The sequence below is a fragment of the Acinetobacter sp. GG2 genome, from assembly GCF_000292385.1.
Lineage (GTDB): Bacteria > Pseudomonadota > Gammaproteobacteria > Pseudomonadales > Moraxellaceae > Acinetobacter > Acinetobacter seifertii.
This window is the reverse complement of sequence record NZ_ALOW01000039.1, coordinates 173,015-288,357: the sequence shown is the minus strand read 5'-3', so window position 1 is coordinate 288,357 and position 115,343 is coordinate 173,015. Positions and strand designations below refer to the sequence as shown.

Genomic DNA, 115,343 nt, shown 5'->3' with positions numbered 1-115,343 from the left:
AAACGAGCCGAATGTTGAAAATTATTGGTGGCGTTCATAGTTTGATATAAATAAGCCGAACACTCCATTTGCAGTATTCGGCTTATCTTATTTATAACTTTGAATAATTTTCACGAAGCACTCTTTTCAAGCGTTTCTATAATTGCTAAAGCCGTCTTCTTAGCTGAAAACGGGTTTTGACCAGTAATCAAGTTGCCATCTTGAACGACATAAGGCGCGAATGGAATAAAAGCCTTTTCATAACGAGCGCCATATTCTTTAGCGAGCTCTTCGGCATTGTACGGCACTTTTTTCGCAACCCCTGCCAGAACCTCTTCACTCCAAGCAAAGCCTGTTAACTTTTTGCCTTCTATGAGTCGTTTGCCATTTGAAAGTCTGACGTTAAGCAAGCCACAATAGCCATGACAAACACTAGAAACGATGCCGCCATTTTCATAAATGTTTTTGGTGATTTCTTGCAGTTCAGGGTTATCTAAAAAATCCCACATCACACCGTGACCACCCGTATAGTAGATCACGTCATAGTCTTGCCAATGGATATCTGAAGGCTTAAATGTATTTGCCAGCAGCATTATAAAAGATTGATCTTTTTCTCGATCTTTAACAGATTTATCTGCAACTAAAGGCAAAAGTGACTTAGGTTCAATCGGTGTTTTACCACCATTTGGGCTAACAATATCTTGTATATAACCTTGCTTTTCAAACTCATCATAGGCATGGGTAAGTTCGCCTAACCATAGCCCTGTTGGTTCATCAACATCCTTATAGCGTGAAATATTCGTCACGACATGTAATATGCGTTTAGACATTTTTTTCACCTCATTTCCATATTTATAATTCTATTCTTATATCTATCAAAGCATAGAAAGCTGTTACTGAAAGTGTGTGCTTGGTAAAGTTATGAACCTTGCTTTTAAGTGACTATAAGTCTAAAGTTAACTTGAATGTCAATAGAGTCTATAGCTATGAATATTAGCGAGTTATCGAAATTAAGCGGCTTAAGCACCCCTACAATTCGTTATTACGAGCAAATCAAACTCTTACCTAAAGCAAAAAGAAAATCAAATGGTTATCGTGAATATACCGATAACGATTTGAAGCAGCTTTCTTTGATTCAGCAAGCCCAGCAAGTTGGTTTTTCTTTAGCAGAAATTAAAGCTTTTTTGCCTTCAAAAGTTGCCACTTGGAACCATGACGCACTCATCCAAACCATTGAATTAAAAATTCAGGAAATAGAACTTTTAGAACAAAAGCTAAAGGTGAGTAAGCAAAACTTACGTACCATGATTGATGCAATCAACAACAAACCCGATGAAATTACCTGCGAGCAAAATGCAGAACGTCTCATGAATCTCTATTTCGATAAAGCAAAAACACCGTAATTTTTTAACAACTCTATTGACCTTAAAGCGTGCTTTAAACATACGATTGGCTACAGGTGATAAATGAGGAGCCTGTCATGTTTAAAGTTTGGAATTTTCAGCGTTGTTTAACCATTATTTTTGCCATTTTTTTGACTACAGATGTGGTACATGCCGCAGAGTCAGATAAAGCTCAAAGCCTTGCCAAAGCAAATGGAAAAATTTTAGTCGTAATGACCAACCACTCAGCTTATCCTTCTCGTTCAGATAAAACAGGACTTTGGCTAACCGAACTCACTCATTTTTATGATGTTGCATTAGCTGCTGGCTATGAAATGGACTTTGTAAGTCCTTTAGGTGGTGAAGTGCCTCTAGATGAACGTAGCTTAAAGTCTATTTACCTAGACAAATCTGCTCGTCAGCATTTAGCCGACCCAGCATTTATGTATCGGTTAAAGACAACATTAGCTCCGAACGCGATTAATCCTACCCAGTACAAAGCTATTTACTATACTGGCGGACACGGCACCATGTGGGATTTCCCAAACAATAAAGCTTTACAAAACATTAGCGAACAGATCTATCGCCAAGGTGGAGTCGTTTCAGCGGTCTGTCACGGCGTGGGTGGTTTATTGCCTTTACAGGATGAAAATGGCAAACCATTAATTGCAGGTAGAACTGTTACTGGTTTTGCAAATATAGAGGAAACACTTTCAGGTATTAAGTCTCAAGTTCCATTTTCTTTACAAAATGGTCTAATTGAACGTGGTGCAAAATATAAACAAGCATTTATTCCGTTTACCTCGTATGTGGTTTCAGACGACAGAATTATTACTGGACAAAACCCACAGTCGAGTAAAGAAATTGCCGAAGCAGTGGTTAAGCGTTTAAGCAGCATTCAATAAATCGAAAAAGACGAATTACAGACCAACCCTGTAATTCGTCTTTTTCACATAAATATTATAGAAAAAATTAACTTATCTTTTGATAATGAAGAGCTATCGCACCAGAAGCAAAAGTTTTATTTTCAATGAGTTTAAGATTGGTCTTTTCTTGAATACCTTGGAATAGTGGCAAGCCACTACCAATTAGTACAGGTGAAACCGTAATTTTATATTCATCAATTAAACCAAGTTGCATGAGATAGTGCGCGAACCTTGGACTCCCCAGAATCACCATATCCTTACCCGCTTTTTGTTTCAGCTTATTAATTTCTTCTTCGACATGGTCTTTGACCAATCTGGAATTATTCCACTCCACTGTATCTAAGGTAGTTGAAAAAACGATTTTTTCAGTCTTTTCAATCCACTCAGCATGATTTCGTTCATGTTCTGAAGCTTCTGGATTTGAAAGCATGGTTGGCCAGTAATTATGCATCATCTGGTAGGTCGCACGTCCCCAAATCACCGTATCGGCAGTGCTCAAAATTTTTTTTGCATGATTTGCTAAATCGGCATCATAAGCAATCCAGCCTATATCCATTGCACCATTTGGACCTTCCACAAAACTGTCTAGCGATGCATGTAGAAACAGTATGAGTTTTCTCATTATTCTCATTCCTTTGTTATGAAAAATATTTATCACTTTTTAGTATATTCAATTTGAATTATTTCTTATGGAGTGTTTTGTTTTCTGTTTTTCTTTTTATCTATAGAAAGCTATATTTACTTGAAATATTTAAAAAATAACCCGAACAAGAATGACTCCTTATCCGGGTTATCTATAAACATGCTGTTTTAATAAAGACTTGGTTAAGTAATGACTAGCGGACCAGAACCCGGTAACTCAGTCACTAGCTTATAACTCATCAATTTTGCTGGCGTATATGTACCGCCTTTCACGGTATTTTTGAGTAAATAATTCACCACAGTCAGTGAACCATTTACAGTAAGGCTATACGCATTTTCTGTTTGGATGCGGGCAGTTTTGATTTCCCCACGGGTATTTCTTGCCTCACCCCAAACATAGGTAGGTACTTTCGCGCGAAGCTCTTCATTTGGTCCCACGACTGTTTTTTCAATACGCGACTTAATAAACTTCTGCACAGCATTAATTTTTAATACTGGGCGTAAATAGTTCATCATTTTGGCGCCAAAAATCATTTTAGGAAATGCAGGTACAAACACTTCAATGTTTGGAATGCCGGTTGTATAGAACGCTGTAGATACGTCTCCCCACGGAACACTCATAGCACTTTTTTTACCGTCACCAAAATCAATGGTTCGAACATAATGTGCTAATGGAACGGTGGTAATTTTTCCGTTCTTACGAATTTTTCCGCCTTCGGCCATGCCTTCTGTACTTGTTTTAGCAGTACCCGGTGAAAACCCTGTTCTAGAGTCAAAACCAAGTGCTAAATGGGTCGCATCTGGCAATGCTTCTTTGAGCGCGGCAGCAACACAGTCTGTCGGGATTACATCGAAACCAACACCCGGACAAAGCACAATATCGGCTTTTTCAGCTTGGCTGTTAAGTGACTGTGCTAATTCAAATACAGCAATTTCACCGGTAATATCTAAATAGTGAGCGCCGACATTTATACAAGCTTCCATCATGGGTTTTGATGTTGCAGAAAATGGCCCTGCACAGTGCATGACCAGTTTAAAACCTTGGAGTTGCTCACTGACCGCATTTACGTTATCAAGTCCAAAAGCTTTATAGTCAAGTCCCAACTCTTGAGCAAGTGCTTCAACCTTAGCTTTGTTACGGCCAGCCAAAGTCGGTTTTAGACCTTGGCGTACAGCTTCACGAGCGATTAACTCGCCCGTGTAGCCATTTGCTCCATAAATTATCCAGTTTGAATCGTTAGGATTTGTCATAACACAACTCACTTATTAAGAAGCAAATGTATAGTCACGCATGCCTTTTTTGTATTGGCGGGTACGGCATGACATCGCTGATTGTTGCAAAATTAAAGCCCAAGCTGGTGAAACATTTGGTTTTGTTTTTTTACCAGCACTTAAATTACGTAACTGGAATTTGACCACAGCCATATTGGCAAGTGAAGCCAATGTTTTATTTTCCCATGTAATTGGTTTGAGTTCAGGTGAAATATTTTGGCCTTGTTTCCAAGCATTTGGCAAATTAGGTTCAATGGCTAAAGCTGTGGCAATACCGACCATATCTACACCACTTTCAATTACTTTTTCTGCCACTTGTTTACGGCGTATGCCACCTGTCACCATAACAGGCATTTTGGCAACTTTACGAATTTCTTGTGCAAATTCTAAAAAGTAAGCTTCACGGGCAAGTGTACGACCATCACGTGCTTGGCCTTGCATTGCAGGCGCTTCATAGCTACCGCCTGAAAGTTCAACCAAATCGACTGAATGCTCATTTAACATTTTAACCACTTGCTGAGCATCTTCAGCGCTAAAACCGCCACGCTGGAAATCGGCTGAATTTAGTTTCACTGCAACCGTAAACTGTGGTGAAACTACTTTACGAACTGCTTCAACAATCTCAATTAAAATACGAGCGCGGTTTTCTAAAGAACCACCCCAACGATCTTGGCGTTTATTGCTGAGTGGAGAAAGAAACTGGCTTAATAAATACCCATGCGCTGCATGAATTTCCACACCAGTAAATCCTGCTTTTTCACCTAAACGTGCCGTGTTTGCAAAACGCTGAATCACTTCTGCAATCATCGATTCAGTCATTTCGATTGGCGTATTAAAGCGATTTGACATTTTTCCTAAATCTAAAGCGACAGCAGAAGGCGCCCATGTTTGTTGCCCTAAATTTGACTGCATTTGACGACCGGGATGATTAATTTGAAGCCAAACCTGAGCACCTTTGGAACGGCTAATTTGTGCCCATTTTTTAAAAGTATCCAGATGCTTTTCATCCTCAAGTACTACGCCGCCCGGTCCAGTCATCGCTCGGCGGTCTACCATCACATTTCCGGTAATGATTAGACCTACACCACCATTTGCCCAAGCCTGATATAGACGCATTAATTCTTCTGATGGTGCATGGTTTAAATCAGCCATATTTTCTTCCATTGCCGCTTTAGCAATACGGTTAGGAACATATGAGCCATTTGGGAATACTAATTTTTCGAACACTTTCATTGGAATGACCTCATTCAGTATGGCTTTACTTTAAGATTAAAGCTAACTTTAATGTCAACACCTTTTCGCACTTCTATATTTAATTAATTGAATTTATTATTTTTATATAAAAAAAGAGGCACTTAATGTGCCTCTTTTTTTTAAAGTTTAAAGCTTTAAATTATTCACGGATAAACGCCAATAAGTCCGCATTAATTACTTCATGGTTTACGGTTAACATACCGTGAGAAAAACCTGGGTAGATTTTGAGTTGGCTATTTTGAAGTAACTCAGCAGATTTCACACCAGACGTCTTATAAGGCACGATCTGGTCATCGTCACCATGTAACACTAAAACAGGAATGGTGATTTTCTTTAAATCTTCGGTAAAGTCAGTTTGTGAGAATGCCACAATACCATCGTAATGTGCTTTTGCACTGCCTGTCATACCCTGACGCCACCAGTTAGCAATAATACCTTCAGATGGCTTCGCATCTGGTCGGTTAAAACCATAGAACGGGCCAGATGGAAGGTCTCGGAAAAATTGTGCACGGTTTGTGAGAACCTGATTTTGCAGATCGTCAAAAACTTCTTTCGGTAAACCTTCAGGATTATTTTCAGTTTTAACCATCAATGGCGGAACTGCACTCACAAGAACAGCTTTCTTAACATTTTCCTGACCATGACGCGCAATATAGTGAGCTACTTCACCGCCACCTGTTGAGTGGCCAATATGAATTGCATTTTTAATATTCAGATGTTTAACCACTTCTGCAACGTCATCTGCATAATGGTCCATATCGTGGCCATCCCACACCTGACTCGAACGCCCATGTCCACGGCGGTCATGAGCAACTACACGAAAACCTTCTTTAAGGAAAAAAAGTAATTGAGTATCCCAATCATCTGAACTTAAAGGCCAACCGTGATGAAAAAATAATACTTGGGCATCGCGTGGACCCCAATCTTTATAAAAAATTTCTACGCCGTCTTTTGTGGTTACATATCCCATCTTTGTTCTCCTGATGAAAAACTGCTTGTTGATTCGTTATAAGAGTTTAGATAGTTATACTAAGCTTAAAGTTAACTTTAAGGTCAATCACCTTAATTGTATTTTTAAAATAAAATTTATATGAAAGTACCGCCTTAAATTCTTCTCATCTTTCCCCTTTTTTATTTCATTTAAATGTCAAAGACTTTCATCATCAAAATAAAATCTTGACTTTAAAGTTAACTTTAAACTTATAGTTTCTGAACTGGTTCTAAATTAACACGTCTTGAAATATACAGCATTAGCTACTCGGTCAATTAATGTAAAGGTGAACTTTCATGAATACAAAACAACAGTTTACTGAAGTTGAATTTGGGCAACAAAAAGTCAAAGTACCCAAAGGTGGTTATTACGACCGTTTCAGAATGAACCCCGATTTAGATGAAGTCGCTCAAGATCCTGCTGTTGGCAACATCGATTTTTTCCGTCATATTCCTAAAAAAATTGTGGAATCACGTGTAGGTCCTGTCTGGGCACCCAACTTTTATTATCGTAGTGCGAATGTACAACTGCTCATGCTTGCACCTATTAAGCAAATTAAAGCAAAACTTCCTGCTGACTTAACGCCATTACAACCATTTCCGGGTTATGGATTGGTCGCGGTCACATTCTTTAGCTATTCGGTTTGTGACAATGACCCTTATAACGAAGTTTCGATTGCGATTGTTGTACGTAAAGCTAATGCTCACGGACCACATATTACTGAACTAATCAAATCGATGCTTCAACGTCATTTTTATGCACATGTTTTGGCTTTACCTGTAGATACAGAAATTGCCAGAGTCCGTGGTGTATATGGTTATCAGCTACCAAAATGGTTAACTCAAATTGATGTCGACATTAATTCAAAACAGATTCAAGCCAATATTGCTGATCTTAATGGAAAGTTAGATTTAAGCTTAAAAACCCCCTGTACCGACTTTAAAACATGTCGATTCTGAAACTCATATTAATAAAGCAACGATGCTACATGTAGTCGATGGAAAATGGCATCAGACAGAGGTTCAATCTAATATTCTTTCTTTTGCACAAAAGCTTTTTCCAAAGAATGTTCAACTTCAGAAACACGATGGGCCTTTAACAAAGTTGCTTAATGAGGTTGGCGCTTCAAAAATTCTCCGTTTAGATGTTATTGAAGATGCGCAAGTCGTCCTTAATTTGCCGACCTTAATTCAATAAAAATTAATTTTAACTGCGTTTGGAAGTTTAAATTTACACCTAACTTTCAAACGTAGTTAATGAGACCATTATTAATAAATTTAAATTAAAAGACCTTTTTTACAGACACTGTAAAAGTCGAATCGATCGGATTTGAAACAGGTGCGCCTGCCTCACCATTGCTATACTTTTTATAGTAGCTATTTTTATCCCATGCTTTTGTATAAGCGAGTCCTGTACTCCAACCATCACCTAAATCTTTAATAAGTTCGGCTTTAACATCCTGAAAATTCGACTCTGAAAAGTTTTTGATTCTTTCATAGCCATAATGGGCTCCAAAAGTCCAAGTTTCATTAATTGGCTGGGTAAAGTTAAGATCTAAATAACTTGATCCTCTCGACCTTTTACCAGCAGGTCCCCCCATGGTTTTAGAGTTATAACCAGCATAATCTGGTGTGTAAGTCACAAAGTATTTAAGGCTTAAAGGACCATAGCCAATTTGAGGTACGATCTCACCATAGTTATAACTGCTACTCCCCGTTTCTGGTGTACTTTTCGCACCTGGGTAGTAGTAGTAAAAAACCGACATTCCAATTGAAAATTTATCGATTGTTTTTAAATAACCTGTATAAAAATCCCATTCAACCGAGGCATCCCGTAGATAGTTTGAACTCACACTTGATGCCCAAGTCCCTACAAAAAAACCATTAGGATTGGCATAATCCAATCCACCTTGTAAGGCTGCTTTACCCCATGTTTGTTGGAAACCACGTGAAATATATTGACTAGCAAAAGTAACATTTGCGCTATATGGAGAGGTTTTTTCTTGTTCTTTTAATTGTTCTGCATGTACAACGCTAGTAGACATAATAAGTGAAACTAAACCTAAAATTTTTCTCATTCAATAATTCCTTTTACATATTACCTATAGGTTTAAAGTTTTAAAATAACATGAAATATCCACTTTAAGAACCTTAAAGGTTTATAAATTCAAGTTTCTAGACACATCTTCTTCGCTATAAATCTCTTCAATGCAATCTAAAATTTTAGGAATATAGGAACTTTGATCCATGTTGCGCATGGATAGAGAGATTGGACTATAGGCTTCTAAATCCAAGATATTTAAGTAAGTTAAATTCTTCATACCAATATCACAGGCACTTTCCGGAATAATACAAATACCTTCGCCAGATGCAACTAGTCCAAGTGCCATATGAATTTCTCGGACTTCTGTCAGTTTGGCTGGAACTAGACCTAATTTGGTAAATAAAGCTTGAATAGTGGTCGAGAAATTCGGTTTAGGTGTAGTTGGATAAGAGAAAATTGTCTCATTAATAATTTGAGATAAATAAATTCCTGACTCTTGGAACTCACTTAAAGGATGTTTTTTATGAATCGCGAGTTTTAATTTTTCTTTGCGAAGTAAAAGCCTTTTAATGGCAGGGTCACTAATTGGCAAACGACCAAAACCTAAATCGATTTTACCGAGTTTTAATGCTTCAACCTGATCTCGTGTACCACACTCAATAAGCTCAACATGAATGTCAGGATTTTTTTGTCTAAATAGATAGATGACCTGTGGTAATCGTCCATAAAGAAGTGAACTCACATAACCCACTTTAACAACGTTCTCAACTAGCTTCATTTTTTTAGCCATCGAAGCAGCTTGAGCCGTATGCGTCAAAATTTGCACCGCATGTTGGTAAAAAAACAGCCCTGCTTCCGTCACTTTTAATGGACGAGAGCCTTTTTCGAATAAATCGATCCCTAATTCTTCTTCTAGTTTTTTGATTTGGCGTGTTAAAGGCGGCTGGGCAATAAAAAGCTTTTCTGCGGCTTTGGTCAGGCTCTGTTCTTCAACCACGGTAACAAAATAACGTAGATGTCTTAATTCCATTAATATACCTTTTTAGTATCTTAAAATACCGTTCTATATCTATTTTAGGCTATTACATTCTTCTATGGTATACAAACAAGTTCGTAATAGTTGAAACTTCATGTATAGAACCATAGAAACCATACTTGTGGATATTCCAACTATCCGTCCTCACCAGTTGTCTGTGACTACTATGCGTACCCAGACTTTGGTACTCGTTAAAATTACGACCACGGATGGTATTGTCGGTTGGGGTGAAGCCACCACCATTGGTGGGCTGAACTATGGTGAAGAAAGTCCTGAGAGTGTCAAAGCCAATATTGATACCTACTTTGCACCATTACTGACATCAGTTAAAGATTTAAATGTTGCACAAACGCTCAAACTGATTCGTAAAAATATTAATGGTAACCGCTTTGCCAAGTGTGCCATTCAGACTGCCCTACTTGATATTCAGGCCAAACGTTTAGGAGTGCCATTAAGCGAAGTTTTAGGTGGACGTCTGCGTAATAGTTTACCTGTACTTTGGACGCTTGCGTCTGGTGACACGCAAAAAGATATTGCTGAAGCTCGCAAAATGATAGAGCTGAAGCGCCACAACACGTTCAAACTTAAAATTGGTGCGCGTCCTTTACAGCAAGATGTTGACCATGTGATTGCGATTAAAAAAGCATTAGGTGCTGATGTTAGTGTACGTGTAGATGTAAACCGTGCATGGTCAGAACTTGAATGTATTCATGGTATTCAACAGCTCCAAGATGGTGGAATCGATTTAATTGAACAGCCATGTGCAATTCAAAATACCGAAGCACTTGCTCGCCTCACCCATCGTTTTGATGTCGCAATTATGGCAGATGAAGCCTTAACTGGTCCTGACAGCGCATACCGTATTGCAAAAAATCATGGTGCAGATGTATTTGCCGTGAAAATTGAACAATCTGGTGGCCTGATCGAAGCTTGTGAAGTTGGCAAAATTGCTGGTTTAGCTGGAATCGACCTATATGGCGGTACCATGCTTGAAGGCCCTGTAGGAAGTATTGCATCGGCCCATGTATTTGCAACCTTTGAAACATTAGCGTTCGGTACTGAATTATTTGGTCCGTTATTACTGACCGAAGAAATTTTAAAAGAGCCGCTACGTTACGAAAACTTTGAATTGCATTTGCCAACAGCTGCGGGCTTAGGCATTGAAATTGATGAAGATAAGATTGAGAAATTACGTCGTTAAGGCAACAGGATAAGGAGTTTCCCATGTTATTTCATGTACGTATGGATGTGCATATTCCACTTGATATGCCAGCCGACAAAGCAAATGAAATTAAGGCTGTTGAAAAGGCTTACTCGCAAGATTTACAACGTCAAGGTAAATGGCGTCACATCTGGCGTATTACAGGCCAGTACTCGAACATTAGTATTTTTGATGTTGAGAGCAATGAAGAATTGCACAACATTTTACAGGGCTTACCTCTCTATCCATACATGGACATTGAAGTGATGGCACTTAATCGCCACCCTTCTTCTGTTCGTGATGATGATTCGTAAACCAAAAGAATTTTTTAAATGTGATCTCTGAAGTCCATTTAAAAACCAAGCAGATTATTCAGAAGGTAACAAGGAACGTGGCGGCACTTATTCGCTAGCAAAACAAAATGCCCGCAGCGCTGCCACCCAAAACCGTATTGCATACTTAAGGAGTTTTAGTATGAACCGTCAACAAATTGATGCGCTTGTAAAACAAATGAATGTCGACACTGCTAAAGGTGAAGTCGATGCACGTGTTCAACAAATTGTTGTGCGCCTTCTCGGGGATTTATTTCAAGCCATCGAAGACCTAGACATCCAACCTTCAGAAGTATGGAAAGGTTTGGAATATTTTACCGATGCAGGCCAAGCAAACGAACTTGGACTTTTAGCAGCTGGCTTAGGTTTAGAGCACTATCTTGATTTACGTGCTGATGAAGCTGATGCAAAAGCTGGCGTTACTGGCGGCACACCTCGTACTATTGAAGGTCCACTTTATGTAGCGGGTGCGCCTGAATCAGTTGGTTTTGCGCGTATGGATGATGGTACAGAATCTGGCAAAATCGATACCTTAATTATTGAAGGTACTGTGACTGATACTGATGGTAATATCATTGAAAATGCTAAAGTTGAAGTATGGCATGCTAACAGTTTGGGTAACTATTCATTCTTTGATAAGTCTCAATCTGACTTCAACTTACGCCGTAGTATTTTAACGGATGCAGATGGTAAATATGTTGCGTTAACCACGATGCCTGTAGGTTATGGTTGCCCACCGGAAGGTACAACTCAGGCCCTTCTTAACAAGTTAGGCCGTCATGGTAACCGTCCATCTCACGTTCACTACTTCGTTTCTGCACCAGGTTTCCGCAAGCTTACAACTCAATTCAACATTGAGGGTGATGAGTACTTATGGGACGACTTTGCCTTCGCAACTCGTGATGGCTTAGTGGCAACAGCAGTTGATGTAACTGACCCAGCTGAAATCCAACGCCGTGGTTTAGATCACGCTTTCAAGCACATCACATTTAACATCGAACTTGTTAAAGATGCCGCTGCGGCTCCTTCAACTGAAGTTGAACGTCGTCGCGCTAGCGCTTAATTGAAAGTGTATGTGAGTTAAAAGTTCGCTTTTGACTCACAAAATTTATTCCATTTATTACTACCATTAAGAATTTAAATAAATTTTTAGCGTTAGTAATAACATCACGTTACCTCATGCTCTAAGGTTTCTCACATGATTGATAAAAGTAAGTCCTCTCTTAGCGAGGTACTATCGCAGATTAAAGATGGTGCAACCATTCTGATTGGTGGTTTTGGTACCGCAGGACAACCCGCTGAACTCATTGACGGACTGATTGAACTGGGTATTAAAGATTTAACAATTGTCAGCAATAACGCCGGTAATGGTGATTACGGTCTGGCTAAGCTGCTTAAAGCTGGTTCAGTTAAAAAAGTAATCTGTTCTTTCCCACGTCAGTCAGACTCTTATGTGTTTGATGAACTGTACCGTGCTGGAAAGGTCGAGCTTGAAGTGGTTCCGCAAGGTAATCTGGCTTGTCGTATTCAGGCAGCAGGTATGGGACTTGGCGCTGTGTTTACTCCAACAGGCTTTGGAACACTTTTAGCTGAAGGGAAAGAAACCCGTCAGATCGATGGTAAAGACTACGTACTTGAGTATCCGATCAAAGCTGACTTTGCCTTGATTAAAGCTTACAAGGGTGACCGCTGGGGCAATCTGGTTTACCGTAAATCTGCACGTAACTTTGGCCCGATTATGGCCATGGCAGCGGATGTAACCATTGCTCAGGTTTCTGAAGTGGTTGAGCTAGGTGGATTAGATCCAGAGCACATCATCACCCCAGGTATCTTTGTACAGCACGTTGTACAAGTACAGCCCGCACAGTAAGCAATAAGGAGAAATAACATGAGCTACCAGAAACTCAGCCGTGACCAGATTGCAAAACGTGTGGCACAAGATATTCCAGATGGTGCCTATGTGAACCTAGGCATTGGCTTGCCAACCAAGATTGCGAGCTACCTACCTAACGACAAGGATATTTTTCTTCATTCTGAAAATGGTTTATTGGCATTTGGTCCTCCTCCAGCGGCAGGTGAAGAAGACCCTGAACTGATTAATGCGGGTAAAGAGTTCGTGACCATGCTTGAAGGCGGCAGCTTTTTTCACCATGGCGACTCATTTGCGATGATGCGTGGTGGTCATCTTGATATTGCAGTGCTTGGAGCCTTTCAGGTTGCTGCGAATGGTGACTTGGCGAACTGGCACACGGGTGCTCCAGATGCGATTCCTGCCGTGGGTGGTGCGATGGATTTGGCGGTTGGTGCTAAAAAAGTATTTATCACCACAGACCATGTAACTAAGCAAGGTGAGCCGAAGATTGTGGCTGAGCTGAGCTATCCAGTTACGGGTAAACACTGCGTTGACCGTATTTACACCGATCTTTGTGTGATTGACGTGACTAAAGATGGTTTAAAAGTGATTGAGAAAGTTGAAGGCCTTAGCTTTGATGAGTTGCAGGCTCTAACGGGTGCGACTTTGATTGATGCGACTCAAGATTAAAATTTAAAACAGCAGTAACTATTGTGACAGGCGACATGGATGTCGCCCGTTGGACAGGGAGGCATGGAAGCCTCCTCTGTTCAACAAAGGTTTTTGTTACTTTTGACCTTTCAAAAGTAAGGTATCGCTTATGCAACAGACCTATGGATATCACAGTATATTAAAGCCGTGATGTTATTCGTTGATATGAAAATTTATAAATCATTACGACGGAGTCTTATCTGTTTAAACCAGATGCCAACAGCTAATTCGTGTCACTTTTTTAAAAAAGTAACCAAAAACCTTTGTTACTCAGACACAACCTCCCTGTTGTGCTGAGCAACGAGGCGACATCCATGTCGCCACCGCGAATACTTACGGAGAATGGCTAAAAAGGCCTGAAGTAAAGGACAAAAGTTAGAATGAAAAACGCTTATATCATCGATGCCATCCGTACACCATTCGGCCGTTATGCCGGTGGCCTTGCACCCGTTCGTGCCGATGACCTTGGTGCTCTGCCGATTAAAGCACTCATGCAGCGTAACCCAAGTGTAGATTGGGAACAGGTCGATGATGTGATCTATGGCTGTGCCAACCAAGCCGGTGAAGATAACCGTAACGTCGGCCGTATGTCAGCACTGCTTGCTGGTTTGCCGTATCAAGTGCCGGCAACCACCATTAACCGTTTGTGTGGTTCTTCACTAGATGCGATTGCCATTGCTGCCCGTGCCATTAAAGCTGGTGAAGCGAACTTGGTGATTGCGGGTGGTGTCGAAAGTATGAGTCGTGCACCCTATGTGATAGGTAAGTCAGACAGTGCTTTTGGCCGTAGCCAGAAGATTGAAGACACCACCATGGGATGGCGTTTCATTAACCCAAAACTTAAAGAATTGTATGGTGTAGACACCATGCCCCAGACTGCCGAAAACGTCGCTGAACAGTTCAACGTCAATCGTGCAGATCAGGACCAGTTTGCCTTGGTGAGCCAACAACGCACCGCAAGCGCGCAAGCCAAAGGCTTTTTTTCTAAAGAAATCGTGGCAGTTGAAATCCCTCAGCGTAAGGGTGATGCTGTTGTGATTGATACCGATGAACATCCACGTGCATCGACCACGCTTGAAGCTTTAAGCAAACTTAAACCTGTAGTTAAAGCAGAGGGTACTGTGACTGCAGGCAATGCTTCAGGCATTAATGATGGCGCAGCAGCTCTACTGATTGCTTCTGATGAAGCGGTTCAAGCTTACAACCTCAAACCACGTGCCAAGATCATTGCTTCAACAGCGGTGGGTGTAGAACCACGCATTATGGGTTTTGCTCCGGCACCAGCCATTAAAAAACTACTTAAACAAGCCAACCTGACTTTAGATCAAATGGATGTAATTGAGCTCAATGAAGCCTTTGCTGCACAGGCATTGGCAGTGACCCGTGATTTAGGTTTGCCAGATGATAGCAACAAGGTAAATCCAAACGGTGGTGCCATTGCATTAGGTCATCCACTGGGTGCATCAGGTGCACGCTTAGTCACTACAGCCTTAAACCAGCTTGAGCAAACAGGTGGTCGTTATGCCTTATGTTCAATGTGTATTGGTGTAGGTCAAGGTATTGCTTTGATTATTGAACGTGTTGAAGCACTTTAAGGAGAAAAAAATGCCATCTTTTCAATCTGCCGATGCACAAATCAACTATCAAACCTTTGGCGAGCCATCTTCCCCTGCTCTGGTGTTTTCCAATTCTTTAGGCACCAATTATGGCATGTGGCAAAAACAGTTTAATGAGTTAAAAGATCATTTTTTTGTGATCTGCTATGACACGCGTGGTCACGGTTCATCATCTACGCCTGACGGTCCATACACTGTAGAGCAATTAGGTGAAGATGTTGTTCGTTTACTGGATCATCTGAATATTAGCAAAGCTGCTTTTTGTGGTATCTCAATGGGCGGTTTAACCGGTCAATGGCTGGCGATTCATTACCCTGACCGTTTTAGTCATGTGGTTGTGGCAAATACTGCCGCTAAAATTGGACAAGAACAGGCATGGCTTGACCGTGCAAAATTAGTACGTGAGCAAGGTTTACAACCGATCGCAGCTACAGCAGCTTCGAGATGGTTTACAGATCCCTTTATCCAAAGTCATGCTTCAATTATCAACAACCTGTGTAACGACTTAAGTGCTGGCAGCGCAATGGGTTATGCCAATTGTTGTGAGGCTTTGGCTAAAGCGGATGTCCGTGAGCAGTTAAAAGACATCAAAATTCCTGTATTAGTCGTTGCTGGAACTCAAGATCCAGTCACTACAGTTGCAGATGGTGAATTTATGCAGCAACGCATTCCACAATCAAAACTTGCAGAAATAGATGCCTCTCATATTTCCAATGTAGAACAATCAGAAGCTTTTAATAAAATCCTAAAAGATTTTTTAGTGAGCTAATTTTAAGTTTAAGAATTAAAAAAATGGCCTTTATAGGCCATTTTTTATATCTCGCAGAATCTTAAAAGTTAGTACCGAATCATGACCGATTTTAATTCAGTGTAATCTTCAATAAATGCATCAGAAAACTCTCTACCAATGCCTGAAGCTTTTACCCCGCCAAATGGAACTGATGGATCTAAGAACGTATGCATATTGACCCACAAGGTCCCTGCTTCAATTTTAGGAATTAAACGGAAAGCTTTAGATAAGTCATTTGTCCAAATACTTGCGGTTAAACCAAAACGAGACTGATTCATAAGCTGAATAAGTTCTTCATCAGTTTCGAATGGCATTATCCCAACCACAGGACCAAATGTTTCCTCTGAAAATAAAGGATCATCCTTATTTTTAAAGGAAATTAAAGTCGGTTGTACAAAATACCCTGTCTGATCTAGAGCCGCACCACCAGCAATAATCTGGTTGTTGGCTTTAGCCATATCTAAATAATGTTTTACTTTAAGAAAATGTGGCTGATTAGAGAGTGGACCAAACATACTTCCTTCATCCATAGCCGATCCAATTTTGAAACTAGAAAGTGCTTTAGAGAGTTTTTCGACTAGTTCATTATGTTTTGTATGGTGTACAAAAAAACGCTCTGGAGATGCACAAACTTGACCTTGATGCACAAAAGTTGCTTGCAACAAAGTCGGCAAAATTTCATCAATATTTGCATCGGCCAAAACCGCTATGGCATTTTTACCCCCCAACTCCAGACTCACACGGGTTAAATCACTACTCATCGCGAGCTTACCAATGGCAATGCCTGTTGGTACTGAACCTGTAAATGAGACTTTCTTAACGAGCGGTGACTCAATTAAATATTGCCCTGTATCGCCCTTACCTGTAACCACATTAATCACACCTGCCGGAATACCTGCCTCAATGGCAAGTTCAGCTAAACGTAATAAAGATAAGCTGGCAAACTCACTTGGTTTAAGCACAATGGTACAGCCGGTTGTTAAAGCTGAGCCAATTTTCCAAACACCAATCATTAGTGAAAAATTCCAAGGCACAATCCCTGCAACCACACCAATCGGTTGTCTTAAAGTAAAGGCCGTATATTTTTCACCTTGCATGGATGGAATAGAAGGTTGCATGGTTTGGCCATTAATTTTGGTTGCCCAACCCGCAAAATATCTTAAGAAAATAACAGATTGTGCCACTTCAAGATGGCGGGAAATATTGATGAGTTTTCCGGTAGACAAAGTTTCAAGCTGTGCAAGTTCTTCACCATGTTGCTCAATTAAATCTGCTAGCTTGTTCAGTTTAACGCCACGTTCATACGGCGTAGTTTCAGCCCAAGCATTTTGAAAAGCATGTTCAGCACTTTTGACCGCGCTTTCGACATCTTGTTGACTACCAATACTAATTTGAGCAACAACTTGTTCAGTCGATGGATTTACAATATCTACTTTCTCTAAAAGCTCGGCAGCAACTAATTTTCCATCAATAAAATGTCCATGTTGACGTGCCATAAATTGCTGCACGCTTTGTAAAATCTGAACTTCACTCATTTTTATTTCTCTCAATTTATTTAAAAGGATCTATTAATAGATGTATTGCAGAATCAACTGCGCATAGACATTGGTCTTGTCATCGTAGTTTTGAGTACCGCCATTATGGATATCGTGTTTTGGTTTATAGAGTCCCACTAAAGGAATAACATTGAATTTTTTATTGACCGACCAGACTGAAAAGACATCCAGCTCATGTCCATCCACATTGGTTAAAGATTTATTTACTGTTTTGAACTTATAGGCCAAAGCACCCAACATAAAATTTTCTTTCAAATTCATCGTGTAAGAGACTTGATGAATATCTGTATTTTTATTAAATGGACCAGCATAGTTTCCAGCAACTTCGCCCTGAAACCATGTACCAAAGCCGACTGTATTTCCATAAAACATAGGGTCGTATTGGTCTGAAAAATGGCTAAAACGGTAGCCTAATGAGGGTGTATATTTTGACGATAAAAAGTTATAGTTCAGTGCTAAGTACCCAGCATTTTCGTGGCTATCTTTTTTATCTTGAACTACAAACTCAGTTTTAACTTGCAGCTCTGGTAAGGGTTGATAATTCAAACGTAAAGCATAATTTTTAAGATCTTCGCGCCCTGAAACCTGTTCAGCATCTTTAAGGTCTAATACGTTTAAATAGGTAAACCCAACACCCTTATCTTTAAGCTGATACATCAGATCAGTCACAAAGAGTTCAGGTGAAAATTGTGCTTTATTGTCTGACTTTAAATAAGCCAGCTTTAACGTTGTATTCTCTTGCGGTTTGTATTGAAGCAAACTTGTAAAATCAAAGCTTCGACGAGCTGCTAGATAATATGCCCCGCCCCGATCTAATGTGCCGTCCGCAGGAACTTTACCGAGATTTAATGCATCACCCGCAATGAAGAATCCATCACCAATCATGATATTTTGGCGACCAATACTTAAATCATAGGTCGTTAACTCATCTTTATTGGTGCCGTCTTTAAAACCAATGATCCATTCATTCACATCTGTTTTACGTTCTTTGCCATTACTATTTTGGCCTGCGTCACCATCACCAAATGTTGCCGAGCTAATACCGCTCAAGCTTGCATAGAGCTGATTGTTTTTAAAGGTGTATTGTCCTTTCGCACCATATTTAAGATGACCTTCTTGCCAATTGATTCTTTCATCCTCTAGGTTTTCACCGTTATAGCTTTTACCGCTACTAAAGGCCCCAAAAGTTGCTTCAAAAGTTGGCTTAATTTCAAGCTCACCAGCATGCACAGTTGAAAAAAATGAGACAAAGAGAGTCCCTCTCACAACCTGAGAAAATAAATTTTTCATTGAGAAATTCCTTTTTTGCGAACGGCCTAACCGTGCTCAAGTGTGGGTAATCGATTCGTTACCCACTCTAGATCATGCACCCGTTTAGTGATGGTCGTGCTGAGTGTTTTGCTCTTCTTCACCCAAGTTTAAAGTCGGGGTGCTGTCAAAGAAGTTCCAAGGTTTGATGAGTGTATTCACCCATTCTGTTGGCATGATTGGCCACTCTTCAGCACGTGCCACATGGGTTGTGCCTGTTGTCATCCACACCACGAGGTCTTTATTTTCAATATTTTCGTTGTTACCAATGAACTGTCCTAACCCTGTGTCATGAGTCGAACGATTTGAATATTTCCCTTCAGGATAGCGTTCGTCTGGATTGTACTGAGTCACCCAAATTTGCTTATCCATAAAATTCAAACGTTTAAATAACCATTCATCTTTAGAAAAATTGGCTCCTTTTGCCACAGGGTGTGTTCCACCTGCAAACGGAATGAGTTGATAAGAAACTGGATTGCCTAATTTATTTTCCTTGTTGAAATTCGTGAGTAAGCGAATAGTGGATGGGTCAAATTTTTCAGCTGCATTTTGCTCATTCGTAATGACTTTACTATCAATTTGCATTGAGCTTGTACGAACACCACCTTTGTCATTGGCTTTCACCACAGGGTCCATATGCATAAAGCTATTATTTTCTCCATCGACATCCATGTCTAAGCGGAAGTTATAGATGTGCTGATGGGTTGTACCCACAATATTATGGTCAATTAAAGTTCCATATTTGGTGTCTTCTTTAGCTGTACTGTCATGCATAGTGCGTGATTTTACACCTTTAACCGCCTCAATACCCGTTGCACCCGCATTAATTCCAATTACACCATTTTGGGCAAATACCCAGTCAAACATGTAATCGTAGTTTCCCACTGTACTAATCCAGCGCACAACAAGTTCACGGCGGGCTTCACTGGCATCTTGGTTACCAAAAATTTCATGATGTTTATATTCAGGCCCAGCATAACGTTCAAACACAGCAATGGCATTTGGAATCACTTGTGGCTGGCCTTTATAGTCTGCAATCACGGCATCAAGTAAAACAGCGTTGTCAGGTGCATCTGTTCCAGGAAGAATAGACGAGGTAAGTGTTCCCATACCGTATTCGCCAGAGTCTAAATAAGATTTGAAGTACCAACCAATATCAGGATCGCCATATGGAACCACCATTCCACCCAAGTTCCCTTCATACATGACTTTACGCTTAACGCCTTTATCTTTATAGGTCACTGTTGAAAGCTGCAAGCCAACACGAGAGTCTAACGCCACATGTAAACACCAATTCCCCCAATGTATGGTTTGGCCAGTAATGCTAAAGTTCTTACCCTCAGGTTCAGTAATATTGAGTGGTTTTAGCTTACTTGCTACGGGCTTATTCGACATATAAGGTCGATTTGCCATTGGCACAGGAATGATCGCACCTTCTTCAATCTTTATAATTTTCTCTTTATCTAAATCGACTACAGCAACTAGGTTCTCAATAGGATGTGCCCAGTAGTTACCATCCCCAACATCGAGGTAAGCAACGACTTTTAATATGTTGAGTTGTTTATCAAGCCCATCTTTACCGCCAAAATATCCAACAGTTAGCGGTGTAGCAATCACTTTCTTCACATCGGTAATGCCGCGTTTCCGTAAAGCTTCCTGATATTCTTTACTTGTCTCAATTACACGCTGTACGGCTTCAAAATTATCGAGCAACACCATTCCATGAGTGTCTTTAAGTACATTCCATTTGGTGACTTGTTGAGTGTTAAGGTTAACTTCACCTTCAATCGCTTGACTCCCCTTTAATAAAATAAATGAGGCAATACGATCTTCTTTAAATTCTTTGTGATTAATAAAGTAATCCCAGACTTTGGCTTTTTCAGGTTCTTTAAGCTTTAACTCGGCAAAACGCATATTTTTATAGGCGTATTTCGAGCGATTAATCACATCAAAGGTCTTTTTAATTTCTTCAGAGTTTAGGCTATTGAGCGGGTGAAACGTATTTTCAATTTTAAAAGTTTGATCTAAACCCGACTGGAAGACTTCATTAAAAAAATCTTTTCCAATAACAGGCTTACCATCCTTAATTAATAAAGGCACACTGAGCTTGAAAGCTTTGCCATTCACCAGAACCTGATCTGAATTGGGTTTGGCCCGAACAACCATAGAACCTTTGGTAATCATATAAGTATTGGTAAAATCGTCTTTGACAACTTTAGCACCTTGCTCACTCATGTTTTGATAAAGTGAGACCATTTCGGCATGTCCACCATGCGCAAACGCTTGAGTATTGAGTCCCCAAAAGCTTGCAGCGATTGTTAAGTTAAGTGCCAGTATTTTTTGTATGTCATTCAATAATCGTTGTTTACACATTGGTTTCATCCTTTTCATCTATCCCTAAACTATCTGAATCAGATAGTTAAAATGCACTTCCTGTGAGTGAAATTCATTAGACCAACTTAATAGTTTTATGGTTATTAAGCTTATCTAACCTGCTCTAATGAATTTAATTTCAACACAGTTACATAGGGCTAGCTTGTTCAAGAATGACGTCGAACTTGTCTAAAAATGACATTGAGAGATGAAAGAATTAAACCGACATACCCTCTCTAAATTCTTTAGGGGAAATACCATAAGTCTTTTTAAAGATTTTTGAAAAATGCGCCCCGTCCCAAAAACCCCATTTCAAGGCAACTTGGGTAATTGAGCTTTGTTTATTTCTTTTATCAAGCAAATCTGCTTTGACTTTTTCTAGGCGTTTGAGCTGTATATATTTGTTAATAGATAAATTTTCTTGAAGAAATAGACGGTAGAGATGACGTAGCGACACTCCAATATGCTCTGCAATTAATTTAGGTGTTAAATCTGGTTTTGCTAAGTTTTCTATAATATAACGCTCAGCTTTTTCCATTAGATTATTGGAGCTATTAATATTTTTATAATTAATTGTCGGTTTGATTAAGGCAATCAATGCATCTTCAAAAGCATTACCATCTTCAGTTGCGTACCAAAGTTTGATGTTTTCAGCAGACATATTTTTCAAAATATTTTTGAGTAAAAAACCACTCATATTTTGCGTAATCAGTTTTCCAAAATATTCAGTACTAATATTTTCTTTAAGTAATTTTTCACGCGACAGATGGACAGAAATCTGGCTTACCAAGCCTTGCGGATACATTGAAATGGTTTCGACTGGGTCGACCAACACAATATCGCCTTCATTTAGGCTGAGAGTTTCATTTTTATACTCAAGCAGCATTTTTCCCGAATACTGCAAAATCAAAAAACAAAAACGATTATTCACTCGATCGATTTCATCGGCTTTCCGGACAATCTTATTTGCATTGTTTTTGATAAAAGCAATTTCGGTATCACCCAATAAAAAGCACTGAACTTCACCAATGAATAAATTACGGGTTCCGTCAAAATCGGTTTCAAAATTGCCGCACACACTTTTAATATGGTGCGTCCATGTGAGTAATGCATCGCTTACATATTGGTTCATCCCTTACCTCTCTATACACGTGCCACCGCTCAAAATTTTGCGTTTGTGGTAGTGCACTGTCTTGGCTTATTTGCAATCTTGTTTTATTGATAAACAAATTATGTGCCAATAATTCCTTATCCGTGGAATTGTTTTGATGATAGTCAGCTAGATGTAAAGAAGCTGATAAATCAATTCAATTTATCAGCTTAATGAGGCTTATGCTACTCCTGCAAAATCTCGCAGCATGGTAATAAAAATATTCTTTTGCTCATCAGAATATTTTTTAAACACCTCATTTTGGTGGCTATCGGCAATATCAAACAAATACTGCGCTGTTTGTTTACCTTTTTCAGTCAGTGCGTACAAATTATCGTGATCAACCAATAAGCCTTCAAATTTTAAAATTTCAGCCGATCTTTCTACTTCTTGCATTGGCATAGCAATATCGCGCGGTAAATCTTCCTTACTTGAAGCAGTACCACTTGCCAAAACCAGCAGCAGCCGTGATTCACTGGTACGGAACCCTGAAGCCATTTGCTTAGGAATATAGTCGGTTTGATAAGCTTTAAAAGCACGACTCATCAAGTAGCAGACATTATTATATAAGTGCCCATAATGAGTCTGGTCTACACCGTTCTGTTCAGTTTGCTTAACTTGAAGGCTCGGATGCGGCATGACACAAGAATATGCGCCTTGATGGTAGACCAGCGGGCTTCGGCCTTGGTCATGGAAACGAACCACTTTGCCAACAATAATCCAGTGGTCACCACCTTCAATCACTTGATAGCGTTCGCACTCAAACACCGCAGAACAATTTTCTAAAATGGGTGCACGTCCTGCACCGAGTTGAAAATTGGTGTCTGCAAATTTATCAATATTGCGTCTCGAAAACTTATTAGATAGCTCAATTTGCGTACCCGATAAAATATTGACTGCAAAATGTGTCGCGTCTTCAAATACTGAAAAACTTGAAGACTTTTTATCAATACTCCACAAAATAAGTGGTGGGTCGAGTGACACCGAGTTAAAACTATTTGCAGTTACACCGACTTTCTCACCTTGTGCATTTTGTGCAGTAACAATGGTAACGCCTGTTGCAAAATTTCCTAATGCTCGTCGGAACTGTAATGGATCGACCGTAAATTCATCTATTTGTTGTAATACATTCATCATCTTTCTCCTAAACCTTCTCTTACATCCATATAAATCGCGAGAGCATTAGATATCTAAAACTAGTCTCGGTGTTTTAGAGCGTGAACAACACACCAATATTTGCTCATTGCTGGCTTTTTCTTCATCAGTAAAATAAACATCTCGATGATCAGGTTCGCCTTCAATTACATCGCACATACAGGTTCCGCATACGCCTTGCTCGCAAGACATTTCAATGTCGATGCCTTCTTTAGCCAAAGCCTGCAAAATTGTTTCGCCAGCTTCAACCATAATGATTTTTCCGCTACGCTCAGCCACCACCTCAAATGAATCTCCCGAGATGTCAGTTTCAACTTGGAAATATTCTTTGTGGATTTGCTGCTCAGGAAAATTATGAGTCGTGGCAAGGTTAATCACCCAGTCTATGAAACCGACTGGACCACAGGTGTAAATATGGCTTTCCGAATCAATATCTTTAATGGCAGATTCAAAAAATGCTCTGTGGCTTGCACCTTCGGATTTAAAATGGAAGGTTGTATATTTTGCTAACTCACCATTTTTAATTTCATCAACAAAAGCACAGTTCTCAGCGCTAGCACCGCAGTAATGAAGCTCAAATGATTCGCCTTCGTGTGCAAGTTGATAGGCCATCGTGATTAACGGCGTAATTCCAATTCCACCGCCAATTAATACACTGTGTTTGGCTTTTAAAAGTGGAAATAAATTTTTTGGTTCACTGACCTGAATTTGCATGCCATCTTTAATTTCATCAAAAGCCGAGACTGAACCACCACGTGATTCAGGGTCACGTAAAATTCCAAGGCGGAACTTTCCTTCGTCATTTGGATTTTGGCAAAGTGAATACTGGCGTACCATGCCATTTGGTAAGTGCACATCAATATGCGCACCCGCTTCAACTTTTGGCAATGTTGTAGAAGTGGCAGACTCAAATTCCATGACTGCAATATTTCCACCTTCCACATGACGATTTTTAACGACAACATCATAAAGTGTAGTCATGATTTCACTCCCTTTTCATGGTTAAGCGATTGGCTTAACGCATGAATAAACCACCGTTAATATCCCATGTTGCACCAGTCACAAACCCCGCATTTGGACTCGCAAGCAACCCACAAGTTTCAGCAATAAAATGCATACTTCCTAAGGCTTTAACCGGAATATTTTGGATGAACTGTTCCATTTTTTCGTCAGACACCACACTATGAAGGATTGGAGACTCCATCGGTCCCGGTGCAACCGCATTAACCGTAACGCCTTTTGCTGCAAACTCTTTGGCAAAAATTTTGGTTAACGTCACAATCGCACCTTTGGTTGCCGCATAGTGTGCACCCGTTGCAGTACCGCCATTTTGTCCCGCTAAAGACGCCATATTAATGATGCGTCCATAGCCTTTTTTAGCCATATATTGACCAATAATTTGGCAAGCTTGAAAGGTGCCACGTTGGTTAACTTGCGTGATCCAATCAAAATCGGCTGCAGTAATTTCTAATACTGGCGTTGCTTTGGTGACGGTAGCATTGTTAATTAACACATCAAGTTTAGAAAATTTCTCTTCAATCCATTGCACCGCAGCATGAAAATCTGCCTCAACTGAAATATCTAATTTCAAGGGAAACATATTTTGTGCATATTGACTTTGTGCCTTGGCGTTTTCAGCTTTTTCAAGCGTACTTGCCGACAAAATCACTTGATGGCCTTGGTTCGCAAAATATTCAGCAATCACATTACCGAGTCCAGAAGCAGCACCTGTCACTAAAACAACTTGTTTCATATTACCGCTCCTAAAGAATGTAGCTAATACCAGCTAAGGTATCGGTAGAATTAACCAAATTAATGATTTTACGGTTAATCTTAAAACCTGTATCCGCATCACGAGTTAGATGGTAAGTAATATCTGCTGTGTAATGCTTGAGGTTTTCTTTACGGAATTCACGTAAGTTTTGAGCACAACGTAAAACGATTTCATCATCTTGGTCTTGAATCAGTCGTACACGAGAAATGCTACGCACAGTATTTGCTTTAGGCGCTGTAGAAATCGCTTCACCATTTTCAAGACGCTGTACACGTAAAGTACGCATATGATTATCGTCATAAGCATAATTTAAGTTGTTTTCGTAGTCAGTGAGGTTCGGGTCAATTGGAATGATATAAACACCTTTTTCATTCCATAAATTGAGCCATTCACGGTATTCACTGTGGTCTAACATATCTGCTTCAGCCCAGATGAAAGCAGTGACTTCATTTAATAATTGCAGATTCATATTCATTGCTCTCTCCTTAAGCTTTCATCATCTTTTTCCACTGCTGATATGCTGCACGCATACCTGTTTCAGCACTGACATCACTTTTTAAGCCATCTTCAGTTTTGACTTCACCCGGTAAACCGCGGTTGAGCATGATCCATAAATCATTACCGGCATTGGCACCATGTTGTACGCGCTCCCAAGCTTCTGAGTCATCTGGCGTACCAAAACCAAATGGACCTTGGAAATGTTCATGCAAACGTAAGCGATATTGGTTGGCAATTTGCGGGCCACCATCCATCGTAATCACCGAGTGATGAATTTCTGTTTCAGCAACTGAAATTGGCTGTAACACACGGAAGAACGCCATCGAACATGCAATATTCGGGAATAAATTTAAGTTAAAGCCAGAACCACCAACTGCTCGAACAATACGGCGTACTTCTAACTCTTCATGGCCTTCGTCGCGCAAAGCTTGAGCCAAGTCTTCGAAACGCTCTTGAATTGGACGCTCCATGAGTTCTTCGTCTAAATCGACCAGTTCAGGAATCATCACCATGACACTGTGACCATTACCTAAGTCTTCAACAAAGCCCGGTTGGTTTTCGAAGTTAAAGAGTTCTTCGGTTTTTTCATCTACAGAACTTAAGAATGACTTATGTACCAACGGGAAGTGATATGCATCGGTAGTATTTTCAAGCTGGATTTTCCAGTTACCCGGAAAACGGAAACGGTGTTCACCCAACACTTTAATTGGATAACCCGCGCCCTGTTTCATAAACAGGTCAATCCATTTTTTCGCAGGCCCAAGGAACTCTTCAAGCGGTTGAATGTCTTCTTTAAATGAAGCGAAGATCATGCCGTTATATTCTTCTACCCGTAGACTCACCAGTGGTAATTCTGATTTATCTAAACAATCGCCGTAGCTTTCCGGAGATGGCACACCACGTAAACTACCGTCAAGTGCATAACTCCAACCGTGGTACGGACATACAAAACTATTAGTTTTTCCTTTTTTATGTTCGCATACGGTTGCTGCACGGTGACGGCAACGGTTTAAAAGTACATGGACTTTCTTTTTACGGTCACGTACCACAACCACAGGCTGTTTACCGATATTAATGGTTTTATAGCTTCCGCCTTCCGGAATTTCGCTGGCATGCGCAACCCACACCCAAGTGCTATAAAAGATTTTTTCCATCTCTTCATCAAAAATGCGTTCATCTTTATAAAGAGAAGTATGGGCACGGTCACTTTGAACCAAAGCATCGTAATCAATGCCAATGTTATGCGTTGGGATAATACTGTTCATATCAATAGTCCTTTTAAATATGTCCTGGGTCATTCCTGGGAAGGTACCGGCAATTCAGCTTCAGTGTGCCAATGCGATACGGGGCGACTGAAAATATTCTGTGTTTGGAAATGTTTAATTTTCCATGTTCCATCTGCTTGCTTTTGAAACTTCACATTGAGCTTTGCTGCATTCAGATGGCTACGGCCATCTTGAAAGGTTGAAGTTTGCAACATGAGCCAAGAAGCATTTGCATCATTTTGATTTACATAAATTTGTTCTGAATTTACAAAGTGTGCATTCATAACAAAGTGAGATTCTTTTTGGGTATAGCTTTTAAACATGTCGTAAATCGACTGCCAAGAATCATAACGGCCAAAAGATTTGGCATATTTCTCGCCAATACCTTCCCAAATACAATCCTGATCAAAAAGATTCATTAGCTCATCAAGGTCTGTATTTGCATTGAGCTCGTCGCAGATTTCCATATAACGGTTCAGACAATTACGAATGGCGTTATGCGCTTCTAACTGTTCTAGCCGTTCTATGATTTCTGCAATATTCACTTTGTCATTCATTGCCATCGCCTTAACGTTGGATAATTAATTCGCGTCCAACACGAGCTTCAACTTTGCAATATTTCCAAAGCTTGTATGGCCCTTCACCCACCACGGTTGTTCTAAACAAGTTACAAGCGGCATGTACGGTTTCAATATCAGGAACATCTGCAAGCAAGTAGGTTGTCCAAGGCCAACCTGCACTTGGACCAACCATGCTTTGGTCATCATCAAGATTTCCAAAAACATGTACGCCCGGTAAGTCATGAATGCCATTCCACATTTCACCAAATGCTGCCCAAACTGCTTTTGCTTCAGCAGGTTCTGCATCAAAAAAGTTTTGGTTAATACCCATGCAGAACAAAACGCGTAATGATTTTTTAGCTTCCATCTCAATATCCTTTTAAAAATTAAACTTATAAATAACCTGGGGTTGGCTTTAACCCGAAACTGATTGAGCCTGCATTTTGTAAGGTCGCATCGCCCATAAAGGCATGCTGAGTCACCACATTGGTGTCATTCACAAAACGGCTAAATGGATTGTTGGTATAGATCGCTGTCATACCCGCGAGCATTTGCATTTTTCGGGTCACTTTGGCGCAAACTCGCGCTGCATGGGTACATGCCAGACGCATATCGCTAATTTGTTCAGTAGTTGCTTCACGCCCAGCAATAATTTCATTCCAGACAATATCCATGGTTTGATAAAACCAAGATTTTGCAGCCTGAAACTCCGCATCAGCTTGAGCGAACTCATATTGAGTCACTGGGCGATTTGCAATTTCTGACCCACCTGTAATCGATGCTTTACCCGGTGCTAATTTTTCAAATTCTTCTAATGCTGCAGCTGCAACACCAATACCCACCACGGTTAATACTTGCGTCGCTAAAGACAGTGACGGATATTTAAAAAATGGCTCGCTGAGTTTTGAAGGTTCACCACGTACAAAGGTCCATTTCTTTTCGACCAATACATCTTCGACCACCAAATCATGGCTTCCCGTACCTTTTAGGCCAACGGTGTCCCAAGTCATTTCAATTTTGGCTTTTTTGGCAGGCATCACTGCCATGCGTGGTAAGCCTTGCATTTCATTGTTTTTAAGCGGTGAAATCCCCACACCAACAATGTCAGCTCCCATACAGCCACTTGAGAATTTCCAACGTCCACGAACTACGACACCTTCATCGGTAATTTCGGCAGGTTGTGGTGGAAAAATACCTCCAGCAAACACCACATCTGGTCCGTTTTGGTACAATTCTTTAAGCGTTTCTTCTGGCAAACTTCCCAAATAAGCAGGGCTCATACCGAAACTTGCCACCCAACCCACTGAACCATCAGCTTTAGATAAAGTTTCGATTAACTCGCAAAACTGCCGTGGAGACCATTCTTCACCGCCAAAACGTTTAGGCACCAAGGCACGATAAACACCAATCTGTTTAAGTTTTTCGATAATGTCTTGGCTCACATAGGCCTGATTATCAAACTCACCTGCACAGGCACGCTCACGAATTTCTTGGCACAAAGCATCTAAATCAACTGCTTTGTCTTGAGAAGCAAACTCCATTTTAGACAACTTATTCATCATCTAACTCCTTGTAATTTATTGCATTGCATCAACACAAAATTTAGCTATTGCGCATAATTGCTCATCTTTTTGATGCTTCGATACGATCTGTAAGCCCACTGGTAAACCTTCACTGGTTTCAAGTGGCACTGAAATAACGGGATGACCTGATAAATTAAATGGTCGAACTAAACCGGTAAGATTCAAAAAAGCGACCGTGTTTTCAGCTTCAGAAACTTTTGGTGGAATTTGCGGAAGTGTCGGTAGAACCAATGCATCATATTTTTCTAATAAAGCATCGAGTTCTTGGGTGAGCTGTACTTTTACAGCTTCCGCTTGTTTTACTTGCTCTATAGTGGTGTGTGCCGCTTTTAATAAACGACCATTTACATCAGAACCAATTAAGCCGGTTTGAGTTAAATCACCAAAAGCTTGCCAATTTTCATAATTAATAATCTGCATGCCTGCGTCATAAGCTGCTTCAAAATGTTCAACTTTTTCTGAAGTGGTCTGTAAATTGGCTTTTTGAAGTGCTTGATGAATACAGTTCCAAACAACCTTATCTGCGCTTACATCTAAAACCGCAATTTTTGGTGTACGAGTAAATTCCGTAGATTTGAAAGTTGGATCAATAATTTGCATGGCCTTTTCAATCATCTCGACTGAATTTGCGAAAGGACCAACACAATCTAAAGAACTCGACGGCGGATATACGCCTTTTCTGCTGACACGGCCAAAAGTTGGTTTTAAACCATAAATTCCACAGCATGCAGCGGGCATACGGATAGAGCCGCCCGTGTCTGTACCTAAAGTAAAGTCAGCTTGTTTAGCAGCAACTGCCGCAGCCGAACCACTCGAAGAGCCGCCTGGGATAAGTTCAGGATATTTTGGGTTGATGGGTGTACCAAAAGCGTGGTTAATGCCTGTAATACCAAAAGCCAATTCGTGCAAATTTGTTTTGGCAATAATTTCACAGTCAGCTTTTAAAATGTTTTTAACCACCTCAGCATCATCTTGAGCAGGTTCAGCATTTAATAAAGCTCGACTACCAGCAATGGTTTTTAGACCTTGAATATCAATTGTGTCCTTGACCATCACCTTGAGCTTGCCACTTCCTTTGTGCACGCTTTGGCTAACAATATTCATTCACTTTTCCATGTATTTTTATCTATCAATCAAAATATCGGAAAATTTAATGGAATTGTCAAGTATTTTTTATAATTTGTTCTCAAGGAAATACCCAAAATTTTGTTTATAATAGGATTACCCTTTTTTCACTAAGTTATTGCTTAGCTATGCTTGATCATTTAGAACAATTTCTTCCTAATAAAGAACCGTCGAGTATTCAAAATTTCCCTTTTTTTTGGGTTTCTCAAGTTAATGGAAAATATTCACAACTCATTGAAAAATCAATAAAAAAACTAGGTATTGACAATACACGCCGTAAAATCATTTTAAGTACTAATGCTTTGGGTGAAGCCAGTATTACCGATATCGCTAATCTTTCTACCTTAAAGTTAACTACGGCAACAAAAGCTGTATATCGCTTAGTAGAAGATGGAATTGTCGAAGTCTACTCTTCTACCACCGATGAACGAATTTCGATGGTGAAATTAACTCCCAAAGGTGTCGAGCTGGTTGAACAGATTAATCAAATTAGTGTGGTTACCTTGGCAGGCATCTTAAATGCTTTTTCAGAAGATGAGCTTCACAATTTAAATCACCAGTTAAAGAAATTATTTGATCTCATGCCATCAAGTTAATTATTTAACTTGTTATCGGGTTCAATGCGCTCAAGAGCAGCATAAAACAGTTCTTCTTTTCTCGCTGCTCTTTATCAAAATAAGTTTTAATTTAAAAAAATAAATAAAAATCAGTTTCTTAATTCAATAAATTATTACTATCTGTTTACTTAACATACTTTTTAGGTATTCTAACATACTCAATAAGTAATGGAATTTTACATATAAAAAGAAAATAATAATTCCATGATTTTAAAAACCTATTAATTCCTAATCGGGTTTAGACACACTCTTCCGGTCTGTACGAGACCAAATTACTCATTTCTAGCCTATTTATTATTCTTATCTAAAGGGGGAAATATCGAAAACTTCAGAGGAATAATAAAAGTTAGATATCAATTTCTTTAAGCGTTTTATACATAAGGATTAAGTGTATGAACCAAAGTAATATCGCTGTTGAAAGGATACAAAAGAAAAGCAATGCTTATGCATGGTATGTCGTCACACTTTGTATGTTGGCATATATATTTTCATTTATTGATCGCCAAATTCTGGCGCTGATGATTGAACCCATCAAAGCAGATCTCCAACTTTCAGATACACAATTTAGCCTGTTACATGGCCTCGCCTTCTCACTGTTTTATGCGGTTATGGGTTTACCCTTAGCCTATATTGCCGATCGTTTTTCACGACCAAAACTAATTTCAATAGGGATTATTGTTTGGAGCTTAGCAACAGCAACTTGTGGTTTAAGTAAAAACTTTATTCAACTGTTTTTGAGCCGTATGGCGGTCGGTGTGGGTGAAGCTGCTTTATCTCCAGCTGCTTATTCAATGTTTAGCGACATGTTTAGTAAGGACAAACTAGGACGTGCTGTCGGGATCTATTCAATTGGCGCTTTTTTAGGTGGTGGTATCGCCTTTTTAGTTGGCGGTTATGTCATTAACTTGCTTAAAGGTGTAACGCTCATTGAAGTTCCACTATTAGGCGCACTTAAAGCATGGCAAATTGCCTTTTTTGTAGTAGGTTTACCCGGCATCATTATTGGTTTGCTTTTTATTTTGACCGTTAAAGACCCTGCACGTAAAGGCCAACAGCTCAACCAAAATGGACAAGTTGACCAAGTCAAATTCTCACAATGCCTTCAGTTTATAAAAAAGCATTCGAAAACATTTGCTTGTCATTATTTAGGTTTTACCTTTTATGCAATGGCACTCTACAGCCTTACCAGTTGGACACCAGCATTTTATATTCGAAAGTTTCAACTCGCGCCGACTGAAACAGGTTATATGCTCGGTACGATTCTGTTAGTCGCAAATACATTAGGCGTATTTTGTGCAGGTTGGTTAAATGATTGGTTTATTAAAAAAGGACGCCAAGATGCACCGATGTTCACTGGTGTGATTGGAATTGTTGGCCTAATTATTCCCATTGCATTTTTTACCCAAACAGATCAGCTTTGGCTTTCAGTTAGCTTATTGATTCCTGCAATGTTTTTCGCATCTTTCCCTCTAGTAATTTCGGCAACTGCTTTGCAAATGTTAGCCCCAAACCAATTTAGAGCACGCCTTTCTGCCCTTTTCCTTTTAGTTAGTAACTTAATTGGGCTCGGCATTGGTACAACATTGGTGGCCATTATCACAGATAAAGTTTTTGGTAGTCCGTTAATGGTGGGTTCTTCTTTATCTATTGTAGGTGGTCTGTCGTGTGTACTGGCTCTAATTCTGCTTTTTAAAGGCTGCAAATTCTTTAGTGAAAGCATGAAACTTGAAAAATTAAATTAATAGGTCTCACCAATTGCAAAAATGTACTCTCTAACTAAACGCTTAGAGAGTACCGAAATATTCAAAATTACGTAGTGCCGAGGACTGGCATACATCTGGGAAATGGATTATGGAATTATTTCACCGTTTTAAACCAAACACTTTAGCCGTTGCCACTTTATTACTGATGTGCAGCAACTCATGGGCAGCAGATACTACTCAACAAAGTGAAGATGAATGGAAATTCAATTTAAAAAATGCTTATATCAACCGTAATTTTGATAATGATGCCTTAAAAGATACTGGCAGTTGGTCTCAGGCAGCGTCTTTATTTTATAAATCGAAAATGCATGACACTCCGTTAGTCATAGCAGACAAGCCAATCACAATTGAGGCCGATGCATCGGTTCAATACGCCGTGCGCTTGAGTTCAGACAAACATGTCGCTGACACAGTTTTGCCTTTTAATAAAGAAACGCAATCTCAGGCTTCAGACTATTTAAAATACGGCGCGACTTTAAAGCTGGGCTATGACAAAACACTTTTAAGTGTGGGTGAACTTTGGTTAGATTTACCTGTAACAGCTGTCGATGTTAGTCGTCAGTTACTCACTTCATATTGGGGAACTAACTTAAAGTCACAACTTTCAGATCAGCTTTATGCTGAAATTGGCCGAGTGGAAAAAGTGTCGCCACGAAATGAAGAAGACTTTAAAAAGTTTTCGTTCACATCAAATGGAATTACCAAAGAATCTGATGGTTTGAACTACATTGACCTGCGATATCAATTCACGCCGTCTTTAAAGGGCGAATATTATTTTGGCAATTTAGAAGATCTGTATAACAAGCATTATGTGGGGCTTGAACATACTTGGAAACAACCTAATTTTGCGCTTACTTCTAAATTTAAATACTTCAATGCAAAAGATGACGGCAATACTTTTGATATTGATGCGCAAAACATTGGCTTACTTGAAACCGTTAAAGTAAAAAATCATACCTTCGGCTTGGGTTACCAACAAATTATCGGTGAATCAGCTTACCCATTACCGGATGGCTTTTTACCAGAAACTTATTTCATTAACTGGAACGCCACTGGCTTCTTTAAAAAAGATGAAAAGTCTTACCATGTGATGTATGGCTACGACTTTAAAGATTACGTTCCTGGCCTAAATGCGATGGTGAAATATGTTTACGGAAATGATTTCAAGGCAGCCAATGGTGAAAAAAACCATGAAACTGAGTCTAATGTGATTTTAAACTATGCATTTCAGCAGCCTTTCTTAAAAGGCGTTGCCCTGCAATATATTCGGATTGATTACAACGTAAAACACGGCAATGACTTTGGTGAAGACCGTTTTTTTGTCAATTACACCAAAAAATTCTAAATAAAATTCCCCCTAAATCTTAGGGGGAATTTTTTATCCTAATTTATTGACCAACTTTAATGGTAAAACCTTCATGGCAATACTCATTGGTAACCATGGCCACTGTGGTACATACGCTTTTACAGGTTGTTTCTCGATAGCTTTGACTAAAGCTTTACATCCTGTTTTTGCGTCGACTTCAAAAGGTAAATGTTTAGCACCTTCATTCATTTCAGTCCGGATATAGCCTGGGAAAATGGTTGAGACTTTAATTGGCGTATCCAATAATTCAGCACGAATACCTTCGGCCAAGTGAGCAACAGCGGCTTTACTGGCCGCATAGGTCGATAAATGTTTTGGTAATCCGCGTATCGCACTCATGGATGACATCACCACCAAATGACCTGCATTTTGCGCTCTAAAAATTTCAACTGCTGCTTCACACTGTGCTAAAGCAGAAATAAAGTTTGTTTCAGCTGTGGCTCTGTTAATTTCAAAATTACCTTTACCAATACGGCGGCCATTGCCGACTCCAGCATTTACAATAATTCGGTCTAAATAGCCAAACTCTTGTTTAAAGGCGCGAAATACTTCAAAAACTTGATCGTAATTGGTGACATCCAAGCTTTTTGCAATTACTTTAATACCATACTGATTTTCCAGTTCAATTTTTAAAGTTTCTAATCTGTCTAAACGGCGTGCACAAATCGCTAAGTTATAGCCTTTGGCTGCAAATTCATGCGCCATACCCGCGCCCAATCCAGAACTTGCACCTGTAATTAAAATTGTCTTTGCCATGCTTTTATCCTTATTTTAAATCCATGTCAGTAAATCTGGACACTCAGCTTTTATAAAATGATGTTCATTTAAACTTAAAACCTGAGCTTCATTTCCAACCAAACGCAAAGTCGTGAGGCTTGTATTCGCAATTGCCCAATTCAAAGCAAAAGTTCGATTGGGACTGAGTTCCAGCAGTTTTCCAATTGCTACAGAAATCACACCGCCAGAGGTAAAAACAACTGCATAGCGAGGCTTGGTTTTTGCTAACTCATCACAAAGTTGCTGTAATGCAGTTTCAACTCTTTCCTTAAAGTGCGGCCAAGACTCATCATATTCATGATGAAAGTCACCATCTGTCCATCGTCCAATGGCCCCTTCAAATATTTTGGCAAGATATGCGCGTGGATTCTGTTCTTGCGCTACGTCAGCTTTTAACAGTTCAGGCTGTTCAAAACGCGGTTCATAACGGGCAAAAACCTGTTGGTGGTTAAACTCATTCCATAAATTATTATGATGAATTATCGCATCTGGAAAGCATTCATTTAGTGCGAGCTTTGCAGTCTGCTCATGACGCTGCATAGTTCCAGCAACCACATAAGGTTGTTCTTTCAATATTTGCTTAAAATATTGGCCTAACAAAGTCGCCTGAGCCTCACCATTTTCAGACAGTTCATCATAGTTACTTTTACCAAACGAGGCCTGTCCATGTCTTACCAGATAAATTGTGGTCATCTTCTTAAAATACCCTGTATTTTCTGTAGAGATTGCTGAGCAAATTCAGATTCTTGCAATTTTTGCTGTGCGATAAGTTTTAAAGCTCTGATATGTAGCGCATGAATGACAATCCAGAAATCTTTAAAAGCAGGGTTTCGAGTTTGTTTATGGTAATAACGGTAATAGATTTGCTGGGCAATCACTGCTAAACGGAATACACCAAACACTTCATAAAAAGCCCAGTTTTGAGGCTTCACTCCTGTTTTTTGTAAATAATACTCAACGACTTCTTTACGAGAAAACATTCCCTTTAAATGAGTAGGCTGACGGCGCGTCGATCTAAAAATCATGTTATCCGTTGGCTCAACCCAATAGGCCAAAGCGCTACCCAAGTCCATTAATGGATCGCCCAAGGTCGCCATTTCCCAATCCAGCACCCCAATCACTTCTGTTGGATGCTCTGGATCTAAAATCACATTATCAAAACGCCAATCATTATGAATAATACAAGTCGTCGAGTCTTGAGGGATATTATCGTTTAGCCATTTTCGAACATATTTAAATGATGGTACGTTGATTGTACGGACTTTTTCATAGCGTTTATCCCAACCTTCAACTTGTCTGCGGCAATATCCGGTTCGTTTGCCAAGTTCAGCTAAAGGCGTGTTCTCATAAGGAACTTGATGTAGCTCAATGAGCTTATCAATAACATTTACACAAAGCTCATGAACATTTTCTTCATTAAAGCCAAGCTCAGGCGGTAATTTTGCACGAGGAATAATTCCTTCAATGCGTTCCATCACATAAAAATCACAGCCAATGACCGATTCATCCTGACAAAGTGCAACCATTTTAGGAAGCACCGGATAATAAGGCGCAAGATTTTTTTGCACCATATATTCACGGGCCATATCGTGGGCCGATTTCGCTTTTGTTCCTTTTGGAGGACGACGTAAAATTAAATCGGTATTTTCATACTTTAAACGATAAGTCCAATTCGACGCCCCACCTGTATATTGAGTAACGACCGCTGGGCCAACCAACTCAACACCTTGGTTTTTTAACCAGTTTTCAACTGCCCCAATATCAAGTTCTTCACCTTCACGTACTTCACCGCCTATATCAATTACCGACATCTTCATTTCCTTTAAACTTATACTTTCTTATGACGACCGAAAATAACCACGTTTGGCCAACTCTAATTTGGCAATCATGCCTTTATGTACTTCATCTGGACCATCAGCTAAACGTAAACTGCGTGCTTGGGCAAAGAAACCCGTTAATGGCGTATCTCTCGAAACGCCCGCACCGCCATGTAGCTGAATCGCCATATCGACTACTTTTTCTAATACACTTGGAGCCACTACTTTAATTGCAGATATTTCTGTTAAAGCAGCCATATTTCCTAAAGTATCCATTTTATAAGCAGCATACAAGGTTAAAAGTCTGGCTTGATCTATGGCTACCCTTGCATCAGCTACGCGTTCAAGGTTCCCACCAAGTTTTAAAATTTCTTTGCCAAACGCTGTTCTAGACATACCTCGATCAATCATAAGTTCTAGAGCTTTTTCAGCAGCTCCAATACAACGCATACAATGGTGAATACGCCCTGGCCCTAAACGACCTTGTGCAATCTCAAAACCTTGGCCCGCTCCACCAATAAAGTTTTCAAGAGGCACTCGAACATTATTAAAATGAACTTCACCATGTCCATGTGGCGCATCGTAGTCACCAAACACAGGTAACATCCGTTGAATTTCGACACCTGCTGTATCAATTGGTACTAAAACCATTGAGTGTTGATGATGGCGGTCTTTAGTTTCATCGGGAGTATGTGCCATAAAAATAATGACTTTGGCATTTGGGTCACCTAAGCCAGAGGACCACCACTTTTTGCCATTTAAAACAATTTCATTACCGTCGATGAGTGCAGTGGCTTGCATATTGGTTGCATCGCTTGACGCGACATCTGGTTCAGTCATACAAAAAACTGAACGGATTTTTCCGTCCAATAAAGGTTCTAACCATTGCTTTTTTTGCTGCTCACTGCCATAGCGCCATAACAATTCCATATTTCCTGTATCTGGTGCATTACAGTTAAAAACGGTAGGTGCCAATAAGCTGCGGCCAGTTAATTCAGCAATATGCGCATATTCTTGAACAGTTAACCCTGCACCCAGCTTTTCATCTGGTAAAAACATATTCCAAAGACCAGCTTGCTTAGCTTTAGATTTCAAAGTTTCTAAAAGCTCAGGCCATTGCCATTTTTTCCAGTTTCCATCTGGATTTAACTCGTGAACTTGTTCCCAAAATTTTGCTTCGACAGGTTCTATTTCTTCTAAAATAAATTTTCTTGTTCGCTCGGTAAAATCCTGAGCTTTCTTGGAGAGTTCAAACATTCTTTTTCCTTTACATCATTATCTGGTCTTTACATCAACATAACTTGAAACTTAATATGAATGAAATGATTTTATTAAATACCGTCACATGAATAATATTCATAACTTACATGGTTTAGACTTAAGTTTTTTTCACAGAATTGATATCAATTTATATCCGCTATTTATCGCAATTTATGAGCAAAAAAGTATTTCAAATGCGGCAAGTAGTCTCAATATTACGCAGTCGGCAGCAAGTCATGCTTTACAACGATTACGCCAGCAACTTGAAGATGATGTGTTTATACGAGTAGGCAATAAAATGTCTGCAACGCCTTTTGCCGAGCAGATTTACCCAACTGTGAAGCAAGCACTTTTAACGATTCAAAATATTAGCCAACAGAAACATGTCTTTGATCCAACCAGTTTAAAAAGCTTAAAAATCGCCGTTCATGACGAAATTGAGCCAATTATTCTTCCAAGGCTTGCTCAACATTTTCAAAATCTTAATTTAGATTTGCAGTTTGTCAGTATGAAGCTAGATCGAAAACATATTATGGCGGACTTGGCAACGCAGCAGCTCGATTTCGTCATTGACCTAGAACAATACTTATCTCCAAAAATTACCTTTGATCATTTGGTAACAGATGAGTTCGTCATTTGCAGCCAACTTAAAGAAGTCGATTTATCTCGTTATATTAATGGACGCCACATTGGTGTTTCATCACGCCGTACGGGTGCTTTGCTTGAAGATATTTATTTAAACCAACATCAAAAAATATCAAGAAATGTATTTATGCGCTGTCAAAACTACTCAACGGCGTTACAAGTTCTGGCGGCTCAAGCCAACGCAATATTGACCATGCCTCGTATGATTTTGCAGCATTTATCTTATAGTCCTGAAATTTGCTTACATTCTCTACCTTTTGAGATAACCAATATTAAAATGGGTATGTTTTGGCACGAAGATTTAAGGGATAATTTAAGACATCAATTTTTGCGGCATGAAATTATTAAACTTTTTCAGTAAAGCAAATTGATCTACTAATCTTCTATCGTACAAGGACCAGTAATGAGTAAAGATGAACGGATAATCCAGAATCAGGACAACAAAAAAACGATTCGTCATGAAGATTACATTGCTGGCATCGGTAAAGGCATGGCGATTTTAGATAGCTTTAGCAGTAATCAACATCGTTTAAACATTTCTATGGCGGCTGAAAAAACCGGACTTACCCGAGCGGCAGCAAGACGCCATTTATTAACTTTAGAATATTTAGGTTATCTTGAGTCAGATGGCCACTATTACTATTTAACTCCGAAAGTTCTTAAATTTTCAGGTGCTTATTTAGGTGCAGCTCAACTTCCAAAAGTGTCTCAGCCTTTATTAAATCTGTTAACTAACCAAACTTCTCTCATTTATTCAGTGATGGTGCTTGATGGTTATGAAGCCATTACCATTGCCCGTAGTGCCGCCCACCAACAAACCGACCGTGTAAATCCATATGGTTTACATTTAGGTAACCGCTTACCAGCTCATGCGACCTCGGCGGGTAAAATTTTACTGGCACATTTAAGCCAAGAAGAACAATTGGACTGGCTTCAAAAATATCCTCTTCAGCGTCTAACCAAATATACGCATGTAGAAAATGATAAATTTTTAGAGTTACTAAAAGAAATTCGAGAGCAAGATTGGTGTTATTCACGTGAAGAACACGAATTAGGTGTTCATGCGCTCGCCGTTCCCATTTATGGACAAGACTTTAAAGTGGTTGCAGCTTTAAATATTGTTTCTCCAACTATGAAAACAACTGAAGAATATTTAATCCAACACATTTTGCCTTTATTGCAAGAGACTTCGCGCGATTTAAGACAAGTTCTTTAAATCATACTTAGGCTATTTGGGGGGATAAATAATCATGAATAAATGCTTAGGCTATTTTTAGAAGTAGTTGAAAGGTATTTTCAAATAACGGATGCCATTTGATTCTGGTTCCGGAAAGTTTCCACCGTTCATATTAATTTGAATGGAAGGCAGAATTAATTTTGGCATTGCCAAAGTAGCATCTCGCTCTTGACGCATTTTTATGAATGAGTCTTTGGAAACTCTTTGGTTTAAATGAATATTGCTTTGCTTTTGAGTTCTAATATCTGTTTGACTGACATATTCATCACGGCCTTCGGGTTTATAGTCATGGCATAAGTACATGCGCATGTCGTCAGGAAGGGTATAAAGCTTTTGTACCGAATCATAAAGTGCAGCGGCACTTCCTTTAGGAAAATCGCATCTGGCCGAACCATAATCAGGCATAAATAAAGTATCACCGACAAAAACAGCATCACCAATCACATAGCTTAAGCAAGCAGGTGTATGCCCTGGTGTAGGAATGTTATAGGCATCTAACTTTCCTATTTTGAAATGTTCATGATCTTCAAATAAATAATCAAAAGGTTGATTTTCATTAAATTTCTTAAAATCAAAATTATAGATAGCAGAAAATGTTTCTTGTACGATTGAAATCTTCTGGCTAATTGCAATTGTACCGCCCAATTTAGATTTTAAATATTGGGCAGCAGTCATATGGTCGGCGTGGACGTGAGTTTCTAAAATCCATTGCACTTTAAAGTTCTGAGCCAAGACATAATCGATAATCAGATCCGCATTAGTTGTTTTCGTAGTTGCTGAAGCTGCATCGTAGTCAAGCACACTATCAATAATCGCGCATTGACGAGTCGCTAAATCTGCAACAACATAGCTAAAAGTATTGGTGTTTTCATCAAAAAAATCTTTTACTAGAGGTTGTTGCATAAGTTTAATTTCCTTTATTTAAAATTCGGTAAATAAACATTCCTACTAACATAGCCACAATAAAATAAAGCGCTTCAAAATGTCCTAATCCGATAAGTGTTAAAGCTGGCGCTGGACATATTCCAGCTATTCCCCAGCCTATCCCGAAAATAAAAGCACCAGCAATTAGCCTTTGGTCAATCTGTGTATTCATTGGTAATTGAATTTGTTCATTAAAGATTGTTTTAGGACTTTTTATAGCCTTTTGAAATGGAATAAATGCCACGGCAATCGCACCTAACATCACAAACATTAAGCTAATATCCCACTGCCCAAAAATATCTAAAAAACCTAATACCTTTTCAGGATTAGACATGCCCGAAATCATTAAACCTAATGAAAACAGACTACCAAATATAAAAGCAAAAATGTTTTTCATGACATTATCCCAAAACATGACGAACAATATAAACGGTTAACATGCCAGCGAACATAAAAACTGCTGTTGCTATCATGGAGCGTTTTGACAATCTGCTCATCCCACAAATACCATGACCACTTGTACAACCTGATCCAAGCCTAGTACCAAAACCAACCAATAAACCTGCTAAAATAAGAGCAAACATATTCGCTTTAATTTCAATTTCGGGTTGAAAAAAATAGCCATAAATAAAGGGTGTAATAATTAATCCAGCAATAAACCAGAATGCGGAGCCTTTAAAGATATCTTTAGACGGATTAATGATTTGAGCAAGCAAACCACTAATTCCAGCGATGCGACCGTTTATATATAAATAACCGACTGTTGCAATGCCCAGTAGCAAACCACCTAAGAAGGCATAAACAATATTTGACATGTACTTACCCAAACAATATATGTTTTTATAATATGTATTATACGCTTATTTATTTAGAAATACTTAAAATAAAACTCTTAAGTCTATAAATATTCTTAACAAGAAAAAGCCCCAAATTATGGGGCTTTTATCGTTAGATTAAATCTTTGATGCCTAATTGTTCAGGTAACTTTTCCATAACTTTATTTAGTCTGTTGTTTGCTGGAGAAATACAACCTGTGTAATGGCTTAATTTTGTTTCCATGCCATTAGGTTTAATCCAAGTAATGTAATAGCTAGACATGTCAGTTGCAGTTTGCTGGCAACCCGCAGTTTTTGATTGAGTTCCTGTTTGAGGACGATAAGTTTTTAATTCACTGGCAAGTTTTTGATAATCTTTTACGCTACCTTGGATTTCTTTAACACCAAGTGTTTTTGTATATTGTTTACCTTCAAATCGAATTAAACCAGTAGGTGTTACTTCTACAGAGTATATTGGACATGCACCAAAACATGGACTAGAAGCATAACGAATTGTTTCTTGTGTATTAGGTGCTTGCTGAACAGAAGCACAACCCATTAAAGCTAAACCAGATAAAGTTGCAAGAACTAAAAATCTCATTACATCACCTATTATTATCAAGTGGCTTTAATCTAACAAATCATATCTAAGTTGTCATTAAAGACTCATTTTTCGTCTCTTTATTTAGCAATGCTTAGGCTATTTTCAGATTTTTATAAAATTAGGATAGAATGCACATAAAAAAAGGCCCATCTTTCGATGAGCCTTAAGCCAATTAAAGCTTAAATTCCTGAAATACAAATTATTACTGGGTAGTAATAACCTGCGCCGACCATTCTAGCGTAATGCAATAAATTATATAAATATAATATAAATATATATTTACGCTCGTTTTTCCAACAAAAAAAACTGGTTTTTGATGATTAAAAACTGAATAATGTTTATTTTTAATTAAAATTCACGATCTTAAGTTAAACAAAACTTAATAAATTTTTAAAGTTTATTTATAGTTAAAACATTATAAAAAATTGCTTAATAGTTAGGCTATGACTAGTTTTCATGTCGAATCGTTTATAAGAATTTTCTAAGTTTAGTAATAACTTCAAGCACTTTTTTACTATTTGGTAAAGCTATCTAACTAAAAATATAGAATTTCCACAAATACCTTAATATAAAAAAGATATAAAAAAATAAGGGCAAAAGAAAATTTATCCTTTTGCCCTCTTTAATCACTTCTCTAAGCTATATGCGATTACATAATCACCGTGGTCAGGAGACTGACGTGCTCCTCCCGCAGAAACAACCACATACTGTTTACCTGTTTTAGGCGAAACATAGCTGATAGGTGTTCCTTGGCTACCAACAGGCATACGTGACTTCCAAAGTTCTTTACCTGTAGAAGAATCAAAAGCACGTAAATAGTAATCTTGAGTTGCAGCAAAGAATACTAAACCACCCTGAGTTGCCATTGGGCCACCAATAGTCGGCATTCCAATTGGTGCTTTCAAACCCATCTTAATACCCATAGGTCCCGTGTCTTCAACTGTACCCAATGGTACTTGCCATGCAACTTGACGAGTTTTCATGTCAATTGCAGTCATGGTACCAAATGGTGGTTTTTGACAAGGAATACTTAAAGCAGACATAAAGCGGTTTTTATTCACTTTATAAGGTGTACCTTTCATTGGTACCGCGCCCATACCTGTATTTACTTTTTCACCGCCACTCGCCTGAATCTTGATGTCTTCAGGTGTTTGTTTAATCAATTGAACCCACAAACCAAGACGCATATCGTTTACGAACATGTAACGATGTGTTGGATCGAAAGCAATACTACCCCAGTTCATACCACCTAAAGAACCTGGGAAACTTAATGAAATATCAGTACCCGGTGCAGTGAATAGACCTTCGTAACGCATTGACTTAAAGTTAATACGACACATAAGTTGGTCAAACGGCGTTGCGCCCCACATATCTGACTCAGTTAAAGTCTGATTACCAATTTGAGGCATTTCAACAGAACGAGGTTGAGTCAAACTATATTGTTCACCCGGAATATTTGCAGCTTTAACAGGCTGCTCAATCACTTTAGTCAGTGGTTTGCCTGTAACTCGGTCAAGAACAAAGAATTGTCCAGATTTGGTTCCAATCACAACAGCTGGTTTCGTCGTACCATCTTTTAATGGGAAGTCGACTAGACTCGGTTGCATTGGTAAGTCAAAGTCCCATAAGTCGTTGTGAACAGTTTGATATACCCACTTCTCTTTACCTGTTGTCGCATCAAGTGCTAAAACTGAAGTGTTGTATTTATGGTCTAATGGATTACGGTTACCACCCCAAATATCAACAGATGAACTACCCATAGGTAAGAAAACTGTATTCATTTGTGGGTCATAAGACATAGCAGCCCAAGAGTTTGCCGAGCTACGTTTATACGTTTCACCCGGTTTTAGAACATGATTAGGATCAGGATTACGAGGGTCAAATGCCCAGCGGAGTTTACCTGTAATCACATCATAACCACGGATAACACCACCCGGCATATCCGCTGCTACGTTATCAGCAATACGGCTACCCACCACAATGGTGGTACCTGCAATCGTTGGTGCAGAAGTGACTTCAAAACGTGGAGCTTTTGTTCCATCGCCTAAGCCTTCGAGTAGATTAACTGTTCCATTCACACCAAAGTCTGCACAGCGCTCACCAGTGTCCGCATTCACTGCAATTAAACGAGCATCTGGAGTATTGGTATATATACGGCGTGGACATGCTGTATTGGTTGCAACCGTAGTTACTGCATTCGCACCAGCCAAAGTTGGTTGAACAAGTGGTTTAGTCGAATCAAAGTATGCAACACCACGGCAACGTTCCCATGCATCGGCTTTAGAGTTTACTTCAGCTTTCCAGAGTTGCTTGCCCGAATCAGCATCGATTGCAAAAATGTTGTTATGTGGTGTACATAAAAAGACTTTATTACCAATCTGTAGTGGTGTCATTTGGTCTTCAGCACCATTACCACTACCCGTTGTAAAATCACCCGTTCTAAAGCGCCATGCTTCTTTTAGTTTATGAACGTTATCTCGGTTAATTTGATCGAGAGCAACAAAACGGCTACCACCCGTATCATTTCCATAATTTTCCCAATTCACCTGCTTTTTAGCTGGGTCAACTGGTACTAAAGGGAGCTTTTCACCTGAACTTGCTACTGTTGGGTGCGGCTGAAACATTTGATAGAGCGCAATCAACATACCAACAACAACTAGACCAGCAACACCATACACTGGAGCTGCCGATCCATTTTGGAATTGATAACGTCGAATTGAAGGTAAGGTAAACAGTAACGCAGCAAAAAGACCAGCAGGAAACATTAAGCGTGAGAATAACGGCCAAAATTCCCAGCCGGCATCAACAAATGACCAGATTACCGTACCAACAAAAACAGCAGCAAAAATCCAAACACCCAGTGCTTTTTTACGGAAAATGCTAATTGCTGAAACTGTTATAAATAATCCTGAGATAAGGAAATACCAAGAACCACCAAGAGATACTAGCTTCCCACCACCTACAATGTAAAAAACACCGGTAGCTAATAAAACTAGGCCTAATATAAAACACCATATTTTGAATAAGATATGAAACTTAGAATCTGACTCAGACATAGATCCTACTCCACACATACTGAACACAAATAGTTCAAGCATTTGGGCCAGTTAAACCATGTCTAACCAGCCATCATCATTGTTAAAAATTGACTTTCACACTCAGGCCCGCCACCCAAGCATCGTCAACCTCTTTTACACCAGCAGGTTGATGGATATATTGAATATTTGGACGCAACATGACAGCTGGAGACCATTGATAGGTATAGTTCAGCTCAATATTTAATTCGTCGTCTTGAATTGGAATATAGTTCGATGCGATCGGATCATAGCTATAATATCCACGGCTTTCGTTTGTTGCGATTTGCTTATCTTTAGCACGATCATTGACTACATAGTTGGCGATACCAAATCCAATCGAATCATTTGGACGGCTGTCAAATGGCCCTTTATACCAAAGTGCAAGTTGTTGAGTACTTTGAACAAAAGTCGTTGCTTTATCATTTACAACGCCATTAAAAGTTACGTATAAACCGCGTTTCGGATCTTGGCCGGCATGGCTAAGTTGTTGTTGAGCATTGATCCAGAAACTTTGTTTCCCGTCATGAACCTTACCCGCAGTTTTAACATCATTCGCCTCCGCGGTTGAGTACAGTGCACCAACTTTATATTCACCCGGTAAACCATTAAATAGAGCAAGTTTTGGTTTCCATGCAAGCTCAACTGGTATGGTTGCACCTTTCACATTATTCATATCCAGATTAAAACCATCACTATTTGATGCTGTTTTAATATTGTCTGGATTGACCTCATACGCACCAATTCCAAAAGTCCACTCGGGTGCAAACTGATATTTAACGTTTGCACCCCAAATACCAACTGGTGAGTTATACCAAATTGAACCAATTGATTTTCCTAACTGTCCACCACAAAGCAATAAGTTCTGAAACTCACATTGAGAACTATTAAAATCCTCTGACATACCCATACGGCCAACTTTGACTTGTACCGTATTATCCGCAAAACCTTTTTTGATCCATGCTTGAGATAAGCGCCAGATTTTTCCACGACCATAAATTTCTTGCGCGTTGCCTAGTTGGCTAGAGCGTGGGTCTTTAATACGCTCTAAAGTAAGCGCATTACCATCACGTTTAGTCACAACAAGACTCGCTGTTGTATCTTTCCATCCAGCGATTTTTTCTAAATCAAAGTTTGCACCTAAAGAAAGCTGTGCAGCGTTTTCAAAAGTATTATTGTCGTTGTAGCCACCATCTAAGTTTGTAGCAGCTTGGCTCATGATAGAAGCTGTAAATTTATAGCCTTGTTGCTCTAGCTGTTGGCGCTCGCCATTCCAATCACCAAGTAACCATTGACGGTCTTGCGACCACGGTTCATTTGCAAGAGCAAATTGACTGCCCATCACAGCAATAGTTAACACACTCAGTTTCATTAAATTTGGCATTTTAAATCCTTTTATCTTTTCTAAATGCGCCCCTGTTTGAGGCGCTTTATTTGTTGTTATTTAATTTGCGTAAAGCCAAGCTCAGAAGTGGCGCCAAAGTGATCTGTTACATTCGCTGTAATTGATGCAACTTTGACACTTGGTTTCCAATTGGCTTTTGCGTTGCCATGTGTATCTGTAGCAACTGTTATTGTTCCTAAATATTGCTCAGCTTCTTTTGAAGTCGCTTTTTGGTTGCCAAAAAACTCAACTTGATAGCGCTGGTTTGGTAAACCATTAACTTCGATATTAACTGAACCATTATTTGCTGTTAACTTAGGTGCTTTAATACCCTGATTAGGTTGAGGGTTACAGCCTTGTTCATTTGGTTGAGTACAAGTTTTTTGTAGTTTAGATGGCTCAATCACTACACCGCCACCACGTGAACCAACAAAACCTTCATGTTCAAGTGCAGGTACACCAAATACTATTGCACCTAAACGCTGATTTGGCACACATGATCCACCCGCTTCACAGCGTTTAATATCTTTAGAATTGTCCCAAATTAAGTTTTTAGTCAATGTAATTCTTGCATTTGCATCTTTTTCTGAGCGAATGGCAACACCAATACGGTTACCATGAACTTTATTGCTATCAAGAATGTTGCCATCACCAGTCATATTTAGACCAATCGAGTTATTGGTCATTTCGTTGTAGGCAATATAGTTACGCTTGCCCCAATTAATCTGTAAGCCATCCGAATAATTTTCAAACTTATTACCAACTACAGCATTGTCGTTCCCCCACAAGATTTCAATACCTTGTGAAGGCTCAGGGTTTACTTTAGTAGAAATAAAATGGTTATTTGCAATCAGGTTAAAAGCAGCGCCACGTGTTAGCTCTAAACCATCACCATTGTCTTGGAAAATGTTATCTAAAACTTTGTTGTTATTTGTAGTGGTTGCTGTCGGATTACCTTTACCATCATCGCCCGTAATCATGACACCAGCACCACCATAGTTATTACTAATACGGTTATGCTGAATAAGGTTATTGCTTGAACGGTTAACCAATACCCCAATACAGAAGCGATGGATATCTAATCCTTTTAAAGTCACGTTATTGACATCACGTAGTACAAAACCCGGTAAAGTCATAGTACGGACATTAGTACCATACTGCTCAGGGTTTGCACCTGGGCAAGCTTTTGCTCCTTCGCCTTTAATGTAATTTGATCCATTAATTGCGATGTATTCACCAGTTTTATCCCACTCTGTACCAATAATTTTGACAGGCGCTTTAATTTCAGGAAGTGCACTATTTAATTTAATCGCATAAGGTGCTTTGCCTACTGCCTGAATCAAAATATCACTTGCTTCACTTGGGTTAGCATTAGCTTGCTCAATTGCCCAGCGTAAAGAACCTTTGTTGCTATCATCTTGATACCGATCAACAACATAAGTTTGTGCTGCGGTTATTCCTGAAACCATTAAACCTAATGCAAGAGTAGTTAAACGTAATGTATTCATTTCATCATATCCTTATGATTTATGGGTTTGTTGGTTGAACGGTTTTTAAAATCTGTTTGAGCTTAGTCACATCGATTTGACCCGGCGCAGAAGCCTGACCAATCATGCCAAAGCTATAACTTCCGCCCATATTGGCAGTCGCAACACGAGAAATCGTACCTAATTGCCCCATCGACATTGTCAATAATGGCTTAGTGGTTTGCTGACTTACTTTTAAAGTGGCATTCATTAAAGTGAAGACGTCTTGTTTAGATTTCGGCATTACCGCAATTTTGAGAATATCTGCACCCATCTGATCTTGTTTTAACAAGCGTTTTTCAATTTCATCTTGGCTTGGTGTTTTTTGGAAGTCATGATTAGACATAACAACCAGCACTTTCTTTTGATGTGCTTTTTGAACAATTTCTGAAACTACTTTTTGATCACGGAACATTTCAACATCTAACCAGTCCATGAACGGATTTTTTAAATAAGCTTGATAAGTCTTCGCATAATCAGCATCGCTAATTTCGAGCTGACCACCTTCATTTTTAGTACGAATGGTGGCGATCATTGGCTTATGACCTAAAATCTTTTTCAATTCATGTCCTAATGCAATCACTTGTTTTGTATCACTTGCAAAACTGAGTAAATCGATACGAAACTCAGCTAAATCAGCATCCGCTGTATTTGCAATGACTTGAGCTTGAGCTAAAGCTTGCTCTTTAGTTTTTGCAGTGATCGGAACAATCGTTTTAACTGTTGTCATAGCAGGTTGTGTCTGGGCAGCCAAAGCAACAGGTTCAGCATTCACCTGTGCTACAAAAAATGGGAGTGTAAGCAAACTTAAGCTTAATAATGTTTTCATTTTCATATCATTCATCCTTAAAAAGGCTACACATATCCATGAATAATCAAGTGTAGCCTTAGGTGTTCCTTAAATATCAAAAAATACAGTTTCGTTATCGCCTTGAATACGAATATCAAAACGGTAAACAACTTCACCATTCTCTTCAAAACGTTTAGCAACAAGAGTTTGGCGACGCGGTGCCCACTCAATGCTATTTAAGATCGGATCATTAGCATTTGCCTCAGCTTCATCGTCAAAATAAACACGTGTATGAAGACCTAAGTTAATACCGCGAGCGAAAATGACTAATGCAATATGTGGTGCCTGAGTTGAACCTTTACGGCCAACTGTCGCGCCTGGTTTAATCGTATTGAAGCTCCAAATGCCTGTTTCAAAGTCTGCACCTGTACGGCCCCAACCTTGAAATGCTGGATCAGCTTTTTGCTCACGTGTATCTGCCTGACTTGGGTAAATACCATTTGCATCAGCCTGCCAAATCTCAATGAGTACATCTCGTAACGGTAGACCTAAACCGTCAAATACTTGACCTTCAAGACGAATACGCTCGCCTTTGGTTTGGTCTTGTACTAGCTGGTTATTAAAGTTGTTTTCGAACACTTCAATATTTGCTTGTTGTGGCAATAACCCAATATGAACGTAAGGACCACCTGTTTGAGATGGAGTTTCTTTTAATTCCTGAAAATTCCAGTTATTCATGCTCGTGCTCCCGATTAAGTCAATTCGTTTTCGAAGTAAGTCGCTCGACGGCCACGTAAAGTGATGTCAAAACGGTAACAACGGCTATCAGCTTCGATAAAGTTGTTTTTATCTTCTAGTGCAATCAAGGCACGACGTTGATCTTCAGAAGGAATCGTTTTTAAGATCGGGCAAGTATCAATGAGCGTATCGCCTTCAAAATAAAACTGCGAAATTAGGCGCTGAGCCCAACCATCAGCAATTAAAGAGAAATGGATATGCGCAGGACGCCATTCATTAATGCGGTTACGCCATGGGTATGGACCTGGTTTAATGGTACGGAAAATATAAAAACCGTTTTCATCAGTTAAGGTACGACCACAACCACCAAAGTTAGGATCCATTGCACCAATAAACTTGTCGTTCGGATGGCGATAACGACCAGAAGCATTGGCTTGCCATACTTCTAGAAGTGCATTTTTTACAGGACGACCAAATTGATCACGAACATAACCATGCACAATGACACGCTCACCAATTGGTAAACCATCTTTGGCATAGTTCAAAATCAAGTCGTTATCTTTTGGACCGAACAAGTTTGAAGAAAAATGCGGCGCAGTAACTTCTGTTAGAGTCTCGTTAATAGAGATCAATGCATTTTTTGGCGAACGCAATACACTTGTTTTATAACCTGGCGTATACGCTGGTGGATGATCATCTGTATTACGTTGGGCGTAAGCACCCCAGCTATGTTGTGACATCTTTATCTCCTTAATCCTGTTCTTTCGCTGCAACTGAGTTGACTTCTATTCCCAACTCTTTAAAGACTTCTTCAGCCATATGCATTGCAGCGTTTGCAGCAGGTAAACCTGCATAGAGTGAACTGTGTAAGATCAACTCTTTTAAATCTTCTTTAGTTACACCATTGTTGAAACAAGCGCGTAAATGCATGCGTAGTTCATCTTCACGGCCAAGCGACAATAAAATTGCGATAGTGACTAAACTACGTGTATGACGCGGTAGGCCCGGACGAGACCACACCTCACCCCATGCGTAACGGCTAATAAAATTTTGAAAATCTTGGTTAAAGTCATTTAAGTTTTGCAAAGATCGACCAACATGCTTTTCACCCAAAACTTCCGTCCGCACCTCGATGCCTTGTTTATAGCGTTGTTCATCATTCATCGTGATAGACCTCTATTAAGTTGCATCGGTATGCGCAACAAGTGATTTAACAAATACAGCAACAGCCGCAGCAGACGCCGGAATTAGTAATAAGCTAAGAATGGCAGTAAATGACCAATCATTACCAAGTAATACAGCCCCAATCCAAGCACCAAATACCGCACCGAAACGACCAATACCTGTCATCCAAGACACGCCCGTAGCACGGCATTGTGTTGGATAGAAACGAGCACTCAAAGCTGGCATTGAAGATTGTGCACCGTTAATTGCGATACCAGCACAAAGCACCAATACAGCAAGCAATGTTGAGTTTCCTAAGCTTTGCCCAACAGCAATCGCAAATAGACCCGCAGCAAAGTAGAAAATGGCAATGACTCGGTTCGGGTTGAATTTGTCCATCGCCCAACCGATGAACAATGCACTTACCACACCACCGAACTGGAATAATCCACCGATAAAAGCAGCACGTTCCATTGAAGCACCCGTTTCACGCATCAATGTTGGTAACCAGCTTGTAAGCAGGTAAACAACTACTAATCCCATGAAATAGGTCAACCAAAGTAAAAGTGTTCCTTTCGCATAAGGTTTAGAAAACATAATCCCAAAGACATTTTTCTTTTGAGCTGTTTCAGTTTTCTCTTCAGGTACATGAAATGCAGTGGCATCTTGAACCTGAGTTGGTGCTATATGATTTAAAATTTTGCGTACTTTTTCTGGGTTTTTACCTTTAACAATTAAGAAGCGGTAAGATTCAGGTAAAACTAAAACCACTAGAACCATTAAAATTAAAGGTGACCAACCACCAAGTAAGAATAGACTGTGCCAACCATAGGTCGGGATGAGCCAACTGCTAATAAAACCACCTGTTGCCATACCTAAGTTGTAACCACAGAACATACATGTCACGAGCAGTGAACGAATGCGAGTTGGACAGTATTCAGAAAACAATGTAGTGGCATTTGGCATCGCTGCGCCCAAACCAATACCTGTCAAAAAGCGTAAAACAACAAGGCTATCTAAGTTGGTTGCATAAGCAGAAGCTAAGGTAAAACCACCAAATACAAGCATTGAAATAGCTAGAACAATTTTTCGGCCAAAGCGGTCAGCTGTTGGGCCAGAAACCAAAGCTCCAATAATCATTCCACCAAGTGCAGCACTCATTACTGGACCTAACTGAGAGCGATCAACACCCCAGTCCTGAGCCAAAGCTGGAGCAATAAAACCCATTGCAGCAGTATCGATACCATCAGTAAAAATAATCAAGAAACAGATGATTGCGATCATCCATTGATATTTACTGAGTGGAGCATCATTAATTAATGCTTGAGCATCGATACTTTTGTTTGGTGTAGCGTAATCCTGAGACGCCATATTTGCCTCCTTAAGGCCAATTCCTTTTAAACTACTAAGCTATTAGATTTGTTGAATAAACCTAGTCAATTCCTGAGTAAATCTTTGCGGTTGCTCAATATTAGAAAGATGAGATGCTTCCAATTCAGCAAGCTGACTATTCTTAATAGCCTTCTGCATAAACTCAGCATCGACTACTGTAGTTACCGGATCTTCTGTTCCTGCAATCAGCAACACTGGAATTTGAATTTCTCCAATTTCATCTCTTAAATCAGCATATGCTAAAGCACGACACGCATTGGCATAACCTTGTGCTGGTGTGTTTGCCAGACTTTGAATCGTCGTTTGTGCAACTACATTATGTTGATAGTCGAATTTTTCGCTAAACCAACGTGTATGTGTGGTTTTTACCAATTCAGCGAGCCCATTTTGTTCTACTGATTCGGCACGACTTAACCACGCTTCAGCCTGTCCAATTTTGGCTGCCGAGTTCGCAACGGTAATACTTAGAAAGCGCTCTGGGTAATGGATAGCTAACCAAAGCCCTGTAATTCCGCCCATTGAAATGCCACAAAAATGAGCTTTTTCAATATCTAAGGCATCTAAAATATCAACCACATCTTCAGCTAAGTTTTGCAATGTGGTGTCAATAATTACATCACTTTCGCCATGACCACGTGTGTCGTATGTAATGACATTAAAATGACTTTTAAGCTCATCTACTTGCCGCTGCCACATTCCATGATCTGTTCCTAACGAGTTAGATAACACAAGTGCTGGAGCATCTTTTAATCCATCGGTATATACAGCGAGCTGTTTACCTTGTCGATTGGTTATAAGCTGTTTCACTTTATGTCTCCTCCCTGTGCTTCTTGCAGAACAGCATCAATTTGAGCTTGAATGTTGCCCAAATAGTTTTCTGCTTTAAATATTTCCAAAATTTCTGTTTGACTAAAATGTTCTTTTACTTCATCTAACTGACTAACAACCTCAGATAAATGCTGCTTTTGAGCCACGGCTATTTTACAAGCTGCTTCAACAACATGATGTGCATTTAAACGTCCAATTTTTGGAGCAAGCGCCATCATCACAGCTTCTGCCATAATCAGCCCCTTGGTACACTCAAGGTTCTGCTGCATATGCTCAGTATTAACTTCGAAACCTTGTAAAACTTCACCAGTACGACTTAATGCGCCAGCGCAAAGCTGAAAAATTTCAGGAACAGCTAACCATTCTGCATGCCATGCACCTAAGCTACGCTCATGTTCCTGTACCATGCTTTGATAGATGCTCGACATAAGTGCTGGTACACGATTTGCTGCTGCAAGTACTGAAGCTGCTGCGACTGGATTACGCTTATGAGGCATGGTCGATGAACCACCACGACCTTTCGCGGTTGGCTCAAATAACTCTGCAATTTCAGTTTGCATCATGAGCGACCAATCACGTGCCATCTTGCCCGTATTCCCAACAATCATGCCAAGCACACTTGCGATTTCTACAATACGGTCGCGCTCACCATGCCATGTACTTGTCGGTACAGTCAGATTTAGTTTTTTGGCAAATGCACTGACCACAGATGAACCTTGATCTTGCAAAGAAGCTAAAGAACCCACAGCCCCACCTAACTGAGCAGTAAATACACGTGATTTCATTGCATTTATACGATCTAAATCACGCTTAAATGCAGAAGCCCAGCGAGCGAGTTTATGTCCTAAAGTGATTGGCAAAGCTTGCTGTAACCATGTACGCCCAATCATGACTTGATAACGATATTGCTTGGCTTGTTGTAATGCAGTCGCATAGCAGTGTTGAAGTTGAGCTTCTACAATATTCAACGCATCACGGCATTGCAAAATACAAGCTGTATCTAAAATATCCTGACTTGTTGCGCCCCAATGCACATAACGTGAAGCATCTTCATCAACATCTTTAACAATTGCCGTTAGTTGTTTTACGAACGGAATTGCAATGTTTCCAGCTAAGCCAGTTGCCACGGCTAAGGCTGAAAAGTCAAACTTTTCTATTGCTTGCTCAGCTACTTGGGTAATGGTGTTAGCCGCATTTTGAGGAATCACGCCAACTTGTGCCTGTGCTTGAGCTAACGCGACTTCAACCTCAATCATATATTTGATTAAAGATGAGTCACTAAAGATGTCGGTGACATCTTTTTGATAAAACAAACTGGCATATAACTGGCTCATGATTAGACTCTCTCAATAATCAAAGCAATACCTTGACCTACACCAATACACATTGAACATAAGGCATAACGACCACCTGTTTGTTCAAGCTGGTTTAATGCTGTAGTGACTAAGCGTGCACCTGATGCACCAAGTGGATGACCCAAAGCAATTGCACCACCGTTTGGATTTACTTTGTTGCTATCGTCTGGCAAACCTAAATCACGGGTCACTGCCAAAGCCTGTGCAGCAAAAGCTTCATTCAACTCAATCACATCCATCTGATCTAAAGTCAGGTTGGCTTGTTTAAGTAGTTTTTTAATGGCTGGCGCTGGAGCAAAGCCCATAATGCGTGGTTCTACACCCACCGCTGTTGAAGCAATGATCTTGGCACGTGGTTTGAGGTTATAAGCTTGAACTGCTTCATCAGAAGCAATTAGCAATGCGGCTGCACCATCGTTAATCCCTGAAGCATTCCCCGCAGTGACTGTGCCATCTGCTTTAACTACAGGTTTAAGTTTGCTTAAACCTTCAAGCGTAGTCGATGCACGTGGATGTTCATCAGTATCAATCACAACAGCATCACCCTTACGCTGAGGGATTTCAACTGCCACGATTTCTTTAGAAAAAAAGCCTTTGGCTTGCGCGCTTGCGGTGCGTTGTTGGCTCACCAAGGCAAACTGGTCCTGATCTGCACGATTTACGTTGAACTGTTCAGCCACGTTTTCGGCAGTCTGGGGCATGGTGTCTACACCATACAATTCTTTAAGTTTAGGGTTAATGAAGCGCCAACCCATGGTGGTGTCTTCAATCTTCTGGCTACGGCCAAAAGCACTGTCAGACTTACCCATCACATAAGGTGCACGGCTCATGCTTTCCACACCACCTGCAATCACCAAGTTCGCTTCACCTGCTTTAATGGCACGAGCAGCAATAGCAATCGCATCGAGTGAAGAACCGCACAAACGGTTAATGGTGGTTGCTGGAACCTGATACGGTAAGCCAGCAAGTAATGCTGACATACGACCAACATTACGGTTATCTTCACCAGCTTGGTTAGCACAGCCATAGATCACATCATCGACCTGTTCCCAATCTACATTAGGGTTACGCTGAATTAAGGCTTTGATCGGCACAGCGCCAAGGTCATCGGCACGGACCGGTGCAAGACCACCGGCATAACGGCCGAATGGAGTACGGATGGCATCGATGATATAAGCGTTTTTTAATGTCATTTCCCTACTTCCTTACCCTTGGGTCGCATCAATCAAAGTGGCACCAGTTAAAGCCTGTAACTCATCAAAGCTAAGACCTTCAACTTTCTCAATCACTTTTAAACCGTCTTTGGTCACATCAATCACACAAAGATCGGTGTAAATACGGTCTACGCAGTGTTTACCCGTAATTGGATAAGTCAGCTCAGCCACAATCTTTGGTTCACCTTGCTTGGTCACATGGTCTGTAGTGATAAATACTTTCTTAGCACCTACAGCCAAATCCATCGCACCACCTACGGCAGGAATCGCATCTGGTGCCCCCGTGTGCCAGTTCGCCAAATCACCATTCGCTGCAACCTGAAAGGCTCCTAGCACGGCAATATCAAGGTGCCCACCACGCATCATGGCAAAAGAATCACCATGGTGAAAAAAGCTGCCGCCTTCAAGCATGGTCACAAACTCTTTACCCGCATTAATCAGTTCAGGATCTTCTTCACCTGCTGCTGGTGGCGGGCCAAAGGCCAACAGGCCATTTTCAGAATGAAGGAAAATATCTTTATCGTTAGGTAAGTAGCTTGCAATCTTGGTTGGTAAACCAATGCCTAGGTTCACATAGGCGCCATCGGGAATATCTTGTGCCACACGTTTTGCAATCTGGTCACGGCTGAGTTTCTGGTAGCTCATGTTATTTCTCCTTATTGCTTACTGTGCGGGCTGTACTTGTACAACGTGCTGTACAAAAATACCTGGGGTGATGATGTGTTCTGGATCTAGGCCACCGAGTTCAACCACTTCAGAAACCTGAGCAATGGTGACATCTGCAGCCATGGCCATAATCGGGCCAAAGTTACGTGCAGATTTACGGTAAACCAGATTGCCCCAGCGATCGCCCTTGTAAGCTTTAATCAAAGCAAAGTCTGCTTTGATTGGATATTCAAGTACGTAATCTTTCCCATCAATCTCACGGGTTTCTTTCCCTTCAGCTAAAAGTGTTCCAAAACCTGTTGGGGTAAATACAGCGCCTAGGCCCATACCAGCAGCTTGAATACGACAAGCCAGATTACCTTGTGGTACTACTTCAAGCTCAACCTTTCCAGCACGGTACAATTCATCAAACACATAAGAGTCTGACTGACGTGGGAAAGAGCAAATCACTTTTTTAACTGAACCAGCTTTAAGAAGTTTAGCCAGACCGTAATCACCATTACCGGCATTGTTGCTGACAATGGTTAAATCTTTAATACCCAGTTCAATAAGACCGTCAATGAGTTCAGCGGGTTGTCCTGCGGTACCAAAACCACCAATTAGAATGGTTGCACCATCTTTAATTTGCGATAGAACCTCGCTTAGTGAGGACTTACTTTTGTCAATCATTAGACAACTCCATTGTGCTCATTGAAGAAGAGAAAGGTAAGAGAATAGGCATACTGGGGTAATAAGATAGATAAATATTTCACTCAATCCCGAGTGTTTCCCTTAGATTTCCCTTTTGATTATTTTTGATAATTTTCAGATTTTGATCTAGTAAGCTACATACACTTTTGTTCGATTTAGGATTTTTTTGTTCGACTATCGAACATTATCTAATTAAATTACATAATGATGTTATCTACTTCCGCTATAAAAAAATATAAATTATTTTGAATAGATGTGTAGAAATGAAATGTATACTTAGGCTATTTAAAAATAAAATAGCCTGCTATTAAGTATAGAAAATATTAAGATTGTGATTGCAGAATCAAACGCGCAAGTTCTAAATCATCGGGATAAGTAATTTTTATATTATCAGACCGTCCCATAACTACATGTACGCTCTCCCCCATAAACTCAAGCGCGCTTGCCTCATCAGTAATAGTCAAATTATTAATTAGCGCTTGTTCAATCGCCTTTTTAAGTGTCCCAATTTTTGCAATTTGAGGAGTTTGAGCCTGCCACAATAACTCTCGACTTACCGTTTTATTAATCTGCTGTTCTTTATCTACAAGCTTCAACGTATCGCGCACAGGAATTGCCAAAATAGCACTTTGATTTGAACTTATCGCATGCAAAACAAGAGCATTTAAGCAATCAAGGGTTACACAAGGTCGTGCAGCATCGTGTACCAACACCCAATCATCTTCATCTGTAATTTGTGACAGATAATTTAGCGCATTTAAAACCGAATGGACTCGCTCAGCACCACCATTACAAAAATGTGCCTTATGCTTTTCGCTAAAAGCTAAAGTAGAAGCAAGAGTATCCTGCGCACCAATTGCTAAGACATAGCCAGCTAATGGAAGCTCAGCTAAACGCTTAACAGTATGCTCTAACACTGTCGCATCTTGAATGTATTGATATTGCTTTAATTCAGTTTTGGAAAATCGACTTCCAGAACCAGCAGCAGGAATAACTGCCCATAGTTTAGTCTGGGATATCTGGTGATGGAGGTGTCTCATTAGTTTCCAAATCTACTTTAGCGTTCGGGTCAATATAAATAGGTTTATAATTAGTACTGATCGTACTCATTTGAACAAATGTTTCGTGAGGCTTAACCAAACCAAGATCCAGACGAGCATGTTCTTCTATCGCTTCCGTACCATTTTTTAGGTCGAAAACCTCAGCAGCCAAAATACGGTTTCGCTCTTTAAGCTCATCATTTACTTCAGCTTGTTGTTGAATTTGCTGCATAAGTGCTTGATGAGGAAAATAACCACCCTCACCTAACCAGAACTGATATTGCAATATAGCTACTAAAACAATAACCAGTAGCAAAATAAGTTTGCTTGAAGTGGATCGAAATACTTCTAACATAGCATTAAGAGCTTTAATTAAAAACTTTATTAAGTTTTTGTATTGTATGACAATTTACAAGCGACATGCAAAATTCCTGCAACATTCCTGCAAAACTATGAATGGCCATATTACTTTAAATTGACCATTGTGACATGTTTCATTTTGTCAAAATTAAACTCAATTGGAAAGGAAAATAATGTTTATAAACACAACTGTTTATAAATCAATCTATGCATATAAAAGTTACTGTTAAGAATGATTAAAAACTGCCAATATCATCGAAAAACCAGCAACCACCAACATACAATCTAGCAATAAATCAAAAGTTTTCTCAGACATCTTTATTACAAAAGTTTTGCCAATATAATTGCCAATAATTAGAGAAAAACCAACAGCAACTCCCGCAATTAAAATATTTTGTTTTAAAACGCCTAGTGCACCAAAAGTTAAGCTTTTTGTTACGTAGATACCAAATGAAGCGGCAGCCTCAGTCGCCAAGAGAGCCCCCTTCGTTAAACCGAAACCATTAAAAACTGGGAGTAATAAGGGGCCTGTCGAAAAAACAACACCTGTGATATAGCCCAGCACTCCCCCAGCAATGACCATTTGCCATGAACTAAATTTAAAACTATGACGTTTGGCGTAATGTCTAATCGGTATTAAACAGAAGAAAAATACACCTATACATAAGTTGGATAACATAGGTGACATCACCCATAATGTATTGGCTCCTAGTATCGTTGCTGGTATGCCCAAACTTGTAAATAAAAGAAATGCTCTAATATTAAGCTCTTTACGCCACATTATCACACGTGAAATGTTCCCCATAATTGCAGCAATTGCCATAATAGGTACAGCAAGTTTGGCCCCAAAAATATAAGCAAGAATTGGTAATAAAATAATTGATGATCCAGTTCCAACCACTCCACTAATCAGCCCTGAAAGAACTCCAATAAAAGCAAGTGCCACATAGATCATAGGCCAAACCAAAATAATTATTCTTAAGAGACTACAATAATCTATGTTTTAAAATCGCACTACGAATTTCATTTATTTTTAATTAATACACGATCACACATCTTTTGCACTTTTAACCAATAACCACTTAAAAACTATAGTTTTTTGATTTTTTTTTGCTATGAATTTTAAATCTACGCTATCTGTAAAATTTTAAAAAGCGAGATAAAAATGGATCTTTCTAATATTTTTATAGGTGATACCACATGGGGCTTTGCTTTAGAAATTCTAATAAGATGCACTGTCATGTTCATTATTATCATTAGCTTTTTAAGACTATCTGGTAAACGTGGTATTCGACAACTCTCTTTATTCGAATTGGCTATCATTTTATGTTTAGGATCTGCAGCTGGTGACCCTATGTTTACTAAAGACGTTCCAATTGCACACGCTTTAGTGGTTTTTGTTGCAATCCTCTTTTTATATCGCCTTATCACTTGGGGCATGGTAAAGCACAAAAAAATTGAAACATTGTTAGAAGGAAGAGCTCTTTGCGTCATCAAAGATGGTCTTTTGGTCTACAAAGATTTTCAGAAACAAATATATTCTCACGATGAATTTTTCTCAGAAATGCGGCAACAGAATGTAGAACATTTAGGTCAAGTCAGAACAGCCTTACTTGAATCCGATGGGATTTTGAGTTTGCTTTATTATGAGGATGAAGACGTTAAATGGGGTCTTCCTTTATTTCCCGATGCCTATAACAAAGCTAGAGTACTTAAGACGAATACTTTTTATTCTTGTATGAAATGTGGCGAGACTAAGGTTTTAAATAAACTCGATCAAGAATGTTCTCGTTGTCATCATCATAGTTGGGCTGAATCTTTAAAAACTCGGCGTTTAGGATAAATAAAAAAGTGCTATTTCTAAGAAGTAGAAATAGCACTTTTATTTTAAATATTAATTTGTCATCAATATTTAAATAAGCAAAGTATTATTCAAAAGATTAGTTTAAACCTTTGAACTCAGCTTTACCGCGGTAAGCCGCTTTAGTCATTTCTTCAATACGAAGCAATTGGTTATATTTAGCTACGCGGTCAGAACGGCAAAGTGAACCAGTTTTAATTTGACCAGCTGCTGTACCCACTGCCAAATCAGCAATAGTTGAATCTTCTGTTTCACCAGAACGGTGAGAAATAACAGTTGAGTAACCATTTGCTTTAGCAAGGTAGATTGCATCTAAAGTTTCAGTCAATGTACCAATCTGGTTGTATTTGATAAGAATCGAGTTACCAACTTTCTCATCAATACCACGTTGTAAAATCTTAGGATTAGTTACGAATAAATCGTCACCAACCAATTGGATTTTATCGCCAAGGATTGAAGTTAAGTAGCTCCAACCTTCCCAATCAGATTCATCTAAACCATCTTCGATTGAAATAATCGGATATTGATTTACAAGACCAGCTAAGTAATCTGCAAATTGATGACTTGTAAATGCACGGTTACCTTCACCTTCTAAAACGTATTGACCGTTTTTGTAGAATTCTGAAGATGCACAGTCAAGTGCAAGCATCATATCTGAACCAGCTTTATAACCAGTTTGTTCAATTGCTTGAAGAATTACAGTAATTGCTTCTTCATTTGAACGAAGGTTAGGCGCAAAACCACCTTCATCACCCACAGCAGTATTCAAACCTTGTTTCTTTAAAACCGATTTTAAAGAATGGAATACTTCAGCACCAGCACGCAAAGCTTCAGCAAATGAAGTGAAGCCTACTGGCTCAATCATAAACTCTTGAATATCAACAGTGTTATCTGCATGCTCACCACCGTTCAAGATGTTCATCATCGGTACAGGCATTGTCAAAATTGTTTGACCACGAAGATCTGCGATGTATTGGAAAAGAGGAAGTTTCTTTTCTTCAGCAGCAGCACGCGCAGCAGCCAATGACACAGCCAAAGTTGCGTTAGCACCTAATTTTTCTTTGTTTTCAGTGCCATCAAGCGCGATCATTGTGTTATCAATGTCTTTTTGCTCAAAAACTGATTTACCCAACAAAGCATCACGAATTAACGTATTAACGTTATTAACTGCTGTACGAACGCCTTTACCTAAGTAACGTGATTTATCACCGTCACGCAGTTCTAAAGCTTCACGAGAACCAGTTGAAGCACCAGACGGTGCACATGCACGACCAACAACGCCAGATTCTAAAATTACGTCTGCTTCGATGGTTGGGTTACCACGAGAGTCCAAAATTTCACGTGCACGAATGTCAACGATTTGGCTCATGAACAATTCCTCTGTTGAATGAATAACGAGATGCAGATTACTGCATCAATGGGTGTCTAACTTTTTGAATCCTTTAACTAAAGTATCCAATTCTTTTATTTGCGCCAAGAATGGCTCAAGTTGTGACATACGTAATGCACAAGGTCCATCGCATTTTGCATGTTCTGGATCTGGATGAGCTTCCAAGAATAGCCCAGCCAAGCCAGTTGCCATTCCAGCACGTGCTAAAGTTGTAATTTGAGCACGACGACCACCTGCCGAATCAGCACGACCACCAGGGGTTTGCAACGCATGTGTCACATCAAAGAAAACTGGCACATTCATTTCTTTCATGATGTCAAAGCCAAGCATATCTACAACAAGATTGTTATAACCAAATGCTGAACCACGTTCACAAAGAATGAGTTTGTCATTTCCTGCTTCTAAACATTTGTGCAGAATATGACGCATTTCATGAGGTGCTAAAAACTGAGCTTTCTTAATATTAATGATAGCTTGTGTTTTTGCCATCGCTTCAACAAGATCAGTCTGACGACTTAAGAAAGCAGGTAACTGAATAATATCGGCTACTTCTGCAACTAGTGCAGCTTGATATGGCTCATGCACATCAGTAATGATCGGAACATTAAAATGCTTTTTAATATCACCTAACCATTCAATACCTTTTTCAAGTCCAGGGCCACGGAATGAATGTAGACTAGAACGATTTGCCTTATCGAAACTCGCTTTAAAAACATAAGGAATTTCTAAACGTTTGCAAATATCTACATACGTTTCTGCAATTTCAAAAGCTAAATCTTTTGATTCAAGTACGTTCATTCCGCCAAATAATACAAATGGCAAATGATTTGCCATTTGTATATCGCCTAAACGTACAACTTCTTGTGGTTTTAATTGTGACATTTAAACTTTCCCAGTTTATTTAAATCGCATTATTTACTTTTTTGATGCTGAGTTTTCGCAGCGTCAATAAAACTAGCAAATAATGGATGTCCATCACGTGGTGAACTTGTAAATTCCGGGTGGAATTGTACAGCAATAAACCAAGGATGTTCAGGAATTTCTACAGTTTCAACCAAATGTTGTGCTGAAGAATAACCAGAAATTTTCATACCAGCTTTTTCAATCGACTCGATGAAACGGTTATTCATTTCATAACGGTGACGATGACGTTCAGTGATTTCAGCCTTACCATAGACTTCACGTGTTTTTGTGCCTTCAACCAATTCTGATTTTTGTGCACCTAAACGCATTGTTCCGCCCAAATCAGATTCAAGACTACGTTGTTGTAATTCACCACGCTCATCCAACCATTCAGTGATTAAACCAATAAGTGGATATTTTGTAGAGCGGTTAAATTCTGTAGAAGAGGCTTCTGGCATACCTGCAACATGGCGAGCATATTCAATAACTGCCAATTGCATGCCTAAACAAATTCCTAAGAAAGGAATACGATTTTCACGAGCGTACTGAATAGCTTTCATTTTGCCTTCAGTACCACGTTCACCAAAACCACCCGGAACTAAAATTGCATCAGCTGTACTTAAAATAGATACATCTTGACTCTCAAGCTCTTCAGCATTGACGTAATCAATTTGTACTTTTACGCGATTCTTAATACCAGCATGTAATAATGCTTCATTTACAGACTTATAAGCATCTGGTAATTCAACATATTTACCTACCATAGCTACACGTAAAGTGTATTCAGGATTCAATAATGCTTCGACTACATTGTCCCAATCTTCTAGATTTGCTTCTGGAAGATCATTAAATCCAAAACGTTCACAGATCAAGTCGTCAACATTTTGCTCATAGAATGTACGTGGAATTTGATAAATTGTTTTCGCATCTTTACATACCACTACAGCACGCGCTTCGACATTAGTGAACAATGCAATTTTGCGTTTAGTATCAACATCTACATCATATTCAGTACGGCAGATCAGAATATCTGGCTGAATACCAATTGAAAGTAACTCTTTTACAGAGTGCTGAGTTGGTTTAGTTTTCAACTCTGCTGCCGATTTAATATATGGCAACAAGGTTAAATGCATAAGCATGGTACGTTTATGACCAAGCTCAACCATTAACTGACGAACCGACTCCATGAACGGTAATGATTCGATATCACCTACGGTGCCACCAATTTCTACAATAGCAACATCATAGCCTTCGCCTGCGCGAAGAACACGTTCTTTAATATTATCGGTAATATGAGGAATAACCTGAACTGTACCACCCAAGTAATCACCACGACGCTCTTTATTTAAAACGTCTTGATATACGCGACCACTCGTAAAGTTGTTTAGCTTGGTCATTTTAGCGCGACGTAAGAAACGTTCGTAATAACCCAGATCGAGGTCGGTTTCTGCACCATCTTCGGTAACAAAAACTTCACCATGCTGGAATGGGCTCATTGTCCCTGGATCGACATTAATATAAGGATCCATTTTAACCATTGTGACTTTTAAGCCACGAGCTTCCAAAAGTGCAGCAACAGAAGCAGCAGAAATACCTTTACCTAGTGATGAAACCACACCACCAGTGACAAAAATAAAATGGGTCATTAAGTTTCTCATACAATCAAGCCGAAATCGGCCTACAATGTTTGGCAATTTTACTGTACTCTGCCCCTATAAAGCAAAGTCAAACCGCATCAATTCAAAGAACAATAAACAACTGGTTATTCTAGCAGCATTTTTAATAAAAAATTAGCTCAATCTCACATGATTTTTTCATTGCTATTTACTGTTATAATGTCAATTCCTCAATTAAATGTTGTTTAGGGCAATGGCAAATAAAAAACTTTTAATCTGTGCTGCAATTGCGGCTGGACTATTGTTAACCGCATGCGTTAAAAAAGAGACACCTAAAGAAGAAGAGCAAGACAAGGTTGAAACTGCTGTTTCAGAACCTCAACCAGCGAAGCCTGCAAAATTTGAGTCTTTAGAGAGTGTGGATACTCATCAAGAAGCTCAAGTTGAAGCACAACCACAAGTTGAAGTTCATCGTGAAGAAACAAACAACACTACAACTGAAATTCGCCGTGAAACTCGTCCTGCACATTCTGATGAATCTTCACAGACACAAGTTGCTGAACAACCTAAATCTGAGACACCAAAAGTAGAACCTAAACCAGAAAAGAAAACTGAGGCTAAAGCAGAACCTAAAGCTGAAAAAGCTCAGTCAAAACCAGCTAAGGCAACTGAATCTGCTAAGACAGAAGATGATGCAGTGGCTGCTGCAATTGCCGCTGCAACACCAGCGCTTAAGAACTAAGCGTGTCGTATAATGCCCAAATTAATTTTTTGATTTGGGCATTTATATAATATTCATAATAAAAATAAATTTAATTTCTTTGCTTTTATCTTCAAAACTTCTTTGTCTATCATTTCGGGACAATCTAGTTTCATCCATTCAAAAATCATTGACTCCAACCCTATCTACTTATACTTTTTATCAACAAGTTCCTTTTTGGAACCTATTAATAAAAAGATTGGAGCAAGAAAATGAAAACAGCTTTAAACCGTGTACCCGCCTCTTTTCCAGTACGTCGTATGGACTACAATTTTGAAAATATTCCACGTTATTGGTGCAATCACGAGCCCTCACTCACCCATTATTTCACAGGTCTTTCTACTTTGTTTCCCGAAGGAGAATCATACTTTGTTAGATCTGTCCGCGCTTTACGTGCTAAAGCAAAAGAGAATGAAACTTTAGACAGAGAGATTGGTGCGTTCATTGGCCAAGAAGCAATGCATTCTAAGGAGCATCATGCTTTTCATGTTAGTGCACAGCAGCATGGTTTAAATCCTGAGTCTCTAGAAAAAGCAACAGGGATTATTCTTAAAGGTATTGAAAAAGTTTTTAGCAAAAAATGGAATTTACTTGTAACGGTTGGTTTAGAGCACTACACCGCAGTACTTGTAGTTAGCATGATGCAATCAGTAAATGAGCTTATGACTGATACAACTATTCGTAACTTATGGCTATGGCACAGCGTAGAAGAAACCGAACACAAAGCTGTTGCATTCGACTTATATCAGCATTTATATGGCAACGGATTAAGTGCTTATATTCCACGTATTTCAGTATTTACTTTTAGTTTAATCCTGATTACCGCTTTTTCGACCATTTACCAAATTGTTTTAATGAAACGCGACAAACAACTGACTAATTTTAAAACTTGGCGCAACTTTTTTGGTTTTGCAAGCACACAATATAAAGCTTTAATTCCAAAGTTTCTTGAATATTATCGTTTTAACTTTCACCCCAACCAAACAGATGAGAAAGCTCTGGTTGCTGCTACCAAAGTAAAACTTGGAATAAATGATAGATCACTACTTTTATCTTAAAAAGTAAAAAATAAAGCCCAAAGTCTGGGCTTTATTTATGCATCTGATGATTGTCTATTTATTACGTTCAATTAAAAAATAATCAGACATGAGACGTGCTGCCCATGAAGTGCTACGCCACCCTTCATAAAATGCACAATGACTCCCCTTTTTAGTTGTCACTACAGCTACAGTACTCATTTGTTGAATTGGCTCTTTATATGGCTCCAAATTTTTAATTGAACAAACTGGGTCATCTTCAGCATTCAGAATCACTAATGGAATTTTAATATTCTCAAAAACATAAATCGGGTTAATAGATTTACAGTAAGTTTCGTAATCTTGAAAACCAGCCATTTCGAAGTACTCTTTTTCAAATTCTTCTAAATTGGTAGTCGATAAAACTTTTTCTAAAGATGCAATTTTGCTCCACGTATTTTGATACGGATAAATAAAATACTTAAAGAGCTTTTTGGTCATCATTTTACTGTAAAAAGGATGAACATTTTTAAAACCAATTTCCGTGTTATAACCTGGACACATCGCAAAGGCAGCTTTAAAAGGCGTATCTTCACCTTGCTCACCCAAATAGCGAACAAGCAAGCCTGTACCTGCCGATGAACCTACCGCATATAAATCTGATGTGGGAAATAAGCTTTGAATATGGTCAAGCTGTTCTTTTAAATCACGAGTAGAACCAAAAAGAGAAATTTGTGGCACAGGCATTGGTAAACCTGCGTGACCACGGCGAAGACATAATGCAATTCGCCAGCCTGTATATTGATTTAAATCGCGTACCAACTCACGCATACTCTCAGGAGTACCTGTAATGGTATGCATGATTACAACCGTTGGTGTATCTGCTGGTAAATTATAGCCATACCAAGCAATTGCGGTAATACCGCCATCACTCATCGTAAGTTGATCAATCCGGTCATATTCCAATTTTATTGATTGTTTTCTAATAAGATCGAAATAGAGTAAATGAACATGATTATTCGTCAACCAAGGTGTAGGACGATATTTCTGCTTGAGTTGAGGGAGCTTCTCCAACACATCTTTTATTTGTCCTTGAGGATCATAATAAACTTTTGGATGCTCCGCCCCTAATACTAAATCGAACAACTCTGAACCGAAATCTTTAATTTTACTAAAAACAGATATGCCCATATCCAATGACTACCTATGACTATGAGTGAAATGATTGCCGCACCAAAGCTGCAATCTGCCTTCCCCAAATTTCGTAAACTTCCTTACTTGGATGAAAACCATCACTTGCCATTGACAAATTCATGGCTTGAAAAGTTTCAATATCGTATTGAAGAAACTTAAACTGGCTCTGTGGTGCTAACCATTGCTGTAATTTTTGATTCATTTGCTCTGCATATTGCCCAAATAACCAAGCCAATGGATTGGGTAAAGCTGGGAAATGTTGCATTGGAGGCACTCCAGAAACAATGATCAGTTTTGGTTGAAAACGTTTCTGAATATGCTCAAATAATTGTTTTTGTTGTTGTATCCATGATTTGGCAGAAGTCAACTTAGTAACATCATTTACACCAATAGATGTGACAATTACATCATACTTCCGCTCTTCTAAATGCTGTAAAGCATGAAAAACTTGTCGGGTCGTATCACCAGTTTTGGCATGAAGTTTCCACTGGAGGAAAAATTCATTTTGCAGTTCTTGAATAATAGCACCAGACAAAGCATCTTTTTGTGTTTGTACACCCACGCCAGCTGCTGCAGAATCTCCCAAAATAAGCAGAGATAAGGGCTTGCCTTGACCAATGCTACCTTCTCGTTCACCTTTAGGCTCTAATAAACGTGGAGTATTCTTTCGGACTTTATTGCCTTGCACAAATAATACAGGCAATAAAAGCAATGTTGAAAGTTTTAACCACATTTAATATACCTCAAAAAACTTAGGCTATTTAATAAAAAACTATTGAGGTTTGAACTGAGTAATTCTTGCACCCATTTGTTCAGCCAATGCAGCTAAACCACTCATTGGACGAATCATTACTTCAAAGTCAATAATTTTACCGTGCTCATTAAAACGGATCATATCAATCCCTTTCAATGATTTGTCACCTACATTCGCACTAAACTCAAGCACTACATTTTCGCCATCTTCTGTGTAGAATTCTCTGTGATAGGTAAAGTTTTCAAATACCTGAATCACGTTAGTAAGAATAAAGAAAACAACTTGTCTTCCCTCATAAGGTTTATAAGCAACTGGTGAACGGAAAACAACTTCATCTGCGAGCAAATCATTTAAGTTCGATAAGTCGTTTGATTGAATCATGTGGTGCCATTTTTCTAATGACTGTTTCGTTGTTTCAAGTGTCATTTTTCTTTTCCTTCAAATTGGTTTTAGTAGTGAGCATTCTCTTATTTAAGACAATGCTCACTTAACTCATTAAAGAACCGCTGCTAGTTCAGCACCTTGGCGAATAGCACGTTTAGCATCCAACTCACCGGCTTCTTTAGCACCACCAATCAAATGAACATTCTTACCATCTGCTTTTAATTGGTCATACATTGCAGTAAATGATTCTTGGCCCGCACAAATCACCACGTTATCAACCTCAAGTACTGTTTGTTTTCCATCAACAGTAATATAAAGACCTTGATCATCGACTTTGTCGTACTGTACACCCGCCAACATTTTCACATTTCTGTTCTTAAGCCCTGTACGATGAATCCAACCAGTTGTTTTACCTAGTCCCGCACCTACTGAAGAAGCTTTACGCTGTAACAAATAGATTTCTCGTTCAGAAGCTTCAACTTTCGGCTGCTTTAAACCACCAACATGCTCATAGTGAGTATCAATACCCCATTCTTCATAGAACTTTTCAGGATTTAAACTGCCACTTTCACCTTCATGGGTTAGGTACTCAGCTGTATCAAAACCAATACCCCCTGCCCCAATAATGGCAACACGCTGACCTACAGGTACACGCTCTTTAAGTACTTGTAAGTAGCTCAACACTTTTGGATGGTCAATACCTTCAAATTGCAATTGACGAGGTGTTACGCCAGTTGCAACTACAATCTCATCGAAGCCTGATTGACTTAACTCTTCATAAGTTGCTTTATGATTTAATACAAGCTCAATGTTTGGGCGTAATTCAATTTGACGATTAAAATAACGTAATGTTTCGTAGAACTCTTCTTTACCCGGTACAGTTTTAGCGATATTAAACTGACCACCAATTTGATGGCTTGCTTCAAAAATTTTAACTTGGTGTCCGCGATCTGCCGCATATACAGCAAAACTTAAACCTGCTGGTCCTGCACCAATGACAGCGATATTCTTCTGATTTTGTGCTTCTTTAAAAATCAGTTCTGTTTCATAACATGCGCGAGGATTAACTAAACATGTTGCGATTTTCATAGAGAAAATATGATCAAGACAGGCCTGATTACAACCAATACAGGTATTGATTTCATCACTACGACCTTCACTAGCTTTTAAAACGAACTCAGGATCTGCAAGCATTGGACGTGCCATTGAAACCATATCAGCATGACCCGATGCTAATACATGCTCAGCCATTTCAGGTGTATTAATACGGTTTGAGGTAATTAATGGAACTGAAACTTCACCTTTTAATTTTTCGGTGACCCAAGTAAATGCAGCTCTTGGTACTTTTGTGGCAATTGTTGGAATACGGGCTTCATGCCAGCCAATGCCCGTATTAATAATGGTAGCGCCTGCTTTTTCAATCGCTTTAGCAAGCTGAATAACTTCTTCTAAAGTAGAGCCGCCTTCAACCAAATCAAGCATTGATAATCGGTAAATAATAATAAAGTTTTCACCAACTATTTCACGTGTGCGTTTTACGATCTCAATAGGAAAACGAATACGGTTTTCATAGCTACCACCCCATTCATCATCACGATGGTTTGTTCTTGCTGCTATAAACTCATTAATTAAATAACCTTCAGAACCCATAATCTCAACGCCGTCATAACCGGCATATTGCGCAAGCTTCGCACAGTTTGCAAAGTCATCAATGGTTTGTTGAACCTCAGCTGAAGTCATTGCTTTAGGTTTAATAGGGTTAATTGGTGCTTGAATTGCCGAAGGCGCAACAATTTCTGGCTGATAAGAATATCGGCCTGTATGTAATATTTGTAATGCAATTTTTCCGCCAGCAGCATGGACGGCTTCGGTAATGACTTTATGTTTTTCAGCTTCTTCAGTGCTATCTAACTTAGAAGCATGAGCAAAAGTTAAACCTGCCTGATTGGGTGCAATACCGCCAGTAACAATGAGTCCAACATCCCCTTTAGCACGCTCTGCATAAAAAGCTGCCATACGTTCGTAACCACCTGGCGCCTCTTCTAGACCAACGTGCATAGATCCCATCAGTACGCGATTTTTTAATGTCGTAAAACCTAAATCTAATGGTTTTAATAAATGTGGATATAACGACATAATAACTCCTTGGCTTGCTAATATGCTTGCTTAATGCAACTTGTTGCACAAATTTATAATCAAATTTTGACTTTTATGCAACATGTTGCATAATCTTATGAGTCACACTTTACTTTTGCTTACAAACGGATTGCCATGTCACTTCCCCATGTTTTACTAACCAGCTTACTAGAACGTCCAAGCACTGGCTTTGAACTCGCTCGCCGTTTTGACCGCTCTATGGGCTTTTTTTGGAATGCCACGCATCAGCAAATTTATCGTGAACTCAATAACATGCTTAAAAAAGGCTGGGTCTCTACTTTAGAAAATGAGATGGATAGTGGCCGAAAAAAAACTTATCAGGTCGAACAACTTGGGCGTATAGAACTGGCTTCATGGATGACACAGCAAAGTGAACCTGCACAGCTTAGAGATGACTTAATGGTAAGATTGCGTGCAGAAGCACAATTGAGCAATAATCAAATATTGCCCGAACTATTGCGACATCTTGGTTTACACAAAGAAAAGCTTAAGCTTTATCAAAGTATTTATGATAAAGATTTTAAAGATAACCATGACTTGAATAATCGAGTGCTATATATCCACAAAATGATCTTGGAACTCGGTATTACCATGGAGACTGAGTGGATCAAATGGTTAGAACAAGTCATTCCTCAATTAAAACTTTTTGCTCAAGATAACGTATCTGGAGAATAAACATGCCTTATTACACCATGCCCGATCAGGAAAGTTTATTTGTACGCCGTGTTGGTCGTGGTGAACCGGTATTAGTATTATCTGGATTAGGTATGCAGAGTTGGCAATGGCTACCTTTTATCTATGCAAATCGTAAAGAATACGAGTTTATTATTCCTGACTGGCGTGGTTTTGGCGGTTCAAAAAATTGTGCAATTCCCGACCAAGACGCCATATCCAGTCACTGGCAAGATGTTGCTCATTTAATTGAGCAACTAAAACTTGAGAACTTTATTTTAATGGGTTACTCAATGGGTGCCACCACTGCAATGCATGGTATGAAGCATGCCCATCTTGCACAGCAGTTAAAAGCGTATTTACACATAGATCAAACACCAAAAATATCTGTAGATTCGACATGGCAATATGGCTTATTCGGCCCTTTACATGCCCAATTCAAAAAACTACTCAATGATATTTATCAATTATTATCAAAGCACAAAAATGCCAAGTATCTTTATGAATTAGCGCTTCCAGACCGCCAAGAATTGGTACGCTTATGGGTAGATTTTATTGAATTGCAAAGTAGCAATCCATTTAGTCCTTTTGTTTTTAAAACTGCATTAAAACAACCTTTTTTACAGAAGTATTTGCTGCCGATTCAGCGATTAGATTATTTATTTTGGTATGTCGAAAATTATCTTTTTCACAATGAAGATTATCGTGAAGCGCTTCAGCAACTACAGTGCCCAACAACTTTCTTTATTGGGCGTAATTCGACACTTTACCCAGAAACTGGTCAAACACTTATTGCACACAGCGTTGAACATGCAAAAGCAATTTATTTCGAACGATCAGGCCATACGCCATTACTAACTGAACCGAAAAAATTCGGTCATGAAATCACGACGTTCTTGTCTGAGCTTAAACAAGCTTCTTAAAATAAAAAAAGGATCTGCTAAAACAGATCCTTTTTTAAACCAATAAATCATTAAGCAGAATGAGCTAACTCATTTTCTTTTAATTGCTCAGCAACATTTAACAAAAGTTGTTCAGTTTTATCCCATCCTAAACAACCATCTGTTACAGACTGACCATAAGTCATTTCACACGAAATCTTCTGATTACCATCAACTAAATGGCTTTCAATCATGACACCCTTTACTTGAGTTTTTAATCGTTCAGCAACGATTTGATGCAAAACCTCTGGCTGACGCAAAGGGTCTTTACCACTGTTGCCATGACTACAGTCAATGACTAATGCAGGAAGATTTTGTTTATGTTTTTCCCGTATTGCCTGAATTGAAGCTAAATCATAATTAGGACCATGATTCGCTCCACGCAAAATTAAGTGTGGCAATGGGTTACCAGCACTCTGAATGACAGAAGGTAAACCTTGCTGATTCATACCAAGAAACTGATGCTCATTTTGTGCCGACTGAATAGCATCTAAAGCAATTTGAATTGAGCCATCTGTACCATTCTTGAAACCAATACTGTATGGCATGTGACTTGAGATTTCACGGTGAATTTGAGACTCGCTGGTACGAGCACCAATTGCACCCCAAGCCAATAAATCATCAAAATAACCCGTTGCCATTGGGCTTAGAATTTCGCTCGCAATCGGCAAACCCTTTTCAATAATTTGTAAATAAAGCTCACGTGATTTTTCTAAACCTAATTGTAGATTAGATGATCCATCAAGATTTGGATCATACATATAACCCTTCCAACCTACAGTTGTACGCGGCTTTTCAATATAAGCACGCATTACAATGAATATTTGATCTTTTACTTTTTCTTGTAATTTTTGCAGTTTTTCTGCGTATTCAAGAACCGCAACTGGGTCATGAATTGAACATGGTCCTGTAATAACCATTAAGCGCTGATCTTTACCAGCAAGGATATTTTGAATAATTTGGCGGTGTTCTGCAATTTGACGTGCGAAGGTCTGCACAAGCGGATATTTAGCTTTTAACTGGACAGGTAAACTAACTGGTGTTTCTTTTGTATTACTTTGAGTTAGTAGAGTATTTAAAGCATTCATTGGTCTTTTCCTTTGGACTGAAACCGAATCAGTCCGATCATTTATTTAAGCGTTTTGGATCTATTCGTTGGCAAAGGTAGGCAAAAGTAAAACCAATAAAAGTTGCTAAAGTATGAATAAGTCATGTTGTTCATTTTGAGTTCCTCGATTTGAAAAAGATAAAGCATAAAAAAACCTGATCGGGGTTGCCGATCAGGTATTAACTGTGATGGGCAACTTTCGTGCCCGAATACGCTCAGGCAACTATCTAAATTGCCAGAAATAAAAGTAAGCGTTAGAATTCACAGATTGATTTAACATCTTTATCTCAAATATTAAAAAATGTTCCTTAAATCTAAAATACGCATTGTTGATGAGTTTGACAAGTGTTTTTTGCGAAAATATTTCTTACTTTTTCACTTAAAACTTAACTGGCCACTTTCATAATTAACGGATTAATCCTTGCGGCTGTAAAATAATCAAACTGGCACCACAAAGTACAATCAACCCACCCAAAATATCCCATCTCGTTAAAGCAACCTGATCGACAAAACGTAGCCACATCAGCGCGGTAAAAATATAAATACCCCCATAGGCCGCATAAATTCGTCCAGAGGCAGCGGGATGTAATGTAAGCAACCAAACAAAGAGAGCCAAGCTTAAGGCTGTTGGCAACCATAACCAAGCAGACTTCCCTTCTTTCAAAATAAGATAAGGAAAGTAACAACCTAATATCTCAGCGATGGCAGTAATAATAAATAACCCGAACACACTGAGTATTCGGGTTATAGAAAGACTATCAATTAACATAGATTAAGCAGGTTCTGCCGTATGGTGATCTTCAAAAACTTCAAGTTTAAGACCAACTGCTTTGCCATCTTCTTTCTTCACTGATACCGCCACATTACCGCCATGATCTGCAAGTTCACCAAACAGAATCATTTCAGCTAATGGTTTCTTCAAGTGTTCTTGAATGAGACGTTGCATTGGGCGAGCACCCATTAAACGATCATAACCATTGGTTGCTAACCAGTCACGCGCACTTTGATCTACATCTAGAACCACACGTTTTTCATCTAACTGTGCTTGTAATTCTGTTAAGAATTTATCAACAACAGATTCAATCACTGTGGTTGGTAAAGCTTTAAACTGAATAACACTGTCTAAACGGTTACGGAACTCTGGTGAGAATGCACGCTTCATTGCATCTTGGTTATCTAAGCTATGATCTTGCTCTGTAAATCCAATGCTTGCACGTGAAATACTTTCTGCACCAATGTTTGTGGTCAATACAATAATGACATTTCTGAAGTCAGATTTACGGCCATTATTGTCTGTCAACGCACCATGGTCCATGATTTGCAACAACAGATTAAACACATCAGGATGCGCTTTCTCAATTTCATCAAGCAACAAGACACAATGCGGATTTTTATGGATCGCATCTGTGAGCAAGCCACCTTGGTCATAACCTACATAACCTGGAGGAGCACCAATTAAACGAGAAACAGCATGACGCTCCATATACTCTGACATATCGAAACGAACAAGCTCAACGCCTAGCAATTTCGCTAATTGTTTAGTGACTTCAGTTTTACCAACACCGGTTGGACCAGCAAATACAAAGCTACCCACAGGCTTGTCTGGTGATTTCAAACCAGCACGTGACAACTTGATTGCAGAAGCCAATGCAGTGATTGCTTCGTCTTGACCAAATACAACACGTTTTAGGTCACGCTCAAGATTTTCAAGTACTGATTTATCATCTTTAGACACAGTCTTAGGCGGAATACGCGCAATTTTAGAAACGATGTCTTCAATATTTTCTACAGTAATTAAGCTGTCTTCAGTTTCTGCTTTTAAGCGGCGTTGTGCACCTGCTTCATCGATGACATCAATTGCTTTATCTGGCAAGAAACGATCATTAATAAATTTCGCAGAAAGCTCAACCGCAGAAACCAAAGCTTTGTCGTCATACTGTACGTGGTGGAAATCTTCAAACTTAGTTTTCAAGCCACGTAAAATATCGATAGTTTCAGAAATGCTTGGTTCATTTACGTCAATTTTTTGGAAACGACGAGATAACGCATGATCCTTTTCAAATACCTGACGATATTCTTGGAAAGTCGTTGAACCAATGCAACGTAAAGTACCATTTGCCAAAGCTGGTTTAATGAGATTCGATGCATCCATAGTGCTGCCCATACTTGAGCCTGCACCAATAATCATATGAATTTCATCAATGAATAAAATCGCGTTTGGATTTTTCTTCAAAGCATTCAGCAATTGTTTTAAACGTTTTTCAAAATCACCACGGTATTTTGTACCTGCTACCAATGCGCCAATGTCGAGACTATAGACTTCTGCATTGCTCAGTGGTTTTGGTGCTTTACCATTTACGATGAGCCAAGCAAGGCCTTCTGCAATGGAAGTTTTACCTACACCTGGATCACCCACTAGCAATGGGTTGTTTTTACGACGGCGGCAAAGAATTTGCGCTGTACGCTCAATTTCTTTTTCACGGCCAATAAGTGGGTCTGTTTTTCCTTTTTGCGCTTCAACATTTAAATTGAGCGTATAAAGTTCCAATGGCCCTGCATTGCCTGAATTGCTTTCACCCTCAATGTCTTCAACTTCTTCTTCAACCTGAACTTCGTCTTTACGCGTCCCATGAGACAAGTATTGAGTCAAAGTCAAACGATTAATTTGATGACGTTTAAGTAAATAAACAGCAAAAGAATCACGCTCTGAGTACATTGCGACCAAAACATCCGCACCTTCAACAGTACGATCACCACCACTCGATTGAACGTGGAAAATTGCACGTTGCAAAATGCGGTCGAAACTTTCAGTTGGATGTGGAGCTTGCTCGCTATTTTCGCCAAGCTTAGGAGTATGTTGTTCTACATATTCTTCTAATTCTTTACGTAAAGAAACAATATCAGCTCCGCATGCTTTTAATGCATTCACAGCCGAATCGTTATCGAGTAAGGCTAATAGTAAGTGTTCAACTGTAAGAAACTCATGTCTCTTTTGACGAGCCATGCTAACAGCCAAACGTAATGATACTTCTAATTGACGACTGAGCATGTGACCCCCTTATGCTTTAGGCTCAATCTGGCAAAGTAATGGATGACCTTGCGATCGAGCGTAATTATTAACAAGGTTTGCCTTGGTTTCCGCGATGTCTCTTGGATATACCCCGGCAGTACCTTTACCTTCATAGTGTACTGTTAGCATTACTTGAGTTGCTTGGTCAAGATTCATTGCAAAGTATTGTTGTAAAATTTCAATTACAAAGTCCATTGGTGTGTAATCGTCGTTCAATAATACTACTGCATATAAGGGCGGACGCTTGAGTTCGGGAGGTGCTGTTTGAACAACAACCTCTCCATCATGATCTTCGTTTTGCGAATCACTTAAGCGTGGATTGAAGTGCCAATCGACATAGCCAGACTGCTGAAAAGAAGCCTTAATATCTTTTAAATTTGTTTGACGCTTATTTGTTCGCATATGATGTTACTATTGTGAATTTGCTTCAGCTTGGGGAATTTCTGCAACAAAAGCAGAAGGTGTTTCGACAGGTGCACCACGCTGCCAACTAAAACGCTTAATCACAGGTGTATCAGAACCACCCGTTAAACGCACTTCAATAAACTGAGGTGTGAAACCCTTAGGCATGGTCCAACGGCCTGTTAAACGCTCAAAATCAGTGAAGTTAAAGTTCTTATCTTCAAGCGGCACAACCAAAACTTCTGTATCTTTAATCAGCCTAATCTCTACTGAGCCAGAAGCCCGGCGTTTACTTGGACTCACTTGTACCAGATCAAGCTGATATTCATAAGCATTTTCTGGTAATGGCTTAATTGCCAAATTTTGAATCGTTAAGCTTAAACCACCGCGTTGTCTTAAAATTTCTCGGTAGATATTACTCATACCTTCTTGTTGTGTTTTATCAGCCTTTGTTTGATTCAGTGCTGTAAACAGATCATTCGCATTTGTAACAGCAACATCACGCTCTTGTACAGCAGCGTTCAGGCTTTTATTGACTGCATCTAACGCTGTTTTTTGCTTTTGCACTACTTCAACCAATTGCTCTGCATCTGCATCGTAACCTACAACAGTTAAACCTTGACGGTGTCCAATTGTATAGCCGAGCGCAAAACAACCACTTATTAAAATAGCGGCACCAATAAACAAAGGCTTATTAGTGTTTAAAAATTTTTTCTTTTGCAACGAACTTTCTACAGAAGTCGTCTGTTCCGAGTTTTGCATCGTCATCTCAGTGTTTAAGATCAGAGTCAAGACACACATTTAAATCGAAATTTAAATGTGTGTGAAGCAAAAAAGAGTTTTTTATGGTAATAAACCAATCCCTTGTAAGCCTTCGTCTTCATTAAAACCAAACATAAGGTTCATATTTTGTACAGCTTGACCAGATGCACCTTTTACAAGGTTATCTTGCGCCGCCAAAATAATGAGTTTATTTGGTTGTGGTTTATACAAAGCAATACGTAACTCATTTGCTCCACGTACACTACGTGTTTCAGGTGAGCTGTTTGTAGGCATAACATCTACAAATTTTTCATTTGCATAGAAGTTTTCATACAAAGCTTGTAAGTCTGTTTGCTTACCTGTCTCTGTCAAGTCCACATAAATTGTACTCAACATACCGCGAATCATTGGCACCAAATGCGGTACAAATAATAGACCATCAAACCCGCCTTTCTGTCCCGCAATATTTTCTAATGCTTCGACAATCTCTGGATGGTGACGGTGACCTGCAACACCATACGCTTTAAAGTTATCGGCATTTTCACTGTAAATCATGCCTAAGCTCGCTTTACGGCCAGCACCTGAAACCCCTGATTTAGCATCAATAATAATGTTTTTAGTTTCAATCAATGCTTGTGCAGATTTTAAAAGTGGAGCCAAACCTAATTGAACAGTTGTTGGATAACAACCTGGATTACCAATGACTTGAGCCTGTTTAATTTTTTCACGATTTAACTCAGTTAAACCATAAACAGAATCTTTTAGTACATCTGGACACGCATGTTCCATGCCATACCATTTTTCAAACTGTTCAAGATTTTGCAGGCGAAAGTCCGCTGCCAAATCAATAACTTTGGTCCCTGCTTCGATCAAATCTTTTGCATGTTGCATCGCAACACCATGTGGGGTCGCAAAGAATACAACATCACATTCTTTTAATCCATCAATGTTTAAATCTGAAAATTGAAGATCTGTATGCCCACGTAAGTTTGGGAACATATCAGCAACTGGTTTGCCTGCTTCTGTACGTGAAGTCAGAACTCGAACCTGCGCTTTTGGATGTCGTAATAAAATACGTAATAGTTCAACGCCTGTATAACCAGTTCCACCAACAATTCCGACAGAAATCACGTGCATTACCTCAAATATTGAATCTATACTTGCGGTAGTATGACAGGATGTCCAGGCTTACAAAACCATTTCATGCTTGGTAATTTTAATTTTTTTATTTTTTAGCGTTAATTACATAGCACTTGCTGGTCTGTCAGAACCAAACAAATATCAGTAAATAAATACCAGATTCATTTTTGGAGAGCTAGGATGCTTGATCAATCAAAACAAACAAAGTTGCGCACTTATCTCGGCCTTAGTACTTTAATTTTAAGCGCAGCCCTTGTGGGATGTGGTGGTGGCAGTAGTAGCGGTTCATCTAATACAACGACACCTACTGTTCCAACTCCTGAAGTTACGACAGATTTCACACTTAAAACCCCTGTCGAAATGCGTAATGTTCAACTTAAGGTCTATGACAATACCGATAATAGTATTTTGATTGATACCCAAGTTGCGAGTTTAACAAGTTATAATATTAAACTTCCAAGTACTAAATTGAACCGTCTTTATCGAGTTGAAGTCATAACTCAGGCTTCATCTCAAGTATTTGACCCGATTAATTCTAAATATCAAAGTATTTCTGGTGTTTATCACGCTTTTATTACCCCAAGCTCAATCAGTAATAAAACTCAACTGATTAGTCCAACTTCAGAAGCAATTTATCAACGTGCTGTAATCCGATCAGGTCAACTGCCGCAAGAAACTATAAATCCGAACTTAATTGAAGTATCTCATGCTGACTTGGCTTCTCAAGATGTTTACACAGCTCTTATTAGTGCGTTTAAAGATGCAGCCATACCAAGCTTGAGTCCAGCTAGCCCTCTGACTGTTCTAAATTTATTACAGTATTCAACAAAGCAACCCAGTACTTATGTGGACAGCTATCTTAGCTTTGGATATTTACAATATTGGAATACGATCCACAGCAATACGAACGCTTATCAAGAACTTACAAATAGCCTTGCAACCGATTTAAAAGATGGATATTTAGATGGCAAAAAACTTATTGGTGATAATACAGCCATGACACCTATTTTTAACCCTTCACCAGATAATATTGATCCTGTAAAAAATACGCTTTTGGACATTGCAGCCAATCAAAAAGTAACTCGTGATTATTTTGCTGCTAATTTAAAAGCTGCCACGTTGCAACTGGCAGATTCACAAAGTCAGTCCAGTTTAGACCAAACAGGATATGCTCTTTTGCAGAAAAAACTCTATTCTGGGGTTGTGCCTTCTGGAAATACGACTGATTTTTTCCGTATAGATGGTGCGGGTGATTATCGACGTGCTGTTGGTTTTAGTGGTATTACGGCGACTTGTAATGGTTCGGCTTATCCATGTAAACAAGGTTTGATCAGCATCAATATAGCTGACCCTAAACTACCTGCCACAGACTATTTAGTCGGTCACTATGAGAACAGCGCATCAGGCTGCCAACTTAATTTCCGTGCAAATGGACAAATTGAGTTAATTCAAGGTTCTCAGATTTATCGTTCTGCATTGAGTGCGGATAGTACAGACAACTTACTGCAAACAGATGCTGCAAGTTATAGTTACTTACTTAACTCAAGCTCATCTGAACCAAACAACTCAACGCAGCAATATAATTTTATACAGTTACATATTAAAGCCAATAAAATTGTCAACGCCCAAGCTGGCCTTGATAGCCGCAAAGCCCCAGATGTATTACAAACAAAACAATTGGAATGTAGCTTTAGCTAAGCTGTTATATACCACCACGCAGGCAATGGATTGGCTTTTAATTTTCTGCGGTTCTGCATATAGTTGGGGTCGAACTTTGCAACTTCGGCCCAAAATGCAGGGCTATGATCGAAGTGTTTGGTGTGTGCTAACTCATGAATGCAAACATAACGGGTAATTTGGGCTGGCATAAGAACCAAGCCTGCATGCAGCATAATATTATGTTGACTACTACAACTTCCCCAACGAGTTTTAGGACGTCGGATAGCACACTCTGCATAACTCAACCGAGTTTTTTGGCTAAGCTCTGACAAAAATGCTGGTAACTCTTGTTTGGCATAAGCAATCACGGCATTTTGTAAAGCTTGATAAGGTTGTTGGTCTTTAATGAATAAATAATTATTTTCCCAATCAAACTGAAAAATGCGATGTTGCTTTTGTACAACAACTTGAAAAGGCTGTTCTCTATTGAAAAAAGAAATTTCTGAAGGAATCTCAACGGATGCTGATTGAACGTATTGCTGTTTACTCCACGTCTCGATCAACCATTGTTCAGACTGAGCCAAAAACTGCTGAATCTGTTTCTTGCTACAAAATAGCGGGACAGTCAGTCGTATAGAGGCAGGCTCAACACGTAAGCGCAATTTTCTTGCCCTTACGTGACGAACAATTTTAATTTCTGGCATTTCCACAGACATTACTGTGCAGTACGCTCTTCAATACCATTATTTGTCGCAACAATTGCAATAGTTGCAGGGTTTAACGCAAAAATACCGTTAGTTACAACACCTGGGATATTGTTGATGGTCTTTTCCAAATCAATTGCGTTTAAGATGTTCAAATTAAATACATCTAAAATAACATTACCATTGTCTGTCACCACACCTTCACGATAAACCGGATCACCACCTAAGCTGACCAATTTACGAGCTACAGCAGAACGCGCCATTGGAATTACTTCTACTGGTAATGGGAAATCACGACCAAGTTGATCTACCCATTTCGAATCATCAACAATACATACAAATTTTTTAGCAATTGAAGCTACAATTTTTTCACGAGTTAATGCTGCGCCGCCGCCTTTGATCATATGCATATGACGATCAATTTCATCTGCACCATCCACATAGGCATCTAAGCCACCTACATGGTTCATATCAACCACTTCGATACCTAATTTTTTAAGACGATCTGCTGTTGCTTGCGAACTTGCTACCGCTGCTTCTAACTGTAATTCAGGCAACAAATCAATTAGAAAATTTACAGTACTACCGGTTCCTACCCCTAAAATGCCACCTTTGGGTAAGTGTTTTAAAGCAGCTTTCGCAGCAGCTTGTTTCTTTTCATCTTGGGTTGCATATAGGCTCATTACATCACTCAACTATTTTTTGACATTTATGCGCCAATAATCGGCGCAAATGCACAAGGGTTTGCTACAATAATTTCCTATTTTAAACTGTTATAGGGAAGATGAACATGCTGTCTCGTGTGGTACGACAAATTTTACAAGCAACGGTTTATGATGTTGCAATTGAAACACCTCTCGAAGCAGCTCCACGAATTAGTCAAAAATTAAATAATACAATTCGTTTTAAGCGTGAAGATTTACAACCAGTTTTTTCTTTTAAATTACGCGGTGCTTATAACCGTATTAGTCAAATACCGAAAGACCAACTTGAGCGTGGTGTAATCTGTGCATCTGCGGGCAACCATGCGCAAGGCGTGGCATTGTCTGGTCAACGTTTAGGCATTCCAGCAATTATTGTTATGCCAAGCACTACTCCTGATATTAAAGTTCAGGCAGTTAAGCGATTAGGTGGCCAAGTTGTATTGCATGGCGATAGCTTTGATATTGCAAACAAATATGCTCAACAACGTGCCGAAGCAGAAGGATTAGTTTTTATTCCTCCTTATGACGATGAACTGGTTATTGCTGGTCAAGGTACTATTGCGAATGAAATCTTACGCCAATGGCGCGATGTAGAATATGTATTCGTTGCTGTAGGTGGCGGTGGTTTAATTGCTGGTGTAGCAGCCTATCTAGGTGAAGTTGCACCACATGTAAAAATAATTGGTGTTGAATATGAAGAGTCTGCTTGCTTAAAAGCAGCTTTAGAAACCAATGAACGTGTAGTGCTACCACATGTAGGCTTATTTGCAGATGGTACAGCAGTTGCCCAAATTGGTGCTTTGCCGTTTGATATTATTCGTCTTCGCAAGTCAGATAATTCTGGCCCAATTGTTGAACCTGACATTGTTACTGTAAATACAGATGAAATTTGTGCCGCAATTAAAGATACCTTTGATGAAAACCGCAGCATTGTTGAACCATCAGGCGCAATGGCGTTAGCTGGTATTAAAAAATATGTAGCTGAGCATAAAATTAGCGGTAAAAACATGGTGTCGATTGTTTGTGGTGCCAACATGAACTTTGACCGTTTACGTTATATTGCAGAGCGTACTGAACTCGGTGAACAACGTGAAGCAATTTACGCGGTTACGCTTTCTGAAGAAAAAGGCGCATTCTTAGGTTTCTGCCGTGCCCTACAAGGCCGCAATATTACCGAGTTTAACTACCGCGCAAATAACACAGATGAAGCACAAGTGTTTGTGGGTATTAGCTTAAAAGGTGGCGATGCTGAACGCCATGAAATTTTAGAGCAACTTAAACAGCAAAATTATGTTGTCGATGATTTATCTGATGATGAAGTTGCTAAATTGCATATTCGTTACTTGATTGGTGGTCATGCCAATCTTGATGATGAAAGATTGTTCCGTGTTGAGTTCCCTGAACGTCCAGGTGCATTACTCACCTTCTTAACTCGTTTAGGCCCAACCCACAACATTACGCTATTCCACTACCGAAACCACGGTGCTGCTGAAGGCCGCGTATTAGTTGGCTTACAAGCAACAGATGCGAAACAGAATCCAGATGGCTTAATCGAAACTCTAGAGCAAATTAGCTATCCATATGCAGAAATTACTGACAATGTGGGTTATAAGCGCTTCTTGAAATAATCTTTTATTTTGATAAAAAAGCCGGCAAATTTGTCGGCTTTTTTATGATTTAAGCTCAATATTTTTTATATTTACATTGCTTGTCTTTATCTCAAAGAAAATTTCATTAAAAATAAAGCCCTAATTAAGTATAAAAGGTTATTTATGGCACAGTTCGCGGTCATCGGCTTGGGAAGTTTTGGAGCAACAGTTGCTCAAGAACTCACAAAATTAAATCATGATGTTATTGGCATTGATACAGTCAAAAAGAATGTAGAGAACCTTGCCGATGTTTTAACTCATGCGGTCATTGCTGATGCTACAGATGAACATGTACTAGATGAATTAAACATTCAAAATTGTGATGCAGTTGTCGTTGCAATAGGTGAAGATATTGAAGCCAGTATTTTATGTGTGCTGAATTTAAAAAATCTCGGTATTGATAAAATTTGGGTAAAAGCAAAAACTAAAGCCCATCATACAATTTTATCTCACCTCAATATCAATAAAATCATTCATCCTGAAGAAGACATGGGCGTACGTGTTGCGCAAGCACTCAATTACCCTATGGTGAGTCGTTACATGTCTTTAGATGATGATCACTATATTGTGAAAATTGATATTCCCGAGAAATTAAATGGTATTAACTTGTATGGAATTATGCAGCAAGCACCACAGGTTAAAACACTACTTGTAAAAAGACAGCAGCAAATTCTATTTGAAACTGATGAGACTTTTACCTTAAAAATGCATGATATTATTATTTTGGAAGGTCATTTACAGCAGCTTAAAAAACTCTCACATTGTTTCTCATAAGAAAACGAACTAGAAAATATGTCTCTTAAACCTAAGCCACACAAAACACTGAATTTAAGTCCTCCATCTTTATTAGCGTTAGGGTTTCTAGCATTTATTATATTCGGCACATTGTTGCTTAAGCTTCCTATTGCCAATAACGGACATGTCAGCTGGATGGATGCATTATTTACAGCAACCTCAGCGGTTACGATTACAGGTTTATCTGTTTTAAATATTCATCAATCTTTTACACTTTTTGGGCAAGTCATTATTTTATTACTGATTCAGTCAGGTGGTTTAGGCTTCATGACTTTTGCAATTTTGGCTGCACTAAGTCTATCACCGAAAGTTGGCCTTAAGCAGCAAATGATGGCTCAAGACAGTCTTGGTCAAACCAGCCTCTCTAAAGTGACCTTTGTTGCAAAAGGTGTTGTCGCCTATACTTTTCTTTTTGAATTGATCGGAACCATAATTCTTACGACTGCATTTACACCTGCGTTTGGTTTTGCTCGCGGTTTGTATTATGCAATTTTTTATAGTATTTCTTCATTTAACAATGCGGGTTTTTCTTTATTTAATAATAGTTTAATGGGGTTCCAAAACAACTATGTCATCTGCCTAACAGTGAGTTTACTTTATATCTTAGGTGGACTTGGCTTTTTAGTTTTGATGGATATCAAGCAGAATAAAAAGTGGAAAAAACTAAACCCCAATAGCAAACTAATACTTACAACAATAGCGATTATTAATTTAGTCGCCTTCATATTAATCTGGGCTCTAGAAGCGCAGAACCCACATACATTAGGAATGCTGAGTGTAGGCGATCAAGCTTTACATGCTTGGTTCCAAGCAACTGTTCCACGATCTTCAGGGTTTAATACTATTGATACAGGTGCAATGACCAATAGTAGTTCATTGGTTATGATGCTACTCATGTTTATTGGTGGCGGCTCACTGAGTACCGCTGGTGGTATTAAGGTAGGAACCTTTGCGATATTGGTTTTAAGTGTACTTTCATTTCTAAGGCGTACAGATGAAATTAGAGTCTTCAATCATTCTGTTTCTCATGAAACTACTTATAAGGCCTTAGCAGTTACTGCAATTACCAGCATTCTTATATTTATTGGGTTCTTCATACTTTTGCTTTTAGAACCGAAAGCTGACTTTATGAACTTATTATTTGAAGTGGTATCGGCAGCCTGCACAGTTGGACTTTCTCGTGGTATTACCCCAGATTTACACAATGGTAGCCTGTTTATCTTAAGCCTACTTATGTTTGCAGGAAGACTTGGACCTTTAACTCTGGCATATTTGATCGCCACACCTAAAAAGAGTCGTCTCAAACATCCTCAGGCCAACATTCAAATTGGTTAATAAAAAAAGCCGCTTTTACAGCGGCATTTTTATCAGCTTGAACTTAGTACCAGTTCATGAGTGAAACACCCAAACCTGCATAAGTTGCGCGGTGGTTATAGTCAATTAAGCTTTCACCATATCCATTAAATAGCTGAAAGTGACCACGTAACTTACCACTAATTGGGAATGCCCAGTCAAACTGAACTGCACCATGAGAGTCATCACCACCTTTTAAAGAGTGGCGTAGCATTAGCGAGAAATCGTTATCTTTCCACTTATAAAAAGCAGTTAAATCCCCACGCCCAACATAGTCTTCAATATCAGGGTTGTTATCATCTTTGGCAGCCTCATTAATGCGTACCCAAGGACGAAGCATGACAGCAAAGTTACCACGCTCTAAGCCCACATTAAAAATGACACGGTTCCAGCTACGAGATAAAGGATCTGAACGACCATTTGACTGGTGATTTAAAGTTACACCTAATAAACGACCATCTAAACCGAGCAACTCATAGTTTGTTCTAAACATTAAACTTGCTTCAGGCTCATAGTTCGTTTCACGGAAAGGACGAGATTCTTTAGCATTAAATGTCTGCCAACGTGAAGATTGCGTATACCCCACCCACAAATCACCATTGTTGCCAAAAATATTTTCCCAAGCTTTCGTTTTCAAAGAAATTTGAAATTTAGTTTCCGTAGATTTCAAATCTTGAGCTTCTTTAACAGTGTTATTGGGATTTGGACTACTTGGAAATTCATTTTTATCACTAGTCCAAAATACAGGTAGTAAATAAACAGGCTGATAAGCACGAATATTCCAAACACCAAGCTTACTCTTTTCAGATAACTCCCACCGTTGGTCTAGTAAAGAAGTGGTAGGCTCAATTTTTGGAGCCTTCCCTATTACTTTTATATTACTAACCGTATTTACAATCTTCTCTTTAAATGTTTCAGGTTGAACAGCAGGCTGATCAACTTTTTTAACAGGCTCTGGGACTGCTGCAGCTTGCAGAGCGGGCAAAGCCGAGGGTTTAAATACAGAGTCATAACAAGCTAGGCGATCAGCATTTGAAGCAAGGGCAACACATGCATCTACGGTCGCAGGTTTTACAGGGGCTAAGGTGTCAGCATATGCCACCGACGCACATAAACAGCTAAGCAGGGTTCCCATACTTAGCTGTAATGATGTGCGTTCAAATTGTCTGAACGCCATGTTCATCTCCAATTTTTATTTTAATTAACTTGTTTAATTGTAAAGCCCAGTTGCTGCAATTCATCACGTTTTGCAAAAGGTGCAACCACAGCTTTTACAGGTGCTTGTTCAACTAAATATTGACGCGCAACACGCTGTAAGTCTTCTAGAGTCACATGCAATAGTCTTTCACGTAAGGTACGGCGGAAAGCTGGAGTTCTTGCATGTAACAGTGCATAACATGCTGTAATTGCTTCACCTGCTGGTGAACCAGGTTTGTCCATACTCGCCACCAGACCAAGAATTGCTTCTTCTAGTTGATGAGGTTGTTGCTCCGTAGTTAGCAACCATTGCACGCTCGCTTCAAAGTCTTTAAACGTCTCAGCTAAACGTGGGTCACGGTAACTAAAGAAGCGGAATGAACATGCATTTCCATCATAACTAGCACCACCACCATAAGCACCACCTTTTTCACGAATAGCGCTGTGTAAGAAACCATTACGCAAGTAGGCTGCCAACACCATTAAAGGTGCTGCATCTGGATGAGACACTTCAACTGCTTGATATGCAGAAGCACAGAACTGAACATTGGTTTGAATTAACCATGCTTCATGTTCGTTCGTATTTTCTTGCTCAACTTGATTTAACTCAGCCGCTGCATTATCAACGTTTAATTTATCCCAAACGTTTTGAATTTCTTCAACTAAACGCTCTGACTGATGCTCTTCACATACCAATAAGAACTGTTTAGGTGCTTGCAATAATTTGGTATGGATATGCTTCAATTCAGCAATAAGTGCATCGTAAGCGGCATCGTCTTGAGTAATTTTAGTAACAAGCTCACCCAACCAGTTCAACGCACCTAAGCCTGTGTTTTGATAGTCGCGTTGAGCTAATGCACTCATATTACGAGAAGCAATCTGCATCGCATAACTATGACCCGCGCCTGACAAACGAGACTGCCAACGTGTCTTACGTTGCTGTAACAACTCAATAATTCGCTCTTTCTCATCGAAGCGAAGTTGTTCAAATGCTAGTTTTAATAAATGAATCGCATCGAACTTCTGAGTTAAAGATTTAGTCGTTAAAGTTAACCAAGCACTAATTTTGTCTTTATCGTCAACTTTACTGCGTAACGAAGCACCCATTCCCAAACCACCACTTACAGCTGTTTGTAAGTTTTGTAGTTCAAGATAGTCATACTCACCTGCACCAACTTCACCCATTAAGATAGAGAGCAAATTGAAATATGGTGAGCTAACAACATCATCAGGAATCTGAATGAGGATTTGTTGATAGTAAATACCATTCGTTCCGGCATGATACAAATTCAACGGCGTATCCATTCGATTACAGATAATTTCACGCAATTGACCTTGTACAATATGCAAGTCAGCAGGAACGTCTTCTAGACCAACTTTAGGTAATAGCTCAAGATTGTCTGGTGTATCTTGACGTTCTTGTAATGCTTTGGTTTTAGCAACGATCTCTGCTTTGTCTTCTTCAGTAAGCTTTTCACCAATCGCAGCTAAACGTGCCTTTTCAGCTTCTTGCTCTTTTATAGACTTGGTTGCATCAGGTACTAAAGTCATTTGGACACGATGTGGGTTATCTAACAAATGTGTTTGAATTAAATTAGATAACCACATTGGGTCTTGAAGTTCTTCTTTGACCTGAGCAATGGCACTATCCACATCCCAAATCTGAATTGGGTCATTATGGTGAATAGCGCCACTTAAACCATTTAAGATCAGGCTTAAACCATATGGTGTACCGTCACCATTAATTTCACGTTGATGCAATTCGATTTGATGCAAAATCGCATCAACTAAAGCTGAATCAATTGGTTTTGCAGCTACTTCACGTAAAATATTTAAAACACCATCTTTAAAGCTTTCTGCATACTCTGGGTTTGAACCTTGAACACCACAGTAGAATGTCATTTCAAAGTTACTGTCATCTACGCCCATTAATGGACCAGTTGACTGAGCATAACCACAAGTTTCTAAATAATGACGTAGTGGCGACGCGGAGTTTTCAAGTAAAACACCTTCAACCAAACGCATACCTAGACGTAGTTTGATATCACTCGCTTGCGGTAACAACCAAGACAATACATGGTAAGTTTTATCTTTTAACTCATCTCCATCAACAGCATAGTTTTCTGTAACTTCTACAGGTGCTGTTAAACGTTTTTCTGGTTTTGAATATAAAGTTGTACCCGCAGCAAACTTATGTAGAGCTAGTTTTTCAAATTGCTCTTGTAACTCATATGCCGTTTGGTTACCGAAGGTCATAAATACCGCATTACTTGGATGGTAATGAGTTTTATAAAATTCGACTAACTGTTCATACGTTAAATCAGGAATATCTTTAGGATCACCACCTGAGTTGTAGTGATATGTAGTTTCAGGGAATAGATGATGAGCCAACTGGTGATAAAGCTGATCAGACGGTGCACTCATTGCACCTTTCATTTCATTGAACACTACGCCTTTATATACAGGCTGATCGTTTTCAAGTTCAATACGAATACCTTCTTGAGCAAAATCAAGAGGATTTAAATTTGCTGAAAAAGCTGCATCAAGATAAACAGAGAGTAAGTTTTGGAAATCTTTCTTATTTTGAGTTGCAAATGGATAGGCTGTCCAATCTGCTGCTGTAAACGCGTTCATAAATGTATTTAATGAACGGCGAATCATTAAAAAGAATGGGTCACGAACAGGAAACTTTTCAGAACCACATAAAGCTGTATGCTCTAAAATATGTGCAGTTCCTTTAGAATCCATCGGTTGTGTTCTGAACGCAACAAGGAATACATTTTCATCATAATCAGTTGCCAAGTGATAATGCACCGCACCTGTGATTTTATGCTTATATTCAGACACTAAAATATCTAATGCTTCAACATGGTGCTGACGTAGCAACTGAAACGCAGGGTGAACAGTTTGAGAAATGGTTTCAGTGACATCTACAGTCATGTGATCTCCTAACATATCGAATAAGTGAATAAGTCTCATTATAGCCTGAGTCGGCTTGAGATTGCCGAACAAAAGCCAAGTAAAATACTATGTTTTTGTTGAGTATTAGTTTTCATGGGCATAGCTTTGATATCAAACACATAGCCCACATGGTTGTATCCTAGCAGAACAAAACCTTTTAATACTATCTATATGCTATACAACACACAAAAAAGCTCATCATTTCGATGAGCTTTTTTTGATATTTGTTAATTAAAAACGATAGCGAAGTGCGACTTGTGCATTTAGCGGGTCACCCATCATATTTGAATCATTTGCTCCACTATGGCCTGAAACAAAATAATCGCGATCAAACAAGTTATTTAGGTTTAAGTTCACATCATAACGTTCACTTTGATAACCTAAAGCTGCATTTACAACAGCATAACCTGCTAAAACGTTTTTGTTGTCTGGCGCACTAAAGCGTGATGATTCACCACGACCACCTACAGCTGCATACCAATGATCATTAATTTGATATTTTAACCACAGGTTAGCTGTGTTGTTTGGCGTAAGCGCTGAGTGATTACCCGTAAATCCAACAGTCGACTTTTCAATCTTACCATTCATATAAGAATAGCCAGCTAGCACTGACAACTGATCAGTCAACTGACCTGTTAATGAAAGTTCAACACCTTTGGTTTTTTGCTCGCCTGCCAATAATGCTTGATTTGGATTAGCTGGATCTTGATTTTGAATATTGGTTTGGCTCATTTCAAACAAAGCCAATGTCACATTCAATTGATCATTTACATCCCACTTTGCACCCACCTCATAATTTTCGGTTTTTGTCGGCTTTAAATCATCACTGTTTTGATAAAAAACAAATGAATCAGCCAAAGGCTGGAATGAACGGTTATAAGAAGTATAGAGTGAAAGATTGCTTATTGGCTGATAGACCACTCCAATTCGTGGAGAATAAGTATTGTCAGTACGGTTTAAGTCTAAATTCGCGCTTGTTTTATCATCACGATCTTGAGATAAATTGTCATAACGTAAACCAACTAAAACTTTAAGCTGGTCTGTAACAGTCATTAAGTCTTGCAGATACACGCCGTAGTTTTCAAAAGTATTGCTATTGTTATTACGTGCAGCTGTAGTTCCTGTATTAATAGGCGCCCAGTACTCTAATTTAGGGTCATATAAATCTGTGGTTGTTTTAGCACCTTGCCAAAGTATCTCATCTTTATGCTGCTTGCTATATTCAGCACCTATTAAGGTATTATGCTTTAAGAAACCTGTATTAAATAAAGCGCTCAACTCTTGTTGAACATACACACCATCTTCATTACGCAAGCGTTTATTTTGAGTCAAAGTAATTTTTGACTTATCAGCAGGATGCGTATCAACACTATATTGACGGTCTAATGAGTAGTTATAGTGGCGAACTGCACCATGATATTTGAGTTGATCATTAAACTCATGGTCTAAGCTGATAGTTTGACTTGAGATTTCAGTGTCAACATCCCCGACTTCTTTACCGTTTAATGCACCATAAAAAGTTTTAGGATTTGTTTTAACAGGTTTACCTGTAATTGGATCTGTCGGAAAACCTTGATCAGCTAAACGGTCATCATGTAAATAGTCGGTCTGAAGTAAAAGTTTAGTTTTATCGCTAATATCCCACTGTACTGATGGAGCCACCGCCTGACGTTTTAAAAAGGCCTGATCACGATAACCATCTGAATCTTCAACTGCACCAGTTAAACGAACCTTAACATTCTCTGCTACTTTTTCATTCACATCGACTTCTGCACGGCGTTGACCTGTAGTACCACCAATCAGGCTCACTTCACGCAAAGATTGATCCATTGGTTTTTTATTAATTTTATTGACCAAACCACCCGCCGAACCACGCCCATAAAGTACAGAGGCAGGTCCTTTTAATACTTCGATTCGTTCAACATTCGACATATCACGGAAATACAATGCATCATCGCGAATACCATCTACATAATTATCTGTGATTGCTGAGAAACCGCGAATCATGACCTGATCACGCTGTCCATCACCGACACTAAAGCTTAAACCAGCAACGTTTTGCAAGGCACCTTGCATAGAAGTCACAGTCTGCTCTCTTAGGATTTGTTTAGGAACAACATTTACAATTTGAGGAACATCTTTTAATTGCATAAGTCCCTTAGTAGCACTGGATGCTTGCCCTGCTTCTTGTTTTAAACTGATTTCCTTGTCAGCTTTGACTGAAATTGTTGGAAGATTGGTTACAGCTTGTGAGTCTGCCTCTGCGGCATATACTTGGCCTGTTATAACCCCAAACGATGAAATAAATAAAATAGAACGTTTCATGTAAGTTCGCTATGAATAATTTCAGGCGAAGTTTCAATGAAATACTATACATTTGTAAATATTATCAAGAATCATTATTAATTGATAATATTTATTAAAAGGATTGTTTCAATAGCCTAGTCAAAACATACTTTGTCTGCTAACCGCTGAATTACCTGAATTTTATTCAACAAACTACAGCAAATGTGAGCAATGGTGTAAACTTATAAATCTGATTTTTTACTCTGTGACAACACATATGACAACTGTAGATCTTTTTGCAATTGGTAATGCATTAATCGACCAAGAATTTAAAGTGTCTGATGATTTTCTTAGTCAGCAAGGCTTACAAAAAGGCACAATGCAGTTGTCTGACGGTGAAACACAATCTGCTTTATATGAAAATTTAAAGCAAACTCAAGATTACAAAGGCCAAGCAAGTGGCGGCTCTGCTGCGAACACAACTGTAGCCTTTAGTGCATTAGGCGGTAGCGCTTTTTATGGCTGTCGTGTTGGTCATGATCAATTGGGTGAAATTTATCTACAAGGTCTAAACGAAGCTGGCATCCAAACCACTGCTAAGTCAATCAGTGAAGGTGTAACAGGTACCTGTATGGTACTTATTAGCCCAGACTCTGAGCGTACCATGCATACTTATTTAGGTATTACGGCCGAACTTTCTCAAGATCAAATCGATTTTGAGCCACTTAAAACAGCAAAATGGCTTTATATCGAAGGTTATCTCTCTACAAGTGAAACAGCTCGTAAAGCAGTAAAACAAGCGCGAGAAATTGCAAAAGCTCACGGCGTTAAAATCGCTTTATCTTTATCAGATCCTGCAATGGTTCAATATGCCCGTGAAGGCCTAGAAGAGCTGATGGATGATGGTGTAGATTTATTGTTCTGTAATGAACAAGAAGCTTTAATGTATACCAATACGACTACAGTTGAAGATGCACTTGCTCAATTACGCTTTAAAAACCACACCATTGTGATTACACAAAGTGCAAAAGGCGCTTTAGTTGCAAACCCTACGCAACATTTTCATGTGGCAGGTCGTCACGTAGAAGCTGTAGATACAAATGGCGCTGGTGATGCTTTTGCAGGCGCATTCCTCTATGCATTAAACCATCACGAAGATTTAAATGCTGCTGCACAGTTAGCCATCCTAATTTCTAGTGAAGTTGTGTCGCAATTTGGTCCTCGTTTAGCCATTAATGACTATGCTAAACTTCTTGAAAATTTTCAGAAGGAATGTGCTTGAAATGGAAAGGATCTGTATGACGGAAGAAGTTCCTGAGCGTGAAGCTAGAGCTTTTGACACTTTACAAGGAACGACTATTTTCATTACACAGCGTGATGGCTCATTCTATGCTTATCAGAATTTATGCCCACATTTGCAAACCGAACTTGAATACTTAGAAAATCAATTTTTAGATCAAGACCAAGAATATATTCAATGTTCTACTCACGGTGCTTTATTTAACGTGGAAACTGGTGAATGTATATCAGGTCCTTGTTTAGGTGATTTTTTAAATAAAGTTGAGATTAAAGTCCATTCAGATGGCGGTATTTATATCGTAGACTAAGATCATCAACATTAGAGTTTCTACCATGGCTGATTTCTTTTTTAATTATTATCTTATGCCATTTCATTTAAGTGTTGTGGCTTTGATATTGCTCAGCGTGGTAGAAACCATTGGTATGTATATTGGATTACGTCCAAGCCAACTACTTAAAAAAATTGCACCCGACTGGCTTACTAACTCACCATTACTAAATGTTAAATTTTCTAAAGCTCTAATTTTCGTTTTTTTACTTATTAATTTCAGCTTTGCAGGTTATTTCTTACAACTCTCTTTCTTTGCAATACAGCATTACTTTATAACTCCTTTTTATTTAATTATTCCTGCACTGGTCATCGCAATCTTTTTTACTGTATTCATGATCCACTGTCTTGACCAAGTGATTAAACCAAAGCTCACTCACACCAATTACAATCTGTTAGGACGACTAGCAACTATTTCAAGTGGCAGTGCTAGACCAGGTTTTTCAGCTCAAGCACGCGTAAGAGATGAATTTGGTCAACTACATTATGTTCAAGTTGAACCAGAATATGGTGAATTAGAATTATATTCACAAGTGATTTTAGTGAGAGTTCAAAAAAGCCACTATCTTGCAAAAAAGATTTCGATGTCCAACGACTTATTTGCACCAGACTAATTTTTATACTTTTATACCCTTTTTAAGATTTATCAAAACAATATTTTTTATGGATACTCTTTCTTAACTGAGTCATATCCACTCCCTTCTATTTGTTCAATTTTTATTTTAAACCAACCAAAATACTCAAAATAAAAAATAACCAAGCATTTTAGTTGGATTTAATTTTTATTATTTACAAGTGTTTTAGTTGGATTTAACAATCAATTCAAACCATTTTAGTAAGATATTTTATTTTAAATTATTTAAACACCTAAGTTATTGTTTTAAATAATAAAGATAATTAAGTTTTTATTTAAAATATATTTATTGTTTATTTTTAATATATTTTGATTAATAATAAAATTAATATGTATCGAGATTTATTTTATGAGCCTTAAAAATCTAGATATTAATGCCAAATTAGTTAGAGAAATCACGATTATTCTAATAATTAAAGTCGTGCTTCTCTTAACAATCAAACATATTTGGTTTGATGCTCCCACCATCCCCAAAAATTTCGACAATCAAGTCGCTGAGCATATTGCTGGCGATAATACTTCCCATATTAAGGAGACACGTTGATGATTTCTGAAAGCGTGGTTGATCTTTCGCGGTTCCAGTTTGCGATGACCGCAATGTATCACTTTCTTTTCGTACCCTTGACCCTAGGCCTTGCATTCATTCTGGCTATTATGGAAACCACTTACGTTATATCGGGTAAAGAAATTTACAAGGATATGACTAAATTTTGGGGAAAACTATTCGGTATTAACTTTGCCTTAGGCGTAACTACTGGCCTCACCATGGAGTTCCAATTCGGAACAAACTGGGCATATTACTCACACTATGTTGGTGATATTTTCGGTGCCCCATTAGCAATTGAAGGCTTGATGGCATTTTTCCTTGAGTCAACATTTATCGGTTTATTCTTCTTCGGATGGGACCGTCTGAGTAAAGTACAGCATTTAGGGGTTACTTGGTTAGTTGCCCTTGGCTCTAATATGTCAGCTCTCTGGATTTTAGTTGCCAATGGTTGGATGCAAAACCCTGTAGGTGCAGCATTTAACTTTGAAACAATGCGTATGGAGCTTGTAGATTTCGGTGCACTTATTTTTAATCCTGTAGCACAGGTTAAGTTTGTACATACTGTTTCTGCTGGATACGTAACAGGTGCAATTTTCGTACTCGCAATTTCAAGTTACTACTTACTTAAAAAACGTGATCTGCCTTTTGCCCGCCGTTCATTCGCGATTGCTGCCATTTTTGGTCTTGCCTCTACACTTTCAGTGATTTTGCTTGGTGATGAGTCTGGTTATGAACTAGGTGATGTACAAAAAACTAAACTCGCTGCAATTGAAGCGGAATGGGATACTCACCCTGCTCCTGCTCCATTTACTTTATTTGGCGTACCAAACCATGAAGAAATGCGAACAGACTATGCAGTTAAAATTCCTTATGCATTAGGTCTAATTGCAACTCGCTCAACAACCAAAGAAGTCACTGGTCTAAAAGACTTAATGCAACAGCACGAAGTCCGTATTCGTAACGGTATGCTTGCTTATGCTGAACTTGAAAAACTACGTGCTGGAGACCGCTCACCAGAATTATTAGCTTCATTTGAAAAAAATCAAAAAGATTTAGGCTATGGCTTACTTCTTAAGAAATACGCACCAAATGTCGTGGATGCAAGTGAACAAAACATTCAAGCCGCTGTTAAAGACACCATTCCAAATGTCACTGCTCTATTCTTCTCATTCCGTGCAATGGTGGCCTCTGGTTTCTTAATGTTGCTTCTTTTCATTTTAGCCACTTGGGCTGTAGCAAAAAGAAATGCTGAAAATAAACCGTGGTTACTCAAATATGCATTGTTTGCGTTACCACTTCCATGGATTGCAGCTCAAACAGGCTGGTTCGTTGCTGAAGGTGGCCGTCAACCTTGGTCTATTGGTGAAATTCTACCAACTCACTTATCAACTTCAAGTTTAAGTACAGGTGATGTATGGGGCTCTATCCTCGCGTTAGCAGCGTTCTACACTGTCCTGCTTATTATTGAAATGTACTTAATGATTAAATTTGCTCGCTTAGGACCAAGCTCACTTCACACTGGTAAATATCATTTTGAAAAGCAAGAGACAAAAGCAGCTGTTAATGGGGAGGCTTTATCATGATTGAATACGAACTCCTAAAAATCATATGGTGGGTGTTAGTTGGAGTCTTACTCATCGGGTTTGCTTTAACCGATGGCTTCGATATGGGCTCAATGGCACTTATGCCTTTTGTTGGTAAAACTGATAATGAACGCCGTGCGGCTATTAATACTATTGCACCGCACTGGGATGGAAATCAGGTTTGGTTTATTACTGCAGGTGGTGCCTTATTTGCTGCATGGCCAATGGTTTATGCAGTTGCATTCTCGGGAATGTATTGGGCCTTATTACTTGTGCTATTTGCCTTATTCTTACGCCCTGTAGGTTTTGACTATCGCTCTAAACTTGAAAATACAAAATGGCGTAACTCTTGGGATTGGGGACTATGTATAGGTGGTGCCGTGCCTGCTCTAGTTTTCGGTGTAGCGTTCGGTAATTTATTCTTAGGTATCCCTTTTAGTTTAGATAGCACATTGCGCTCTGAATATTCAGGTAGCTTCTTTGCTCTTCTTAACCCATTTGCCCTAGTTTGCGGTATTGTTAGTTTATCTATGTTGTGTGCGCATGGTGGTGCTTGGCTAATGCTACGTACAGACGGCGCTTTAAAACAACGTTCTGCTAAAGCCACACAAATTATGGCAGCAGTATTCTTAATTTGTTTCCTTGTCATTGGTGCATGGTTGTACTTCGGTCAAGTACCAGGTTATAGCTATGCAGCCGCAATTGATCCAAATGCTGCCCTTAATCCTTTGGCGAAACAAGTCATCACAAATAATAACCCCGGTTGGATGAACAATTACAGTAACTATCCAATCACTAAAGTTGCTCCAGTTCTCGCAATTTTAGGGGCACTTATCGCACTCTTTACGGCATCAAAAGCAAAAGCAGGTTTAAGTTTTGCTGGAACAAGCTTAATGATTGTAGGTGCGATCTTAACTGCTGGGTTTGCTCTCTTCCCATTTTTGTTACCATCGAGTGTTAATCCGAACTCTAGCTTAACAATGTGGGATGCTGTATCAAGCCATCGCACTTTAGGCGTTATGACAGTTGCTGCTTGTATATTTGTTCCAATCATTTTGATATATACCACTTGGTCGTATTACAAAATGTGGGGCGTGATTACCAATAAGCATATCGAGTCAAACTCGCACAGCTTGTACTAATAAGGAGAAGCATATGTGGTATTTCGCATGGATTCTTGGAATTTTGATGGCATGTTTTGCGGGTGTACTCAGTGCACTTTATATCGAACATCATCAAGATTTAGATGAGGAATAGATCATGGCAAATGCAATGACAACATCAAATCAACGAAAAGCTCAAGCATTTGCAATGGCCATTTCATTTCTGTTGGCATTGCCGCTTGCTGCAATTTTATTGGTTCATCCTTCACTGATGCTAGATGCAAACGGACACTATAACCATAGTCAGCTTATGCTGGTTATGGTGGGAATTTCCGGAGGGTTTATCTACGGTGTTGGTTTCGTACCGCACTTCTGGTTATGGAAATGGTTATTTAGCCCATGGATAGCTTGGCCTCTTATGCTGTTAGGCTATTACATCTGGTTTTTAACCTAAAAAAAGGACCTCATTTGAGGTCCTTTTTCATTTCAATCAGTTGTATAGGCACAAAAGGGAATCCAACATCTGCTTCATATGGATATGGTTCTACATGACCTGTTTTTGTATATCCGCGTCTTTCATAATAAGCAATCAGTTCTGAACGAACATCTAATACATACATGATCGCACTGTCTAATTCAGGGACTTTTTGCAAAGCAAACTGTTCTGCATATTCCAAAACACAGCGGCCTACTTTCATGTTCTGTAAATTAGGATCGGTACAGAACGTTCCAATCTCAACATTATTATCCTGAAAATTTAACCCGATACACGCAACAATTTTTGAAGAATCTATTTCTGCAACTATTAGTAATGAATTAGACAACTCTAATTGCTGTTGTAGTTGCTCTTGGCTAATACGTTGCCCTTTTACAAATTCAATTTCAGTTGTCCAGCTTCTACCTTGTTGCTCTCTATAGGATTGATTAATTAAATCGACCAATGATGTTATGTCACTCAATTCTGCTAGACGGAAATTTAAATTCATCATAAATATACTTAGGCTATTTAAAATATTATAAAAATAAAGCCGATATTAAATCGGCTTTATTTTGAATAGCAATAATTTAATTTGATTGTTCTGCCAACCAAGCCATAAATTTTTGACGCTCAGCTTTAGAAGATTTCTGCCACACTTCAACCAACCGTTGATCATTGCTTTGCGCAGTACCTGTCGAAGGAACGGTGGCAGCAACAGATGTAGTAACTTGAGAAGTAGATGGCTTGGCAGCAGCATAAACAGCTTGAGGCTGAGGTTTAGAAGGTTTTGTTGTAAAGTCAGCGACCTTACCCAACAAGCCAGTTGCAAACCAAGGTTTTGCTTCGTTGTTTGCACCAGTTTGCTGAACAACTAGTTCATTATTTGAATTATATAAAGCCACTGTTGGTTGCTCAGCATATTTCTTTGCTTGCTCATATTTTTTTGGCACATCAACCATCGCCAGCTTATAAGTTTGGCCGTCTTTTAATGTTGGTGTTTGAATTGTAACCACGCCCGACTTAACGATATCATGCTCACCATTTAAATGTTCAAAATATTCTTGATAACGTACACTTAAGTTTGTTTCGCCGGCATCGACTTTGTAACTATTTTTAGAAGAACGAAATAATCCAGAGTTGACTTCTTGACCATTCACCGCAAGGATTACAATTTCCTCTGGTGCTGTAATTGTAACTGCTGAAAATACTGAACCGCTGAGTAATAAACCAATCGCAGCAACACTTAATCTTAAAGTCATCTGTTCACGTCTCTATAATATTTAATAGTTTGTAAAAACATGAGCAATATGCAACATGATTATGACCATTTTATGACAAGCTTTATTTATACAAACTTAGCCTTAATTTTTTTAAAATATATTATTGAATTTTAGTCATTATCTATTTTAAAACAAAGTTACAACCCATTTTTCAAGCATAAAAAAAAGAGCACCTACAAGGTGCTCTTTTCATCAACTAAACTTAGTTGAATGTTTTAAAACGATCTTCATCGCTAATAAATGCTTTCTCACCAGCAGGAGCTTCAACAGAACCAAATACTAACTGAGCACGTAATTTCCAATTTGCAGGTACATCAAATGCAGCAGCAGCATCTGCGTCAACAATTGGGTTATAGTGCTGCAAAGAAGCACCTAAGCCTAGCTCTGAAAGTGCTGTCCAAGTTGCGAACTGAGCAATTGCAGTTGAATGTTCAGACCAAACTGGGAAATTGTCTGCATACAATTCAAATTGCTCTTGTAAGCTTTTAATAACAGCTTGATCTTCATAAAATAATACTGTACCAACACCAGCAACAAAACTATCAATTTTCGCATTTGTACCAGCAAAAGAATCTGCAGGAACAATTTTACGTAATGCTTCACGAACTAAATTCCAAAATTTAGCATGTGATTCACCATAAAGTGTCACTACACGTGAAGATTGTGAGTTGAATGATGATGGACTATGTTTAACCGCTTCACGAATTGTTTCTTCAATTTTAGTGCGATCTAATGCAACATTTTTACCAATTGCATAAATAGTACGACGGTTTTTAATTTTATCTAAGAAAGTAGACATTTTGTTATTTCCTACCTATTTGATTGACCATTGGCCGTTGTTTGGGAATGAATATAGTCTATGAAACTCATTTCTTATAATCAGCATTAAAAATATGACAGTTCGTTTTATTTTCGCAACAATAAAAAAAGATATTAATATAAAAAAACCTCACTATTTCGTGAGGTCTTATCAACTTAACTAGACATTATTTTTCTGTTTCAAATAATGCTGCTACAAATGATTTCGCCGAGAACGGTCTTAAATCATCAATTTTTTCACCAACACCAATGAAACGAATTGGCACATGAGTACGGCTTGCAATATTGAACAGTACACCACCTTTGGCAGTACCATCTAACTTAGTAATAGTAATACCAGTTAATCCTACTGCTTGGTCAAATTCTTGTACTTGGTTAATTGCATTTTGCCCTGTACCAGCATCCACGACTAACATAATTTCATGCGGTGCGGTTGCATCAATTTTTTGCATAACACGCTTAACTTTCTTAAGCTCTTCCATCAAGTTGCTTTTGTTATGTAAACGACCAGCCGTATCAGCAATTAGTACATCAATACCTTTTGCACGCGCACTTTCAAAAGCATCAAAAATAACCGAAGCACTGTCTGCACCGTGGCCTTGAGCAACAACAGAAATATCGTTACGCTCACCCCAAATTTGCAATTGTTCAGTAGCAGCTGCTCGGAATGTATCACCTGCAGCTAGCATTACTTTTTTACCTTCGCCTTGTAAACGCTTAGCAAGTTTACCAATTGTCGTTGTTTTTCCAACGCCATTCACACCAACCATTAAAATCACATATGGCGATTTATTTGGGTCAATATGTAAAGGCTTAACACGAGGCGCAAGCAAAGCAACCAACTCTTCTTGTAAAGCTTTATAAAGTGAATGTGAGTAAATCAAATCGCCACGAGCGGTACGTTCAGTCAAGTTGGTAATAATTGTTTTAGTTGCTTCAACACCAATATCAGCAACCAATAACTGCTCTTCTACTTCTTCAAGCAACTCATCATCAATTTCTTTACCACCAATTAAGATGTTGACCATACCATCAGTGAAATTACGACGGGTTTTAGTCAAACCATCTTTCATTCGTCCAAAGAAACCAGATTTTGGCTTTTCTGACTCTAAAGAAGGTGCAGTTTCAACAGCTTCTTCAACTTTTACTTCTTGCTTAACAGGTGATTCAACGATAGGAACATCGATAGCAGGTAAATTAGGCAATGTGACATCGTCATCCCCGATCTCAGCATCTATCAAGAATTTATTTTGCATATTCGATTGTTGTTGCATGCCGATTCCTTGAAAAGCAGCGTGTTAAAAAACGGAAAGTTTAGCATAAATTCAAGTTTTTGCCTGCTCCAATAGCGAGCAAAACCTTGTTGAAATAAAGACAATACTTATTGAGTATCTTCTTGCGCTAATGCTGGATATTCTTTGATATGATTGTGTTCAAATTGATAAGCATGCATTAATTTCAGATACTCTGCTCGATGAATCTCAGATTGAGTCATAATCAACTCAGCCATATCCTGAGTTCTAGGATAAGTCGCCTGTCGAGAAAGTTGTACAATTCTTTGGTATTGCTCTGAATTGACAGGACGAAGTAATGCTAAATAAGAAAGTACAAAAATACAGGCAATAATAATAATCACAACTAGATTAAAACATTGCTCTGCCTTTAACTCAGACTTTAATTTAAGAAAATTTTGTTTGAATGTGAGCATGACCTACCTCTAATTTATGTAGTGTAGGGTTCAATGCACTTCAGCACAAGATCAAAATCCAGTAAGGCTAATATTCTTTATCCCTACTGGATCGCAAACTTTAGCTGATGAGAGATCGAATTACAGAGAAGTATAAAATTGCAGCAATAATCACTAAAACAAGGAACATAGCAAAAATGCTCAAACCTTCTTCTGCATCTGCCGGGTGCAATTCATCTTCATCTGCAATTTTTCTGAGCTCACCGTCATATATATTATAGAACTGAGCTTTTTGACTAGGATCTAATTGGCTAGCGTAATCAAAAACGCGTTTCCTTTGTGCCAAACAATAATCACCTAAATGTATTTCTTGATGAAAAATTGCTTCGTCTAATAATTTACGATGATAATGAGCAAGCTCTATTATTTGGTCCTCTTTAGGAGGAGTATCAAAAACAAAGCCATCGATTGTATTTGTCATAGTTATTCTCCTTGTCTTTTATTCTCATATTGATTTTACTCAAAATTATTTGCGAATAATGTTTAATCATGTATCCTAATAGTGAAATAAAGAAAGCTGATCAATAGTTGACAAATCAATTAATCTGTAATATTAGTTTAACAATTCTAAGTTAAATTAGATTAAAGGCAGCGACCTTTAGAAAAAGTAATCATAATTACAATAAGGAGTTTTATATGATTCAACGTATCTCTCATCATGATTTAGAACATGTATACGCAACTGCGGTTAACACAATTCACTCTCAAATGAATTTCCAAGATGCGGTTGCACAGTTAGAAGAAGTTGCTCGTGCTGGTCACGGTAAAGCTGCACTATTCTTAGCAGAATTATACTATCAAGGTTTCCGTGTTGAACGTGACTCCCTGAAAGCACAATATTGGCAGAAACTGGCCACCATGCAAGCATAAAGAAACGTCACCTAGGTGGCGTTTTTTTATGCTATAAAAATTCAATATAGACAAACTAAATTGCTATTTTTCTTGCGCTTCACCAAAGCTTTAGTCGCTTTGTCTTGCTCAGGTGGCGTTTTATACCCGTAAAAACTAAATAAATCATAAGCCCAATAAGCTTCTTCAATAACTAGGAAAACAATATTTTTATTTGGTATTTATCATTGGTATTTCTAGTCATCAATATTTGTTTACGTTTTGACACCTGTTTAAACTGAAATGTCATGTGATTCTCTTATAATAAGCTAGATAAGTTAAAACCTTTAAATTGAAAAATGAATAATTTAAGTAATCTACAACCGGTTTCTAAAGACTTGATGATCAAGATTTATATTTTAAGAACCATGATGTACTGCGGGGTTCTTTGGGGACTATTTGATGAAGGATGGGCCATTAAATCGGATCAGGAAGATTTCATTTTCCCGTTTTGGCTAAATGGAGTTCAGGCGCATCGATATGCTAAAACTCACTGGCCTAATTACAAACCTAGAAAAATCACTCCAAAAGACTTCCATGAATCTCTACTACCGACCTTAACACGGTTAAAAGTTACCCCTGCTTTGTTTAATTCATCTCACCGCAAGTTAAAGCTATCTACTCAGCAAATGCATCATTTCTTTTTTAATCATCCTAAATGGCAGGTAGCTTAATTTTTTAAGCCACCACATATAGAGTGCTTTTTGAACGCTTGAGCATAAAATTTGTATTTGAGTGACTATCGAGTCTTTGCAATTTTCTAAAATCAGGCTAATTTAAATCAAAATGATAAAACAACAGGACAGAAGAAATGACTATCGTTGCACAAGTAATTAAGAACAAATCACAACAAGCTATTTTCACAATCTCACCCGAAGCAACTGTCCTTGAAGCAATCACGATTATGGCTGAAAAAGGAATTGGAGCTTTAGTCGTAGCAGAGGGTGAAACAGTAGTTGGAATACTATCTGAGCGTGATTACACTCGAAAAGTAACTCTAATGGAACGCTCGTCTTATAGCACAACAGTTGCTGAAATTATGACAGCAAAAGTAATCACTGTAGGCCTAAACAATACAGTTGAAGAATGTTTACAGCTCATGACCGATCGTCATTTACGTCACTTACCTGTATTAGAAAATGGAAAACTAGTTGGTTTTATTTCAATCGGTGACTTAGTTAAAGCAGCAATGGAAGACCAAAAAGTTTTAATTGAACAATTAAAGCAATATATTTCTGGCTAAACGTACAAAATAAAAATGGGCGTTAATCGCCCATTTTTATTGTCTTTAAAACTTAAAGATAATTGGTAATTAAAGCAACTAAACGTTCTAGCAAAATATCAGCTTGAGCTTGAGTCATATTAATTGGAGGTAATAAACGAACTACAGAACCTGCTGTTACATTAATAATAAGCTTGTATTCATCACGAGCAATCGCAACGAGTTCAGCACAATCTTTAGGTAATTGAATACCAATCATCATACCAAAACCACGCACTTGTACGCCTTTATCTGCTAATTGAGCACGTAATTGATCAACAATATAGTTACCCACTACTGCTGCATTCTCTACTGCATTTTCCTTCTGGATCGTATCAATTACCGTATAAACCACACGAGAACCCAATACCGTACCACCATAAGTCGAACCATGGCTTCCAGGCCCTAATAACCCTACAGCTTTACCTTGGGTCATTACAGCACCCACAGGAAAACCATTCCCTAATCCCTTAGCAGTGGTTAAAACATCTGGAATAATATTAGTATGTTGATATGCAAAGTATTTACCAGTACGACCATTACCAGTTTGAATTTCATCTAACATCATCAACCAGTTGTGCTGATTACAAAGATGGCGAACTTCTTCTAAATAGCTAAATCCCTGTGGCGCAGTATTAATACCACCTTCACCTTGGATCGGCTCAATCAAAATAGCAACAATATCTGGATGTTGTAGAGCAGCTTCTTGAATCGCTTCGATATCACCAAATGGCACTCGAATAAAGCCTTCTACTAAAGGAGCAAAACCATCTTGTACTTTCTTGTTCCCTGTTGCAGAAAGTGTCGCCAAAGTACGACCGTGAAATGATTGTTCAGCCACAATAATCTTTGGCAGACTTATACCTTGTTGAGTACCAAATTTACGAGCAATTTTGATTGCACCTTCATTTGACTCGGCACCACTATTTGAAAAGAAGATTTCTTCCATACCAGAAACTTCAGCAAGCTTCTGAGCAGCAGCAGTTTGCCAAGGAATTTCAAATAAATTACTGGTATGTACGAGCGTTGCTGCTTGTTCAGCAATTGCTTCAGCAATAGCAGGATGAGCATGTCCTAAACCACAGACAGCAATACCCGTTAATGCATCTAAATATTCTGTACCATCTTGTGTGTATAGATATGCCCCTCGGCCTCGGACAAAACTGATCGCTTGGCGACCATAAGTAGCCATTAAGTGTGTTGGTTGATCAGGTTGTACTGGAGCTAGGGTAATATCAGTCATCACGAACTCTGTCTGTATGAGGTTTTAAGAAGGGTTTATATAAACAAAAACTCGCGCTGATGGAAAGTCTCATCACTCATTTATCTAAAATTTCGTCTGCTTTTTACTATCACTTCGGTTTATACAATAAAATATTGAATATTCTATGCAACTTTAGACAGCAAGGTGGTTTGCAAACCAATGTGAACACCCCCTATAATGCTGCAAGATTAGTTGAGGATCTACATATGACTGAACAAGCACGTGATACTGAAGCGTTAATTCGCGATCAAATTGCGAAGCATCCCGTTTTACTTTACATGAAAGGCACTCCACAGTTTCCACAATGTGGTTTCTCTGCACGTGCAGTAGAGGCGCTCAGTCAAATTGGTCGTCCATTCGCATATGTGAACATCTTAGAAAACCCTGATATTCGTGCAACTTTACCAAAAATTGCAAACTGGCCTACATTCCCACAGCTATGGATAAATGGCGAACTTATCGGTGGTAGCGATATCATGCTTGAAATGTTCCAAAATGGCGAATTAAAACCATTAGTTGAACAATATAGCGCAGCTCCAGAAGCTTAATAATAAAAAAGCCAATCGAAAGATTGGCTTTTTTATACTCATCAAATTAACAATCACTTATGCCTACATAACGGAACAAACCATCAACACCAAGATCTGATTTTAAAATAGTCAAATTTTTATATGATGTGCTCGTTATCGCTTCAAAAATATTCATATTTGGATCTTCATGTAACTCATCTACATTTTGAGTCATAGATTCTTCAAAACGGTCAGCCACAAATTCAAAGCCTAAATCCATTGCAATAAACAATGTATGTTCACAAGGTTGGACGTATTGCTCTTGTGACCAATCAATAACTGCAAGCTTACAAATTGGGCAAAGAATATTTGCAGTTGCATATTTTAATTCAACTAACTGGTAAGACATACTTTTAAAAAATTTGATAAAAATATATTTTATGAAAAATAACGTATGAACACCATATTTGATTTTTAATTCGAAAAATGACACACAAAACAATTTCAATGTCATTACATTTGCATTTCAAACCATTTGAATTTGCTTTTCGTGTCCTTTTTATATGCTTTTTACAAAAAATTAAAATCAAGCTTTATCGTTGCAAAAATAATAATGTAAAATCTTTAGTGTTGCATAAATAGGATATTTTAATGCTCACCGATCTTGATGATTTTTATTGTTTTGCCCTTGTTGTTGAGCATGGTGGATTTAGCGCCGCTGAACGTGTTACTGACATCCCAAAATCAAAATTAAGTCGTCGTGTTTATAACTTAGAAGAAAATTTAGGGGTTCGCTTAATTCAGCGTAGTTCTCGTCATTTTGCTGTTACTGACATTGGTATGGATATCTATAGACATGCTCAAGTCATGATGAATGCTGCTCAAGCAGCCCATGATCTAGTTGATCACTTAAGTATTCAACCTAGAGGTGTGGTCAAAGTAAGTGTTCCTGTAGATATTGCCCAAAACCAACTCCCAAAAATTTTGCCAGCCTTTTTAAAAAAATATCCTGAAATACGCTTACAACTTATCGTAAGTAACCGCCGTGTTGATGTTATTAATGAAGGTATTGATGTTGCTTTACGTGTCAGATCTAAATTAGATGATGATCCAAGCTTAGTGTTAAGACAATTTTCACTTATAGAGCAAAGTCTATTTGCAAGTCAGGCTTATTTAAATGAATTTGGCAATATCAAGATACCAGAACAACTGAGTGAGCATCGTATTTTAAGCTTATCTGAGGAGCATTTAGACCAACAATTCACTTTACATGGACCAGACAACCAATTGAAAAAAGTCAAAGTCAGTCCAACTGTGATGGGGACCAATCTTTATATGCTTGCCCAACTTGCAAGTCAAAATTGCGGTATTGCCTTATTACCAGAAACAGCTGCTGAAGATTTTGTGAAATCTGGCCAGCTTGTACAAATTTTGCCAGACTGGAAAGCGGCTCATGGTATATTTCATGCAGTTTATCCGTCTCGTAGAGGATTGCTTCCAGCGGTACGCGTATTCATTGACTATTTGGTAGAGCATCTTTCCGAGCATTCATGATATTAAAAAATAAAAAAGTTCGATGAGACATCGAACTTTTTATACTTTTAGCGATTAAATTTTCGGATAGCTTCCCACACCTTCTGGCCATGGTGTCAACAATTCAAAACCTGTATCTGTAACAGCAACCATGTGTTCCCATTGGGCAGATAAAGAAAGATCTTGAGTAGTAACCGTCCAACCATCGTTTAATTCTTTAACTTGAGGTTTCCCTGCATTCACCATAGGTTCAATCGTAAAGACCATACCTTTCTTCAAAACTAATCCTTGTCCACGTTGCCCATAATGCAGAATATTAGGCTGCTCATGATAGACTTTACCAATCCCATGCCCACAATATTCACGAACAATGCTATACCCTTCGCGATGAGCAACTGATTGAATAGCGTAACCAATATCGCCTAAAGTCGCCCCAGGTTTAACTGTGTGAATACCAGCAACCATTGCTTCATAAGTTGTTTCAACTAGTTTTTTGGCATGTGGATTGACATTACCCACATAGTACATACGGCTTGTATCACCAAAGTAGCCATCTTTAATAATCGCTACATCAATATTAATAATGTCACCATCTTTTAAAATTTTATTTGGTGAAGGAATACCATGACAAACCACCTCGTTAACTGAGGTACATATTGTTTTTGTGAAACCGTGGTAACCCACATTGGCAGGGATCACTTTTAAGGTATTTACGATGTAATCATTACAGATATTATCTAAATATTCGGTTGTTACACCGGGTTTAATATACTCACCTATCATTTCTAAAACTTGTGCAGCCAAACGGCCAGAAATCCGCAATTTTTCCAGGTCTTGTTCAGTTTTAATTGTAACAGTAGAAGCTCTCATTCAATTTTATCCTCGTAGACATTGCTTTTACCATGTCTACAAAAATGTAAGTTAATTTCGAATATTTTAGAACGGATGTAGAGTAGGCAGGAAGCTGTAAATGCCCAAATATTCAACATTCATAATAGAAATTGATATTTTTATTTTTACATAATTTTCTTAAAAAGTCAGATATAAAAAATCTTTTCTTTATTTCTTTCAAAGGTTTTTCAACTAGATAACTTAACCACTTGATATTTTTCATATCTCTGAATGATTTATAAGGTCGGAAAAAAAGCTTTTTCACATAAAATAGCGCTTGATCATGCTCTCGTTTGCTCTAAAATTCTTTCTTTTTTGTTAAATTTGATTTATGCAACAACTTCGTACTGGAGATATTATTGCTTTAGGTTTTATGACCTTTGCGCTCTTTATTGGAGCTGGCAATATTATCTTTCCTCCCATTGTCGCTCAGCAAGCAGGTGATCATGTATGGTTGGCAGCCATAGGATTTTTGATTACTGCAGTTGGCCTACCTGTCATTACGATTATGGCACTCTCTCGCATGCAGGGTTCCATTGAAATTATTAGTTCTCCTTTAGGCCGAATAGCAAGTCTGATTTTAACTGTTGTTTGTTATTTATCAGTAGGTCCTTTATTTGCGACTCCACGTACTGCAACTGTTTCATATGAAATCGGTTTTTCATCATATTTTGGAACATCAAGTAGTAGCCTTTTAATCTATAGCGCAATCTATTTTTCCTTTGTAACTGTAGTTTCGTTATATCCAAACAAGCTTTTAGATACTGTTGGACATGTACTCGCTCCCCTAAAAATTATTGCTCTCGCAATTTTAGGAATTGCAGCGGTTATGATTCCTTCGGGCTATGTTCCTGCTCCAATCAATCATTACGTGAACTCTCCTGTTTCAGAAGGTTTCGTAAATGGTTATTTGACGATGGATACTTTAGGCGCTTTAGTATTTGGTATTGTAATTATTCAAGCAATTTACTCGCGCGGCGTTACCGATAACAAACTAGTAACCAAGTATGCCATTATTGCTAGCCTTATTTCAGGTGTTGGTCTTACTTTAGTTTACTTAAGCTTATTTAAATTAGGTTTGGGTAGCCACGAAGTTGCACCAAATGCAGCAAATGGTGCTGTAATCTTACATGCCTATGTTCAACATGCTTTTGGTAATATGGGTTCATTATTCCTAACTGGCCTCATTTTCTTAGCCTGCATGGTGACTGCAATTGGTTTAACTTGTGCATGTGGTGAATATTTTGCCCAATTGACCAAGTTACCTTATAAGCTTTTAGTTTTCATTCTAGTTGGTTTCTCTTTCATTATTTCTAATCTTGGATTGACCAAACTGATTGCCGTATCTGTTCCAGTTTTAAGCGCAATTTATCCACCTGCTATTGTGGTGATTATGCTTAGCTTCTTCTGGAAATTTTGGCATAAGCCGTCTTTTATTGTTGGTTCGGTAACAAGTATTGCTTTCATTTTCGGAATCATCGATGGGCTTAAAGTTGCAGGTTTTGGAGATAATCTTCCTACTTTCCTTCAGCATTTACCATTAAATGAACAAAACCTAGCATGGCTGATCCCATCTTTAATTGTTCTTGCAGTAACAACCCTTATCGACAAAGTTAAACATAAAAACATTTAATCTGGTGTTTTTTTGAAATCGAGTTTTACCCAAACATGATTTTATATATCGAATAAAATGCTGCGTTTACCCAACCAGCATTTTATTTCAAACACCAGTATTTGATGACAATTCAACTATAGATATAATTAATTTTTACTGTAATATTACACTAAAATAATTTTTAGCTTACTCAGGAAAGAAGAGCATAAATGAAAAGTAAATATTATCTGACATTAGCAGATGCAGAGTTTTTAATGGAAGAAGCTCAAAAATATGCAATAGAACATAACTTTAAAGTTAGTATCGCTATTGTTGATGAAACAAGTTCTTTATTACTTATGAAACGTCTAGATGGCGCTTCTCCTCTCAGTACACATATCTGTCTAGAAAAAGCTAAATGCTCATCAATGAGCGGCCGCCCTTCAAAATTTTACGAAGAACTTCTTCAAAATGGCCGTCTTGGTTTCTTAAGTCTGCCAAGTGCTAAAGGTATGCTAGAAGGCGGAAAAGCGATTATTTATGAAGGCCAGATTTTAGGCGCAATTGGTGTTTCTGGTGTCCAATCTTTTGAAGATGCTGAAATTGCACAACATGCCATTGATGTGTTTTTAAAGAAACAAAGCAACTAAAGCAAATTGTAAGAAAAGAGAAATTATTATACTTTTCACCTAAAAAACTTCTCTTTTCTAAAATATTAAGTATTTTATACAAAAATATTTAATATTTACCTTTCTTATACCTTAACTATTTATAAATATAGAGGTTCTCATAAAACTGTTCAAAAAATTTTCAATTGACTATTGAATTAAGCTAAAAATACAAGTACAACATTAAACTTATTCTTGACTAAAACATTTGGTTTTAGCGCAACCACAAGGAGGGATGGAGATGTTATCATTACATTTCAACAAACAAGTCTTCATTAACACTCTGAACAGTAAAGATTCAGTTGTGTATGGGGTAACCACGCTTGCTCTTATGCTCACTTTACTGTTTCAAGGTATGATTAAAGGGAATCTGAAACCCGAGTACTTTGTATACGCCATGGTTGTTTCTTTTGTATTTTGTGTATGGGCCTTTGTCGATCACAAAATGCGAAAATTAGCTAAAAGACGAATGAGTCGACAGAAATAATAGAATTTAAAAAAATGGATGAGCGATCATCCATTTTTTATTTACCTAAAAATAATAGAATGGTTCCCATTAGTAAAATAGCAGTGGCTAATAACTCATTAATAATTAAAGCAATCATCATGAAAGTCATCAACCATGTCGGTAAACTAAAATGCCCTAATCTATGTGGTTGTTTAAACTGATTGCTCGTATCCTGCAAAAAACCATGAATGATATAAACTAAAATTGAGAAACTAAAAAATAGTATATTTGCCAATACACACCATAGAGCTATATCTTCACTTAAAACCGTGAAATAGCTTAATGCAGCCAAAGTAAGTGTAGCAGCTGCATAAAGCAAACTACTTCTATGTGCAATGTCTACATAATAATGTGCACGGCTTAATTCAGAACGGCGAATTTGCCAATATTTCCATACTCCTGTTAACATTCCTATCCATAAAAAGACACCACTAAAGACAATAGCCAACTGTACAGCTTTCGATATTTCCATCATTTCCTTTATTCGTTTTATTAAAATTTGAAGAGCTGTATAACATAAATTTTGACTTTATAGTCACATTTTAATCAAGTACCTTTTCAGAACTCATGTACATTAAGATGAATGATTAAATAATTAGCTTTAAATATATGGATAAGACTTTTGAATCTTTTTGGATTACCTGTAAAGATGGCTATCAACTTGCAGCACAATTTTATCCTGCTCAAGAAAAGAAAGCTGACCACCCTATTCTTATTTGTCCAGCAACGGGTATTACTAAAAACTTTTATCACTCCTTTGCGGCATGGTTAAGCCAACAAGGCCACGATGTATTGAGTTTTGACTTCCGAGGAATTGGTGAATCACTACATGGTACTTTAAAGCAAAGTAGCGCAAGCATTACCGATTGGGGCATATTCGATATACCAGCTGCCATTGATGCTCTATTAATTAAAACTGGAGCAGATCAGGTTATTCTTATTGGACACAGTGCTGGCGGACAATTACTTGGGGTCGTGCCTAATTATAATAAAGTCGCAAAAGTTATAGCCGTTGCATGTTCAACAGGAAATATTAAAGGTCTTAAAGGAAAAACTAAGTTTCTAGCGCCAGTGATGTTTAATCTTATCTTCCCTATTTCTAGTCTCGTTAAAGGCTATGGCGCAACTCAATTCATTGGTATGGGAGAAAACCTACCTAAAAAAGTTGCTCAACAATGGCGAGAATTTTGTAGCCATCCCGGATATGTCAAAAATGCCATCGGTAAGACTATTTTTCATGATTTTCATTCAGAAATTCAGTGTTCAATTACTGCGATTTGGGCTGATGATGATGAGATTGCAACCAAATGCAATGTAAAAGAATTATTAAGTCTATATCCAAATGCAAATAAAAAAATGATTGAACTTAATCCAAAAGATTTAGGATATAAATCAATTGGCCATATGTTGTTATTCAAAAAATCACATCAAAAACTTTGGTCTATTTTAGAACAAGAAATTAATCATTAATCACTGGTTTTATTTTCGCCTCTAAGTCAGTAATCCTACTTAGAGGTTTTTTTGTATTAAAAACGAACTACTTTTTACTTAAATGCGTCGATATACATTTAAAGTTCTGCTAAGGTAATTCATCTGAAGCTGTTGTCAAAAATAAGTAAATATACTTGTTTAATGCATACAGCTTCTTTTTTTCTGTTTTAGCTAAAGCCAAAGAAATTGTTCAAGGATAATTATGCTAGCACTAGAGCCTCAACATATTCATATGAATCAACATGCTGTTGATAAAACACATGCATTAAAGTGTCTAGTAGATATATTAGAAAATGATGGGTTAGTTACACCTGAATATATAACAGGACTCATCAATCGTGAACAACAAAGCGCGACTTACTTAGGCCAAGGTATTGCTATTCCCCACGGTACTCCCCAATCACGTGAATATATTTTAAAAACAGGTATTCGCTTAGCCCATTTTCCGGAAGGTGTAATTTGGGATGGAGAAAATAAAATCTATTTAGCTGTCGTTATTGCAGCAAAATCTGATGAACATTTGCAAGTTTTGCAAATTCTTACTCGCGCATTAATGCATGATGTGAGTGAACAAGTAAAAAATGCTTCTAAACCTGAACAAATTATTGAATTACTACAAGCTCAGCCTCTATCTTTAGCACTTCATGAAAATCTCATTCAAACTGAAATTGATGCGCAAGATATCGAAGACTTATTTTGGACAGCTTCTCAGACACTAAAAAAACATAATTTTGTAAAATGTGGTTTCTTAAGTTCACTCAATCCAGAACAAGCCATCCAATTACAAGATCAAATTTGGTCTATTGCTAGCAATCAATTTGTTCAACAACCTGCTATTAGTATTACTAAACCATCAAACATTTTAGAATTAAATGGGAAAAAGCTAAATACATTAGTTTGTATAGCAGCGAATGATCAGCTCGATAATGCAAGATTTAATCGTTTAATTGATATTTTATTCAACCCAGAACAAGTTGCAGAGTTAGATAAAACCCAAACTCCAAACGAAATTGCCAAAATTATTGGGGCTGATGTTATTCCAGACTGGCCTCAACGTTCAGTGGTATTAGCAAATGCACATGGCTTACATGCTCGACCAGCTACGCACTTAGTCAATTTGACCAAAACTTTTCAAGGTGACATCCAAGTTGCTGTAGATGATGGCAACTTTGTTTCCGCTAAAAGTTTAACTCGTCTTTTAGCCTTAGGTTGTAAACGCGGTCAAACTCTACGTTTTATTGCAGAACCAGAAACCGATGCAGTAGATGCCTTAGATAAAGTGATTTTTGCAGTAGAGCAAGGCTTAGGCGAAGAAGTCGAAGCAATAGCAACAACCAGTCAAGTATCCGAACAGGTTTCTTTACAACCATCTTCATCAAGCGCAAAAACACTAGGAAACAACAACATAGGAATCGCGGCATCGAGCGGTTTGGCTTTTGGACCAGTACATGTGATTAAACCAAAGGTTTATCAATATGAACGTATGGGTTTAAGCGTAAAAGCTGAAAAAGAAAATTTAGATATTGCATTACATGCCGTAAAAAACAATATCCATCAAGTTATTGCCAAATCCGATGTTTCTGAAATTAAGCAAATCTTTCAAGCTCATTTAGAAATGCTTGATGACCCTGATTTGATTAATGGTGTCTATCAAAAAATTAACCACAATCTATCAGCGCCAGCTGCCTGGCATGAGCACATTGAGGCTGCGGCTAAAGCGCAGGAAGCATTACCAGATCGTTTACTCGCTGAACGCGCAACAGACTTACGTGATATTGGTGACCGTGTTTTAACACAACTATGTGGTGAAGTGGTTATTGAAGAGCCTAAAGAGCCGTATATTTTAATTATGCATGATGTTGGGCCAAGCGATGTGGCCCGTCTTAACAAAGACCGCGTTGCAGGTATTTTAACTGCTATAGGTGGTGCAAGTGCTCATAGTGCAATTGTGGCACGTGCTTTAGGCATTCCAGCTATTGTTGGTGCTGGTGAACAAGTCTTGGAAATTGATCAGAAAAGTACCCTACTCATTAATGGTGACACAGGAACTTTTGTTTTAAATCCAGATACAGTTCAAATCGAACAAGCCAAGCAAGAGCGTGAGCAACAGCGTCAAATTCGTGAAGAAGCCGAACGTCATAGCCAAGAACCTGCTATTACTTTAGATCAACACCAAATCGAAATTGCTGCCAATTTAGGTAAAGTTCAAGCAACAGCACAAGCAGTAGAATGTGGTGCAGAAGCGATTGGATTACTTCGTACAGAGCTGGTTTTCATGTCTCATAGCAGTGCACCGAGTGAAACTGTTCAAGAAGCTGACTACCGAGTGGTATTAGATGCACTTGCTGGCCGCCCACTTGTTGTACGAACATTAGACGTAGGTGGTGACAAACCTTTACCTTACCTACCAATTGCTGACGAAGAAAACCCATTCTTAGGGTTACGGGGAATTCGTTTAACTTTAAGACGCCCTGAGCTTTTAAGACAGCAATTAACTGCTTTATTAAAAGCATCGGATAATCGTCCATTACGAATTATGTTCCCTATGATTGGGCGCGTTGAAGAATGGCGTGCTGCGAAAGCGATTCTTGATGAAGTAAGGGCTCAACATCCATGTGACAATTTACAAGTTGGCATTATGATTGAAGTTCCTTCTGCTGCTTTGCTTGCACCAATTCTTGCACAAGAAGTCGATTTTTTCAGTATAGGTACAAATGACCTGACTCAATATACTTTAGCGATTGACCGAGGCCACCCAATACTCTCAGCTGAAGCAGATGGTTTACACCCAAGTATTCTGAACTTGATTGATCAAACTGTTAAAGCTGCCCACAAACACGGCAAATGGGTCGGAATCTGTGGTGAGCTTGCAGCAGATCCGAAAGCTGTACCTATTCTTATGGGATTAGGCGTGGACGAACTGAGTATGTCACCAAATAGCATTCCACTAGTAAAAGCTCAAATTCGTACGCTGAGCTATAGTCATGCTCAAAAACTTGCGCAACAAGCTTTACTGTGTGATAGCGCCCCTGCTGTACGCCAGCTCTCTGAACAAGACTT

At 38.7% G+C, this 115,343-nt stretch carries 114 protein-coding genes and 1 pseudogene (2 of these 115 running past the window's edge); 43 read left to right on the top strand and 72 right to left on the bottom strand.

The annotated features are described in order from the left end of the window. Nucleotides 1–40, top strand: the 3' portion of a protein-coding gene (locus tag B554_RS0115990) for an MBL fold metallo-hydrolase (protein ID WP_019458840.1). 980 nt of this gene lie to the left of the window's left edge; only the last 40 of its 1,020 coding nucleotides appear in the window; the start codon falls outside the window, past its left edge; the stop codon is at nucleotides 38–40. Nucleotides 41–110: 70 nt separating this feature from the next. Here the strand turns inward: B554_RS0115990 and B554_RS0115985 are convergent, their stop codons facing one another. After that, nucleotides 111–809: a type 1 glutamine amidotransferase domain-containing protein gene (locus B554_RS0115985; RefSeq protein ID WP_019458839.1), complete on the bottom strand. Its 699-nt coding sequence runs from the start codon at nucleotides 807–809 to the stop codon at nucleotides 111–113. Nucleotides 810–965: 156 nt separating this feature from the next. Between B554_RS0115985 and B554_RS0115980 the strand changes: the two genes are divergently transcribed. Beyond that, complete coding sequence (locus tag B554_RS0115980; protein ID WP_004701448.1) at nucleotides 966–1,382, top strand: MerR family transcriptional regulator; 417 nt, start codon at nucleotides 966–968, stop codon at nucleotides 1,380–1,382. Nucleotides 1,383–1,459: 77 nt separating this feature from the next. Beyond that, nucleotides 1,460–2,266, top strand: a complete 807-nt coding sequence (locus B554_RS0115975) for a type 1 glutamine amidotransferase domain-containing protein (protein WP_019458838.1) — start codon at nucleotides 1,460–1,462, stop codon at nucleotides 2,264–2,266. 67 nt (nucleotides 2,267–2,333) lie between these two features. Here B554_RS0115975 and B554_RS0115970 read toward each other — a convergent pair whose 3' ends face one another. From B554_RS0115970 to B554_RS0115955, 4 genes are all read right to left on the bottom strand, one after another. Further along, nucleotides 2,334–2,909, bottom strand: coding sequence for a dihydrofolate reductase family protein (locus B554_RS0115970; protein WP_019458837.1), 576 nt, complete (start codon nucleotides 2,907–2,909; stop codon nucleotides 2,334–2,336). 203 nt (nucleotides 2,910–3,112) lie between these two features. Then, nucleotides 3,113–4,180, bottom strand: coding sequence for a saccharopine dehydrogenase family protein (locus tag B554_RS0115965; protein ID WP_019458836.1), 1,068 nt, complete (start codon nucleotides 4,178–4,180; stop codon nucleotides 3,113–3,115). A 15-nt stretch (nucleotides 4,181–4,195) separates the two neighbouring features. Further along, a complete protein-coding gene (locus tag B554_RS0115960) occupies nucleotides 4,196–5,434 on the bottom strand; it encodes an NADH:flavin oxidoreductase/NADH oxidase family protein (RefSeq protein ID WP_019458835.1) in 1,239 nt (412 codons plus the stop codon). Nucleotides 5,435–5,594: 160 nt separating this feature from the next. Beyond that, nucleotides 5,595–6,425 (bottom strand): alpha/beta fold hydrolase, encoded by an 831-nt coding sequence (locus tag B554_RS0115955; protein WP_000542615.1) that lies wholly within the window; start codon nucleotides 6,423–6,425, stop codon nucleotides 5,595–5,597. 317 nt (nucleotides 6,426–6,742) lie between these two features. Between B554_RS0115955 and B554_RS0115950 the strand changes: the two are divergent. After that, a pseudogene (locus tag B554_RS0115950) lies at nucleotides 6,743–7,643 on the top strand (acetoacetate decarboxylase). 85 nt (nucleotides 7,644–7,728) lie between these two features. Here B554_RS0115950 and B554_RS0115945 read toward each other — a convergent pair. Together B554_RS0115945 and B554_RS0115940 are read right to left on the bottom strand one after the other, a co-directional pair. Then, nucleotides 7,729–8,523: a TorF family putative porin gene (locus B554_RS0115945; RefSeq protein ID WP_019458834.1), complete on the bottom strand. Its 795-nt coding sequence runs from the start codon at nucleotides 8,521–8,523 to the stop codon at nucleotides 7,729–7,731. Between the two features lie 81 nt (nucleotides 8,524–8,604). Continuing rightward, nucleotides 8,605–9,519 carry a LysR family transcriptional regulator gene (locus B554_RS0115940; protein WP_019458833.1) on the bottom strand — a complete coding sequence of 305 codons (915 nt, stop codon included), beginning with the start codon at nucleotides 9,517–9,519 and terminating at the stop codon, nucleotides 8,605–8,607. A gap of 100 nt (nucleotides 9,520–9,619) precedes the next feature. On the opposite strand from B554_RS0115940, the gene B554_RS0115935 reads away from it, so the two are divergent. The 7 genes from B554_RS0115935 (at nucleotide 9,620) to pcaD (B554_RS0115905) (ending at nucleotide 16,006) form a co-directional block, all read left to right on the top strand. Continuing rightward, nucleotides 9,620–10,726 (top strand): muconate/chloromuconate family cycloisomerase, encoded by a 1,107-nt coding sequence (locus B554_RS0115935; RefSeq protein WP_025465249.1) that lies wholly within the window; start codon nucleotides 9,620–9,622, stop codon nucleotides 10,724–10,726. A gap of 23 nt (nucleotides 10,727–10,749) precedes the next feature. Then, nucleotides 10,750–11,040: a muconolactone Delta-isomerase gene (gene catC / locus B554_RS0115930; RefSeq protein ID WP_000897235.1), complete on the top strand. Its 291-nt coding sequence runs from the start codon at nucleotides 10,750–10,752 to the stop codon at nucleotides 11,038–11,040. Nucleotides 11,041–11,200: 160 nt separating this feature from the next. Further along, nucleotides 11,201–12,121 (top strand): catechol 1,2-dioxygenase, encoded by a 921-nt coding sequence (gene catA / locus B554_RS0115925; protein ID WP_019458831.1) that lies wholly within the window; start codon nucleotides 11,201–11,203, stop codon nucleotides 12,119–12,121. Between the two features lie 135 nt (nucleotides 12,122–12,256). After that, nucleotides 12,257–12,928 (top strand): 3-oxoacid CoA-transferase subunit A, encoded by a 672-nt coding sequence (locus tag B554_RS0115920; protein WP_019458830.1) that lies wholly within the window; start codon nucleotides 12,257–12,259, stop codon nucleotides 12,926–12,928. A gap of 18 nt (nucleotides 12,929–12,946) precedes the next feature. After that, the gene (locus B554_RS0115915; protein WP_019458829.1) at nucleotides 12,947–13,600 is read left to right on the top strand and encodes a 3-oxoacid CoA-transferase subunit B; all 654 of its coding nucleotides are present in this window, start codon (nucleotides 12,947–12,949) and stop codon (nucleotides 13,598–13,600) included. Between the two features lie 401 nt (nucleotides 13,601–14,001). Further along, nucleotides 14,002–15,216 (top strand): 3-oxoadipyl-CoA thiolase, encoded by a 1,215-nt coding sequence (gene pcaF, locus B554_RS0115910; protein ID WP_019458828.1) that lies wholly within the window; start codon nucleotides 14,002–14,004, stop codon nucleotides 15,214–15,216. A gap of 10 nt (nucleotides 15,217–15,226) precedes the next feature. Further along, complete coding sequence (gene pcaD, locus B554_RS0115905; RefSeq protein WP_019458827.1) at nucleotides 15,227–16,006, top strand: 3-oxoadipate enol-lactonase; 780 nt, start codon at nucleotides 15,227–15,229, stop codon at nucleotides 16,004–16,006. 68 nt (nucleotides 16,007–16,074) lie between these two features. Here pcaD (B554_RS0115905) and B554_RS0115900 read toward each other — a convergent pair whose 3' ends face one another. From B554_RS0115900 to B554_RS0115840, 13 genes are all read right to left on the bottom strand, one after another. After that, nucleotides 16,075–17,562: an NAD-dependent phenylacetaldehyde dehydrogenase gene (locus tag B554_RS0115900; protein ID WP_019458826.1), complete on the bottom strand. Its 1,488-nt coding sequence runs from the start codon at nucleotides 17,560–17,562 to the stop codon at nucleotides 16,075–16,077. Nucleotides 17,563–17,595: 33 nt separating this feature from the next. Continuing rightward, nucleotides 17,596–18,813, bottom strand: coding sequence for a hypothetical protein (locus B554_RS0115895; protein WP_081400431.1), 1,218 nt, complete (start codon nucleotides 18,811–18,813; stop codon nucleotides 17,596–17,598). 144 nt (nucleotides 18,814–18,957) lie between these two features. Then, on the bottom strand, nucleotides 18,958–21,273 hold the full coding sequence (gene tynA / locus B554_RS0115890) for a primary-amine oxidase (RefSeq protein ID WP_081400419.1): 2,316 nt from the start codon (nucleotides 21,271–21,273) through the stop codon (nucleotides 18,958–18,960). A gap of 208 nt (nucleotides 21,274–21,481) precedes the next feature. Beyond that, nucleotides 21,482–22,396, bottom strand: a complete 915-nt coding sequence (gene feaR, locus B554_RS0115885) for a transcriptional regulator FeaR (RefSeq protein WP_004708584.1) — start codon at nucleotides 22,394–22,396, stop codon at nucleotides 21,482–21,484. A 198-nt stretch (nucleotides 22,397–22,594) separates the two neighbouring features. Further along, nucleotides 22,595–23,551 (bottom strand): p-hydroxyphenylacetate 3-hydroxylase reductase component, encoded by a 957-nt coding sequence (locus B554_RS0115880; protein ID WP_081400418.1) that lies wholly within the window; start codon nucleotides 23,549–23,551, stop codon nucleotides 22,595–22,597. A 45-nt stretch (nucleotides 23,552–23,596) separates the two neighbouring features. After that, nucleotides 23,597–24,550 carry a PDR/VanB family oxidoreductase gene (locus B554_RS0115875; protein WP_019458822.1) on the bottom strand — a complete coding sequence of 318 codons (954 nt, stop codon included), beginning with the start codon at nucleotides 24,548–24,550 and terminating at the stop codon, nucleotides 23,597–23,599. Nucleotides 24,551–24,584: 34 nt separating this feature from the next. After that, nucleotides 24,585–25,322 (bottom strand): SDR family NAD(P)-dependent oxidoreductase, encoded by a 738-nt coding sequence (locus B554_RS0115870; RefSeq protein WP_019458821.1) that lies wholly within the window; start codon nucleotides 25,320–25,322, stop codon nucleotides 24,585–24,587. 10 nt (nucleotides 25,323–25,332) lie between these two features. Further along, complete coding sequence (locus tag B554_RS0115865; protein WP_019458820.1) at nucleotides 25,333–25,818, bottom strand: aromatic-ring-hydroxylating dioxygenase subunit beta; 486 nt, start codon at nucleotides 25,816–25,818, stop codon at nucleotides 25,333–25,335. Between the two features lie 10 nt (nucleotides 25,819–25,828). Then, entirely contained in the window at nucleotides 25,829–27,106 is a 1,278-nt protein-coding gene (locus B554_RS0115860; RefSeq protein ID WP_019458819.1) for an aromatic ring-hydroxylating oxygenase subunit alpha, read from the bottom strand. Between the two features lie 29 nt (nucleotides 27,107–27,135). Next, nucleotides 27,136–27,669: a nuclear transport factor 2 family protein gene (locus B554_RS0115855; RefSeq protein ID WP_081400417.1), complete on the bottom strand. Its 534-nt coding sequence runs from the start codon at nucleotides 27,667–27,669 to the stop codon at nucleotides 27,136–27,138. 4 nt (nucleotides 27,670–27,673) lie between these two features. Beyond that, on the bottom strand, nucleotides 27,674–28,033 hold the full coding sequence (locus B554_RS0115850; RefSeq protein ID WP_000387554.1) for a hypothetical protein: 360 nt from the start codon (nucleotides 28,031–28,033) through the stop codon (nucleotides 27,674–27,676). Nucleotides 28,034–28,058: 25 nt separating this feature from the next. Then, entirely contained in the window at nucleotides 28,059–29,207 is a 1,149-nt protein-coding gene (locus B554_RS0115845) for an acyl-CoA dehydrogenase family protein (protein WP_081400430.1), read from the bottom strand. Between the two features lie 36 nt (nucleotides 29,208–29,243). Then, complete coding sequence (locus B554_RS0115840; RefSeq protein ID WP_019458816.1) at nucleotides 29,244–30,353, bottom strand: amidase; 1,110 nt, start codon at nucleotides 30,351–30,353, stop codon at nucleotides 29,244–29,246. A gap of 149 nt (nucleotides 30,354–30,502) precedes the next feature. On the opposite strand from B554_RS0115840, the gene B554_RS0115835 reads away from it, so the two are divergent. The 3 genes from B554_RS0115835 to B554_RS0115825 all read left to right on the top strand — a co-directional run bounded on the left by B554_RS0115835 (nucleotide 30,503) and on the right by B554_RS0115825 (nucleotide 34,099). Further along, a complete protein-coding gene (locus B554_RS0115835) occupies nucleotides 30,503–30,970 on the top strand; it encodes a MarR family winged helix-turn-helix transcriptional regulator (protein ID WP_004701395.1) in 468 nt (155 codons plus the stop codon). A gap of 413 nt (nucleotides 30,971–31,383) precedes the next feature. Continuing rightward, nucleotides 31,384–32,733, top strand: coding sequence for a spinster family MFS transporter (locus B554_RS0115830; protein ID WP_019458815.1), 1,350 nt, complete (start codon nucleotides 31,384–31,386; stop codon nucleotides 32,731–32,733). Nucleotides 32,734–32,842: 109 nt separating this feature from the next. Beyond that, nucleotides 32,843–34,099, top strand: a complete 1,257-nt coding sequence (locus B554_RS0115825) for an OprD family outer membrane porin (RefSeq protein ID WP_019458814.1) — start codon at nucleotides 32,843–32,845, stop codon at nucleotides 34,097–34,099. A gap of 33 nt (nucleotides 34,100–34,132) precedes the next feature. On the opposite strand, the gene B554_RS0115820 is transcribed toward B554_RS0115825, so the two are convergent. Genes B554_RS0115820 through B554_RS0115805 form a run of 4 tightly spaced genes read right to left on the bottom strand, consistent with a single transcriptional unit; the run spans nucleotide 34,133 to nucleotide 37,971 of the window. Beyond that, nucleotides 34,133–34,876 (bottom strand): SDR family oxidoreductase, encoded by a 744-nt coding sequence (locus tag B554_RS0115820; protein WP_019458813.1) that lies wholly within the window; start codon nucleotides 34,874–34,876, stop codon nucleotides 34,133–34,135. A 15-nt stretch (nucleotides 34,877–34,891) separates the two neighbouring features. Continuing rightward, nucleotides 34,892–35,590: a histidine phosphatase family protein gene (locus tag B554_RS0115815; protein ID WP_019458812.1), complete on the bottom strand. Its 699-nt coding sequence runs from the start codon at nucleotides 35,588–35,590 to the stop codon at nucleotides 34,892–34,894. Further along, complete coding sequence (locus tag B554_RS0115810) at nucleotides 35,587–36,708, bottom strand: phosphotransferase family protein (RefSeq protein ID WP_019458811.1); 1,122 nt, start codon at nucleotides 36,706–36,708, stop codon at nucleotides 35,587–35,589. The genes B554_RS0115815 and B554_RS0115810 overlap by 4 nt, the downstream gene beginning before the upstream one ends. Nucleotides 36,709–36,735: 27 nt before the next feature. Next, nucleotides 36,736–37,971 (bottom strand): acyl-CoA dehydrogenase family protein, encoded by a 1,236-nt coding sequence (locus tag B554_RS0115805; RefSeq protein WP_019458810.1) that lies wholly within the window; start codon nucleotides 37,969–37,971, stop codon nucleotides 36,736–36,738. A gap of 88 nt (nucleotides 37,972–38,059) precedes the next feature. Between B554_RS0115805 and B554_RS0115800 the strand changes: the two genes are divergently transcribed. Together B554_RS0115800 and pcaU are read left to right on the top strand one after the other, a co-directional pair. Beyond that, nucleotides 38,060–38,980 (top strand): LysR family transcriptional regulator, encoded by a 921-nt coding sequence (locus tag B554_RS0115800; protein ID WP_013197679.1) that lies wholly within the window; start codon nucleotides 38,060–38,062, stop codon nucleotides 38,978–38,980. Nucleotides 38,981–39,022: 42 nt separating this feature from the next. Further along, nucleotides 39,023–39,835, top strand: a complete 813-nt coding sequence (gene pcaU / locus B554_RS0115795) for an IclR family transcriptional regulator PcaU (RefSeq protein WP_019458809.1) — start codon at nucleotides 39,023–39,025, stop codon at nucleotides 39,833–39,835. Nucleotides 39,836–39,892: 57 nt separating this feature from the next. Here the strand turns inward: pcaU and B554_RS0115790 are convergent, their stop codons facing one another. The 20 genes from B554_RS0115790 to B554_RS0115695 all read right to left on the bottom strand — a co-directional run bounded on the left by B554_RS0115790 (nucleotide 39,893) and on the right by B554_RS0115695 (nucleotide 59,375). After that, entirely contained in the window at nucleotides 39,893–40,759 is an 867-nt protein-coding gene (locus B554_RS0115790; RefSeq protein WP_019458808.1) for an MBL fold metallo-hydrolase, read from the bottom strand. Between the two features lie 4 nt (nucleotides 40,760–40,763). Then, entirely contained in the window at nucleotides 40,764–41,177 is a 414-nt protein-coding gene (locus B554_RS0115785) for a DUF6691 family protein (RefSeq protein WP_019458807.1), read from the bottom strand. Nucleotides 41,178–41,181: 4 nt separating this feature from the next. Then, nucleotides 41,182–41,595 carry a YeeE/YedE family protein gene (locus B554_RS0115780; RefSeq protein WP_019458806.1) on the bottom strand — a complete coding sequence of 138 codons (414 nt, stop codon included), beginning with the start codon at nucleotides 41,593–41,595 and terminating at the stop codon, nucleotides 41,182–41,184. Between the two features lie 133 nt (nucleotides 41,596–41,728). Then, nucleotides 41,729–42,196, bottom strand: a complete 468-nt coding sequence (locus tag B554_RS0115775) for a DUF6438 domain-containing protein (RefSeq protein ID WP_019458805.1) — start codon at nucleotides 42,194–42,196, stop codon at nucleotides 41,729–41,731. Between the two features lie 629 nt (nucleotides 42,197–42,825). Further along, a complete protein-coding gene (locus tag B554_RS0115770; RefSeq protein ID WP_019458804.1) occupies nucleotides 42,826–45,255 on the bottom strand; it encodes a glucose/quinate/shikimate family membrane-bound PQQ-dependent dehydrogenase in 2,430 nt (809 codons plus the stop codon). A gap of 82 nt (nucleotides 45,256–45,337) precedes the next feature. Further along, entirely contained in the window at nucleotides 45,338–46,657 is a 1,320-nt protein-coding gene (locus B554_RS0115765; RefSeq protein ID WP_019458803.1) for a carbohydrate porin, read from the bottom strand. Nucleotides 46,658–46,713: 56 nt separating this feature from the next. Then, nucleotides 46,714–48,165 carry a NosD domain-containing protein gene (locus tag B554_RS0115760; RefSeq protein ID WP_019458802.1) on the bottom strand — a complete coding sequence of 484 codons (1,452 nt, stop codon included), beginning with the start codon at nucleotides 48,163–48,165 and terminating at the stop codon, nucleotides 46,714–46,716. 19 nt (nucleotides 48,166–48,184) lie between these two features. After that, nucleotides 48,185–49,012 carry a type I 3-dehydroquinate dehydratase gene (gene aroD, locus B554_RS0115755; protein WP_081400429.1) on the bottom strand — a complete coding sequence of 276 codons (828 nt, stop codon included), beginning with the start codon at nucleotides 49,010–49,012 and terminating at the stop codon, nucleotides 48,185–48,187. Between the two features lie 69 nt (nucleotides 49,013–49,081). Then, on the bottom strand, nucleotides 49,082–49,711 hold the full coding sequence (gene pcaG / locus B554_RS0115750; protein WP_019458800.1) for a protocatechuate 3,4-dioxygenase subunit alpha: 630 nt from the start codon (nucleotides 49,709–49,711) through the stop codon (nucleotides 49,082–49,084). Nucleotides 49,712–49,725: 14 nt separating this feature from the next. Then, the gene (gene pcaH, locus B554_RS0115745; RefSeq protein ID WP_000077913.1) at nucleotides 49,726–50,451 is read right to left on the bottom strand and encodes a protocatechuate 3,4-dioxygenase subunit beta; all 726 of its coding nucleotides are present in this window, start codon (nucleotides 50,449–50,451) and stop codon (nucleotides 49,726–49,728) included. Nucleotides 50,452–50,461: 10 nt separating this feature from the next. Then, nucleotides 50,462–50,875 carry a 4-carboxymuconolactone decarboxylase gene (gene pcaC, locus B554_RS0115740; protein WP_019458799.1) on the bottom strand — a complete coding sequence of 138 codons (414 nt, stop codon included), beginning with the start codon at nucleotides 50,873–50,875 and terminating at the stop codon, nucleotides 50,462–50,464. Between the two features lie 15 nt (nucleotides 50,876–50,890). Then, nucleotides 50,891–52,246 (bottom strand): MFS transporter, encoded by a 1,356-nt coding sequence (locus tag B554_RS0115735; protein WP_019458798.1) that lies wholly within the window; start codon nucleotides 52,244–52,246, stop codon nucleotides 50,891–50,893. 42 nt (nucleotides 52,247–52,288) lie between these two features. Beyond that, on the bottom strand, nucleotides 52,289–53,074 hold the full coding sequence (gene pcaD / locus B554_RS0115730; RefSeq protein ID WP_019458797.1) for a 3-oxoadipate enol-lactonase: 786 nt from the start codon (nucleotides 53,072–53,074) through the stop codon (nucleotides 52,289–52,291). Continuing rightward, complete coding sequence (pcaB, locus tag B554_RS0115725) at nucleotides 53,071–54,429, bottom strand: 3-carboxy-cis,cis-muconate cycloisomerase (RefSeq protein WP_019458796.1); 1,359 nt, start codon at nucleotides 54,427–54,429, stop codon at nucleotides 53,071–53,073. Before pcaB ends, pcaD (B554_RS0115730) begins: the two co-directional genes overlap by 4 nt. A 2-nt stretch (nucleotides 54,430–54,431) precedes the next feature. Next, on the bottom strand, nucleotides 54,432–55,643 hold the full coding sequence (gene pcaF, locus B554_RS0115720; RefSeq protein ID WP_019458795.1) for a 3-oxoadipyl-CoA thiolase: 1,212 nt from the start codon (nucleotides 55,641–55,643) through the stop codon (nucleotides 54,432–54,434). 12 nt (nucleotides 55,644–55,655) lie between these two features. After that, nucleotides 55,656–56,309 (bottom strand): 3-oxoacid CoA-transferase subunit B, encoded by a 654-nt coding sequence (locus B554_RS0115715; protein ID WP_019458794.1) that lies wholly within the window; start codon nucleotides 56,307–56,309, stop codon nucleotides 55,656–55,658. Nucleotides 56,310–56,327: 18 nt separating this feature from the next. Continuing rightward, the gene (locus tag B554_RS0115710; RefSeq protein ID WP_019458793.1) at nucleotides 56,328–56,999 is read right to left on the bottom strand and encodes a 3-oxoacid CoA-transferase subunit A; all 672 of its coding nucleotides are present in this window, start codon (nucleotides 56,997–56,999) and stop codon (nucleotides 56,328–56,330) included. Nucleotides 57,000–57,343: 344 nt separating this feature from the next. Beyond that, the gene (ispD, locus tag B554_RS0115705) at nucleotides 57,344–58,060 is read right to left on the bottom strand and encodes a 2-C-methyl-D-erythritol 4-phosphate cytidylyltransferase (RefSeq protein WP_019458792.1); all 717 of its coding nucleotides are present in this window, start codon (nucleotides 58,058–58,060) and stop codon (nucleotides 57,344–57,346) included. Continuing rightward, nucleotides 58,026–58,415 (bottom strand): cell division protein FtsB, encoded by a 390-nt coding sequence (gene ftsB / locus B554_RS0115700; protein WP_004701341.1) that lies wholly within the window; start codon nucleotides 58,413–58,415, stop codon nucleotides 58,026–58,028. The genes ispD and ftsB overlap by 35 nt, the downstream gene beginning before the upstream one ends. A 231-nt stretch (nucleotides 58,416–58,646) precedes the next feature. After that, nucleotides 58,647–59,375, bottom strand: a complete 729-nt coding sequence (locus B554_RS0115695; RefSeq protein ID WP_019458791.1) for a sulfite exporter TauE/SafE family protein — start codon at nucleotides 59,373–59,375, stop codon at nucleotides 58,647–58,649. Nucleotides 59,376–59,585: 210 nt separating this feature from the next. Here B554_RS0115695 and B554_RS0115690 point away from each other — a divergent pair, with 210 nt between their 5' ends. Next, nucleotides 59,586–60,263: a DUF421 domain-containing protein gene (locus B554_RS0115690; protein WP_019458790.1), complete on the top strand. Its 678-nt coding sequence runs from the start codon at nucleotides 59,586–59,588 to the stop codon at nucleotides 60,261–60,263. Between the two features lie 97 nt (nucleotides 60,264–60,360). On the opposite strand, the gene eno is transcribed toward B554_RS0115690, so the two are convergent. From eno to B554_RS0115675, 3 genes are read right to left on the bottom strand one after another with little or no spacing between them, the layout of a single operon-like run. Then, nucleotides 60,361–61,650: a phosphopyruvate hydratase gene (gene eno, locus B554_RS0115685; protein ID WP_004701335.1), complete on the bottom strand. Its 1,290-nt coding sequence runs from the start codon at nucleotides 61,648–61,650 to the stop codon at nucleotides 60,361–60,363. 45 nt (nucleotides 61,651–61,695) lie between these two features. Continuing rightward, nucleotides 61,696–62,553: a 3-deoxy-8-phosphooctulonate synthase gene (gene kdsA / locus B554_RS0115680; RefSeq protein WP_019458789.1), complete on the bottom strand. Its 858-nt coding sequence runs from the start codon at nucleotides 62,551–62,553 to the stop codon at nucleotides 61,696–61,698. Between the two features lie 29 nt (nucleotides 62,554–62,582). Then, complete coding sequence (locus B554_RS0115675) at nucleotides 62,583–64,220, bottom strand: CTP synthase (protein ID WP_004701331.1); 1,638 nt, start codon at nucleotides 64,218–64,220, stop codon at nucleotides 62,583–62,585. A gap of 223 nt (nucleotides 64,221–64,443) precedes the next feature. On the opposite strand from B554_RS0115675, the gene B554_RS0115670 reads away from it, so the two are divergent. Both B554_RS0115670 and B554_RS0115660 read left to right on the top strand, forming a co-directional pair. Further along, on the top strand, nucleotides 64,444–64,932 hold the full coding sequence (locus B554_RS0115670) for a hypothetical protein (RefSeq protein WP_004701329.1): 489 nt from the start codon (nucleotides 64,444–64,446) through the stop codon (nucleotides 64,930–64,932). 230 nt (nucleotides 64,933–65,162) lie between these two features. After that, nucleotides 65,163–66,008: a metal-dependent hydrolase gene (locus B554_RS0115660; protein ID WP_019458787.1), complete on the top strand. Its 846-nt coding sequence runs from the start codon at nucleotides 65,163–65,165 to the stop codon at nucleotides 66,006–66,008. Between the two features lie 54 nt (nucleotides 66,009–66,062). Here the strand turns inward: B554_RS0115660 and B554_RS0115655 are convergent, their stop codons facing one another. The 4 genes from B554_RS0115655 to B554_RS0115640 form a co-directional block, all read right to left on the bottom strand. Then, nucleotides 66,063–67,157: a YheT family hydrolase gene (locus B554_RS0115655; RefSeq protein ID WP_019458786.1), complete on the bottom strand. Its 1,095-nt coding sequence runs from the start codon at nucleotides 67,155–67,157 to the stop codon at nucleotides 66,063–66,065. 19 nt (nucleotides 67,158–67,176) lie between these two features. Continuing rightward, nucleotides 67,177–67,893: an SGNH/GDSL hydrolase family protein gene (locus B554_RS0115650; protein ID WP_019458785.1), complete on the bottom strand. Its 717-nt coding sequence runs from the start codon at nucleotides 67,891–67,893 to the stop codon at nucleotides 67,177–67,179. Between the two features lie 39 nt (nucleotides 67,894–67,932). After that, nucleotides 67,933–68,340, bottom strand: coding sequence for a nuclear transport factor 2 family protein (locus B554_RS0115645; RefSeq protein WP_019458784.1), 408 nt, complete (start codon nucleotides 68,338–68,340; stop codon nucleotides 67,933–67,935). Nucleotides 68,341–68,409: 69 nt separating this feature from the next. Further along, entirely contained in the window at nucleotides 68,410–70,434 is a 2,025-nt protein-coding gene (locus B554_RS0115640) for an NADPH-dependent 2,4-dienoyl-CoA reductase (protein WP_019458783.1), read from the bottom strand. A gap of 135 nt (nucleotides 70,435–70,569) precedes the next feature. Here B554_RS0115640 and B554_RS0115635 point away from each other — a divergent pair, with 135 nt between their 5' ends. Then, nucleotides 70,570–71,130 carry a PadR family transcriptional regulator gene (locus B554_RS0115635; RefSeq protein ID WP_019458782.1) on the top strand — a complete coding sequence of 187 codons (561 nt, stop codon included), beginning with the start codon at nucleotides 70,570–70,572 and terminating at the stop codon, nucleotides 71,128–71,130. Between the two features lie 2 nt (nucleotides 71,131–71,132). Continuing rightward, nucleotides 71,133–72,050: an alpha/beta fold hydrolase gene (locus tag B554_RS0115630; protein ID WP_019458781.1), complete on the top strand. Its 918-nt coding sequence runs from the start codon at nucleotides 71,133–71,135 to the stop codon at nucleotides 72,048–72,050. Nucleotides 72,051–72,100: 50 nt separating this feature from the next. Here the strand turns inward: B554_RS0115630 and B554_RS0115625 are convergent, their stop codons facing one another. The 6 genes from B554_RS0115625 to argC form a co-directional block, all read right to left on the bottom strand. Further along, nucleotides 72,101–73,156 carry a 3-deoxy-7-phosphoheptulonate synthase gene (locus tag B554_RS0115625; protein WP_019458780.1) on the bottom strand — a complete coding sequence of 352 codons (1,056 nt, stop codon included), beginning with the start codon at nucleotides 73,154–73,156 and terminating at the stop codon, nucleotides 72,101–72,103. A gap of 426 nt (nucleotides 73,157–73,582) precedes the next feature. Then, entirely contained in the window at nucleotides 73,583–73,945 is a 363-nt protein-coding gene (locus B554_RS0115620; RefSeq protein ID WP_019458779.1) for a YnfA family protein, read from the bottom strand. Nucleotides 73,946–73,948: 3 nt separating this feature from the next. Next, entirely contained in the window at nucleotides 73,949–76,225 is a 2,277-nt protein-coding gene (clpA, locus tag B554_RS0115615) for an ATP-dependent Clp protease ATP-binding subunit ClpA (protein WP_019458778.1), read from the bottom strand. Between the two features lie 9 nt (nucleotides 76,226–76,234). Further along, nucleotides 76,235–76,648 carry an ATP-dependent Clp protease adapter ClpS gene (gene clpS, locus B554_RS0115610; protein WP_001260033.1) on the bottom strand — a complete coding sequence of 138 codons (414 nt, stop codon included), beginning with the start codon at nucleotides 76,646–76,648 and terminating at the stop codon, nucleotides 76,235–76,237. A 9-nt stretch (nucleotides 76,649–76,657) separates the two neighbouring features. Beyond that, on the bottom strand, nucleotides 76,658–77,416 hold the full coding sequence (locus tag B554_RS0115605; RefSeq protein WP_081400416.1) for a DUF6776 family protein: 759 nt from the start codon (nucleotides 77,414–77,416) through the stop codon (nucleotides 76,658–76,660). Between the two features lie 75 nt (nucleotides 77,417–77,491). After that, nucleotides 77,492–78,547, bottom strand: coding sequence for an N-acetyl-gamma-glutamyl-phosphate reductase (argC, locus tag B554_RS0115600; RefSeq protein ID WP_019458776.1), 1,056 nt, complete (start codon nucleotides 78,545–78,547; stop codon nucleotides 77,492–77,494). Between the two features lie 183 nt (nucleotides 78,548–78,730). On the opposite strand from argC, the gene B554_RS0115595 reads away from it, so the two are divergent. Next, nucleotides 78,731–80,248 carry a hypothetical protein gene (locus B554_RS0115595; RefSeq protein ID WP_019458775.1) on the top strand — a complete coding sequence of 506 codons (1,518 nt, stop codon included), beginning with the start codon at nucleotides 78,731–78,733 and terminating at the stop codon, nucleotides 80,246–80,248. Here the strand turns inward: B554_RS0115595 and B554_RS0115590 are convergent. Both B554_RS0115590 and rpiA read right to left on the bottom strand, forming a co-directional pair. Further along, entirely contained in the window at nucleotides 80,245–80,925 is a 681-nt protein-coding gene (locus tag B554_RS0115590; RefSeq protein ID WP_019458774.1) for a SprT family zinc-dependent metalloprotease, read from the bottom strand. The genes B554_RS0115595 and B554_RS0115590 overlap by 4 nt on opposite strands. Further along, nucleotides 80,925–81,596 (bottom strand): ribose-5-phosphate isomerase RpiA, encoded by a 672-nt coding sequence (gene rpiA, locus B554_RS0115585; RefSeq protein ID WP_004791976.1) that lies wholly within the window; start codon nucleotides 81,594–81,596, stop codon nucleotides 80,925–80,927. The genes B554_RS0115590 and rpiA overlap by 1 nt, the downstream gene beginning before the upstream one ends. Before the next feature lie 101 nt (nucleotides 81,597–81,697). Here rpiA and ilvA point away from each other — a divergent pair, with 101 nt between their 5' ends. The 3 genes from ilvA to B554_RS0115570 all read left to right on the top strand — a co-directional run bounded on the left by ilvA (nucleotide 81,698) and on the right by B554_RS0115570 (nucleotide 85,396). Next, complete coding sequence (gene ilvA, locus B554_RS0115580; RefSeq protein ID WP_171057802.1) at nucleotides 81,698–83,245, top strand: threonine ammonia-lyase, biosynthetic; 1,548 nt, start codon at nucleotides 81,698–81,700, stop codon at nucleotides 83,243–83,245. A 144-nt stretch (nucleotides 83,246–83,389) separates the two neighbouring features. Further along, entirely contained in the window at nucleotides 83,390–84,040 is a 651-nt protein-coding gene (locus tag B554_RS0115575) for a potassium channel family protein (RefSeq protein WP_004701301.1), read from the top strand. Between the two features lie 18 nt (nucleotides 84,041–84,058). Further along, the gene (locus B554_RS0115570; protein WP_019458772.1) at nucleotides 84,059–85,396 is read left to right on the top strand and encodes a TrkH family potassium uptake protein; all 1,338 of its coding nucleotides are present in this window, start codon (nucleotides 84,059–84,061) and stop codon (nucleotides 85,394–85,396) included. A 43-nt stretch (nucleotides 85,397–85,439) separates the two neighbouring features. Here B554_RS0115570 and B554_RS0115565 read toward each other — a convergent pair whose 3' ends face one another. The 3 genes from B554_RS0115565 to B554_RS0115555 form a co-directional block, all read right to left on the bottom strand. After that, nucleotides 85,440–86,591 carry a phospholipase A gene (locus tag B554_RS0115565; RefSeq protein ID WP_019458771.1) on the bottom strand — a complete coding sequence of 384 codons (1,152 nt, stop codon included), beginning with the start codon at nucleotides 86,589–86,591 and terminating at the stop codon, nucleotides 85,440–85,442. Between the two features lie 20 nt (nucleotides 86,592–86,611). After that, nucleotides 86,612–89,551 carry an insulinase family protein gene (locus tag B554_RS0115560; RefSeq protein WP_019458770.1) on the bottom strand — a complete coding sequence of 980 codons (2,940 nt, stop codon included), beginning with the start codon at nucleotides 89,549–89,551 and terminating at the stop codon, nucleotides 86,612–86,614. 252 nt (nucleotides 89,552–89,803) lie between these two features. After that, nucleotides 89,804–91,897, bottom strand: coding sequence for a TonB-dependent receptor (locus B554_RS0115555; RefSeq protein WP_019458769.1), 2,094 nt, complete (start codon nucleotides 91,895–91,897; stop codon nucleotides 89,804–89,806). Between the two features lie 238 nt (nucleotides 91,898–92,135). On the opposite strand from B554_RS0115555, the gene B554_RS0115550 reads away from it, so the two are divergent. The 8 genes from B554_RS0115550 (at nucleotide 92,136) to B554_RS0115515 (ending at nucleotide 97,806) form a co-directional block, all read left to right on the top strand. Beyond that, a complete protein-coding gene (locus B554_RS0115550) occupies nucleotides 92,136–93,140 on the top strand; it encodes an adenosine kinase (RefSeq protein ID WP_019458768.1) in 1,005 nt (334 codons plus the stop codon). A gap of 16 nt (nucleotides 93,141–93,156) precedes the next feature. Continuing rightward, a complete protein-coding gene (locus tag B554_RS0115545) occupies nucleotides 93,157–93,465 on the top strand; it encodes a Rieske (2Fe-2S) protein (protein ID WP_004701295.1) in 309 nt (102 codons plus the stop codon). Between the two features lie 25 nt (nucleotides 93,466–93,490). After that, complete coding sequence (locus tag B554_RS0115540) at nucleotides 93,491–94,099, top strand: OB-fold-containig protein (RefSeq protein ID WP_004701294.1); 609 nt, start codon at nucleotides 93,491–93,493, stop codon at nucleotides 94,097–94,099. 369 nt (nucleotides 94,100–94,468) lie between these two features. Further along, on the top strand, nucleotides 94,469–94,663 hold the full coding sequence (gene cydP / locus B554_RS0115535) for a cytochrome oxidase putative small subunit CydP (protein WP_004701293.1): 195 nt from the start codon (nucleotides 94,469–94,471) through the stop codon (nucleotides 94,661–94,663). Next, nucleotides 94,663–96,249 (top strand): cytochrome ubiquinol oxidase subunit I, encoded by a 1,587-nt coding sequence (locus B554_RS0115530; RefSeq protein WP_004701290.1) that lies wholly within the window; start codon nucleotides 94,663–94,665, stop codon nucleotides 96,247–96,249. The genes cydP and B554_RS0115530 overlap by 1 nt, the downstream gene beginning before the upstream one ends. Further along, nucleotides 96,246–97,391 (top strand): cytochrome d ubiquinol oxidase subunit II, encoded by a 1,146-nt coding sequence (gene cydB, locus B554_RS0115525; RefSeq protein WP_019458767.1) that lies wholly within the window; start codon nucleotides 96,246–96,248, stop codon nucleotides 97,389–97,391. The genes B554_RS0115530 and cydB overlap by 4 nt, the downstream gene beginning before the upstream one ends. Nucleotides 97,392–97,404: 13 nt before the next feature. Next, the gene (gene cydX / locus B554_RS0115520) at nucleotides 97,405–97,506 is read left to right on the top strand and encodes a cytochrome bd-I oxidase subunit CydX (RefSeq protein ID WP_002120988.1); all 102 of its coding nucleotides are present in this window, start codon (nucleotides 97,405–97,407) and stop codon (nucleotides 97,504–97,506) included. Further along, nucleotides 97,507–97,806: a cyd operon YbgE family protein gene (locus B554_RS0115515; RefSeq protein WP_081400415.1), complete on the top strand. Its 300-nt coding sequence runs from the start codon at nucleotides 97,507–97,509 to the stop codon at nucleotides 97,804–97,806. It abuts the gene before it with no gap. Nucleotides 97,807–97,816: 10 nt separating this feature from the next. Here the strand turns inward: B554_RS0115515 and B554_RS0115510 are convergent, their stop codons facing one another. The 6 genes from B554_RS0115510 to B554_RS0115480 form a co-directional block, all read right to left on the bottom strand. Then, nucleotides 97,817–98,341: a GNAT family N-acetyltransferase gene (locus tag B554_RS0115510; RefSeq protein WP_019458765.1), complete on the bottom strand. Its 525-nt coding sequence runs from the start codon at nucleotides 98,339–98,341 to the stop codon at nucleotides 97,817–97,819. Nucleotides 98,342–98,417: 76 nt separating this feature from the next. After that, nucleotides 98,418–99,089 (bottom strand): DUF2057 domain-containing protein, encoded by a 672-nt coding sequence (locus B554_RS0115505; protein ID WP_019458764.1) that lies wholly within the window; start codon nucleotides 99,087–99,089, stop codon nucleotides 98,418–98,420. A 223-nt stretch (nucleotides 99,090–99,312) separates the two neighbouring features. Next, complete coding sequence (locus tag B554_RS0115495) at nucleotides 99,313–99,909, bottom strand: nitroreductase family protein (protein WP_004701282.1); 597 nt, start codon at nucleotides 99,907–99,909, stop codon at nucleotides 99,313–99,315. 187 nt (nucleotides 99,910–100,096) lie between these two features. Further along, the gene (gene ftsY, locus B554_RS0115490) at nucleotides 100,097–101,203 is read right to left on the bottom strand and encodes a signal recognition particle-docking protein FtsY (RefSeq protein WP_019458763.1); all 1,107 of its coding nucleotides are present in this window, start codon (nucleotides 101,201–101,203) and stop codon (nucleotides 100,097–100,099) included. A gap of 107 nt (nucleotides 101,204–101,310) precedes the next feature. Continuing rightward, complete coding sequence (locus tag B554_RS0115485; protein WP_004701277.1) at nucleotides 101,311–101,637, bottom strand: hypothetical protein; 327 nt, start codon at nucleotides 101,635–101,637, stop codon at nucleotides 101,311–101,313. Nucleotides 101,638–101,737: 100 nt separating this feature from the next. Next, nucleotides 101,738–102,097, bottom strand: a complete 360-nt coding sequence (locus B554_RS0115480; protein ID WP_004701275.1) for a hypothetical protein — start codon at nucleotides 102,095–102,097, stop codon at nucleotides 101,738–101,740. A 215-nt stretch (nucleotides 102,098–102,312) separates the two neighbouring features. Between B554_RS0115480 and B554_RS0115475 the strand changes: the two genes are divergently transcribed. The 3 genes from B554_RS0115475 (at nucleotide 102,313) to B554_RS0115465 (ending at nucleotide 103,807) form a co-directional block, all read left to right on the top strand. Continuing rightward, nucleotides 102,313–102,546, top strand: a complete 234-nt coding sequence (locus B554_RS0115475; protein ID WP_002121063.1) for a hypothetical protein — start codon at nucleotides 102,313–102,315, stop codon at nucleotides 102,544–102,546. A gap of 317 nt (nucleotides 102,547–102,863) precedes the next feature. After that, nucleotides 102,864–103,238 carry a DUF2750 domain-containing protein gene (locus tag B554_RS0115470; protein ID WP_004701273.1) on the top strand — a complete coding sequence of 125 codons (375 nt, stop codon included), beginning with the start codon at nucleotides 102,864–102,866 and terminating at the stop codon, nucleotides 103,236–103,238. 137 nt (nucleotides 103,239–103,375) lie between these two features. Next, complete coding sequence (locus tag B554_RS0115465; RefSeq protein WP_004701271.1) at nucleotides 103,376–103,807, top strand: CBS domain-containing protein; 432 nt, start codon at nucleotides 103,376–103,378, stop codon at nucleotides 103,805–103,807. A gap of 52 nt (nucleotides 103,808–103,859) precedes the next feature. Here the strand turns inward: B554_RS0115465 and B554_RS0115460 are convergent, their stop codons facing one another. Further along, nucleotides 103,860–105,068, bottom strand: a complete 1,209-nt coding sequence (locus tag B554_RS0115460) for an aspartate aminotransferase family protein (RefSeq protein WP_019458762.1) — start codon at nucleotides 105,066–105,068, stop codon at nucleotides 103,860–103,862. Nucleotides 105,069–105,295: 227 nt separating this feature from the next. Between B554_RS0115460 and grxD the strand changes: the two genes are divergently transcribed. Continuing rightward, nucleotides 105,296–105,637, top strand: coding sequence for a Grx4 family monothiol glutaredoxin (grxD, locus tag B554_RS0115455; RefSeq protein ID WP_019458761.1), 342 nt, complete (start codon nucleotides 105,296–105,298; stop codon nucleotides 105,635–105,637). A gap of 46 nt (nucleotides 105,638–105,683) precedes the next feature. Here the strand turns inward: grxD and B554_RS0115450 are convergent, their stop codons facing one another. Beyond that, complete coding sequence (locus B554_RS0115450) at nucleotides 105,684–106,007, bottom strand: hypothetical protein (protein ID WP_025465246.1); 324 nt, start codon at nucleotides 106,005–106,007, stop codon at nucleotides 105,684–105,686. 242 nt (nucleotides 106,008–106,249) lie between these two features. On the opposite strand from B554_RS0115450, the gene B554_RS0115445 reads away from it, so the two are divergent. Then, a complete protein-coding gene (locus B554_RS0115445) occupies nucleotides 106,250–107,152 on the top strand; it encodes a LysR family transcriptional regulator (RefSeq protein ID WP_019458759.1) in 903 nt (300 codons plus the stop codon). 54 nt (nucleotides 107,153–107,206) lie between these two features. Here the strand turns inward: B554_RS0115445 and map are convergent, their stop codons facing one another. Then, entirely contained in the window at nucleotides 107,207–108,001 is a 795-nt protein-coding gene (map, locus tag B554_RS0115440) for a type I methionyl aminopeptidase (RefSeq protein ID WP_019458758.1), read from the bottom strand. Between the two features lie 352 nt (nucleotides 108,002–108,353). Here map and brnQ point away from each other — a divergent pair, with 352 nt between their 5' ends. From brnQ to B554_RS0115425, 3 genes are all read left to right on the top strand, one after another. After that, nucleotides 108,354–109,655, top strand: a complete 1,302-nt coding sequence (gene brnQ / locus B554_RS0115435) for a branched-chain amino acid transport system II carrier protein (protein WP_019458757.1) — start codon at nucleotides 108,354–108,356, stop codon at nucleotides 109,653–109,655. A 191-nt stretch (nucleotides 109,656–109,846) separates the two neighbouring features. Further along, a complete protein-coding gene (locus tag B554_RS0115430) occupies nucleotides 109,847–110,266 on the top strand; it encodes a GlcG/HbpS family heme-binding protein (protein WP_002050687.1) in 420 nt (139 codons plus the stop codon). A gap of 259 nt (nucleotides 110,267–110,525) precedes the next feature. Beyond that, nucleotides 110,526–110,771, top strand: coding sequence for a hypothetical protein (locus tag B554_RS0115425; protein WP_004701257.1), 246 nt, complete (start codon nucleotides 110,526–110,528; stop codon nucleotides 110,769–110,771). Between the two features lie 37 nt (nucleotides 110,772–110,808). Here the strand turns inward: B554_RS0115425 and B554_RS0115420 are convergent, their stop codons facing one another. Further along, nucleotides 110,809–111,264 carry a hypothetical protein gene (locus B554_RS0115420; RefSeq protein WP_019458756.1) on the bottom strand — a complete coding sequence of 152 codons (456 nt, stop codon included), beginning with the start codon at nucleotides 111,262–111,264 and terminating at the stop codon, nucleotides 110,809–110,811. A 137-nt stretch (nucleotides 111,265–111,401) separates the two neighbouring features. Between B554_RS0115420 and B554_RS0115415 the strand changes: the two genes are divergently transcribed. Together B554_RS0115415 and ptsP are read left to right on the top strand one after the other, a co-directional pair. Beyond that, complete coding sequence (locus B554_RS0115415) at nucleotides 111,402–112,262, top strand: alpha/beta fold hydrolase (RefSeq protein WP_019458755.1); 861 nt, start codon at nucleotides 111,402–111,404, stop codon at nucleotides 112,260–112,262. A gap of 223 nt (nucleotides 112,263–112,485) precedes the next feature. Further along, nucleotides 112,486–115,343, top strand: partial view of a phosphoenolpyruvate--protein phosphotransferase gene (ptsP, locus tag B554_RS0115410; protein WP_019458754.1) — the 5' portion only. Its footprint extends 4 nt past the window's final position; only the first 2,858 of its 2,862 coding nucleotides appear in the window; its start codon is at nucleotides 112,486–112,488; its stop codon lies off the right edge, out of view.

Excerpts from the sequence above, each read along its gene's own strand:
- B554_RS0115985 (WP_019458839.1), bottom strand. The coding sequence starts at position 809 with ATGTCTAAACGCATATTACATGTCGTGACGAATATTTCACGCTATAAG.
- B554_RS0115980 (WP_004701448.1), top strand. The coding sequence starts at position 966 with ATGAATATTAGCGAGTTATCGAAATTAAGCGGCTTAAGCACCCCTACA.
- B554_RS0115975 (WP_019458838.1), top strand. The coding sequence starts at position 1,460 with ATGTTTAAAGTTTGGAATTTTCAGCGTTGTTTAACCATTATTTTTGCC.
- B554_RS0115970 (WP_019458837.1), bottom strand. The coding sequence starts at position 2,909 with ATGAGAAAACTCATACTGTTTCTACATGCATCGCTAGACAGTTTTGTG.
- B554_RS0115965 (WP_019458836.1), bottom strand. The coding sequence starts at position 4,180 with ATGACAAATCCTAACGATTCAAACTGGATAATTTATGGAGCAAATGGC.
- B554_RS0115960 (WP_019458835.1), bottom strand. The coding sequence starts at position 5,434 with ATGAAAGTGTTCGAAAAATTAGTATTCCCAAATGGCTCATATGTTCCT.
- B554_RS0115955 (WP_000542615.1), bottom strand. The coding sequence starts at position 6,425 with ATGGGATATGTAACCACAAAAGACGGCGTAGAAATTTTTTATAAAGAT.
- B554_RS0115945 (WP_019458834.1), bottom strand. The coding sequence starts at position 8,523 with ATGAGAAAAATTTTAGGTTTAGTTTCACTTATTATGTCTACTAGCGTT.
- B554_RS0115940 (WP_019458833.1), bottom strand. The coding sequence starts at position 9,519 with ATGGAATTAAGACATCTACGTTATTTTGTTACCGTGGTTGAAGAACAG.
- B554_RS0115935 (WP_025465249.1), top strand. The coding sequence starts at position 9,620 with ATGTATAGAACCATAGAAACCATACTTGTGGATATTCCAACTATCCGT.
- catC (WP_000897235.1), top strand. The coding sequence starts at position 10,750 with ATGTTATTTCATGTACGTATGGATGTGCATATTCCACTTGATATGCCA.
- catA (WP_019458831.1), top strand. The coding sequence starts at position 11,201 with ATGAACCGTCAACAAATTGATGCGCTTGTAAAACAAATGAATGTCGAC.
- B554_RS0115920 (WP_019458830.1), top strand. The coding sequence starts at position 12,257 with ATGATTGATAAAAGTAAGTCCTCTCTTAGCGAGGTACTATCGCAGATT.
- B554_RS0115915 (WP_019458829.1), top strand. The coding sequence starts at position 12,947 with ATGAGCTACCAGAAACTCAGCCGTGACCAGATTGCAAAACGTGTGGCA.
- pcaF (WP_019458828.1), top strand. The coding sequence starts at position 14,002 with ATGAAAAACGCTTATATCATCGATGCCATCCGTACACCATTCGGCCGT.
- pcaD (WP_019458827.1), top strand. The coding sequence starts at position 15,227 with ATGCCATCTTTTCAATCTGCCGATGCACAAATCAACTATCAAACCTTT.
- B554_RS0115900 (WP_019458826.1), bottom strand. The coding sequence starts at position 17,562 with ATGAGTGAAGTTCAGATTTTACAAAGCGTGCAGCAATTTATGGCACGT.
- tynA (WP_081400419.1), bottom strand. The coding sequence starts at position 21,273 with ATGAAACCAATGTGTAAACAACGATTATTGAATGACATACAAAAAATA.
- feaR (WP_004708584.1), bottom strand. The coding sequence starts at position 22,396 with ATGAACCAATATGTAAGCGATGCATTACTCACATGGACGCACCATATT.
- B554_RS0115880 (WP_081400418.1), bottom strand. The coding sequence starts at position 23,551 with ATGATGAATGTATTACAACAAATAGATGAATTTACGGTCGATCCATTA.
- B554_RS0115875 (WP_019458822.1), bottom strand. The coding sequence starts at position 24,550 with ATGACTACACTTTATGATGTTGTCGTTAAAAATCGTCATGTGGAAGGT.
- B554_RS0115870 (WP_019458821.1), bottom strand. The coding sequence starts at position 25,322 with ATGAAACAAGTTGTTTTAGTGACAGGTGCTGCTTCTGGACTCGGTAAT.
- B554_RS0115865 (WP_019458820.1), bottom strand. The coding sequence starts at position 25,818 with ATGAATATGAATCTGCAATTATTAAATGAAGTCACTGCTTTCATCTGG.
- B554_RS0115860 (WP_019458819.1), bottom strand. The coding sequence starts at position 27,106 with ATGAACAGTATTATCCCAACGCATAACATTGGCATTGATTACGATGCT.
- B554_RS0115855 (WP_081400417.1), bottom strand. The coding sequence starts at position 27,669 with ATGGCAATGAATGACAAAGTGAATATTGCAGAAATCATAGAACGGCTA.
- B554_RS0115850 (WP_000387554.1), bottom strand. The coding sequence starts at position 28,033 with ATGGAAGCTAAAAAATCATTACGCGTTTTGTTCTGCATGGGTATTAAC.
- B554_RS0115845 (WP_081400430.1), bottom strand. The coding sequence starts at position 29,207 with ATGGAGTTTGCTTCTCAAGACAAAGCAGTTGATTTAGATGCTTTGTGC.
- B554_RS0115840 (WP_019458816.1), bottom strand. The coding sequence starts at position 30,353 with ATGAATATTGTTAGCCAAAGCGTGCACAAAGGAAGTGGCAAGCTCAAG.
- B554_RS0115835 (WP_004701395.1), top strand. The coding sequence starts at position 30,503 with ATGCTTGATCATTTAGAACAATTTCTTCCTAATAAAGAACCGTCGAGT.
- B554_RS0115830 (WP_019458815.1), top strand. The coding sequence starts at position 31,384 with ATGAACCAAAGTAATATCGCTGTTGAAAGGATACAAAAGAAAAGCAAT.
- B554_RS0115825 (WP_019458814.1), top strand. The coding sequence starts at position 32,843 with ATGGAATTATTTCACCGTTTTAAACCAAACACTTTAGCCGTTGCCACT.
- B554_RS0115820 (WP_019458813.1), bottom strand. The coding sequence starts at position 34,876 with ATGGCAAAGACAATTTTAATTACAGGTGCAAGTTCTGGATTGGGCGCG.
- B554_RS0115815 (WP_019458812.1), bottom strand. The coding sequence starts at position 35,590 with ATGACCACAATTTATCTGGTAAGACATGGACAGGCCTCGTTTGGTAAA.
- B554_RS0115810 (WP_019458811.1), bottom strand. The coding sequence starts at position 36,708 with ATGTCGGTAATTGATATAGGCGGTGAAGTACGTGAAGGTGAAGAACTT.
- B554_RS0115805 (WP_019458810.1), bottom strand. The coding sequence starts at position 37,971 with ATGTTTGAACTCTCCAAGAAAGCTCAGGATTTTACCGAGCGAACAAGA.
- B554_RS0115800 (WP_013197679.1), top strand. The coding sequence starts at position 38,060 with ATGAATAATATTCATAACTTACATGGTTTAGACTTAAGTTTTTTTCAC.
- pcaU (WP_019458809.1), top strand. The coding sequence starts at position 39,023 with ATGAGTAAAGATGAACGGATAATCCAGAATCAGGACAACAAAAAAACG.
- B554_RS0115790 (WP_019458808.1), bottom strand. The coding sequence starts at position 40,759 with ATGCAACAACCTCTAGTAAAAGATTTTTTTGATGAAAACACCAATACT.
- B554_RS0115785 (WP_019458807.1), bottom strand. The coding sequence starts at position 41,177 with ATGAAAAACATTTTTGCTTTTATATTTGGTAGTCTGTTTTCATTAGGT.
- B554_RS0115780 (WP_019458806.1), bottom strand. The coding sequence starts at position 41,595 with ATGTCAAATATTGTTTATGCCTTCTTAGGTGGTTTGCTACTGGGCATT.
- B554_RS0115775 (WP_019458805.1), bottom strand. The coding sequence starts at position 42,196 with ATGAGATTTTTAGTTCTTGCAACTTTATCTGGTTTAGCTTTAATGGGT.
- B554_RS0115770 (WP_019458804.1), bottom strand. The coding sequence starts at position 45,255 with ATGTCTGAGTCAGATTCTAAGTTTCATATCTTATTCAAAATATGGTGT.
- B554_RS0115765 (WP_019458803.1), bottom strand. The coding sequence starts at position 46,657 with ATGCCAAATTTAATGAAACTGAGTGTGTTAACTATTGCTGTGATGGGC.
- B554_RS0115760 (WP_019458802.1), bottom strand. The coding sequence starts at position 48,165 with ATGAATACATTACGTTTAACTACTCTTGCATTAGGTTTAATGGTTTCA.
- aroD (WP_081400429.1), bottom strand. The coding sequence starts at position 49,012 with ATGAAAACATTATTAAGCTTAAGTTTGCTTACACTCCCATTTTTTGTA.
- pcaG (WP_019458800.1), bottom strand. The coding sequence starts at position 49,711 with ATGAATAACTGGAATTTTCAGGAATTAAAAGAAACTCCATCTCAAACA.
- pcaH (WP_000077913.1), bottom strand. The coding sequence starts at position 50,451 with ATGTCACAACATAGCTGGGGTGCTTACGCCCAACGTAATACAGATGAT.
- pcaC (WP_019458799.1), bottom strand. The coding sequence starts at position 50,875 with ATGAATGATGAACAACGCTATAAACAAGGCATCGAGGTGCGGACGGAA.
- B554_RS0115735 (WP_019458798.1), bottom strand. The coding sequence starts at position 52,246 with ATGGCGTCTCAGGATTACGCTACACCAAACAAAAGTATCGATGCTCAA.
- pcaB (WP_019458796.1), bottom strand. The coding sequence starts at position 54,429 with ATGAGCCAGTTATATGCCAGTTTGTTTTATCAAAAAGATGTCACCGAC.
- pcaF (WP_019458795.1), bottom strand. The coding sequence starts at position 55,643 with ATGACATTAAAAAACGCTTATATCATCGATGCCATCCGTACTCCATTC.
- B554_RS0115715 (WP_019458794.1), bottom strand. The coding sequence starts at position 56,309 with ATGAGCTACCAGAAACTCAGCCGTGACCAGATTGCAAAACGTGTGGCA.
- B554_RS0115710 (WP_019458793.1), bottom strand. The coding sequence starts at position 56,999 with ATGATTGACAAAAGTAAGTCCTCACTAAGCGAGGTTCTATCGCAAATT.
- ispD (WP_019458792.1), bottom strand. The coding sequence starts at position 58,060 with ATGAGACACCTCCATCACCAGATATCCCAGACTAAACTATGGGCAGTT.
- ftsB (WP_004701341.1), bottom strand. The coding sequence starts at position 58,415 with ATGTTAGAAGTATTTCGATCCACTTCAAGCAAACTTATTTTGCTACTG.
- B554_RS0115695 (WP_019458791.1), bottom strand. The coding sequence starts at position 59,375 with ATGATCTATGTGGCACTTGCTTTTATTGGAGTTCTTTCAGGGCTGATT.
- B554_RS0115690 (WP_019458790.1), top strand. The coding sequence starts at position 59,586 with ATGGATCTTTCTAATATTTTTATAGGTGATACCACATGGGGCTTTGCT.
- eno (WP_004701335.1), bottom strand. The coding sequence starts at position 61,650 with ATGAGCCAAATCGTTGACATTCGTGCACGTGAAATTTTGGACTCTCGT.
- kdsA (WP_019458789.1), bottom strand. The coding sequence starts at position 62,553 with ATGTCACAATTAAAACCACAAGAAGTTGTACGTTTAGGCGATATACAA.
- B554_RS0115675 (WP_004701331.1), bottom strand. The coding sequence starts at position 64,220 with ATGACCCATTTTATTTTTGTCACTGGTGGTGTGGTTTCATCACTAGGT.
- B554_RS0115670 (WP_004701329.1), top strand. The coding sequence starts at position 64,444 with ATGGCAAATAAAAAACTTTTAATCTGTGCTGCAATTGCGGCTGGACTA.
- B554_RS0115660 (WP_019458787.1), top strand. The coding sequence starts at position 65,163 with ATGAAAACAGCTTTAAACCGTGTACCCGCCTCTTTTCCAGTACGTCGT.
- B554_RS0115655 (WP_019458786.1), bottom strand. The coding sequence starts at position 67,157 with ATGGGCATATCTGTTTTTAGTAAAATTAAAGATTTCGGTTCAGAGTTG.
- B554_RS0115650 (WP_019458785.1), bottom strand. The coding sequence starts at position 67,893 with ATGTGGTTAAAACTTTCAACATTGCTTTTATTGCCTGTATTATTTGTG.
- B554_RS0115645 (WP_019458784.1), bottom strand. The coding sequence starts at position 68,340 with ATGACACTTGAAACAACGAAACAGTCATTAGAAAAATGGCACCACATG.
- B554_RS0115640 (WP_019458783.1), bottom strand. The coding sequence starts at position 70,434 with ATGTCGTTATATCCACATTTATTAAAACCATTAGATTTAGGTTTTACG.
- B554_RS0115635 (WP_019458782.1), top strand. The coding sequence starts at position 70,570 with ATGTCACTTCCCCATGTTTTACTAACCAGCTTACTAGAACGTCCAAGC.
- B554_RS0115630 (WP_019458781.1), top strand. The coding sequence starts at position 71,133 with ATGCCTTATTACACCATGCCCGATCAGGAAAGTTTATTTGTACGCCGT.
- B554_RS0115625 (WP_019458780.1), bottom strand. The coding sequence starts at position 73,156 with ATGAATGCTTTAAATACTCTACTAACTCAAAGTAATACAAAAGAAACA.
- B554_RS0115620 (WP_019458779.1), bottom strand. The coding sequence starts at position 73,945 with ATGTTAATTGATAGTCTTTCTATAACCCGAATACTCAGTGTGTTCGGG.
- clpA (WP_019458778.1), bottom strand. The coding sequence starts at position 76,225 with ATGCTCAGTCGTCAATTAGAAGTATCATTACGTTTGGCTGTTAGCATG.
- clpS (WP_001260033.1), bottom strand. The coding sequence starts at position 76,648 with ATGCGAACAAATAAGCGTCAAACAAATTTAAAAGATATTAAGGCTTCT.
- B554_RS0115605 (WP_081400416.1), bottom strand. The coding sequence starts at position 77,416 with ATGACGATGCAAAACTCGGAACAGACGACTTCTGTAGAAAGTTCGTTG.
- argC (WP_019458776.1), bottom strand. The coding sequence starts at position 78,547 with ATGCACGTGATTTCTGTCGGAATTGTTGGTGGAACTGGTTATACAGGC.
- B554_RS0115595 (WP_019458775.1), top strand. The coding sequence starts at position 78,731 with ATGCTTGATCAATCAAAACAAACAAAGTTGCGCACTTATCTCGGCCTT.
- B554_RS0115590 (WP_019458774.1), bottom strand. The coding sequence starts at position 80,925 with ATGTCTGTGGAAATGCCAGAAATTAAAATTGTTCGTCACGTAAGGGCA.
- rpiA (WP_004791976.1), bottom strand. The coding sequence starts at position 81,596 with ATGAGCCTATATGCAACCCAAGATGAAAAGAAACAAGCTGCTGCGAAA.
- ilvA (WP_171057802.1), top strand. The coding sequence starts at position 81,698 with ATGAACATGCTGTCTCGTGTGGTACGACAAATTTTACAAGCAACGGTT.
- B554_RS0115575 (WP_004701301.1), top strand. The coding sequence starts at position 83,390 with ATGGCACAGTTCGCGGTCATCGGCTTGGGAAGTTTTGGAGCAACAGTT.
- B554_RS0115570 (WP_019458772.1), top strand. The coding sequence starts at position 84,059 with ATGTCTCTTAAACCTAAGCCACACAAAACACTGAATTTAAGTCCTCCA.
- B554_RS0115565 (WP_019458771.1), bottom strand. The coding sequence starts at position 86,591 with ATGGCGTTCAGACAATTTGAACGCACATCATTACAGCTAAGTATGGGA.
- B554_RS0115560 (WP_019458770.1), bottom strand. The coding sequence starts at position 89,551 with ATGACTGTAGATGTCACTGAAACCATTTCTCAAACTGTTCACCCTGCG.
- B554_RS0115555 (WP_019458769.1), bottom strand. The coding sequence starts at position 91,897 with ATGAAACGTTCTATTTTATTTATTTCATCGTTTGGGGTTATAACAGGC.
- B554_RS0115550 (WP_019458768.1), top strand. The coding sequence starts at position 92,136 with ATGACAACTGTAGATCTTTTTGCAATTGGTAATGCATTAATCGACCAA.
- B554_RS0115545 (WP_004701295.1), top strand. The coding sequence starts at position 93,157 with ATGACGGAAGAAGTTCCTGAGCGTGAAGCTAGAGCTTTTGACACTTTA.
- B554_RS0115540 (WP_004701294.1), top strand. The coding sequence starts at position 93,491 with ATGGCTGATTTCTTTTTTAATTATTATCTTATGCCATTTCATTTAAGT.
- cydP (WP_004701293.1), top strand. The coding sequence starts at position 94,469 with ATGAGCCTTAAAAATCTAGATATTAATGCCAAATTAGTTAGAGAAATC.
- B554_RS0115530 (WP_004701290.1), top strand. The coding sequence starts at position 94,663 with ATGATTTCTGAAAGCGTGGTTGATCTTTCGCGGTTCCAGTTTGCGATG.
- cydB (WP_019458767.1), top strand. The coding sequence starts at position 96,246 with ATGATTGAATACGAACTCCTAAAAATCATATGGTGGGTGTTAGTTGGA.
- cydX (WP_002120988.1), top strand. The coding sequence starts at position 97,405 with ATGTGGTATTTCGCATGGATTCTTGGAATTTTGATGGCATGTTTTGCG.
- B554_RS0115510 (WP_019458765.1), bottom strand. The coding sequence starts at position 98,341 with ATGATGAATTTAAATTTCCGTCTAGCAGAATTGAGTGACATAACATCA.
- B554_RS0115505 (WP_019458764.1), bottom strand. The coding sequence starts at position 99,089 with ATGACTTTAAGATTAAGTGTTGCTGCGATTGGTTTATTACTCAGCGGT.
- B554_RS0115495 (WP_004701282.1), bottom strand. The coding sequence starts at position 99,909 with ATGTCTACTTTCTTAGATAAAATTAAAAACCGTCGTACTATTTATGCA.
- ftsY (WP_019458763.1), bottom strand. The coding sequence starts at position 101,203 with ATGCAACAACAATCGAATATGCAAAATAAATTCTTGATAGATGCTGAG.
- B554_RS0115485 (WP_004701277.1), bottom strand. The coding sequence starts at position 101,637 with ATGCTCACATTCAAACAAAATTTTCTTAAATTAAAGTCTGAGTTAAAG.
- B554_RS0115480 (WP_004701275.1), bottom strand. The coding sequence starts at position 102,097 with ATGACAAATACAATCGATGGCTTTGTTTTTGATACTCCTCCTAAAGAG.
- B554_RS0115475 (WP_002121063.1), top strand. The coding sequence starts at position 102,313 with ATGATTCAACGTATCTCTCATCATGATTTAGAACATGTATACGCAACT.
- B554_RS0115470 (WP_004701273.1), top strand. The coding sequence starts at position 102,864 with ATGAATAATTTAAGTAATCTACAACCGGTTTCTAAAGACTTGATGATC.
- B554_RS0115465 (WP_004701271.1), top strand. The coding sequence starts at position 103,376 with ATGACTATCGTTGCACAAGTAATTAAGAACAAATCACAACAAGCTATT.
- B554_RS0115460 (WP_019458762.1), bottom strand. The coding sequence starts at position 105,068 with ATGACTGATATTACCCTAGCTCCAGTACAACCTGATCAACCAACACAC.
- grxD (WP_019458761.1), top strand. The coding sequence starts at position 105,296 with ATGACTGAACAAGCACGTGATACTGAAGCGTTAATTCGCGATCAAATT.
- B554_RS0115450 (WP_025465246.1), bottom strand. The coding sequence starts at position 106,007 with ATGTCTTACCAGTTAGTTGAATTAAAATATGCAACTGCAAATATTCTT.
- B554_RS0115445 (WP_019458759.1), top strand. The coding sequence starts at position 106,250 with ATGCTCACCGATCTTGATGATTTTTATTGTTTTGCCCTTGTTGTTGAG.
- map (WP_019458758.1), bottom strand. The coding sequence starts at position 108,001 with ATGAGAGCTTCTACTGTTACAATTAAAACTGAACAAGACCTGGAAAAA.
- brnQ (WP_019458757.1), top strand. The coding sequence starts at position 108,354 with ATGCAACAACTTCGTACTGGAGATATTATTGCTTTAGGTTTTATGACC.
- B554_RS0115430 (WP_002050687.1), top strand. The coding sequence starts at position 109,847 with ATGAAAAGTAAATATTATCTGACATTAGCAGATGCAGAGTTTTTAATG.
- B554_RS0115425 (WP_004701257.1), top strand. The coding sequence starts at position 110,526 with ATGTTATCATTACATTTCAACAAACAAGTCTTCATTAACACTCTGAAC.
- B554_RS0115420 (WP_019458756.1), bottom strand. The coding sequence starts at position 111,264 with ATGGAAATATCGAAAGCTGTACAGTTGGCTATTGTCTTTAGTGGTGTC.
- B554_RS0115415 (WP_019458755.1), top strand. The coding sequence starts at position 111,402 with ATGGATAAGACTTTTGAATCTTTTTGGATTACCTGTAAAGATGGCTAT.